This window comes from Sporomusa rhizae, from assembly GCF_041428845.1.
Classification (GTDB): domain Bacteria; phylum Bacillota; class Negativicutes; order Sporomusales; family Sporomusaceae; genus Sporomusa; species Sporomusa rhizae.
Genome location: NZ_CP156925.1, coordinates 672,018 through 787,360, shown reverse-complemented (window position 1 = coordinate 787,360; position 115,343 = coordinate 672,018). Strand labels below are relative to the sequence as shown.

At 43.3% G+C, this 115,343-nt stretch carries 115 protein-coding genes, 1 tRNA gene, 1 pseudogene and 3 riboswitches (2 of these 120 cut by a window edge); of the genes and pseudogenes, 19 read left to right on the top strand and 98 right to left on the bottom strand.

Translation table 11 applies throughout. The annotated features are described in order from the left end of the window. The 52 genes from SRRS_RS03630 to SRRS_RS03375 form a co-directional block, all read right to left on the bottom strand. Positions 1-1,850, bottom strand: the 5' portion of a protein-coding gene (locus SRRS_RS03630; protein ID WP_371366316.1) for a phage tail protein. 1,252 nt of this gene lie to the left of the window's left edge; 1,850 of the gene's 3,102 nt are visible here — the first part of the coding sequence; the start codon lies at positions 1,848-1,850; the stop codon falls past the left edge of the window. Between the two features lie 11 nt (positions 1,851-1,861). Further along, positions 1,862-2,761, bottom strand: coding sequence for a phage BR0599 family protein (locus SRRS_RS03625; RefSeq protein ID WP_371366315.1), 900 nt, complete (start codon positions 2,759-2,761; stop codon positions 1,862-1,864). Continuing rightward, positions 2,762-3,979 carry a hypothetical protein gene (locus tag SRRS_RS03620; protein ID WP_371366313.1) on the bottom strand — a complete coding sequence of 406 codons (1,218 nt, stop codon included), beginning with the start codon at positions 3,977-3,979 and terminating at the stop codon, positions 2,762-2,764. Positions 3,980-3,983: 4 nt separating this feature from the next. Further along, a complete protein-coding gene (locus tag SRRS_RS03615) occupies positions 3,984-4,886 on the bottom strand; it encodes a hypothetical protein (RefSeq protein ID WP_371366311.1) in 903 nt (300 codons plus the stop codon). 11 nt (positions 4,887-4,897) lie between these two features. After that, a complete protein-coding gene (locus tag SRRS_RS03610) occupies positions 4,898-6,355 on the bottom strand; it encodes a hypothetical protein (protein ID WP_371366309.1) in 1,458 nt (485 codons plus the stop codon). A 2-nt stretch (positions 6,356-6,357) separates the two neighbouring features. After that, positions 6,358-7,902, bottom strand: coding sequence for a hypothetical protein (locus SRRS_RS03605; protein WP_371366307.1), 1,545 nt, complete (start codon positions 7,900-7,902; stop codon positions 6,358-6,360). 9 nt (positions 7,903-7,911) lie between these two features. Further along, positions 7,912-8,892: a hypothetical protein gene (locus SRRS_RS03600; RefSeq protein WP_371366305.1), complete on the bottom strand. Its 981-nt coding sequence runs from the start codon at positions 8,890-8,892 to the stop codon at positions 7,912-7,914. A gap of 66 nt (positions 8,893-8,958) precedes the next feature. Continuing rightward, entirely contained in the window at positions 8,959-9,450 is a 492-nt protein-coding gene (locus tag SRRS_RS03595; protein WP_371366303.1) for a hypothetical protein, read from the bottom strand. A 57-nt stretch (positions 9,451-9,507) separates the two neighbouring features. Next, positions 9,508-13,182 carry a hypothetical protein gene (locus SRRS_RS03590; RefSeq protein WP_371366301.1) on the bottom strand — a complete coding sequence of 1,225 codons (3,675 nt, stop codon included), beginning with the start codon at positions 13,180-13,182 and terminating at the stop codon, positions 9,508-9,510. A gap of 184 nt (positions 13,183-13,366) precedes the next feature. Next, positions 13,367-13,837, bottom strand: coding sequence for a hypothetical protein (locus SRRS_RS03585; RefSeq protein WP_371366299.1), 471 nt, complete (start codon positions 13,835-13,837; stop codon positions 13,367-13,369). 51 nt (positions 13,838-13,888) lie between these two features. Continuing rightward, positions 13,889-15,031 carry a hypothetical protein gene (locus tag SRRS_RS03580; protein ID WP_371366298.1) on the bottom strand — a complete coding sequence of 381 codons (1,143 nt, stop codon included), beginning with the start codon at positions 15,029-15,031 and terminating at the stop codon, positions 13,889-13,891. Then, a complete protein-coding gene (locus tag SRRS_RS03575) occupies positions 15,012-15,449 on the bottom strand; it encodes a hypothetical protein (protein WP_371366296.1) in 438 nt (145 codons plus the stop codon). The genes SRRS_RS03580 and SRRS_RS03575 overlap by 20 nt, the downstream gene beginning before the upstream one ends. A 1-nt stretch (position 15,450) precedes the next feature. Continuing rightward, positions 15,451-15,831, bottom strand: a complete 381-nt coding sequence (locus SRRS_RS03570; protein ID WP_371366294.1) for a hypothetical protein — start codon at positions 15,829-15,831, stop codon at positions 15,451-15,453. 2 nt (positions 15,832-15,833) lie between these two features. Beyond that, positions 15,834-16,403: a hypothetical protein gene (locus tag SRRS_RS03565; protein ID WP_371366293.1), complete on the bottom strand. Its 570-nt coding sequence runs from the start codon at positions 16,401-16,403 to the stop codon at positions 15,834-15,836. Continuing rightward, positions 16,403-17,449 (bottom strand): major capsid protein, encoded by a 1,047-nt coding sequence (locus tag SRRS_RS03560; protein ID WP_371366291.1) that lies wholly within the window; start codon positions 17,447-17,449, stop codon positions 16,403-16,405. The genes SRRS_RS03565 and SRRS_RS03560 overlap by 1 nt, the downstream gene beginning before the upstream one ends. A 25-nt stretch (positions 17,450-17,474) precedes the next feature. Beyond that, entirely contained in the window at positions 17,475-17,843 is a 369-nt protein-coding gene (locus tag SRRS_RS03555; protein WP_371366289.1) for a hypothetical protein, read from the bottom strand. Beyond that, the gene (locus SRRS_RS03550; RefSeq protein WP_371366287.1) at positions 17,844-18,632 is read right to left on the bottom strand and encodes a hypothetical protein; all 789 of its coding nucleotides are present in this window, start codon (positions 18,630-18,632) and stop codon (positions 17,844-17,846) included. It abuts the gene before it with no gap. Between the two features lie 79 nt (positions 18,633-18,711). Then, entirely contained in the window at positions 18,712-19,239 is a 528-nt protein-coding gene (locus tag SRRS_RS03545; protein ID WP_371366285.1) for an NUMOD4 domain-containing protein, read from the bottom strand. Positions 19,240-19,364: 125 nt separating this feature from the next. Then, positions 19,365-19,538, bottom strand: a complete 174-nt coding sequence (locus SRRS_RS03540; RefSeq protein ID WP_371366283.1) for a hypothetical protein — start codon at positions 19,536-19,538, stop codon at positions 19,365-19,367. After that, positions 19,535-21,445, bottom strand: a complete 1,911-nt coding sequence (locus tag SRRS_RS03535; RefSeq protein WP_371366281.1) for a hypothetical protein — start codon at positions 21,443-21,445, stop codon at positions 19,535-19,537. The genes SRRS_RS03540 and SRRS_RS03535 overlap by 4 nt, the downstream gene beginning before the upstream one ends. Before the next feature lie 2 nt (positions 21,446-21,447). After that, positions 21,448-22,809 (bottom strand): hypothetical protein, encoded by a 1,362-nt coding sequence (locus SRRS_RS03530; protein WP_371366279.1) that lies wholly within the window; start codon positions 22,807-22,809, stop codon positions 21,448-21,450. A 12-nt stretch (positions 22,810-22,821) separates the two neighbouring features. Continuing rightward, positions 22,822-24,324, bottom strand: a complete 1,503-nt coding sequence (locus tag SRRS_RS03525; RefSeq protein WP_371366277.1) for a hypothetical protein — start codon at positions 24,322-24,324, stop codon at positions 22,822-22,824. Beyond that, the gene (locus SRRS_RS03520) at positions 24,321-25,052 is read right to left on the bottom strand and encodes a hypothetical protein (RefSeq protein ID WP_371366275.1); all 732 of its coding nucleotides are present in this window, start codon (positions 25,050-25,052) and stop codon (positions 24,321-24,323) included. Before SRRS_RS03520 ends, SRRS_RS03525 begins: the two co-directional genes overlap by 4 nt. Positions 25,053-25,423: 371 nt before the next feature. Then, positions 25,424-25,618, bottom strand: coding sequence for a hypothetical protein (locus SRRS_RS03515; protein ID WP_371366273.1), 195 nt, complete (start codon positions 25,616-25,618; stop codon positions 25,424-25,426). 19 nt (positions 25,619-25,637) lie between these two features. Further along, positions 25,638-26,492, bottom strand: a complete 855-nt coding sequence (locus SRRS_RS03510) for a tyrosine-type recombinase/integrase (RefSeq protein ID WP_371366271.1) — start codon at positions 26,490-26,492, stop codon at positions 25,638-25,640. 295 nt (positions 26,493-26,787) lie between these two features. Then, a complete protein-coding gene (locus SRRS_RS03505; RefSeq protein ID WP_371366269.1) occupies positions 26,788-27,342 on the bottom strand; it encodes a hypothetical protein in 555 nt (184 codons plus the stop codon). Continuing rightward, positions 27,326-27,799, bottom strand: a complete 474-nt coding sequence (locus SRRS_RS03500; RefSeq protein ID WP_371366268.1) for a hypothetical protein — start codon at positions 27,797-27,799, stop codon at positions 27,326-27,328. Before SRRS_RS03500 ends, SRRS_RS03505 begins: the two co-directional genes overlap by 17 nt. 331 nt (positions 27,800-28,130) lie before the next feature. Next, on the bottom strand, positions 28,131-30,671 hold the full coding sequence (locus tag SRRS_RS03495; RefSeq protein ID WP_371366266.1) for a DUF927 domain-containing protein: 2,541 nt from the start codon (positions 30,669-30,671) through the stop codon (positions 28,131-28,133). A 78-nt stretch (positions 30,672-30,749) separates the two neighbouring features. Beyond that, a complete protein-coding gene (locus SRRS_RS03490; RefSeq protein WP_371366264.1) occupies positions 30,750-31,247 on the bottom strand; it encodes a hypothetical protein in 498 nt (165 codons plus the stop codon). A gap of 1 nt (position 31,248) precedes the next feature. Beyond that, positions 31,249-31,908: a putative metallopeptidase gene (locus SRRS_RS03485; RefSeq protein WP_371366262.1), complete on the bottom strand. Its 660-nt coding sequence runs from the start codon at positions 31,906-31,908 to the stop codon at positions 31,249-31,251. Between the two features lie 18 nt (positions 31,909-31,926). After that, positions 31,927-32,721, bottom strand: a complete 795-nt coding sequence (locus SRRS_RS03480) for a sigma-70 family RNA polymerase sigma factor (RefSeq protein WP_371366260.1) — start codon at positions 32,719-32,721, stop codon at positions 31,927-31,929. A gap of 77 nt (positions 32,722-32,798) precedes the next feature. Then, entirely contained in the window at positions 32,799-33,575 is a 777-nt protein-coding gene (locus SRRS_RS03475; protein ID WP_371366259.1) for a hypothetical protein, read from the bottom strand. 22 nt (positions 33,576-33,597) lie between these two features. Next, a complete protein-coding gene (locus SRRS_RS03470) occupies positions 33,598-35,274 on the bottom strand; it encodes a DEAD/DEAH box helicase (protein WP_371366257.1) in 1,677 nt (558 codons plus the stop codon). After that, on the bottom strand, positions 35,259-35,786 hold the full coding sequence (locus SRRS_RS03465; protein ID WP_371366256.1) for a Holliday junction resolvase RecU: 528 nt from the start codon (positions 35,784-35,786) through the stop codon (positions 35,259-35,261). The genes SRRS_RS03470 and SRRS_RS03465 overlap by 16 nt, the downstream gene beginning before the upstream one ends. A gap of 162 nt (positions 35,787-35,948) precedes the next feature. Beyond that, the gene (locus tag SRRS_RS03460; RefSeq protein WP_371366254.1) at positions 35,949-36,425 is read right to left on the bottom strand and encodes a hypothetical protein; all 477 of its coding nucleotides are present in this window, start codon (positions 36,423-36,425) and stop codon (positions 35,949-35,951) included. A gap of 24 nt (positions 36,426-36,449) precedes the next feature. Then, complete coding sequence (locus tag SRRS_RS03455; protein ID WP_371366252.1) at positions 36,450-37,433, bottom strand: exonuclease SbcCD subunit D; 984 nt, start codon at positions 37,431-37,433, stop codon at positions 36,450-36,452. Next, the gene (locus tag SRRS_RS03450; RefSeq protein ID WP_371366250.1) at positions 37,430-37,984 is read right to left on the bottom strand and encodes a DUF5651 domain-containing protein; all 555 of its coding nucleotides are present in this window, start codon (positions 37,982-37,984) and stop codon (positions 37,430-37,432) included. The genes SRRS_RS03455 and SRRS_RS03450 overlap by 4 nt, the downstream gene beginning before the upstream one ends. Then, positions 37,981-38,703, bottom strand: coding sequence for a hypothetical protein (locus SRRS_RS03445; RefSeq protein WP_371366248.1), 723 nt, complete (start codon positions 38,701-38,703; stop codon positions 37,981-37,983). The genes SRRS_RS03450 and SRRS_RS03445 overlap by 4 nt, the downstream gene beginning before the upstream one ends. Before the next feature lie 9 nt (positions 38,704-38,712). Further along, complete coding sequence (locus tag SRRS_RS03440; protein WP_371366246.1) at positions 38,713-38,946, bottom strand: hypothetical protein; 234 nt, start codon at positions 38,944-38,946, stop codon at positions 38,713-38,715. Further along, positions 38,936-40,360: an AAA family ATPase gene (locus tag SRRS_RS03435; protein ID WP_371366244.1), complete on the bottom strand. Its 1,425-nt coding sequence runs from the start codon at positions 40,358-40,360 to the stop codon at positions 38,936-38,938. Before SRRS_RS03435 ends, SRRS_RS03440 begins: the two co-directional genes overlap by 11 nt. A 66-nt stretch (positions 40,361-40,426) precedes the next feature. Then, the gene (locus SRRS_RS03430) at positions 40,427-41,245 is read right to left on the bottom strand and encodes a hypothetical protein (RefSeq protein WP_371366242.1); all 819 of its coding nucleotides are present in this window, start codon (positions 41,243-41,245) and stop codon (positions 40,427-40,429) included. Positions 41,246-41,247: 2 nt separating this feature from the next. Then, entirely contained in the window at positions 41,248-41,511 is a 264-nt protein-coding gene (locus SRRS_RS03425) for an AbrB/MazE/SpoVT family DNA-binding domain-containing protein (RefSeq protein ID WP_371366241.1), read from the bottom strand. Further along, complete coding sequence (locus tag SRRS_RS03420; RefSeq protein ID WP_371366239.1) at positions 41,508-41,801, bottom strand: hypothetical protein; 294 nt, start codon at positions 41,799-41,801, stop codon at positions 41,508-41,510. Before SRRS_RS03420 ends, SRRS_RS03425 begins: the two co-directional genes overlap by 4 nt. Positions 41,802-41,874: 73 nt before the next feature. Then, positions 41,875-42,021, bottom strand: coding sequence for a hypothetical protein (locus SRRS_RS03415; RefSeq protein ID WP_371366237.1), 147 nt, complete (start codon positions 42,019-42,021; stop codon positions 41,875-41,877). A gap of 137 nt (positions 42,022-42,158) precedes the next feature. After that, the gene (locus SRRS_RS03410) at positions 42,159-42,326 is read right to left on the bottom strand and encodes a hypothetical protein (protein ID WP_371366235.1); all 168 of its coding nucleotides are present in this window, start codon (positions 42,324-42,326) and stop codon (positions 42,159-42,161) included. A 4-nt stretch (positions 42,327-42,330) separates the two neighbouring features. Continuing rightward, on the bottom strand, positions 42,331-42,465 hold the full coding sequence (locus SRRS_RS03405; RefSeq protein WP_371366234.1) for a hypothetical protein: 135 nt from the start codon (positions 42,463-42,465) through the stop codon (positions 42,331-42,333). A gap of 16 nt (positions 42,466-42,481) precedes the next feature. Next, positions 42,482-42,772 carry a hypothetical protein gene (locus tag SRRS_RS03400; RefSeq protein ID WP_371366233.1) on the bottom strand — a complete coding sequence of 97 codons (291 nt, stop codon included), beginning with the start codon at positions 42,770-42,772 and terminating at the stop codon, positions 42,482-42,484. Further along, positions 42,766-43,113 carry a hypothetical protein gene (locus SRRS_RS03395; protein WP_371366231.1) on the bottom strand — a complete coding sequence of 116 codons (348 nt, stop codon included), beginning with the start codon at positions 43,111-43,113 and terminating at the stop codon, positions 42,766-42,768. The genes SRRS_RS03400 and SRRS_RS03395 overlap by 7 nt, the downstream gene beginning before the upstream one ends. A gap of 270 nt (positions 43,114-43,383) precedes the next feature. Further along, positions 43,384-43,692 carry a hypothetical protein gene (locus tag SRRS_RS03390; RefSeq protein WP_371366229.1) on the bottom strand — a complete coding sequence of 103 codons (309 nt, stop codon included), beginning with the start codon at positions 43,690-43,692 and terminating at the stop codon, positions 43,384-43,386. Positions 43,693-43,725: 33 nt separating this feature from the next. After that, positions 43,726-44,406 (bottom strand): Rha family transcriptional regulator, encoded by a 681-nt coding sequence (locus SRRS_RS03385; protein ID WP_371366227.1) that lies wholly within the window; start codon positions 44,404-44,406, stop codon positions 43,726-43,728. Further along, positions 44,396-44,707, bottom strand: coding sequence for a helix-turn-helix domain-containing protein (locus tag SRRS_RS03380; protein ID WP_371369703.1), 312 nt, complete (start codon positions 44,705-44,707; stop codon positions 44,396-44,398). The genes SRRS_RS03385 and SRRS_RS03380 overlap by 11 nt, the downstream gene beginning before the upstream one ends. 26 nt (positions 44,708-44,733) lie before the next feature. Beyond that, positions 44,734-44,940: a helix-turn-helix domain-containing protein gene (locus SRRS_RS03375; protein ID WP_371366226.1), complete on the bottom strand. Its 207-nt coding sequence runs from the start codon at positions 44,938-44,940 to the stop codon at positions 44,734-44,736. A gap of 221 nt (positions 44,941-45,161) precedes the next feature. On the opposite strand from SRRS_RS03375, the gene SRRS_RS03370 reads away from it, so the two are divergent. The 3 genes from SRRS_RS03370 (at position 45,162) to SRRS_RS03360 (ending at position 47,461) form a co-directional block, all read left to right on the top strand. Beyond that, complete coding sequence (locus SRRS_RS03370; protein WP_371366224.1) at positions 45,162-45,560, top strand: helix-turn-helix domain-containing protein; 399 nt, start codon at positions 45,162-45,164, stop codon at positions 45,558-45,560. A 76-nt stretch (positions 45,561-45,636) separates the two neighbouring features. Beyond that, positions 45,637-46,086 (top strand): ImmA/IrrE family metallo-endopeptidase, encoded by a 450-nt coding sequence (locus SRRS_RS03365; RefSeq protein WP_371366222.1) that lies wholly within the window; start codon positions 45,637-45,639, stop codon positions 46,084-46,086. Between the two features lie 130 nt (positions 46,087-46,216). Beyond that, complete coding sequence (locus SRRS_RS03360; RefSeq protein ID WP_371366220.1) at positions 46,217-47,461, top strand: tyrosine-type recombinase/integrase; 1,245 nt, start codon at positions 46,217-46,219, stop codon at positions 47,459-47,461. A gap of 378 nt (positions 47,462-47,839) precedes the next feature. On the opposite strand, the gene SRRS_RS03355 is transcribed toward SRRS_RS03360, so the two are convergent. From SRRS_RS03355 to dcuS, 14 genes are all read right to left on the bottom strand, one after another. After that, positions 47,840-48,562: an NAD-dependent protein deacylase gene (locus SRRS_RS03355; protein ID WP_371366219.1), complete on the bottom strand. Its 723-nt coding sequence runs from the start codon at positions 48,560-48,562 to the stop codon at positions 47,840-47,842. A gap of 294 nt (positions 48,563-48,856) precedes the next feature. Continuing rightward, complete coding sequence (locus tag SRRS_RS03350; RefSeq protein WP_371366218.1) at positions 48,857-49,696, bottom strand: methyl-accepting chemotaxis protein; 840 nt, start codon at positions 49,694-49,696, stop codon at positions 48,857-48,859. Between the two features lie 347 nt (positions 49,697-50,043). After that, positions 50,044-51,423: a sigma-54 interaction domain-containing protein gene (locus SRRS_RS03345; protein ID WP_371366216.1), complete on the bottom strand. Its 1,380-nt coding sequence runs from the start codon at positions 51,421-51,423 to the stop codon at positions 50,044-50,046. Positions 51,424-51,494: 71 nt separating this feature from the next. Next, the gene (locus tag SRRS_RS03340; RefSeq protein ID WP_371366215.1) at positions 51,495-51,746 is read right to left on the bottom strand and encodes a hypothetical protein; all 252 of its coding nucleotides are present in this window, start codon (positions 51,744-51,746) and stop codon (positions 51,495-51,497) included. A 161-nt stretch (positions 51,747-51,907) separates the two neighbouring features. Beyond that, positions 51,908-53,278 (bottom strand): ABC transporter ATP-binding protein, encoded by a 1,371-nt coding sequence (locus SRRS_RS03335; RefSeq protein WP_371366214.1) that lies wholly within the window; start codon positions 53,276-53,278, stop codon positions 51,908-51,910. Positions 53,279-53,613: 335 nt separating this feature from the next. Next, positions 53,614-53,835, bottom strand: a complete 222-nt coding sequence (locus SRRS_RS03330) for an iron-containing alcohol dehydrogenase (protein ID WP_371366212.1) — start codon at positions 53,833-53,835, stop codon at positions 53,614-53,616. A gap of 332 nt (positions 53,836-54,167) precedes the next feature. Further along, positions 54,168-54,632, bottom strand: a complete 465-nt coding sequence (locus SRRS_RS03325) for a hypothetical protein (RefSeq protein ID WP_371366210.1) — start codon at positions 54,630-54,632, stop codon at positions 54,168-54,170. A gap of 53 nt (positions 54,633-54,685) precedes the next feature. After that, positions 54,686-55,006: an MGMT family protein gene (locus tag SRRS_RS03320; RefSeq protein ID WP_371366208.1), complete on the bottom strand. Its 321-nt coding sequence runs from the start codon at positions 55,004-55,006 to the stop codon at positions 54,686-54,688. Between the two features lie 196 nt (positions 55,007-55,202). Further along, positions 55,203-55,745, bottom strand: coding sequence for a DUF6155 family protein (locus SRRS_RS03315; protein ID WP_371366207.1), 543 nt, complete (start codon positions 55,743-55,745; stop codon positions 55,203-55,205). A gap of 328 nt (positions 55,746-56,073) precedes the next feature. Continuing rightward, positions 56,074-56,793 carry a flavodoxin family protein gene (locus SRRS_RS03310; RefSeq protein ID WP_371366205.1) on the bottom strand — a complete coding sequence of 240 codons (720 nt, stop codon included), beginning with the start codon at positions 56,791-56,793 and terminating at the stop codon, positions 56,074-56,076. A 291-nt stretch (positions 56,794-57,084) separates the two neighbouring features. Further along, positions 57,085-57,219: a hypothetical protein gene (locus SRRS_RS03305; protein WP_371366204.1), complete on the bottom strand. Its 135-nt coding sequence runs from the start codon at positions 57,217-57,219 to the stop codon at positions 57,085-57,087. Between the two features lie 185 nt (positions 57,220-57,404). After that, positions 57,405-58,727 (bottom strand): 2-hydroxycarboxylate transporter family protein, encoded by a 1,323-nt coding sequence (locus SRRS_RS03300; protein WP_371366202.1) that lies wholly within the window; start codon positions 58,725-58,727, stop codon positions 57,405-57,407. 141 nt (positions 58,728-58,868) lie between these two features. After that, positions 58,869-59,531 (bottom strand): response regulator, encoded by a 663-nt coding sequence (locus SRRS_RS03295; RefSeq protein ID WP_371366200.1) that lies wholly within the window; start codon positions 59,529-59,531, stop codon positions 58,869-58,871. After that, positions 59,524-61,128, bottom strand: coding sequence for a DcuS/MalK family sensor histidine kinase (gene dcuS / locus SRRS_RS03290; RefSeq protein ID WP_371366199.1), 1,605 nt, complete (start codon positions 61,126-61,128; stop codon positions 59,524-59,526). The genes SRRS_RS03295 and dcuS overlap by 8 nt, the downstream gene beginning before the upstream one ends. An 865-nt stretch (positions 61,129-61,993) precedes the next feature. Here dcuS and SRRS_RS03285 point away from each other — a divergent pair. The 3 genes from SRRS_RS03285 (at position 61,994) to SRRS_RS03275 (ending at position 64,074) form a co-directional block, all read left to right on the top strand. Then, entirely contained in the window at positions 61,994-62,446 is a 453-nt protein-coding gene (locus SRRS_RS03285; RefSeq protein WP_371366197.1) for a DUF2628 domain-containing protein, read from the top strand. 62 nt (positions 62,447-62,508) lie between these two features. After that, positions 62,509-63,432 carry a M48 family metalloprotease gene (locus SRRS_RS03280; protein WP_371366196.1) on the top strand — a complete coding sequence of 308 codons (924 nt, stop codon included), beginning with the start codon at positions 62,509-62,511 and terminating at the stop codon, positions 63,430-63,432. Positions 63,433-63,474: 42 nt separating this feature from the next. Then, entirely contained in the window at positions 63,475-64,074 is a 600-nt protein-coding gene (locus tag SRRS_RS03275) for a hypothetical protein (protein WP_371366194.1), read from the top strand. A gap of 196 nt (positions 64,075-64,270) precedes the next feature. On the opposite strand, the gene larA is transcribed toward SRRS_RS03275, so the two are convergent. After that, complete coding sequence (gene larA, locus SRRS_RS03270) at positions 64,271-65,566, bottom strand: nickel-dependent lactate racemase (RefSeq protein WP_371366192.1); 1,296 nt, start codon at positions 65,564-65,566, stop codon at positions 64,271-64,273. Positions 65,567-65,930: 364 nt separating this feature from the next. Here larA and SRRS_RS03265 point away from each other — a divergent pair, with 364 nt between their 5' ends. Next, positions 65,931-67,193, top strand: a complete 1,263-nt coding sequence (locus tag SRRS_RS03265) for an MFS transporter (protein ID WP_371366190.1) — start codon at positions 65,931-65,933, stop codon at positions 67,191-67,193. Between the two features lie 96 nt (positions 67,194-67,289). On the opposite strand, the gene SRRS_RS03260 is transcribed toward SRRS_RS03265, so the two are convergent. Then, positions 67,290-68,933, bottom strand: coding sequence for an HD domain-containing phosphohydrolase (locus SRRS_RS03260; RefSeq protein ID WP_371366188.1), 1,644 nt, complete (start codon positions 68,931-68,933; stop codon positions 67,290-67,292). A gap of 354 nt (positions 68,934-69,287) precedes the next feature. Between SRRS_RS03260 and SRRS_RS03255 the strand changes: the two genes are divergently transcribed. After that, complete coding sequence (locus SRRS_RS03255) at positions 69,288-70,964, top strand: ABC1 kinase family protein (RefSeq protein ID WP_371366186.1); 1,677 nt, start codon at positions 69,288-69,290, stop codon at positions 70,962-70,964. A gap of 63 nt (positions 70,965-71,027) precedes the next feature. On the opposite strand, the gene SRRS_RS03250 is transcribed toward SRRS_RS03255, so the two are convergent. The 11 genes from SRRS_RS03250 to SRRS_RS03200 all read right to left on the bottom strand — a co-directional run bounded on the left by SRRS_RS03250 (position 71,028) and on the right by SRRS_RS03200 (position 81,008). After that, positions 71,028-71,276 (bottom strand): TIGR03905 family TSCPD domain-containing protein, encoded by a 249-nt coding sequence (locus tag SRRS_RS03250; protein WP_371366184.1) that lies wholly within the window; start codon positions 71,274-71,276, stop codon positions 71,028-71,030. Positions 71,277-71,320: 44 nt separating this feature from the next. Further along, on the bottom strand, positions 71,321-72,790 hold the full coding sequence (locus tag SRRS_RS03245) for an oligopeptide:H+ symporter (RefSeq protein WP_371366183.1): 1,470 nt from the start codon (positions 72,788-72,790) through the stop codon (positions 71,321-71,323). Positions 72,791-73,070: 280 nt separating this feature from the next. Continuing rightward, positions 73,071-74,366 carry a serine dehydratase subunit alpha family protein gene (locus tag SRRS_RS03240; protein WP_371366181.1) on the bottom strand — a complete coding sequence of 432 codons (1,296 nt, stop codon included), beginning with the start codon at positions 74,364-74,366 and terminating at the stop codon, positions 73,071-73,073. Positions 74,367-74,599: 233 nt separating this feature from the next. Further along, positions 74,600-76,375, bottom strand: coding sequence for a sigma-54 interaction domain-containing protein (locus SRRS_RS03235; RefSeq protein ID WP_371366180.1), 1,776 nt, complete (start codon positions 76,373-76,375; stop codon positions 74,600-74,602). Between the two features lie 446 nt (positions 76,376-76,821). Next, the gene (locus tag SRRS_RS03230; protein WP_371366178.1) at positions 76,822-77,976 is read right to left on the bottom strand and encodes a glycerophosphodiester phosphodiesterase; all 1,155 of its coding nucleotides are present in this window, start codon (positions 77,974-77,976) and stop codon (positions 76,822-76,824) included. 487 nt (positions 77,977-78,463) lie between these two features. Beyond that, positions 78,464-78,539 (bottom strand) — tRNA-Met (locus tag SRRS_RS03225). 31 nt (positions 78,540-78,570) lie between these two features. Then, the gene (gene rpoZ / locus SRRS_RS03220; protein ID WP_371366176.1) at positions 78,571-78,777 is read right to left on the bottom strand and encodes a DNA-directed RNA polymerase subunit omega; all 207 of its coding nucleotides are present in this window, start codon (positions 78,775-78,777) and stop codon (positions 78,571-78,573) included. Between the two features lie 489 nt (positions 78,778-79,266). Beyond that, on the bottom strand, positions 79,267-79,425 hold the full coding sequence (locus tag SRRS_RS03215) for a hypothetical protein (protein ID WP_371366174.1): 159 nt from the start codon (positions 79,423-79,425) through the stop codon (positions 79,267-79,269). A 433-nt stretch (positions 79,426-79,858) separates the two neighbouring features. Beyond that, complete coding sequence (locus tag SRRS_RS03210) at positions 79,859-80,074, bottom strand: hypothetical protein (protein WP_371366172.1); 216 nt, start codon at positions 80,072-80,074, stop codon at positions 79,859-79,861. Between the two features lie 59 nt (positions 80,075-80,133). After that, complete coding sequence (locus tag SRRS_RS03205) at positions 80,134-80,589, bottom strand: chemotaxis protein CheX (RefSeq protein WP_371366170.1); 456 nt, start codon at positions 80,587-80,589, stop codon at positions 80,134-80,136. Then, complete coding sequence (locus SRRS_RS03200; RefSeq protein WP_371366169.1) at positions 80,586-81,008, bottom strand: bacteriohemerythrin; 423 nt, start codon at positions 81,006-81,008, stop codon at positions 80,586-80,588. Before SRRS_RS03200 ends, SRRS_RS03205 begins: the two co-directional genes overlap by 4 nt. Before the next feature lie 283 nt (positions 81,009-81,291). Between SRRS_RS03200 and SRRS_RS03195 the strand changes: the two genes are divergently transcribed. The 3 genes from SRRS_RS03195 (at position 81,292) to SRRS_RS03185 (ending at position 84,827) form a co-directional block, all read left to right on the top strand. Beyond that, on the top strand, positions 81,292-82,332 hold the full coding sequence (locus SRRS_RS03195) for a helix-turn-helix domain-containing protein (protein WP_371366167.1): 1,041 nt from the start codon (positions 81,292-81,294) through the stop codon (positions 82,330-82,332). 291 nt (positions 82,333-82,623) lie between these two features. After that, on the top strand, positions 82,624-83,475 hold the full coding sequence (locus SRRS_RS03190) for a DMT family transporter (RefSeq protein WP_371366165.1): 852 nt from the start codon (positions 82,624-82,626) through the stop codon (positions 83,473-83,475). Positions 83,476-83,492: 17 nt separating this feature from the next. Then, positions 83,493-84,827 (top strand): MATE family efflux transporter, encoded by a 1,335-nt coding sequence (locus tag SRRS_RS03185; protein WP_371366164.1) that lies wholly within the window; start codon positions 83,493-83,495, stop codon positions 84,825-84,827. A gap of 106 nt (positions 84,828-84,933) precedes the next feature. Here the strand turns inward: SRRS_RS03185 and SRRS_RS03180 are convergent, their stop codons facing one another. After that, positions 84,934-86,337, bottom strand: coding sequence for a phosphoglucomutase/phosphomannomutase family protein (locus SRRS_RS03180; protein ID WP_371366162.1), 1,404 nt, complete (start codon positions 86,335-86,337; stop codon positions 84,934-84,936). A gap of 292 nt (positions 86,338-86,629) precedes the next feature. On the opposite strand from SRRS_RS03180, the gene SRRS_RS03175 reads away from it, so the two are divergent. Then, on the top strand, positions 86,630-88,102 hold the full coding sequence (locus SRRS_RS03175; RefSeq protein ID WP_371366160.1) for an RNB domain-containing ribonuclease: 1,473 nt from the start codon (positions 86,630-86,632) through the stop codon (positions 88,100-88,102). 176 nt (positions 88,103-88,278) lie between these two features. On the opposite strand, the gene SRRS_RS03170 is transcribed toward SRRS_RS03175, so the two are convergent. From SRRS_RS03170 to SRRS_RS03135, 8 genes are all read right to left on the bottom strand, one after another. Beyond that, positions 88,279-88,662: a hypothetical protein gene (locus SRRS_RS03170; protein WP_371366159.1), complete on the bottom strand. Its 384-nt coding sequence runs from the start codon at positions 88,660-88,662 to the stop codon at positions 88,279-88,281. Between the two features lie 427 nt (positions 88,663-89,089). Further along, complete coding sequence (locus SRRS_RS03165) at positions 89,090-90,466, bottom strand: helix-turn-helix domain-containing protein (protein ID WP_371366157.1); 1,377 nt, start codon at positions 90,464-90,466, stop codon at positions 89,090-89,092. A 404-nt stretch (positions 90,467-90,870) separates the two neighbouring features. Beyond that, complete coding sequence (locus SRRS_RS03160) at positions 90,871-92,175, bottom strand: IS4 family transposase (protein WP_371366155.1); 1,305 nt, start codon at positions 92,173-92,175, stop codon at positions 90,871-90,873. A 315-nt stretch (positions 92,176-92,490) separates the two neighbouring features. Next, positions 92,491-92,724 (bottom strand): hypothetical protein, encoded by a 234-nt coding sequence (locus tag SRRS_RS03155; RefSeq protein ID WP_371366154.1) that lies wholly within the window; start codon positions 92,722-92,724, stop codon positions 92,491-92,493. 162 nt (positions 92,725-92,886) lie between these two features. After that, positions 92,887-93,065, bottom strand: a riboswitch (cobalamin riboswitch). 139 nt (positions 93,066-93,204) lie between these two features. Then, positions 93,205-94,047, bottom strand: coding sequence for an energy-coupling factor ABC transporter ATP-binding protein (locus tag SRRS_RS03150; protein WP_371366152.1), 843 nt, complete (start codon positions 94,045-94,047; stop codon positions 93,205-93,207). Positions 94,048-94,071: 24 nt separating this feature from the next. Then, positions 94,072-94,836, bottom strand: a complete 765-nt coding sequence (gene cbiQ, locus SRRS_RS03145; protein ID WP_371366151.1) for a cobalt ECF transporter T component CbiQ — start codon at positions 94,834-94,836, stop codon at positions 94,072-94,074. Positions 94,837-94,878: 42 nt separating this feature from the next. Next, the gene (locus SRRS_RS03140) at positions 94,879-95,160 is read right to left on the bottom strand and encodes an energy-coupling factor ABC transporter substrate-binding protein (protein WP_371366150.1); all 282 of its coding nucleotides are present in this window, start codon (positions 95,158-95,160) and stop codon (positions 94,879-94,881) included. Then, complete coding sequence (locus tag SRRS_RS03135) at positions 95,157-95,903, bottom strand: energy-coupling factor ABC transporter permease (RefSeq protein ID WP_371366148.1); 747 nt, start codon at positions 95,901-95,903, stop codon at positions 95,157-95,159. Before SRRS_RS03135 ends, SRRS_RS03140 begins: the two co-directional genes overlap by 4 nt. A gap of 216 nt (positions 95,904-96,119) precedes the next feature. Continuing rightward, positions 96,120-96,301: riboswitch (cobalamin riboswitch) on the bottom strand. A gap of 83 nt (positions 96,302-96,384) precedes the next feature. Here SRRS_RS03135 and SRRS_RS03130 point away from each other — a divergent pair. Together SRRS_RS03130 and SRRS_RS03125 are read left to right on the top strand one after the other, a co-directional pair. Continuing rightward, positions 96,385-97,266 (top strand): LysR family transcriptional regulator, encoded by an 882-nt coding sequence (locus SRRS_RS03130; RefSeq protein ID WP_371366146.1) that lies wholly within the window; start codon positions 96,385-96,387, stop codon positions 97,264-97,266. A 324-nt stretch (positions 97,267-97,590) separates the two neighbouring features. Continuing rightward, a riboswitch (cyclic di-GMP riboswitch) is annotated at positions 97,591-97,675 on the top strand. Between the two features lie 104 nt (positions 97,676-97,779). Then, on the top strand, positions 97,780-99,768 hold the full coding sequence (locus tag SRRS_RS03125; protein ID WP_371366144.1) for a methyl-accepting chemotaxis protein: 1,989 nt from the start codon (positions 97,780-97,782) through the stop codon (positions 99,766-99,768). 130 nt (positions 99,769-99,898) lie between these two features. On the opposite strand, the gene fucO is transcribed toward SRRS_RS03125, so the two are convergent. The 7 genes from fucO to SRRS_RS03090 all read right to left on the bottom strand — a co-directional run bounded on the left by fucO (position 99,899) and on the right by SRRS_RS03090 (position 107,717). Further along, positions 99,899-101,050, bottom strand: a complete 1,152-nt coding sequence (fucO, locus tag SRRS_RS03120; RefSeq protein WP_371366142.1) for a lactaldehyde reductase — start codon at positions 101,048-101,050, stop codon at positions 99,899-99,901. 44 nt (positions 101,051-101,094) lie between these two features. Then, positions 101,095-101,988, bottom strand: a complete 894-nt coding sequence (locus SRRS_RS03115) for a dihydrodipicolinate synthase family protein (RefSeq protein ID WP_371366140.1) — start codon at positions 101,986-101,988, stop codon at positions 101,095-101,097. A 50-nt stretch (positions 101,989-102,038) separates the two neighbouring features. Then, positions 102,039-103,145 (bottom strand): L-rhamnose mutarotase, encoded by a 1,107-nt coding sequence (locus SRRS_RS03110; protein ID WP_371366138.1) that lies wholly within the window; start codon positions 103,143-103,145, stop codon positions 102,039-102,041. After that, positions 103,139-104,401: an L-fucose:H+ symporter permease gene (gene fucP / locus SRRS_RS03105; RefSeq protein ID WP_371366136.1), complete on the bottom strand. Its 1,263-nt coding sequence runs from the start codon at positions 104,399-104,401 to the stop codon at positions 103,139-103,141. Before fucP ends, SRRS_RS03110 begins: the two co-directional genes overlap by 7 nt. Positions 104,402-104,417: 16 nt before the next feature. Beyond that, positions 104,418-105,197: an SDR family oxidoreductase gene (locus SRRS_RS03100; RefSeq protein WP_371366134.1), complete on the bottom strand. Its 780-nt coding sequence runs from the start codon at positions 105,195-105,197 to the stop codon at positions 104,418-104,420. Between the two features lie 26 nt (positions 105,198-105,223). Next, positions 105,224-106,741, bottom strand: coding sequence for a UxaA family hydrolase (locus SRRS_RS03095; RefSeq protein ID WP_371366132.1), 1,518 nt, complete (start codon positions 106,739-106,741; stop codon positions 105,224-105,226). Positions 106,742-106,937: 196 nt separating this feature from the next. Then, the gene (locus SRRS_RS03090) at positions 106,938-107,717 is read right to left on the bottom strand and encodes an IclR family transcriptional regulator (protein ID WP_371366131.1); all 780 of its coding nucleotides are present in this window, start codon (positions 107,715-107,717) and stop codon (positions 106,938-106,940) included. A gap of 289 nt (positions 107,718-108,006) precedes the next feature. Between SRRS_RS03090 and SRRS_RS03085 the strand changes: the two genes are divergently transcribed. Beyond that, positions 108,007-108,855, top strand: a complete 849-nt coding sequence (locus SRRS_RS03085; protein WP_371366129.1) for a methyl-accepting chemotaxis protein — start codon at positions 108,007-108,009, stop codon at positions 108,853-108,855. Between the two features lie 334 nt (positions 108,856-109,189). Beyond that, positions 109,190-110,395, top strand: coding sequence for a cysteine desulfurase NifS (gene nifS / locus SRRS_RS03080; protein ID WP_371366127.1), 1,206 nt, complete (start codon positions 109,190-109,192; stop codon positions 110,393-110,395). A 169-nt stretch (positions 110,396-110,564) separates the two neighbouring features. On the opposite strand, the gene SRRS_RS03075 is transcribed toward nifS, so the two are convergent. Both SRRS_RS03075 and SRRS_RS03070 read right to left on the bottom strand, forming a co-directional pair. Continuing rightward, positions 110,565-111,215 (bottom strand): DUF488 family protein, encoded by a 651-nt coding sequence (locus SRRS_RS03075; protein ID WP_371366125.1) that lies wholly within the window; start codon positions 111,213-111,215, stop codon positions 110,565-110,567. A 41-nt stretch (positions 111,216-111,256) separates the two neighbouring features. Beyond that, positions 111,257-112,150, bottom strand: coding sequence for a LysR family transcriptional regulator (locus SRRS_RS03070; RefSeq protein ID WP_371366123.1), 894 nt, complete (start codon positions 112,148-112,150; stop codon positions 111,257-111,259). A gap of 154 nt (positions 112,151-112,304) precedes the next feature. Here SRRS_RS03070 and SRRS_RS03065 point away from each other — a divergent pair. Next, positions 112,305-113,163 (top strand): annotated as a pseudogene (locus SRRS_RS03065) (MFS transporter). 14 nt (positions 113,164-113,177) lie between these two features. Next, the gene (locus SRRS_RS03060; protein WP_371366121.1) at positions 113,178-113,456 is read left to right on the top strand and encodes a hypothetical protein; all 279 of its coding nucleotides are present in this window, start codon (positions 113,178-113,180) and stop codon (positions 113,454-113,456) included. A gap of 90 nt (positions 113,457-113,546) precedes the next feature. Here SRRS_RS03060 and SRRS_RS03055 read toward each other — a convergent pair whose 3' ends face one another. Further along, positions 113,547-114,521, bottom strand: a complete 975-nt coding sequence (locus SRRS_RS03055) for a hypothetical protein (RefSeq protein ID WP_371366120.1) — start codon at positions 114,519-114,521, stop codon at positions 113,547-113,549. 376 nt (positions 114,522-114,897) lie between these two features. Here SRRS_RS03055 and SRRS_RS03050 point away from each other — a divergent pair, with 376 nt between their 5' ends. Then, positions 114,898-115,343, top strand: partial view of a M20 family metallopeptidase gene (locus SRRS_RS03050; RefSeq protein WP_371366118.1) — the 5' end (the start) only. 727 nt of this gene lie beyond the right edge of the window; 446 of the gene's 1,173 nt are visible here — the first part of the coding sequence; the start codon lies at positions 114,898-114,900; its stop codon lies beyond the right edge, outside the window.

The following is a 115,343-nucleotide window of genomic DNA, read 5'->3' as shown; positions in this document are numbered from 1 at the left end:
CCGATGGGTTCTTTGTTCCTCCATATGTTCCACTGTACGGTTTTCACATCCGGCTGGGCGGCCATGGCGAATACGTGGGTATCATAATCCGGGATGAGTTCCCAGGGCAGCTCCAGGTACCTGAACTGCTGCACCCCGGTTGGGTATTTGACTTCATCTTTCCAGCCGGTAGATCCGTCAAAATTGTAGTTGGCTTTGCCAAGGCCAAATACGTCCTCCATAAATTCTATGGTTATTTTGCCATTAATAAAATCCCCCAGGTCAATCCCGGTAACGCGAATCAAAAGATTTTTTATCCCATACGGCTGCCAGTTTAGTAACGCCACATCACCAGTCCTTAAACTATATAAGGTTCTGTCACCCGTGATTGAACCGGTAGCCAAAGGATAGCCCTGTTGATACGATTCTCTTTTGGCTGCCCATAAAGCGTTTTCAGCTACCGTAAAATAAGGATAGTCATAGGTCTTAGTGACCTTGTTTCCCTCCGCTAACTCGATCACCGTGGGGTCATTGTCGTTAATGCTACTTTGCTCGTACTGAGCCTTTCTATCAGTATATGTTACGCAGATTTCACCAACCGTTTCGCGCCAGTCCAACCGGTTAAAGGTTATCTTGTCGCAGTTGCTTTGATTAAGCATTGTCAACTGCTCCGGGTCATAATCATCCCGGATGAGCTTGTAGACAAATTTGCCGGTTTGAGGATCTTGATAACGAACCATATTAATGTGGTCACATATGGAGTCAATGACTGTACGTGCAGCTCCCTTATTGGATATGGTCAAGGATATCCCTAGACCCTCTTCCTTTAATTTAGTTCCAGCTGCAACCAGAGACCCTTTATCAATCAGTTCCGGACTTTGACCAAGCCCCCAATCCTTATTTACGTGAATCTCATAAAGACTTTCGGCTGGATTGGTATCTTCCCCAATAGCGCCAATTTCCAGTCCGTTTGGCGCAACCTGCATTTCCAGCCAAATCTCCGGGATGGTAGCTTGCTTGCCGATGTAGGCCGTAGGTACCACCACCGAGACAAAAGGCCGGTAAGCCGGGGTTAAGCCTCGCAGTTCCTTCTGGATACTGTCCGCCTTCATCTGCTCAATCATCCAGGGATCGGCCTGCTGGCCGCTGCCGCCGAGATAAACATGCAACTCGCCGATGAACCCGCCTCCCTCATCCGGACCACCAAAAAGATGGTCGTTGTCAATTTTGATAACCAAGGGGCCGGGGGCAACTGATTCGCGGGATACATCCCCTTCCCAAACCTTGTTTTGGCCGAGATACACAGTGCGCAGCCGCATCCTGGGGCTAGACCAGCACACCAACTGCTGATAGCCAAGATAGTACTTGAAACCTTTCTGGATGGTTGTTTTCAGGTTACGGCCGTTGATCAGCCACATAAGTAGCCAGGTAAATAGTGCATTTATCAGTGGTCCTGTAAAATCGTCTTTATATTTAGCATCATTTGCTTCACCTTCGACAGATGCTCCTGATTCCTTACCACTAGTAACCTTTCCTTTAACCTTGGCCGGAGTTGTTTGGTGTCCTGTGTCAGGTCGGGAAATAAATGCCGCAATAAGCGAAAAAACCAGCGGCCAAGCAGAGAAGTGTGCGTGCGCTGCATAAGTTTCAGTATATGCTTCTGCCCGAAAGTCACCGTAGTATATCGTTAGCGGTGACTTGATCAGCGTCCGACCCAATATTACCGGAATGGGTGTTCCTGTCTTTGTTTCTGTAATACTCAATTCTTCCGGTTTGGAGTCGGCCTGTTCATCACTGCCTCTGTTATTTCGATTTAAAAAATATAAAGCTAGTGTCGATAGTCCCCATCCCATATATGGATTTAAAGCCAATCAAATCCCTCCTACATGCTTATTGTGCCGATAAAGCCATGGGAGTCCCTCTGGATTACCTGCGAATCAACCCAGTATACGCCCCTGCCAACTTCTTTCTTTTGTGGATCGGTGGGAGGAACGTACAGGCACCCTGTAAAGTTCAATGTATTACTAAAACGTTTGGCACAGGTGGAGAAAAGATGGTCGCAGCCGGGAAATACCAGCACTTCCCCATAAGGCAGTTGCGTAAATGGGTATTTCAATCGAACCCGGTCGCCTTTATGGTCGCTGATGAGCCGCGCGCTGCCATTAAACCGAAAGATTCCATTTGCAAAATAACCGTCAGCATAGGCGGCAAACTGCTGGCTCACAATAGTCAGGCTGTTTAGCACGCTGTCCACGAAGATAGGTATCTTCCAGTCCTCCTCCAGCAGTTGGCAGTTATGGTCATAAACCACATTGTTACAATAAAACTGCCTCATCCCGTTCGGTATTTCCCTGTTGGCCCAGCTCTCCAGAGTAACGGTCAGCGTACAGGCGGAGTCTTCAAAGGTCGCCTGGCCTACCCTGCCGGCATAAATGATATCTTTTTTGCTCTTATCTTGCGCATGGAACCGAAATATGGTCAATGTGATCGGCTTCTCCGGTGGAAAACCCTGAAAGAGTTTAGCAATCGGATTATCCTTAGTTACCGTAACACTCAAAGCTGAGGAGTTTCCTTTACATACCGGTTTTATCGCATTTCTCTCAATGTAGGTGGCATAATAGGTTTCCGTCCGGGTCAATCCATGATCGTTAAACGTAAGCATTACATCATCCTGGTGAGAGGTATAGGTATACGTGCTGATATCATGGGTAAACCGATAGCACTCCACCGGCTGGCCGTCTTGCTGGGAAAACTCATACAAACCAATGTTAGTGTTGGCCATTTATTGATTCACCTCCATCAGGGTAAAAGCGGTATTGGCCACATCCACAGTTTCATAGTTCATGACCATGGCGTCATTGTCGAGCCGGTACCGGCACAGGTAACTGATCATAACGACATTCTTTGTCGACAGCGCAAAAGCCAGCGGCTTTTCCAGCACGACCTTGCCGAAATCGCCGGTATTGTCCGTAGTGTAGCCGGCAATATCTATAATCTGAGCCGTCCCGTCCTTAAAAAAGACGATGGCTTTTTTCCTTCGATTGTTATTCGCATAATATTTCCAGTAAAACGGGTATTTGGTTAGAAATGCGGTATCCCCAGCGCTGGCGCCCGGTTCAATCAATTCAATGTCAGCCAGCCAGGTTGGCGCATAAAAAGAACGCGCTCGCCCTTTCATTCTTGTGAAAAACCTTTGCAGGTTGTTTATTTCGCTGCGACAACTAATCGTATATTCCAACTCTCTGGTTTCTGTAGGCGCAGAGCTCTTGAGGTCATATAAAAAAGCGCCCGACTGGTTATCCAGCCGGTTGGCATTGCGGGAGAATTTTGCGTTCATGTTGTTAACCCAGTTGGGGCTTTTGAGAAATAGCTCATAACCGTTGTGTTCGGCCGGAAGATTCTTACCATGCAGCACTGGCTCTGTTTCGTTATGAAATGCGTCTAAGGCCGTTGGCAATACCGGTGCCTCGGCTTCCCGCATCAATTCGACGCTGATGTTCAGAGAGGTTACGCTACCGGTCATATTTACATAGCTGTCAGACTGGGAAAGTACGCCCCAGGCTACGGGGGATATGGCCACCGTTCCTTTTTCAATATCGGTATCAACTTGTTTACCTAACCCCACTTCGCCACTCGCTGTAAATCCTACTAAAGGGTAATAGGTCCCGCCATATCGATCATTCCGCCATATATTGCAGCCGCTACATCCCCGCCATTGCCAGATGTTCTCGGAATTTAACTTGACCATGGCCTGGCTCTGATACAGCTTGTGTCCCAGTCTATCGGCAGCGTGCCATAGCGGTATTTGAAACATTTGCGTCTGCTGCGCATAGACCAGAGAGCGCAAATATTGGCTTTGCCAGGTTTCAGTACCAATATATTCATAAGATATTCTACGTCGTGGCCGGGTTCTCAAGGCAGCCCTTTGCTCGTTGTTATCCCAGGAAGTGTGAATCTGGGTTAAAAATTCAATGGTTTCCGAGATTTTTACATCAGCCACTCACTCACCCCCACCATGGCGACAAGTCAAATACGCGCTCCCGCGATACCACAACGCCACTTCTGCCCATCCACTGCCAGAGATACCACAGCATCCAAGGCTCATATACGGGCTTGGACATGTCGTTTATTGAAGCAAACACCTGGATCATCAGCAATTTCCCGATAAGGTAGGATTCGGCTTTCCTGTCATCAAGCACTCTTTCTACGACTGTATTGATGTCTTTTTGTAATAACTCAGCCGGGAAATTGCCAGTTGCCGATAAATTGACCATGTGGGCAAATACCAGCGAGCGTATTAAGCCGGTCACATCAGCGTCAATATATTGTAAATCGGCTGCATCGGTATGATTAGCTGCCGGAGTTAATCGTTTGTGCTCGATATGAATATATTCCAAAAGATATTTTTCAAACTCTCCCCACAGGTAAGGTACCATATGGATTTGAATGCTCGGTTCAAACCAATCTCCGCCATCCGTTCCCCGCCGGTACCTCCAGGCTATTAGAAAAGCATCATCCTCAAACTTCCCGGAAATGTGGACGGAAAACTGGTGGCTTTCGAATATCTCCCAGGTGATGCCAAGGTCACTGATGGTTTTAATTTTCTCAACCGTCTTATTGCCATTTGCGTCGGTCACAATAAAATCCCAAGTTCCGAGTTCCCACCAGTACGTCCAGCCGGGCTGCAATACGCTGTATTTGATGATCGTGTTCTTGCCCCAAGGAATACGCAAACTACCCAACTGGTCCCAGGTGATCTCATCGCCGTAGTAATCGGCGAATTGCTTGCCGACATGGCCCAGGTGTTTCAGTTTTACAGAGAGGTACGGCAGCGGGGTCCGTCCCAGTTGACGGTAGTGCCGCATTCCCTGTACGCCGGGTTGTATCCAGCCCCCACGGTCAGCCATAAAATCACCGCCTATTGCTTAACACTAATGCCGTCATAACCAAAGATACCCTTACGGTGGACATGGGGAAATACCTGGTGCAAATTGCCGCTTTGTGGATAGCTGATTTCATACAGCTGCCCGGGTGCAATATTATACAGGGAGATAGCATACACGCCGGGTACGTAGCCAACTTGGCTAAAGTTCCGCAGGGAATCGGGATCGCGCATCACGTACAGCGCCATTGGAAGGTTGACGCTAATGCAGTTGAGTGTGTTGGTATTTCGCCCGGAATCGTCCGCATTTTGGCTCTGCAGGTATCCGTAGTGGGGCACCTTCGGCAGCCAGGAGGCTGTCAGGCAGTCGTTGTTCATAACTCCCAAGGCCAACATTTTGCCGGTGTAGCAGGCCTGGGCGTCAGCCGTATCCGGTCCGCCGCTGGCCCATAACACGCCTGGCATGCGTAAAGGCGCTGCATCGATATCTACTCGTAAAAATGTACTGGAGTATTTAGACATGCCAAATAAGTGATTACTTTCTGATTCCAAAATGCTGACATCCCAGGAGCCCGGAAACATCCGGACGCTGTTTCGGCTGGCTGAATATACCGTGCCTCCATTCCATGCGCCTACTTTATTGGCATTGGCTACCGCAATATGCTGAAAATACCCCGGTTCCAATTCCAGACTAAATAGCAGCAGGTCGCTCGGATCGCTAATCGCATTACAATACAGACGGTAATTGTTGCATGGCTTACAGGGAATGCCGACACCAATGACTTCTTGAGTGGATTTTAACTTTGTAGCATTAGGTTGATCAAACCAGTATCCGCTGATTGGTGTAGAACTATAATTAGTGGAGCATACCAAACCTATGCCATATGCATTATCACTTGTGGCATTTAGTTGAGTCTTGAATATTGGTTTTCCGTTAGCAGACCTAAAGCAAGCATAAATATCGCCTTTCTTGATAGTTAATCGTTTACCATCAACACCTGGCGTAATTATGGTTTGTTTTCTGACAGTAAAATTCCATGTGTTGCCAACCTTAAAGAATGTTGCATTAGGATCATCACCATCTTTAAAATTAATACCCGCCAACACGGTTATGTTTTTTTCTAAGTGGATGAATCCATCTCCAGACGACATATTTACTTCTGCAGACCAAGGGCCGCCGTTTATTCGATATTTTATGGTGCATTCCATATGCAGACTACTGACCACAGTTATTTCCCAAAAATCTTTGTCTTCACCCAAATATTCTTCAGGGCTTTTTATCGCAAAGGAAAACCATGCTTTAGTCGAAGTGTTTCCCGGAGAAGGTATGGCATGTTCTACACCACTTCCCGGGGTTACTACGGTTTCACCGTCTAAAGGGGTATCATCCGTCAGGTTCTCCAAGACAGACCAGCCACTAGCTAATGCAAAGTCTCTCATTTTGGTCAGAACCTCATTAGGGCCAAATAAATTTTCATACATCTGAAAAGCCATTATTACTCCTCCAATCGTATGACACAGTTCATGGTCTCGGATTTCTTGGCAATCCGGCGCTGCGTGGCCAATAGCGTGCCCGGATCGACCACCCGGGTAAAGCCGTGTGGATAGTGAAACTGCCGGCCTTCCCATCCGCAGGGGATGACAAGGTGCATTTTCCCATTAAGCAGCTGCTCGCCATAGCGTGCCACTTTCATGCTCGGCCAGTAGATTCCCTTCAAATCACCCAGGATGGCTCTTTTAGGATTGGCCGTGTTCTCATTCTGCATGAGCCTTACGGGTTCCAGCTGGTACTTAATGAGATGCTCATCCGATGTGTCATAAATATTATTTAACTCCGTTAAGTCCAAGTGGGTTGGATAAATGGTATATCGTAGGCCTGCAGGCTGTTCGGGTTCCTTATTGGCAAAATAGTAAATCGGAACTGAGCCGCCGCTTCTTTCCGATAAAATTTCTTTGGTTATGGCCCAATTAGCAAAACATTTCCAGGTCCCGTCCGGCAGCATGGCCTGCACCTGGGAAAAACAGTCGTTATCATTCCAGGTGCCGCCTGTCCACGGAGCGGCCGCATACATCATATTCCCATGGCTTAGATTGATGTTGCCTAAACCGTAATTAAATTTATATCCGGCTTCCAGTGTTGGATAGCTGGACCCCGGATAGTAGTATGGTTCCACCACCGGTACGGCGCCTGAGTTACTGCCCACAATGACGGCAGGAAAAGCATACTCCGTAGGATTGTGATTCGGCAGCATAAATCCTACATGGGCCACGTCCCAGTAGTCCCTATTCTTTATCACAACGGTCAATCTGTGCCGGTCTTTGACCAGCCACATCGTAGCAGTGCCGTCAATGAAACCGCCTATATCGCAACCGATGGCGGGAAACCCCACGCCAGGGTACGGCGGCGGTGTCCAGTTGATCGGATAGGCGTCTCTTGTGTTGTAGTATTTGATAGGTTTCGGCTTTACCGGCGGCCTGGAGGCACCAGCCAGCTCATCCCAGTTTAACTGCTCGGAATACTGCTTGAACACACCGAAAAAGAGAGCTTGGCTGCTTCCTTCAAATATTTCCGGCGGATCTGCAAATACATAGGTTTGTGTGCCGGCGGCATTTTCTTTGCGAACGCCAACTTTATATTTAAAATCCTTGGTTACTTCATGTTCTTCCCATTCATAGGAGATGGACGGCACTGTTACCCTAAGTCCTGATGTGGTAAAAGGAGTTCCTGGCGGCAAATTTAGTCCATTCTTGCTATATATAAACTTGGAAGTAATAGCGTCTTTATTGCCTAAAACTGATCCTTGAAACCAGTTTTTATAGCTTGACCCTTTGTACATGGCGGCTGACATGAGGCCGATATAAAGTTTTTCGCCCGGCTGCCACCCGTGGGCCCTGAGGATTGTGCCCCGGGGCCACGGTTCATGTCTGACCAGTTCCCATGCATCCTCGCCGTGGATACTGGAAGATGTTGTATAGTTGACAATCAAATCTATAGCCCGGTCAAAATCCCACACCGGCACCTTAACATATGTAGATGGCATTGTCCCCTCCTAAAACCACTCAATGGCAAAATATTCGTCGTTGTCTCGGCGGTGGACGTTGCTAAACACTTTATATGGCCGACCTTCGTGAATTAATGTATCTTTTGCCGCCAGGTCCTCACGGTTGCCAATGAAATAGATGCCGGCCAGTTGTCCAATAACCCCGGCAGGATAGGTTTCATACAACAAGAGAGGAAACATGATCACGTTTTCTATGGTTAAGCTGTTGTCAAGCACAGTCAGTACGTTAGTAGGCTTCGTATTTTGCGGCCAAACACACAGTTTCTCAAATTTAAGGGCCGTTTCACCCGGTCCTTTATTCTGCGCAGCTCGCCAGGTGCCATCCGGCCTGCGGATTCTCAGGGAAGTGGTATCTTGTGCCGGCGTATCAGCAGTTGGTACAGTTCCCAAAGCCCCCAGGCCTCCGTAGGAGTCAGATCCTGGATTCATGAAGCCACTGTGCCCGGCGGAGGTGCTTGACCAGGACTTGCCCTGGATATAGCTGCCGCCTATGGCCAAAGGATATGGGTATTGGCGCTCTACGGCCACGGGTTTGAAAAATCCCATATAACAGCACTCGTACTGAGTGGATAACTGGATTATCAAAATGAATCGGGACGTGGTGGCTGTTAGCCAGCAATTCAGGCGTGAAGTCTCAACCAGGGGTATAATGGGTAGATATTTATGGTAGATTGCTCCCGGCTGCTCTTCCCACTCCAGGCCGGAATCGTATCCGGCAAACCCATTGAGAACGATAGCGGCATCCGTGCCGGCAGCACCGCTAGATTCTATCTTTATTCCGATATATATTTCATCTTTACCGTCGCCCACGCCCTTCAGAATAGCTTTATCCGTTATGGCTTCCACGGTGGCGGGTCGGATCAGCGTCCATTGGTTATTCGTTCCGAAGTTTTTGGGATCGGTCAAGAAGGTTATTACTGTTTTGACTAATTCCAGAGAACTATTAGCAACAAACTCTATTGCGGCCATGGGATACCTCCTTTTTTGGGGCATAACAAAACCCCCGGTGTTATTCCGGGGGTTTAACTAATTTGTTTATTTTTCGGTTGCAATGACTTCTTTCCATTCGTTTAAAATATATTCTCTTAGGACTATAACTGGTTGCCATCCATTTACAAGTTCAGTTCTTATTGCAATTCTTTTGGCGTTTTTAAACTCATCAACTAAATCTTTATCAATGGAGGCTTTTGCATGATACGAATATATGAAAGGTTCTCCTGTTGGGATTGCTTGTATATTTTGGATACTAAATTTACGTGATGGGTTATTATCTACTTTAATTTCAATAGTAGTTTTTGCAAGAGCAAACTCTTTTGTTGTACGTTTATTAATAGAAATTTCATATTCAACTGAATCTAAGTTTATAATCTTAGTCAACAAAATTGAATCAATTTGTCCCGCAACATCATTTTGACTGCTGATTCTCTGACCTTGAGTAAAATCATCTGTACCTTTCGTTAAATGAGCGTTAGCTACACCCATTCCTAACATTATAATTAAACTTAGAACGATCCCAATCCGCTTCAAATCCATCACCTTTTTTGCTTTTACTGTACCATTTTTTACTAGATTAAGTCAAATTTATCATCGAATATTTAATACCCGCCTAATAGTTCCGGCATCGTCTTTAATGTAGTTCAGTAAAGCTTTTTTACCTTCCCTAGTTTGTATGAATTTACCCATTATGTTTGGATCAAGGATATTCATAATACTAAGTGGTATTGTTGCACTTGAACTATTACTATTGTTATTTACTAACGAGATCAATTCCTGTGGACCTTTGATGTTTTCTCCCGAAAGTGAGCCGCCAGCAGCAAAACGAGGAATCATTCCTGTTGGAACAAGCCCGTTGTTTAGTCGCTCAAGAAATGCCGAACCATACTTTCTCACAGCAGCCCCGCGCATAACAAATTCCCCGTTGGCGATACGAACAAATTTTTGCAAGCTTCCAACCCAGGCAAGGATACTGTCAGACGTTTCAGTACCTGGACCGTTAACCTTGCCACTATCCATACTACCACCTTCGGCAAAGGAACCATCTACTTTTAACGGACCTTGTACAGGCGTTCCATTAACAGTTGGTCTAGAATGAGAAGGTAACCCCAAGCCAAACATTTCCATAAAGCGTTTAGTCATTTCTTGTGCATATATTTTTTGAATAGACTGCAAAACAGTTATTGCTAAATTTCTAACAGCATCGCCGAGATTTTTGCACTCAATTATGCCTCGTTCGAAAAAATCAAGTAGACCATCTTCTAAGGCTTGTTTACTGGCTTGATGTATTTTATCGAGAATCGTAGGTGTTTTAGATAATTCCCGATTTAGCTCAGCCGCTTTTGAAAAGTTTATAGCATCTGTCATATTTCCATTAGCTTGTGCTTCAACAGCTTGCTTATAATACTGCGAAGCTTTCTCTGCTGCCTTAGCCCTTGTCGCCGTATCAATCTTATCCTGCTTCTGCATATTAGTCAAACTACGGTCAGCATTGATCATGGCGATTTCGTTCTGCAGTTCTGCGTCGATGCGGGCAATTACGGCATCGGCAAAATCATTAACGGATTTCACAATCTGTCGGAGCAAGGCCTTTGCAGCATTGGATAGCTCTGTTCCTTCCCCGGCCTCTTTCGCAATCCGCTGTAGCTCGGCAATTATTTTGTCTGTCTTGGCCTTATACTGAACCGAATACTCGTCAGTAACATCAGCAGCTTTTTTCGTGCCGGTAGCCAATTCATTCATTAGGGTTTCTTGGGTGGTTACCAGTTGGCCGTTAGCAAGTTCAAGATCATTTTTGGCTTGCTCAAAATCAGCTTGGGCCTGTTTAATATCATACCACTTGTTTACTGTGTTTACCGCACCAGCCTGACCTTCGGCCTGAAGCTTCGTTACAAGTGCTTGCTTCTCCCTTGCGTTACGCAGCCGGTTGGCCTCTGCTGTTTTACCTTGTGCCTCAAGGAGTTGTACTTCCATATCGCTGACTTTATCCAGCAATTCCTTTTGTGCTTGTGCATCCTCAAAACCTAACTGTTGTAAGGCTTGAGCTAGTTTATCTCGGGCAGCGGCAATTTCCGTCCCCTTCTGAACAATTTGCGTCTGAAGATTTATTGGGTCTTCGATACTAGATAGGTTATTATTCTTTGATAACTCTTCTAGGTGCTGCCGTTCCTCTTCCAGTTGTGCAATCTGCGCCTCAGCAATTGCCCTAGTAATAAATGCAGTTTTCCTTGAATATTCGGTCCGACCAATGGCCGGTAATTCTTCGCTGGTAAAACCGCCTTCCGTTGCTTGTTTGCGCTGATCTAGGCTTGTCTGTTGTTTTTGTAAATCGTTGATGTAAGCTTGCAGGGTTTGATTGCTGATAGCTTCAGCTAAAGCTATTTTGGCTTTTGCCAAGGCTTCCGCATCATCCTTTTGATTTTTAAGAGTCAGGTCTCCCTGGCCTGATGTTTGAAGTCCTTTGCCGCTCATATCTAGATCAAGGTGCGGCCCCCAATTGGCAATAGCTTCCGGACTATTCGATGCACGTTGCTTCACTTCATCAGTAACCGCAATGCCAAAATCCTTGGCGAGTGCTATTATACGCTGCCGAGTTGCTGGATCTTCCATTCCCTGAACAGAAATATCAGCTTTTGTTCCACTAACATGGCCTCCCCATTCTCTAAGACCACTTGTAACAGTTACTGCGCCGCCTTTAAAACTTGGATCAATTTCCGCAAGAGCATTAAGTGCAGTAATAAATTTTTCTAATTTATTGAAAGCTGCTTTATCCATCCCTGCAAGATTGACGTCGGGGTTGACGTTATATACCGGAGCCCGATTATATATCGAATTAGGGTCTTTGTCCTTGCCAATGCGATTTGCAAGGTTGGTTGATTGCTCCCAATCTTCTTTTTGTTTAAAATAATTATTTTTTGCTTCGCCAGCTTTATTTAAGTTCTCATATAGCTTAAAAGCTTGATCGGCTGCAAAACCAATAGCTACAGCCAGAAGTCCCCAGCCAGTCGTAACCAAAAGAGATTTGATTACAGTGCCCGTGGTTATTAGAGTTGCCTGAAATGCTCCGCTTGTTGCTACCAGCATTCGAAAAACAGAAAGCTGATATTGAAGTTGTAACAAAACATCTGCCAGAATCGGACGTAGCCTACTGATTGCCATCCAGGCTAATATCGTAAAAGATACCTGAGCAGCATTATCAAGGATCAATTTTATAATACTCAACAATACCGACGCTGGTCCAGATGCCAGTCTTGCTAAAGTTACGGAAAATTTTACACCATCACGTAACAGTCCTGCTATATATGTACTAACACTCTTAAAATCATCAATCAACTCTGGGTTTAACTTTACTGTTTTGAGAGTCTGCCCGGTTTTAGTTACTATCGTCTCAGTAACCAATAACCGATCTGTAATTGCGTCCAGTCCTTGCTTAAGTAGATCAGTAAACGGTTCAGCGCCCTTTGCACTGACCTGTTGGAACACAGTTGCTAACCGATCTATTTTTCCCTTTAGTGTATCAGGATAGAGCTTAACAATCTCAGCAAAACCACTGAGCTTATCTTCCAGATATTTAAATAACCCTCCAGCACTCTGCTTGGCCTTCTCAATATCAGCGTTGGTAATGCCGAGTGATCGGGCAACTTGGGAATTCTGATCAATGTTTCCGCTAATCATGCTTCGGAGTTCTTGGATTACCTGCATTCCTTCATTGCTAACCCCAACCATCATTGTTTTGACTGCTTTAGTTCCAATAACGGTAAAATCAACAATTTCCTTCATGTTCATTTTTTGGGTTAAGCCAGCACCAACAACTGCCTGAAAGGTTTCGGTTAGTTCGTTTAGCGGTAACCCGATTTGACCGCTCGCCTGCGTTAAATCACTTATGGCCTTGTTGCTAAGAGCAAGAGCATCAGGCAGCTTCGTAGCCTCGCCATTTAACTTAGTCATGCTCATGAGCACGCCGGCAATCCCTAGTCTGCTTATTTCAGTTTGCTTTTCAAAATTAATTCCTGGCTTAACAAGTGCAGTGAAGGCTTCTTTTATCTTATTTAATACCAGAGTTATTCCGCCAGCAACAATTGTTACATTCGCCAGCTTTTGCCCTAAAGACTCGGCGCTTTTACCGGCCTGATTTAAACTATCAGAACCGCCCTTACCGGATGCGCTGATTGTGTTACCGCTTTGTTTCGCCGCTCCGGCCACCTGTTTCAGGGCGGCTATGGCCTGAGCATTTTCTGCCGATATTGTTATTTGTATTCTTGCCACGCCTACCCCTCCACAAGTTTAGAAATATAATTATCCATATCGTTCTTATCAGCCCAGACTGCGGCGCGCACATCATACATATAGTCAACACGCGCTTGAACGGCATCAGCATAGAAAAAGAGCATCTGCTCCAGCGTGTAGTTCATTATCTCGCTGAATTGATGCCCTTCTCTTTTTAAAGTTTTTACGATTTGGTTCCAGGTTGTGCCTTTTCCTTGATCCGCGCCATAATCGGTCGCAGAGTTTTCGTAAAAAAACCGAGATGCCGCTCTACTATAGTCAATAGAATTTGGCAAGCCTCTTCCACGTTTGGACCTTTTTCTTCGTCAAGGAAGAATTCTTTGGGTTGCCTGCAGTAGATCGCTAAAACGTCTACAACCTCATCGAAATGAGATTCAATGAATTCATTGACCTTATTTACAACCATATCATCAATTTCTAAAGTAGCCATTCCGTCAGCCTGCTCTCCCGCTTCAACCTGAATGCCGTTTCTGGCTTCTAGCAGAGCAAAAACGCCCACTCCAATCGAATTAATCAATGAAACTACTTTAGGTAATTTTGCAAAGGAAAACGGCTTAATGACAACGATTTCCCCGCTGTCCAAGGTAATATCGTAATCCGGAATTAAAATATCCAGATCGTTTTTTTCAGACATGCTCATTCCTCCTATAAAAACAATTAAAAGAGCCGCCGTAGCAGGCGGCCATTACATTACTTTAACCAGTTTATAAAACGGCTCATCCGGATGATCCTGACGATCCGAAATGCAGGTAGCCTGAATAGGATATGAGCCAAACTCTGTACCGATCAGTCCTGTTAAATCGCCGTTGGGCTTCATACTGACCTTCCAGAATTCGCCATTATAGCATGGCCCCTTGTTCGGGTCGCCGATAAACAACAAGCGTCCTTCAATCCGGCCTGCAATAGCCCCCATTATCTTAGGGAACTTACCTTTAGCTACATGATAGCTAGCGACAACCTTGGTGTTTTCCGGAATAGTCGATGTCGGTAAAATATTGACAATGCCGGCGCGGGCCTCGACTTCATAAACATGGTAGTCGCGGCCTTTTACATACGCGCCGCTGGCTGCCGTTGCCGTAAACTTGTAGATTTCATTTGATACAAATTTCTGTCCAGCAGCAGCGTTGAATTGAACTGTGATTCCTTTCTCTAGGACTTGCGCGGAGCCGTCCACTTCGATGTCTGCGCTGTAAGTACCCGCGACAGAGCCTTTCGTCCACTGGAACTTGCAGCCGGCAATATCGCCGGCAGTTGTATTGGCGGCAGTAATTCGGATATAGTAATCCGCCGATTCCGTTCCCGTGTATGCCCCCCCTGTGGTCAGCGTCCCGTCAGAAGCGTTATTTGTCATCATTGCAGCCGCACTGATCGCTGCCGGCGTTGCGTTCAGCGGTGTAAGAATAACATCGGAAATATTATAGTGCGGCACGCGAAGTACGGAATCCGGTGATACCGTATAGATCTCGCCGGCAACGGTTTTCTCTTCCTGGGTTTCCACTCCCGCTTCGCCGTACAGGCCCATGGACAAATTGGCTGGGTCATATTCGGTGAAGGTCATGGCGATCCGGGCAGCGACTTGTGTTGTAACTTCCGCCATAAGTTCTCTTGCCCGATTCATGCTAGAATTTTTGGCAATGCTTGTTACTTCCGTGGTCAAATTAAAGGCATCCACGTTGCCGCAATGATGCAGTATCCCGGTAGGTACTCCTTGTCGGTCAAAGCGCTCAAAATATATGGTACCTGCCCCCAGCATCAAGTCCTCGGCATTGGAGCCGGACTTTGTCGCAAATAATTGTAGGTCAAGTGAGTCAAGCTTGAATTCGTTCATATTTGCTTTTCCTCCATTCAATTGTTAATATTACGCGGCATCCAAAGCTTGGCCGCGTGATTGTTCCCGCTGAAGCAATACCCGGACAATCGATTTTTGCTGCCAGCTTCAGGTCTTGAAGCAGCTTATCTGACCATTCCCGCAAACAGCTTAAAACCGCCATTTGAGCATCATGCTGCTGCTGATAGACGTCATCAGCTTCCACCTCATCAGATAAAACCCATAGATCCACCCATAAAGTTATGTCACCACTATTCGAATTATGGACTGATAAATTAGCTTCCTGATCCCATTGCACTTCACAACAGGGATATTCTTTGGCGCTGCCTTTGCTTCCAGGGTATACATACCAGTCAGCAAAGGCCGGCCGCAGGGCAAGGAAGTCGCTCAAATGTTTAGCTACTGGCCACCAGTACATGTCAACACCGTCCTAAGGGAATTGATACCGGGTATTTCATCTTTTGACTACCGCCGCCTAATAGGGTTTTCGCTGTTACCTGGCTTTCGAGCTCAGCTACTCGCTTGGCGTAGATCCGGCGCTTAAGCTCATAGGCATCGGCTTCATTCTCGCCGCCGGCACCGTTATTCATAGAGGCATTGAGAGCAATCGACATGAGCGCATAACACATGGCCAGCATTTTAATCTGATACGGAGCTGGAACGGGAATCCGGGCAGGATCGACGTCAAGCCGCAGGGCCAAGTCCTCAATATACTGAGTGCTGTCAGCAATGTCTTCCTGTTTGATAAGTCCTTTTAAGAGTTTGTCTCTCACTTCAAATGGATCAAAATAGGCTATCATGATCAAACACCTCCGATCTGCTCAAGCTGGGCAGCCAAATCACGCATGGCATTATCAAAAATGGCCTGGATTTGTGTTGGCGCTGCGTCAGCGGCTTCGTATAGAAACTGATCTTTTTTAATCCCTGGATTGGTTACACCGAAGGCATAAGTAAAGCCACCTTCATGGAATCGGCCAAAAGGGGCTGAGCGCCAGTTAGCGGTATTCGGTGAGGTGGCAAACCGTAGCATTTTTTTGTTTTTGGGAAAGATATTGAAAGCCTTATGGTGTGGGCCGTAAAGCCCTGACCCCTCATGCAGATAGCGAATATGCGGCGCTGTTGCTTCATCCAGGTATACAATACCGTCACCTGTATTTTTATCAAAGGTATAACGGATGGCCCTGTCGGTTTCGCCGGTAATGGTCCGAAATTTGTGCTTTGCCCTGGCAAGCTGAACAATTAGCCGCAGCGACTTTCCCATGGCCGACTTCATAACCTTTTCAGATACTTCCGGGGCCTTTTCTGCCATGAGCAGCAAAGCTTTATAATCCAGGCTAAAACTTACGGCAGCTCCGTCACGACGATCTGACATTAGGCTACGTCTGCAATAAATACAGAATCAATGCTCTCAAAAGATGGCAGACAGACAGCTGAAACAATGGTCAAAGCATTTACCGGATGTTCCTCAACGTAAGTGGTTACAGCCACGCCGGTATTCACAATTTCAACTTTTGCCCTTGACTTGCCGCTCATAAGATCTGCTTCTTCCGGAGTTGTACCAAAAAAGGTATTGCCAAGATTGCCTTCGGGAATTAGGGTAAACACATCATCGGGGAAGAATGGCTCGGAATTGCCGCCGACCTCGGTTAAATATTTCTTATTGTATACGGCCACCGTCAAACCGATTTTATCCACCAGGTACTGCTGCAAAAGCTTATCGGTCATTATGATATTTTGTCCACCGGAGGGATTCATGTCAAGCTTAATCTTTTTATTTTTCATGAGATAATTCCATGTCTTACGGGTACAAATTGCCCGGGTTGGGCGAATGCCTGTATCTTCTTCGATAAGATCCTGCCATTCTTGAATATTGGCTATCGGATCGGAGTTTTCGACATCCGACCACACTGCAGTACCTGTAAGTGCCTTTTTATGACTGGCTTTGAATTTATAATCGTAATCATAAGGAACACCATTTGCAGAGACAGAGATGGTACCGCTATATAGCAGCTGCATGCGCATGCGCTCGGCAACTACGTCACTGCCATTAATCAAATTCGTTATATCGTCGTAGATATTAGCCAAAATTGGTTTGACAACTTCATTGTTAGAGGCGCTCACTGCCATAAGCAGCTGCTGGCGCTCCTTTTCGCCAATGCGCATAGACTCACGGAAAAACGGCATTTCGGTCTCAAGCTTCGAAACACCAATGCGGTCCCGTAAAGTTGCTTTAGTATCAAAGGCGGCCGACGCCAACATTACCGGCAGGCTTTTGCTGCCTTTAAACCATTCTAAGTTTAAGCCCAGACGCTTTTTGTTAGGGAAAAGCACACTGCCTAGATACGGAATTTTGTTCGACGTGGTTTCTGTGTAGTACGTAGCAATTTCCTTAGGGTTTATTAAATCAAAAATATCCATTAAGTAAATTCCTCCTCGCGGTTAATTATTTTAAAAAGGTAATTCGACCTTTAAGAGCGGTTACTGCAGCTGGATCGGGAGCAGTTGGCAACTTAGCTACGTTAATAAAGCCATGAATAATCATGGCACCGGCATGCGGACCATACGTTACATCGACGTCATTAAACAAAACGCCTTCCGCATCAGCATCATTTTGAACATTGACCTTAGTACCAGGATTAGCAAGTGCACTGCTGCCGTTTCCGCCAATTATCGTGCCGGCCGGGATGATTTTTTTACCATCAGAATTGGCAACAACCCCAGCATCATCCATCGTTACAGCTACCGCTACGTAGTGGTCTGGAAATTTTAATATCTCTTTTTTGTTCCCAAAGTCTGTTTGTGTAAATTTCATTTATCTCGCCCCTCCAAAATATATTTCAGCCCCTTTTGCGTCTGGCTGAGTGACGGATTTAGCAAGTTCTTTACCCAGGCTTCCACTTGTTTCTTTGTCGCCGGCTCCGCCGCCATTGCTGCCCCCGCCCGGGTTCTGGGAATTTACCGCCGCCCAAGCGTTGCCGGTCAGCCATCCTTTGATACCATCATCAACACTGGATTCTTTGCCGTCAGCGGCGGTAAAGGTAAGGCTGTCGTCTTCACTAACTTTGAGATTGCCTAATAACAGTTTTGCTATCTCCTGTGGGTTATGGACTTTACCAGTTAGACCGGCAATGACAGAATTAGTTTTCAAAAGATCATGCCGACGACTGCGCTCCTCGGCGATGGCCGTATCTTTCTCTCCCATTTCCTTTTTGTACTTTTTATCGAGAGCATCGTATTTACGCTGGAGAGCAGCATCTGCGCCTTTTGCTTTGGAAATGGTTTCAAGCTCAGCGTCTAAATCCTCAACATCTTCATCAATGCCCAGGTGAGTCATAATTTTTGAGTATTTTTCTTGGGCTGTTTTTAAAGATTTTTCGGTTTCGGTTAATTTGGTACGCACTGTTTTGTTATCTGTGGTCTTTCGCTCAATTTCAGTGCGGTAAGCCACTTCCATGGCCTCGACAGTAGCAGCATACTTAGCGCCGTCTGGCTGCTTCCTGAGAAATTCTAACAGAGCTTCTTTAGTAACGGCATCGTTAAACAATTGTAACTTGAACAAATTTAATTTAAACGGTGGACGCCGAATTTGTTTATTTTTCAAAATGATTCCTCCTTTGTTTAAAAGCATAAAAAATACGCCTTTCGGCGCTACGTTTATTGCGGACACTTACGCATCCGGATCACGCTCCTTTCTTAGATATAAATTTAAATTGATATCCTCGACTGGTTTTATATTTACCCGATAAGCAATGAGTTATATGGGTACGATTAACTCCCAAACTTCTTCCAGCTTCAGCAATAGATTTAAAAAACAATATTTCTCCATTATTAGGGGAAATTGCCAATATTTCTTTTTCCATTGCAATCGGGCTTAAAAGATTATTCTCGCGCTGGTGCTTAATATTATCATGTTTGGTAACCCATTCTAGGTTAGTAGCATCATTATTTGTCTTGAGCCCATCTTTATGATTGACTTCAGGTAATAAAGATTCGTTGTTTAAAAATGCGATCGCAACTAACCTATGAACCTTGTATTCTGTTCTCTTCCCGTTTCGTGATAGTCGAATCTTAGGATAACCATAAGCATCTAATCCCTGTTTCATTATGCAAGACCGTTTTTGCTTGCGGTAATCTAAGCATTTGATTCGCCCCATATTGCTTACCTGATATATTCCTTCATATCCCATCACATCTTTCCATATCTCCAAATTGACCTTCTCCTTTGATTTTTGCAAATAAAAAAGAGAAGGTAGCAGGTAATTATCCTGCAATCCTTCTCAAATCACACAATTAAGCGGCAATAGAAAAACCGCCCAACATCACACTAGGCGGTTTACTTCAGGTTTGCCCTGGTCTCCTGTATTAAGTTGCCATCCTTATCCAGTTCCCGAATCACTGCGAAGGACGCGAGCTTTTTATCAACAGGATTCATATCACTGTCAAAATAATAAATTTCAGACGAAACACCACCACTTGGTGTAGGCCCTTTATGAATCTCTTTCATCATAAATCAAGTGCCTCCTTGATCCATTTTGACCGATTAGGAAATGTAGTTTTAAATGCTTGGCAAATACACGGATTGAGATACTGAGCAATGGCGTCAGCAAAATCTTCAACCGGACTATTAGCTGCGGTAGCATAATCAGAGCAATATTTGTGACCTGATAGTACTTTATCTTTTTCAATTATATCATGCCACAAATTGGAAGTCGAGATCCTTTGTATATTGTTCTTAACCCCTTGTATCTGGTCATAGTTATGGCCAGCTTCATGCGCTATCGTATGATCTTTGAAAAAATCGACCTGCTGCTTTTTAAATTTCTTATAATCCTCTTCGGATACTTTGCCTTTTGCCATAAGGCAATTTTTCTCAGCAAAAACGACAATGCGCCCATTCCCGCCCACTGCAAAGGAAAAAAAGTTCTTTATCCGATATGTTTTCTCCCAGTATTCATCATGCGGATTTCGGTAATCCACAATCTGTATTTCTTTGACGGTTTGTCTAAGGTCATCTGGGAGAGAATCAATTCCCTCTTTTACATCTTCTATGGTTAGCGGCTGTACTTTTTTATTCAGTTGCGTAGGACACACAATGTTAATATTTTTGTACTTTTCAATGGTGCCTGGCCGGTCTTGATCGCCATAAAACTGATAGGATGCAACCTTTTCCGGAGGAGAAGATTCTAAGGCCGGCTGTAAATCAGCAAACTCCGCCTTGTTCAGCCGGGATGCCGGATTCTCAAAGCCGCTCCAACCACGCAAGAGCTTCTGCCAGTCGGTACCCCTTTCATAGGCTTTAGCCCCATCGATACCGAATAAAGCTTTTCTCTGTTGATCGGTAAGGGTATCAATATACTTCCTTGCACCATCCGGGGTAAACGGTGCGCTGATGTCAACCTCATCGAAGTAAACGACCTCTAAACTACACATACAATGCGGATGTCGTGGAATAGAGGGCACTTTATCTTTTGGATAGATCCCTTTCCCATAGCCGACATCCATATTGGCACATACGTCGCATTGATCAAACGGCACGTATTTATGCCGGTTACTTAGTACCCACCGATAACCAAAGACCAGTTCGTCATTCTGGGTTTCCAGGATAAAACCGTCAAACCAGGCACGGCTGTTTTCAGACCGTGCAATCCGGTCCGCATAAAATCTGGATTTTTCCTGGACGGCAGCCCATACTGCCTGATCCAGAGCAATTGTATTCAGCTTGCCAGTTGCTTTGACTATTGCCTCAGCTTCTTTAAACAGTTTTTTATAGGTCAGCATCAAATCGGTATTAGGAGTGCCTGCTGCGTTTCGATTTGTGATTTTATCCATATTGGACTTGGCTGCAGCTAACGCCTTGTTAAATTCCTTGAGGTCTGTAACATTACCGGTAGCTACGCGCCGGGCAGAGTCCTTCAGCCGCTGGAGATACTTTGGCAATTCCGCCGGCTGAATCACATGCTTACCGGTATTGTACCCGTCATAGAGCTGCATAGAGAGCTTTTCCAGACCTTGTTGTTTATTCAATGAGGTCTGAATTGTGCTGACGATAGCTTGACGCATAGCTTTTTCGGTCCCATGTAAGCGAGCAGATAAAGTCATTTTGTCATGAGACCAGGGAATTTTGCTAAGGCTCTGTATAATCCGCTCCTGTGCAGCTGCGTCAACACGAATGGAGGTAGATATGCCGTAGCCGGCCAACGCCATTTTATATATGGAATTTGCAATGCCATCCGCCATAACCTCGGTGTATTGGCCTTGCTTTAATGCCATATCCACGGCTTTACTGACCGCAACCCCGTTGGCCAATAGCTCCCTAATCGAATTAACCAGCAAGTTTCCTTCTGCATCCAGGCTATCGCCGTATTCTTTCAATGCAGCCAACAAAGCCGTTACATATTCTTTGCGCTTAGCCATAATTAACCAGTAGCGGATGTACTAAACACATCTGATTGTTCTTGCTCTTCTTCCTGCTGCTCAATATGTTCAATAACAGCGTCAAAGCGATCCTCAGGAAGATCATTAAGGTAGACAACCGCGGCTTTTTTCTTAACTTCCATGTTGAACTTGCCGCCGATCTGAAGGTCAAGGGCTTTGCTTACCTCATCGAGAGCCGCCGAAACATCAACAATGCCAAAGTCATCTGAATACTTACAGGACAAATCAACTGAGCTATTTGTCCAAAGACCAAATACTTCGGCAACACTACGTTCGGCTTCCTCACAATTCAGAGCAAAATCAGTTAGAACCTGGTTTGCTTGTTCGAAGTCCCATTGTTTAGCAATACCACTTTCTTTGGTTTCGACACCGGTTACGTGGCTTAACTCAGCCATCCTATATATTTCCTCGATAAGGTCTTTACGTTCAGATCTCAGCTGCTCAAGCGGCCCCGTGTCCATAACAATATAACCAGGCTGATTTGGGAGTGAGCCATCCCAACCAAGTACGTTTTCAGTACTTACTATAATTTCTTTAATATCGCTTTCGCCCTCTGGCAATGGGTAGATAAGGATATTAAAAGCCTGGTTCCGAATAATCTCATCGATTTCGGAACAAAGGTTATACAGCCGCTGATTAGTTTTAGCGATATTATAAAACTCAGATTGCGGTAATACTTTGCCCGGTTCCATCGGTTTACTGTATAAAGGGATGACCGGCAGCCGCCCCAAATTATGATTATTAGTTATCTCTTCTCCGTTTGCATACTGACAAGACCACGTTGTAGTTGTCCATTTCCATGTGTCAGTAGCAGTGTCCGAAGAACTCGTTTCAGAGGCTACGGTATAAGAAAACTCAATTAATCGGCCGGCTTTATTAGTTTTATACTCTTTGACTTGGTTACGCTGCACGATGTACGCATAAGGCAAAGCCCTTTGCTTCAATACATCAGCCATGTTGCCAGGCTGCTCAGACACATTATCGATTACGATAAAAGCAACCGCCTGCAGTTTAGCGATAAGGGCAGCTCGTTTCATAAAACGAGTAAAGGATGTTCCAAGCGTATCTGCATCTTTGACAAACTCGGAAAATAGGGCGTGATCATTCCATTCTCGTTCCGGTTCTTTGCGAAATACAGGATTGACATGACTGTTGACTACCGGCGCCACGTAATTAAGATAATACGCTAACGCCTTGCGCCTGGCGTATTTTTCTGGTGTTTCCCTGGGATGCGGGACCAGATAGGAACCATCCTTGAATCCGCCCTCGCCGTAGTAGGCATCCTTCAAAAAATTATAATCATCAATTGGAGTTATTTCTATTACACTGCGAACTTCAGCCAAATGATCACCTCCTTAGAATAATGTTGAACGGTCAGTAAATGCTTTAAAGCGCTTTTTCGCCCGTTCAATAGCATGGTTTGCCAAGGCCAACGCCCAGAACTTGTCGCCGTGATGCTTTTCGTTGCGCTCAACTGAATAGCGGAAAGCCCCTGTTGTAGTTACTTCCCGTTTTATGGCCACAATCTGAGAAATAAGATCTCGGTCGTTAGGAATCAGAATTCCGGACCGCCCTTTCTCAAATTCTTTGTGAAGATCAATGGCCATTTCTTCTTTACTGGCATTGGTAAACGGCACCTGTTCAACCTGGTTGCCGTATTTTTTACGCATGTTCTCCGCGAGCTGCATACCAAGACCGGTTTCATCGATGCAAAGTCGCACCGGTTTAGCAACCGTCAAGTAACGTCCAATTTCTTTTTCCTGCAGATCAAAATCAGACTGCTTGTATGTAGCTAAGTGCCTTAGAATTTTACCCATACCGGTATCGTCTAAGCTGGCAAGTTCGGATGCGTCCCGCCGGCGCCCTACATCATAGCCGCCTCCGAGTCTACCTACGGTTTTCTGTAGTAGTTCTTCGAACCCCCGGGCCATCAAAATATCTTGTTCGCACAGGCCATCTTCAGCTTCATCATTCATAACGCAAGCATAAACCATGGCAAGCGGGAAGTAAGATGTGCTGTCATCAATAAAAGCACATTCAAATTCCTGCTGGAAGCTCTCTAAATCCATGGCGTTAAAGAGTTCGTGCAGTTGCTCAGTACCGAACACCTCTACACGCTGCAAGGTGGGCATGCTTGGCGCTTCTTTTCGCGCTTTGGCTACATCCTTACAGAGCAGGGAAAATTCCCACCAATACACGGTCCGGCGTTTATAATTTTTAAATCGTTTAGTATTACTCCAGATATCAAAGAACTTGCCCATTTTACCCAGCGGCGTACTAATGATTGTTAGACTGCCATGCTTTACCCGGGTAAGAACGGGAACGGCTGAAGTATAAACTGGAGCATCAAAAGAACCGAAGAAAGCGAACTCATCCAGGATAATGTCTAGGACATTGTTAGAACCTTTACCACGGATGGGGCCTTTGCCCTGAGCGATAATCCTAGTTCCCACACTTTTACGTCCAGTTTTATCTACAAATTCAAGGCTGGTTTGGTTCTCTACCAGCTTTCGCTTCTTGTAGTTATCAGGCAACGAATCGTAAATCTGCTTGGCATAACGGATTTTTTCTTTAGAGTCATCAAGTTTATAGGAGCTAATAATGCAGGTATAATCGTCAAGGTTCTGACTTCTGGCCAGCGCCCTGGCTGCCGAGGCAAAAGAAAAACCCAGCTGCCGACCTTTGAGCCAGATTTGGAAGCGCTCATAGCTTTCCAAGAATTCTCGCTGAAAGTCGTCAAACTGGATTGCTGGGTCTGATAAAAGCTCAATAAATCCGGACTCGGTTGCCAGAGCTTCTGCCAATGTTCCTGGAGTGAGTTCTTTAGGGGTAATAATTGTGGGGCCGCGTTCGATCATGTGGTATCAGCTGGCTTTCGCTGTCCAAACCGGGCCGCGAACCGAGCATTAACTTCTTCAGCTGATATGCCAACATTAACCTGAACCTGAGGACCGGCATCCTTGGCCGCCTTGGGAGTCATCAAGAATTCGTTAAGATTGATACCAAGAGTTTTACAGAGATTAGCCGCCTGCTGTATGGCTGGGTGAGCTTTCTTTTCGTTTATGATGATAGGCTCAAAGGGCTTACCGTCATCGTCAGTTCCTTCAACTGGTATCACCTGCTTGACGCTATCGACTATAACGCCGTCAAGGATAGCCTGCTCAATTAAGCGATGGATCTGGATTGCCATGGCTCCGGCCACTGCTCCGGCATCATCCTTGATCTTATCGAGTTCGCCGCGTCGGAAGGCCACCTGCCATTTCTTAATTTGCCTAAGCTCAGGCTTACAGAGATCCCGGTCAGCAACCCGTCCTTTTACGAAATCTCGGCAGGTGAGCCGCTTGGGACAGTCGGCAGTACAGGGCCGGACTGGTATTTCTGATGTGAGGTAGGTTTTGCGCTTATTGACTGCCGCTTCCTGTTTGGCTTGCTCAATCGCCTGCTGCTCTCTGACTATGAGAACATTATGCGCAGCTTCGGAAGGTACGGTAAGTAAAAGGCCGCTCTCCTGGGAAGGAGGCGGCTCCATGGATTTTATTTCATTTAAGAATTCATCGTCGAATTCACCTGTATATTGGTCTGACATTGTTATCACCTGCCTTTAGGGTAAAAAGAAAACCGTCTACTGGACGGTTAATAATCGTTGTTTTCTTGTTTCCTCGATTTTCTTCATAAACTTCCTGCTTTCATCTGCGTGCCATTGGTCATGTTCAGACGCACATTTTGGACACAAAGGCTCACCACACACAAAGCCACCCATTGTTTCATAACAATCATGCGTAGCTTGATTTCCACAAGAACACTGCCTTTTGGAGTGTTCTTCACAATAATCTAAACCGGGAAATGATACGTTTTTGCATCTACCGACCCAAGCCTTTTCAAATTTACATTGCATTATTTTTCACACCTATCATTTCTAAGCGATCCGTGGGTAAAAAGAAAGGAGCCTTACGGCTCTTATAGTTTCTTTAGGTTAATTACTATATCATTTTCATCAGTATCATGAATCACGTGCTTTACTTCATACTCCAATCCATCAATTACGACCTCATCACCAACTCTGGGAACGATTAAATAATCTATAACCTTCGTTTGAGGATTACCACAAGGATTTTCATTCTGATCTGGCCTATAATATGTTTTTAGCTTCATAATGCATCCCCTTCCAGTATTAACTAAACCCCAATTTCTCCACAGCCGCCTGCATCTCCTGCTCGCCTGGCTGCGTATAAATCTTAGTTGTCTCAATCTTCGAGTGTCCGGCAAGCTTAGCAACCATCTCAATCGGTACGCCCTTACCAACTAGATCGTGACAGTATGTATGTCTAAGCATGTGAGGGGTTAGGCCATCTACACCAGCTTTTCCGCCAATGCTTGCGCATAAATGCTGCACGCCTTTTACTGTAAGCTGTTCACCGCGTTGGGATCCGAACAGCCAAGTAATACCGGCATTATCAACCAAGTAATCAGATAAGCATTCCCGAAGGTCCTTTGGCATAGGTACCGTTCGGCGTTTATTGCCCTTACCAATCACAGTAATTGAGCCTTTGCGCTCGCTAATTATGATATCATCAGGAGTTAAGCTGACCAATTCTGAAACCCGAAGTCCAGCAAGCAGTAAGGTAAATATAATTGCCCTGTTTCTCTTGCTTTTATCGTTAAGTGCAGTCCGTATGAGTCGATATTTCTCTGACTTGTCTAGCCATTTAGGAGGCTCCTGGACTTCCTCCACCTTACGGACTTTAGCTAATGGTCTATGATTGATATAACCTTCTTCTAACATCCAGTTACAAAAGGCTTCAATGGCTGCCAAGGCTGTATTAATGCTTGCTGGCTTTAGCTTTCTAACTTCCTGCAGGTAAGTGCGATACTCTACTGCATCAATCGAGGTTATTTCCTTTGCATCAGTCGTTCCACTGTTTTCAAGAAGCCAATTCATGAACTTTTGAAGCTGTGAACGATATGTTTTAATTGTCTGTTCACTTTTGCCGGTGGCCTGCATAGCAGCCAGATAACTATCAATCATATACTCACCCCATTATACGACGAGTTTTTTTATAGATAACAGGCGGTTTAAGTGCCTATTATTGTAGTTAATTATATCAAACTCGTCGTATAATAGCAATTATATCTTGAGATAAAATTCACCGTCAGACCTCGTCAGAACTGGGCTGGAGGCACATGGGGCGCACATAGTTTTAAAATAACTTTATGTAAATTAATTCACGTAAAAAGCTACTGACTTAAGTTAGCCAGTAGCTGATATTGTTTAGATTTATTTCACAATATCATATTAACACGGCTAGAATCTTACGTCAATTTCATCTTTTTCGCATAGCCGAAAGCCCGTCAACCCCGAATATTAAAGCACTTAGCATTTCAGTTGTCTCACGATTGTCTCGATAGTAAGTACTTCGATCAATTTTTTCAACGATACAAATGTCTTCAATTTTGATCCCGTCAAAGTAAGTTGCTGTTAATATTCGGTATCTCCGCTTATCCTCTAAACGATCTGAAGAGTCACAAAAAATCTTATATATTTGCAGCATTGCTTCCACATGAGTCATAATTACCCTGGTTCGCTGGACACTACTTTTAATAGATTCAATATAGGTTTCCTTACTACAATTCCCTAATGTTTCCAAAATTTCGACCGGACTTTCCGATACAGCCGCCGTCTGTCGATCATAAACTGCGTTTTCACAATATTTTTTAAGCGAATTGTAATGTCTGAGCAGCATTCGAGTGTTCCAAAGCCGCATATTCTTTTGCTCTCGTTGTTTTTCTTTCCATTGCTTCTCCCATGCCTCTAAGGCTGCTTTGGCTCCTGCTTCAGCTGCTAGTTTTATAATATCGGCTTTATTTATTTCCATCATCCCCTTTCCAGCTAGCCTTCTTCCTTGCTAAATTCTTTAACAACTCCTTAACTTGCTCGCCAAACGGTGCCAGCCATCTAGCCGCCTCCGCTTTATATTCTTCAATCGACTTCCAGCCACAATCCCCAGTAGGATCGATATGTGGGCGAATCACATACCCGCCACCCTCTGTCGGGAAAAGTCTGGTACCTACACACCGAAACCCGAGCAGCGCATCCCACAGCTTAACATCAACCTTATCGGCTTCAATCAAAAGTATTACCCAGAGATCACTATCTTCCTGAAAGTCCGGCCGTGGATCCTGAAATACCTTTCCCAGAGGATGACGGTTTTCTGGTTTATTCAATTCATTTCGCGCCGTTGCCTGAACCGTTGTTAATGGCGGTACCGGCGAGCTCCGGAAGGATGATGCCGGCAGTGGTTCTCCAAACAAGCTTTTTTGTTGCGCAAGAGACATTTTATCCCCCCGTTCTCAATAAGAAGTTGAAACAAAATCACTTAGTTGAAACATAGTTGAAACAAAAGAACCCAGGAATATCAATGGATTCCGGTATTTGTTTCAACTGTTTCAACTGTTTCAACCATTTTTCGCCTCACATATGCGCACGCATGTGCGTGTGCGCGTGCGTATAGAGTATGTAAAAGTAGGTTGAAACGTTGAAACAATGTATATTTTTATAATAAAAAATCCTTGTTTTATCTGGGTTTATAGATGTTTCAACCATGTTTCAACCGCGCTTCAACTAAGGCCATTTGTTTCAACCATTTTTCGTGCTACTTAACAATAACTAAGAAATTATGGTTAACTGTTGCGTGTCATTGGGCTTATTTATCACAATCATTCGAACTGCATTATTCTTCCATCGCTTCATCACATTGAAGGTCATTTTCCCACTCCCAGCGCTCTGCGCCTCAATAAATCCGCGCTCATGAAACTCGCGTAACACCCTGCTCACAGAATAACCCGCCTCTGCTAATACCTTTTTAAAAATTGCCGGCACAATCCAATACTGCTGTTTTACAGCATCAAAATGCCCGTATTGCTCATTATGACAACTAGAACTAAACCGTTCATCATTCGACGCAATCCACGCGGTAGTAAAATCCCAGGCTCGATCTGTATAATCCGCTTCCTGTGCTGTGCTTAAGAGCTCAACCGTAGAAACTGCCATCCTAACCATTTCCTCGCGCGCCTGTGCTTCCGGAATCTCCCATACCCACTGCCGCGCCCAGTAATACGCCACGCACGATATGGCAATCGCACTAATATGCGGCTGAATGATACCTTGAAACCGCTCTTGCAGTTGCTTGTACACGGTGGCGTATTCCTCATGAAAAAACTCTTTATTTTCTCTCAGCTTCTCAAGGACACGCTTGATAAAGAGTTGGCCGGCATAACCATAACTCTGGTCCGTAACCCTGTGCACATTCTGCGCCTCCCGCTCATCAGGCAAAGGAATACCATACAGCTCTAGCGCCCTGGTCCGCACACCGGAATGCGAAGTATCTCCAGCCAGAGATTCCTCACCGGTAGTCAGTACCACTAAATTCCAAAACGCTTTAGCCTGTAACCCGCCGCGCTTATCGCCGCGCACCTTGCCCTGGCCGGCCGATACCGCATACACCAGCTTATCCAAAAACTCCTGCTTGTCCCCAGCCAACTGCCGCTCATCTACTCCTAACGGTAAATGGGCTAAAAATTCGCAAGTTCGTTCCAAGCCTACCAGCGTTGTATTAAAACTCACCATGATCCGCTCAGGGTTTCCCCATACACTAAGTGCCGCTTTCATGGCAGCTGTTTTACCGCCTTTCGACGCACCCCATACATGCACAATAAAATTACGGTGCCCGATAATGTAGAGCAGCGGCGAAGCAAAGCTGCTGGCCAGCATCATCTGCGCGATCGGATTCTTAATCACATACTCCATGCAGTTTTTCCACTCATTAAAACTACCAGCCTGACTAAATCCGTTAACCAGACTGGACATAGCGCGTTTGGCATCCATATCAAGCACAATATCCCCGGCATGCCCAGGCAGGAATTGCTCTTTCGATATCCATCCCATATGTGACACGGATTGCGAAGTTGGCAAAAAGTCAATATTCGCCGACTCCATATCAAACAAATACGATACCATTTCCTTAGCATTTTCACTCGATACCGGCAGCCCTACATTGGCCAGCTCCGGTATCTTAGACTTTTGATACAGCGTTGACTTTTCCGCCTTAATAAACTCCCATTTACCGTGCCGGCGAAAAGCTAACTCAAGCTTCTCAGTACCGGTATCAATATCTAAAAGCCGCCTGGTTAAAATAACTGGTATTGGACAAATCTTCGAATCGCGCCCCTCGGCATCGATACCGAAAACGCCTGATTCTGAATAACGCCATTTATCTGGCTTAATTGGAGCAAAAGGCTGATCCGCGATTACCTTCTCTGCAAGGCAAGAAACAATACGAATATCAAGCTTGTTTGCCATGTTCATGGCAGCTTGCCACTTCTCTAAAAAACTATCTGCGCTTTCCATGTGCAGAGCAGACGGATCCTTATATCCTTGTAACGAAAAAGAATATACTTGGCCTGAAAAATGACTTTCCAGAAGTCCAACGCATATCTTTTTCAGAAATGCCTCGCCGCCCTTATCTGGTTCCTTGTATAAATAAACATTTAGTCCTTTTAAATATACCGACCAACGCGATTGAAACGTGTCAGCGCCTGGCGCACCGAGCGCCGGCACCCCATATTCCCAAAGCGTGTGACAGTCGGACTCACCTTCTACTACTACAATAAAACCTTTCTCACGCGCTTTCTGAAGCTGCCATAGGCCGTAAGGATGTACCTTAGACCCTTTCTGCCAGGAGAACTTAATCGCGCCACTAAGGGAATGCCTATAACGCGTAGCGACAAGATTCCCCTTTTCATCCATGTAGGGAATCGACATTTTGCTAGAAATGTTTTTTATCCCGTATTCTTGCAGCTTAGCAAGATCCAAATGTTTAGCGGACGCATATTCCTCGACAGTAAATGCAGGTTTCTTCTTTGCTTGTGACTTTTCAGGGGGTTTAATGCCGGCAAAATCAAAAATAGTTTTGGTTGCCTGCTCTTTTGTCACGCCTTTGTATTCCTGCAAAAACGTCCACGCATTGCCATTTGCGCCGCACGAAAGGCATTTATATTGACCAGTCTTAATTTTGATGCCAAAACTAGGATTTTTCTCGTTATGAAAGGGACAAAGGCCGTGTAGTTCATCGCCTTTAGTTTTTAATCCCGGTAAGTACTGTGAATAAAATTGTTTCCAATCTACAAGTGTATCTATGTTCTCTTGCACATTAAATCATCCCCTCTCCCCGGGTAAAAGAAGGCAGCTAATGCTGCCCTCAATCATTTCAGTACGCCGTCCTAAGTCCTAACGTGCCCCACCCTTCCCATCTCTCAGTCGGCAGTAATATTGCAATACGCATCCTTTTGTCGTTTGTACTATCTTATTACATTCTTCTGATTCGTAATTACCTGCACACGGCGCAAACGGGATTATTTCTGTAAAACCTTTATTTACTACCAGCCCTAACTCAGCGTTACGGGTATGGGATTTTATAAAGTCAACCAGCATTTGCCTAATTTCTATTGCTAACGGCTCCTCGCAAATCGTTAAAAATTCTATAACCGCTTTTGCGTCTATCCATGGATAACTAACCATTTCTTTTTGCGTCCGGCCATTACCTTGAACTTGGACATGCTTCTCCAGCTCAATAATCAAATCACAAGCTTTGCCAAACGGGCATTCATCGCAGTCCTCAATCAGCTTTATAATGGGACAATCAAGTCCTTTTTGATCGGCACACTGGAACGCTTCAAACAAAATTTTACCCAGAGATGCATATTTCTCAAGTGTAACCGCACTCATCTCAGGCCTCCGTACCAGTATCATGGATAACTTCAATGTCAATAATATCAGCATCCACTATAATGTCATCCGGTTCCTGTTCATCATTAGCGTCCTCTTCCGGCGGTGGCAACTCTTGTACCGGTTTTGATGATATCACCCGAAGCTCTGGCCGGCCGCCAATCGCTGCCGGTTCCCCGCCAGGCAGGGCCGCCAAATGCTCTTCTGGATCCGCGTCTTCCGACTCAAGATCCAATTCCGTCTGATTCAATAAACCTTCCATCTTCCTGAGCGCCGGTGACCAGAGCCCGTGGCGGCGAATAATAGCATGAAAGTCCTCTACGTCATGGCCTTGAATATACCAAACCTTATTGCCGGCATCATCAGTACCGGCGGAACAATGCTGCAGCTCATGATCCAGCAGTGCTCGTTTATCATTCAGGCTCAGTTGCTCCCAAACATCACGGTGAACAGTGATGATAAAATTATAACCGGTTAGGAAATTAACTTCTTTGCCGACTTTCTTAGCCTGGCCCCAGGTGTCGCGTTTCTTAACTTCCCAGTTGCCGGTCCGGAATAAGTATTTAATATCAGCCTCTACCAAGTGGCTGTGATGCTCTTGAATGATCTCGCGCGCCAAGGCTTCTAAGTCCTCAGACGCATCATAAAACTCAGCTGCCATACTCTCACTCCTTTTGAATTACTGTCGCCCTACCCATGCCAATATTTCTTCATCCCATTCAGCGCGAAATCTGGCTGGAAGTGCCATTTTTTTAGATTCCATAAATAATTTGGCATTGGCGCAGGATATAATTTTACCTTCGGAATTCTTACCGTTTTGCCGGCAGCGAATGCCAGAAGTAGAACTGCGAACAACAATGATGTTACCTGCCTGGTTAAGCAATATTTCTAACGTCTCGCCTGTTTTAAACTTCTTGCCAACCTCAGATGACATAGTGATTTTCCCATTCTTTGTGACCGTTATATATGCAGAATTTCTCGTTACCATTGCATTATTTGCATTAAATACAATGAATGAGGACAGATCTAGCTTGGTAACAGTTGGTGCTTCTGGCACCTTTTTCGTTGTACTTCGTGTATTTGCCATAGGCATCCCCCTTTTTGAATAAAGGTTATATCCTTCCGTTGTAGTAGGATCAGGAATAATATCAATAAATCGCGCTTGACCTTCTCCTAAATTCTGGAACAGCGACAAAACTATCCCTTTTCTCTTCCGCGCAGTATTCCGCCGCATTTCCTTATATAAAGCAGATCTCATATGAAGTAAAGCATATGTTACAAAGCTGGCTCCACGGGTGGGGTCGTATTTTCTTCGTGCGGTTAATAGTGCAATACTAGCGATTTGAAATAAATCCTCATATTCAACATTCGGCCGATAGGGATAGTAGCGCTTAATCGCATAATGAATAATCTTTTCGTATTCTATAAAAAGATCTTCTTCTATGCAGATAGGCAGCTTTGCATTGCTCGCCATAATTGCGCCTTCTTCACACAACATTCTGTTTGTAAAAATAGGCCGCCCCACCCTTTGGACAAGGCGGCCTATCCTATTTAAAATGCGTCAGCGTCCGCTGAGAGCTTTGCTTTGGTATGTTCCTGGGTATTTACAGCCGAAGATGATGCCGGCGACTGGACAGGATTCCAGTCTATGCCGTAGTCGCGCGGATCGAATAAACCAACGGCCTCAAAATCAATGCCGACCCACGTTTGATCTCCGGATCCTTTTTCAGAAGTTGTCATTCTTGTAACTACTCGATTAATGCCGGTTCGAGGCGGAACCATAGCTGTCACACCCTTGCCAAGATAAATTCCTTGGGCATATTTACCCCATTGAATGGTCGTAGTCTTAGGGAAACCCAACAAGTAAATTTTTGGAAAACCATCTGCAGTCAATGTGGACACCGGCACGACATATGCGACATATCTCAGATCCAAGGAACCCTCATCATAACGCGTTTGTGCTTCCGGATTTTCCTCTAAAAAGGCCCTTAGCTCTTGTTCGGCTTCTTCTTTTTCTCGTTTCGAAGTAATGAGCACCCCCTCTTCTGGAGATTCTTTCTTACCCCAAAGCGTCCAGCGTTTCTCGCCGTAGCCTACCACAACATCAATACTGTCACCATAGTTTTCGATCACCGCATTATTAGAGTCTTTTTCTACAAAATTTCCTTTCTTGTCAATATATAGCCATGTACCGATATTGACGAAATCAAAATCCATGCCTTCATTTACAGTTACGAAATCTTGTTTGATACTCTCAAGCATTGCTGTTATATAGTTGGTGTTAACCACAGCAGCTACAGAATTATTTACAGTCGTTACGTTACTCATAAAATCATCCTCCGTAAATTATTTACCAGGTCATTGAACCTAAGAATTTATCCATATTCTCAGCCTCAGAACGAGGCTTGTTAGGTAGTTTTAAGCCCAGGCGCTTGTAAACGCTGCGCCGGCTGGAATATTGACTTTTGAACACCCCCACATTGTAATCAACATAGTCAAACCAAATCGCTTGCTTTTTGGGGTTAGTAGGATCCGGCCGCATGATCCGTCCGATCTCCTGTTCTACAGCTGCACCGTTCTTTGAACCTACGGCATCACCACGTTTTGGCATTGCCATATGGCCAACGCTCAGATGTGGCAGGTCTAACCCCTCCCGGGCGAGCTGAGTTGCAAATAAGATATCTACCTCTTTGTTCCGGCAGGCTTCCATGCGATGCTGACGCTTTGCATTTGGGATTTGCCAGTCTTTATATTCCTGGGCCGTATACTGTTCTATTTGCACCTCCCAGCGCTTCAACCGGTCATTATATCGACAATTGTTAGCCTCACCGGCTTTAACGATGTTTCTGGCTGCCTGTTCGGTACCGGCCGCGCGCCATGCATAGCGCTGGATGGGACCGTGAATGACAGCTATTCTGGGTACCTGTCCCCATCTTGTTTTAGCAAAACGCTCCACCATGTTTTTGAGAATGTAACAATACCTTACTGATTCAGTAATAACGATACTTGGCAGGTTAGCGTAATCTAGGATGTTGCCGGCAATTAACTTTGCCCTAGCTTCATCATGGATCAAGGTATCAAGTAGAGCCCGGTAATCCAATTCCTCGCCACCGGCATCGATGGAGTTGATCTCGTTCCGATCGGAGGCTTGCTCATAATCAAAATCGGTGTACACAAACCGGATATCTGGTTTAATCAGGCGGCCGGCCTCATATAGGCCACTACGTTTAATTTGATAGACTTTAGGACCAATACCACGGTACATGTAAATTTCAAGCCTGTCTTTTCTGTCTGTAGTTGCAGTAAAGCCTGCCATATTAGTGGCCGTAAACTGTCCAGCCACTTCAATAAAAGCTGCTGCAGGAAAATGGTGAGCTTCGTCAATGGCTAAAGTACCTATTAAAGGCTTTAAGGCTTCGATTATTTTTGGATTCTCACCCAGTGTTTGTACTGTGGCTACAATCAGCTTACCATCGCCCCATTGATGTTTACCGTCTCCCAGGATACCGACTTGTCCAACACCAAGCAGTAATTCTTTTGCCTTATCTACAGATTGATATAGTAAATCTTTAGTATGCGTGAGCCAAAGGGCTGGCTGCTTCTTTTCGTATATATAGCGCATACCCATGACAGTTTTACCACTACCAGCAGGAGCTTCCAGAATACCATTTTCTTCTATGAGTGCGACAAGTGCCGGTATTTGGTCCTCCTTAAGTGGGTACCGGGGATTCCATTGGCCAAAATCTACAGGCGGAAGGACCGTAGTTTGCCAGTTAATTACTTTTTCATATTGATACTGTGGTTCATTTAGAAGTTCTTTTAAAAAACCTCGAGGTACAATGATGTCCATACCTTCCAAAACATAAAGCATTAGTTTCTTATCAATTCCCCAGGTCGGCCGCCGCTTGGCTTTGCGGTCCAGGTAAACGGGGTTGTCCACCGTCAGAGCAGCAGTGATAGCTGCCCTGAGCGGTGTATTAGCTCCTCGGATCCGGATGTTATTACTGACTGTTATAAGAACTGGCACTTTCTCACTACCTCCGATAGATCGTAGGCTGGTCCGGAGAGTTTTGTGTTTGCCGGGTCATGATAATAAATACGCGGCATCGATACGGCACCAACTTCTACATAAGATTCTTTTAGCGTTTTTCTTGTGACATAACGGTGATTTCGTTGCTTTAGAGATTTCTCGAGGGTAGATAATCGGATAGCGTAAGCTTCGTCAATGTGTTCATTTAGAAAGGATACAAATACAAACCCAATATTGTGCGGTAATGCTCGATCAAAGTCTCGTAAGCCATGCAGCTGGTTAGGGCGCAACATACTAAGTTCAAACCGATCTCCCGCAGTTCGCTTCATTTCAACTAAGAAGTTTCCTATAGCCGTGAGGACTATTTCATCCCCTGGACGGGTACCAGCACCACCATCTGTAATCCGCATGCGCCAAATATTGGGGATAAGCCGCCAGCTGCGCCTGATTTCTTTTTGAAAGTCTTCTCCCCGCTTCAGGCGCTCCTTTTGGATTTCATGTATGTTCATCTATCTCTCCCTTATCAGCAAATTTAGAAATGAACGCCAAGCAGGCAATGTGGCACACACTAACCGGTTTACCTTTTTTCTTGCACCAAACCATACCACGGCTACAAACCTTCCGGTGAAGTTTTACATCCTCGGTATGAACGCACAAAGAACAGTACATTTCTATTCTTTTCCTGCCAAAAAATTGAGCAGCGCGGCTTGCAGCCCGGCTTTGGATTTTATAATATTGGATGCTTCTACAGCTGCAGCCCAAGCATCATTCGCCCGGTAGTAGTCAACATCTAAGGAATTTAGCTGAGCGTTTACGTTACCCAGTTCACGGCGTTCTTTAGCCGAGTAGGAACGGCGATAGGCATCACGATTGGCATCATTATTGAGCATAATTTTCTTGCCATCAACAAGCCCATGCTGTTCTTTTCCCTCACCTTGGGTATTCATAAAGGCATCCGCTTCGGCGAGTTTGATATCAGTTTCGCATTGCGTTTTTTGCCGTACAAGTTCAGCCTTGTTCTGATAAGCGGATTCACGGGTTTCGCCGGTTTTAACTACATTTTCTAAAGCGACATCAAGTTGGTTTAAGGTAAAAGCCAATTTATCCGGATTAATAATCGGAATATATTCCGCTGGAATTGCTTTCAAGGTATCCTCTCCCTATTTGAATTTTTATACAAGATTGGCCTGTTGCTCATGAATTTTGGCCAGTGTTTTTTGCACCACTTCCGGCGCTAATTTTTCTGTTGCAGCAATGGACTCAACAATATCATTAATATTAAGAAGCACTTTTTCGCCGGTACCTGTCTGGATGAGCGCCGCGAATTCTTCCATGGCGTACTGTCGCTTTTGATCCGCTTCAATTTTCGAACGGTCCAACACCTCACTACCTGGTTTTGCAGATTTAAGCGGCAATAAGTCTATAGTAAAGTCGGTTTTATCATGCACATCAATCAATGCTACTTGTATCGGCCGCTCCATTTCACCGGTGCTGGCGCTGATCCGCGTCAGGCTACCCGGGTTGCAAAACACTTTGCCGTCGGCGCGCCGGTAGATGCCGAAGCCATGATGGTCATGGCCGGTAAGAATCAGGTCAGCCGTGGTCTGAACATCCTGGATGAGCGTGAACCGGTCAAAGGGCGGCGTGTGGTCGAGCAGCATGCCGTGGGCTATATGAATACGTAACAGACTTTCGCCAACGTCATGGGGATAATCATATCCATACCCTTCTCGATCCATTTTGCCGCTGTAAGGGCTGAAAGAAACCGCTACGTTGCAGTTAGCAAAAATACCATCATTGAACCATACTGAATCTTCATGGATAACATGAAATTTCGGCACCAGCTCCGCCAGCAGCCGCAGGCTTGTCCGATCGTAAGTATCTAGGTTGTACCCGTGAATATCATGGTTGCCGGCGCAAGTGTAGAAATCAACCGGGCACTCCCGGAACACCTGCATGAACTCGACCAGTACGCCAATCGACACTTCCGGACGGTCCCAGATATCGCCTGGACAGAGAATAGCTTTAACCTGGTGCTGTACGGCCAAGGCGAACACTTCCCGGAGTTTTGCTTTGACTGCTTCTTTATAGTCATCGATGCGGTTGCGGGGATTGGTACCGCGTAAATGTAAATCTCCAACAAATAGGAATTTCATCTGGTGCCTCCTTTCTTTTTCTTTGCTTTAAGTAGCGTGTCACCAATAACACCAATACCTTGTTGCTCATCCGTTTCAACGTAGCTGTACTGACACTGATTGACGGCAGCCGGGTTATAAGGATACATACCAATTTTCATTAAAATTTGACGCGCTCTGCAATTCTTAAAGTCACTTCTTGCGCATGTTTTACAAGCGTACTCAATCATGAGCTCAAACCAATCACTAAAGTCCTCTTGCTCTAATCGAACTATTGAATTAAGCTTCTCAATTTCTTGATAGTACTTAACAACTTCGCGTCTAGGAACAAACAACAGCTCCATTCTTGACACAGTAACATCAAGATCGTCTTTTGCACTTGAATCCAAAAATCCGATTCTACGATTAAGTGTTTTTTGCGTATATGTTCTTGTGCGCCGTAAATTAGCCATAAAATCTTTATCAAGCTTATTCGATTTGTCATAGTCCTCAATGATTAGATCTAAAAGCCCGAAAAGCAATTTTAGCCTGACAAAATTCTCTTTCTCTCGTTTAGAAAAATAGGGATTCATACCGTTTTCACCACACTCTTGCCATTAGCTTGAGATACGGCCAGGCTAACCTCGCCGATCTCCGCCAGGGCCTCGTTATGCGTGATCAGGATGATTTGCCGGTTAAACTTCTGGCTGTACTCTTTCAAGAAATAGGCCACATTAGGCGCATACTCGGCACTAACATGCTTGCCTACCTCATCTAGCAGGATAGGCCCCTGAACCCCAGCTAGCTCCGCTATGGCCAGTCTCAGGGATAAGGTGACTACATCGGTCACCCCGCCCCCCCTATCGAAATCAGGCGGTTTTAATTGCGTAATAATATCCTCAGATTCCAGCCAGTAATCAACTTCTGGCCGGTTGGCCCGTACATCAAGGCTAAGGCGAAACCGGTAGTCTTTACAAAATACAACCGTTAACGCACTGGTAACAATCTCTTCAATACGGGTTTTCGCCTGCTGTCTGGCAAAGTCGGAAGTTTTTTGCAGCAGAATTTGTATCTTATCAAACAAATCCAGATTCCTTTCTGCTGTTACCTGGCGCAAGATGGCATCGTTTTGCTGGCGTATAAGTAGATCCCGTTCCCCTTGCCTTGTAGTTATCTTTTTTGCTGCCTGCTGGACGTCCAGCTTGATTTTATTGACGCGGTAAGTGTTAGGTACCGGGCAGGCAGCCGCCGACGTTCCTGATGCTAAATTTATTGTTTTTGGCTGTTGCTGAAGCAAATCACGTAAACTCATGGCAGCCTCCTACACTTTAGGAATAAGACTCTCAACTTTAGTGAGGGTTTCTTCGATAGCTGTCTCAAGCTTTGCTATTTCGCCAGCGATTGTTTCCGGAGTTACCCCCTCAGCTAACATCTTTTGAATCACTTCATCCCGTTGCTTCTCGGCCTCGGTCTTCTGCGTTTCGGCCACCGTCTTCGCCTGCTCCGCACGCTTAAGATTGCTTTTCGCGGAGTCTATTCTAGTTCTAATGTCCATGAATCCTATCTCCTTTCAAAATCGGCTGCTCGCATAACGGGCAGACTTTCAGTTCGGACCATAAATCCCGCAGTACTTGCTCCTGATCTGCGAGCGCCTTTTCAGCGGCCGGGATCCGGACCGAGGCTTGCCGGTAAGTATTGTCCTTAATTTGAAATAGGGATTGCAGCTCCACCATGCGCCGGTACCGCTCCTGCCGTTCAGGCAGATCAGATAACAACAGCTGTACATGGTCAACAAACTGCGAAGTATCAGTAATAATTTGCTGACGCTGAAGAATATAATGGTCAAAGTTCTGCTGGCGGGAGTATAAATTTTTCAGCTGCTCAAGGCGGTTAATATCAGTGTCTAAATTGCTTACATCAGCCAGGGCAATATCAATATCTTTCGTGGAGTCGAGGATCTGGTTGGCTTTTCGAAGCCGCTCTATCAGCCGGGCATCTTGGTCCTCCAGTTCAAGTAGTTTGTCTACCTTCACTAGCGCTACGTCAAGCAGCTGCATTTCTTCTGCAGCCTCCGGCATATGAAGGTATAAGCTGAGCTCGCCGGCGTAATCGGTAATAGCGGCATCCAGTTTACTGTTTTGCTGCAGCAGCGCGGCCAAAGTGACTAGCCGCAGCTGCTGTGAGTCAACTTCTTGCATCATGGTAAGTAGATCCGGAACAATTGAAAGCATGGCCAGATCCTCCGACAGCTTGCCGATAGATAGAGCGAGGGAATCGTTTTTATCTTTCAAATCTCTGAGGCGCTGTTTTTTTGCGGCTGCTTCATCGAATTGAGCTAACAGCAGCTCGCAGGACTCGACCAGATCTTTAAACATATCTAGGTCAACATAGGCCTCTAACTGTTCGGTAATCCGCTCAACCTCTTTATCTGACTGCAGTCGTTCCTGGTTGGCCGCATGCCGGTCCTTGGCTACGGATTTAAAGGCCAGATCTACGACTTCGGTACCGGCGATTTTACCTAATACCTTGGCCCCGGCGCTGGCCGGCTCGCTGATCAGGAAAGGGGCCTCTAATTGATATGCAAAGTTTAGCGCCAGTTCAATATCGCCGAAGGATTGTTTCGTGATGCCTAAGGTTTTAATAACTTCTTCCGGTACCTCTGCTTTTTCAAATAGTTGGATAGTATTGTCCGGATAGGTTATTCCGTAGGCGGTTTTTCCTTTACGCCGATTCTTGGTAACAATGATGCCGCTACTCATAACGATTTGTACTAACGCCTCGCCAACGGCTTTGTTTATAAAATCCTCGCCGGCTGGTTCGCCGAATACTACCCAGCGCAGCGCCCTGATAATGGCTGTTTTCCCGGAGTCAGTAGGACCGGTTATTACTGTTAAGCCAGGACTAAGAGTAAAGCTACTGGCAACATGAGATTGATAACCTTTTATATCTATTGACTGAATATATGCCAATAAAAAATCTCCTTTCATGCATAACATAATTTGTATCTGCATAAGATATATTGGGGAAGTCTTGTCCTATACAACAATTAAAATTAACGTTCCTTCCCAGGCTTGCTCCGGTTCATTCCATTTCATTGTGTACCTTGCCGGGAAGGTGATCCCAAGCTTACTTAAGGCTTTACTAATCTCAATATCACGGTATTTGACCTGATTATGCTTTAATCTAAAACCGCTTTCTTCGGTAGGGGCTATTACTAAACATTTGCCGTCCGAAGATAAGCCAGCAATACATAAACACGCTTCGAAGTTCTTACGAATTGCAACAGGTACCGCGAACCGGCCATCTTCATATACCGTTAATATAGGGATTATTGGCCGTTGGCCGTAAAACCAGCTGAAGTCTTTATAAATTGATGCCTTATAGTCAGGGGTAATTGTAGTTTCCGGGGTTAATAATTCGGACATAAGTTCTGAGAATTTAGCGGGATCGATGATAACTTCGTCCTTAGTTTCTATTGATGATTGATTTGGTATTGATGATTCAGCAACCGGATCATCGACAGGTGATTCCGCCTGGCTCGACAAATCTTGCGACGTCGGGGTGTATGATGGATAGAGATCATGGCTTCGAAGCCACTTGTAGAATTCGGCATCATTTCTAAAGCCATATAACCGTTTGATTGTTTGCTTGCGGGTACCGTGGTCAAATAAGGTGCGATAATCAGATTCCGTTAAGTCTTCAGGCTTCAAACAGAATGCCTGGTCAAGCGGAATATTATTTTTTATGCAATGCACCGGATGATAGCCTGCTCTGGTTGATGCTGGTCTGCCTAAATCGGTCTCTGCTTTGGGCTTGGAATAAGGCAACCGGTGTGACTTTGCTGCTTTACCCATGGCTATGCTCCCTTCTCTATTGGTATGATTGCACACATTGAATCCAGACAATCCTGGCAAACTAGCTTGCCTTTGAAGTTAGTTACATCAGCTGCATTGCCGCAAAACACGCAAGCAGGCTCGTATTTTCTAAGAATAATGCGGTCACCATCAACATAAATTTCGAGAGCATCTTTTATCTCTATATCTAGCGTGCGGCGCAGCTCAATGGGAATAACGACTCTGCCGAGCTCGTCCACTTTACGAACAATACCGGTTGATTTCACGCTGACGCCTCCCGTTTGACTAATTTACACACTGGGATTGAAACATAATCACTGCGCTCATGCCTATGCGGTTCAGTTACTATTCCGGCATCAATCAAAGTTTTTAACATACCAGAGTTTTCCGAGTAGTCCTTTACTGCAATTTCATCTGTTTTAAGGTTAGGAATCCATACGGTTGCAGTAGCTACCGGACAACCATCCTCTGCATCTATTAATTGAATTGCGGTTTCACCATTTTGATATTTACCAAAAACTACTTGGCAATTCCATTGATTGAATTGCACTTTCATATAGTCACTCTCCCATTGTTATTTATTTTTCAGTGTGCTAAAATTAACGTAACGTAAATTTTCTATCCGCTCTTTATTGGGCGGCTTTTTTTATGCGCGGAATTACTCTGTCACTAAGTTCCTGGTTAACATGAGACTGAGAACCTTGAATTTGATAGATTGCATTATGGAATCTGGCCGTAATTACGAAATTTCCTTGCTGAACCTTGGCGGTAATCATTCTGATAGTCACCTCCTTTTTGAGGAATAAAATCAGAGCAGCCAAACATTGACTCACAAACCTCAGGGCAAGGATCTGTTTTGCACTGATTAGCTCCGCAAGTGCTATTCGCGCAGCGCCGGCACCAGCAGCGGGAATTAGTCATTATCCCTAATCCTTTCATTGTGACTTCGGTTATTAACGACAAACTGTAACCGCAGCGCGCGCCAATCACCTAGCTCTTTAGCGGCTATAGCGGTGGCAGTTATAACGGCCACGACTAAACCAATTATTACGGCCGCGGGGATCTGAAACCATACTGGCAAGATGTTACGCCTCCTTCTTTTCTTCAGCTTTGATTTCTTGCTTTACTTGACTAAGAACCATTAGAGCCTCGCCCGGGGCAAATTCAAACAACTTGATTAGGCTGAGGATGTGGTTAGCCATGATGTTGACTTTGGACACTTTGCTCACCTCCCATTCATAAAAATTTATCTGTAACACTGGCAGTTGCTTCACAAATCTTTTCTTTGAGTACTTTCGCTACAAAAATCATAAAGGGGAGCGTTGTGATTAATATGCTTCCCATCTGTTTGCCGGAACGGGTAAAGACCAAATATTCATCAAGCTCATTGAATACAACCGGCTCTTGACCAGGTATTTCAATGGTGATTTTGGCTTTCACCGGCTGTTGCCCGGCCATTTCGAACATGACGGATGTATCTGTTTTGCTCTTTTGTGCCTTTTGAAAAATCCCATTGATATCTAACATATTGACGCCTCCTGTTTACTCATTAGGTCCATAGCCTTTTCTGCAACATCTGGCGGAATCTGAACCCTAGACTCATCAGGAATGTTATTCGCTTCTATTAGCGTAAAGAAGTTAATACCGATCACCCGCTTGACCATCTTGCAATACTTCTTTTGGTCGCCATGCCAGTCCAAGCTGACTTGATCAGAGACAATGTCCCTGAATACTTCCTTGTCTAGTACATGGATGCAAATGCCGTCATCCCTGCCAATATAGATACTCCTGGGATCAGAATCTTTGATAGTCTCGCCTATAGCCTTGACGGCCTCGGCCAATTGCCGGGCTGCCTGTTCGATTGTCATACCTTAAACCTCCTTTTTTATTAACTTGCAGGAATTTAGGAAGGTGTTCGCCAAGTTATAAGGTTACGGTTTTTTTGAAGTCACCACCAATTAGCCCCACTTCCAAAAGCGATTTTTAGTGCGCTTAACCTTGTACGGCTTAACTTCCAATAGCTCTAAGTACTCGCGTCGAGAAATTTTGACCAAACTTTTCACCCCCTTTTCTGCATAATTTTGAACCTGAATGGGTATACATACATTGGGCGAGTCTGGCCTTATGTCGGATTTTTTTTATTTAGCTTTTCGGCCCAACCTAACAGCATCCGGTGGTCGGCCTTTATGTTTGCGCTCAGATCGTGGTACTAACTGCGGAATATTTGCCAGATTAATTGGTATTGGCATATTCACCTGTAACTCACTAGCTTTTCGTTCAGCGTACTGCCGTATCGCCTCCAGGGCCGCTTCAATATGAATTTTTACATGCGTCTTGCCAGTCGTAATGCAAGGAAGTTCTCCCTGCTTTACCATGCGCCGAACAAAACCATCCGGCAGATTAACGCGTTTTGCAAAGGCAGCTATTGTTTCAAATGCTGGCTCCATTTAGTTCACCTCACTTCCTCCCCTGACCAGTTTTTACGCTGTATTACGACCGATTATTCCAGGAACTCTCAGTCTAGCCGCATACTCTGTCAGTAATCGTTTTCTTTCCTGGTAATCCGGCGTTGTCACATTTAAGAACGCGGCTACAGGTTGGAGTGCTGCCAACAAGCTGATTTCATTGGGTTCTAGGTAATCCCGGACTGCGGCAGTGTCCGGTAGGGTGCGATCGGTTTTAAGTTGCTTAGCATTTTTGCCAGTTATGATTTGCAACAACATGTTCATTTCATTACTGAAATGATGTGGCTTGACCGGGTCATGCGCTAACTTAATTGCGTCTGTCAGTTGCCGGCATTCCATTCGCGCTTGGTATCGGGCTTGTAGGGCGGCTTCCATTTCTTCATATCGATTAATGTATGCTTCTTTGAAGTGAGCAGCCTTCTTGCCAGTAAAACCCATAACAATAAAGGCAAAACCGTTTTTGGTAAGTAAGTACATGGGCTGCTTTTTGTTCTGTTCGTTTTTGTAAGAGGACGACGCAAAATTGCGTTGTCTAAATTCAGCACTGCACTCACAATTATCAATCGCTCTTAATACGTCCCCATGTCTTTTACTAAACATATCAGCAACCGCCCGACTGGTTGCCACAATGTCTTTGCTTTGGTAAATCCCCATACCGTACTGATCATTGGGTAAAAGTAGGAGCTTAGTACTCAAGATTTGTCCCTCCTTTCGCAACTGACTCTACTTCCTGTTGCCTTAGCCACTCATCCAGGGTAGACTGCTGAAAGATCAACGTTGGTTTTTTAGATCCTTTGGCACCGATAGTAATATGAGGGATTTGTTTTTCTTTGCATAGCACGTATAAAGTATTTCGTACAATGCCAATGTAGTCGGCAGCTTCCTGAGCACTCATGCGTCGGTCTTGGCCAACAGGTAACTGTTGTAACCGTTCTATGACCCGACGTTCTACGGTGGCGGCAATTTCATCGACGAGGGATGTGTATAGGGCCTCCACGGGGTTCAATTGGTTCACCTCACTTTCTATGCCGATTTACTGACAAACTGGATCTCAATGCCCAGGATTTCACAGGCTCTATCAATTGAGTTTGCATTCCATCTACGACCGTTTCTACCGCTAAATAAGTCATAAATGTACTGAACACTAAAACCCATTTGCTCCGCAAAAGTTGGTACATCTATGTCCTGCTTTTTTAATTCAGTCTTAACGGCTTCTGAGAAACCCTTCAATATTGTCGCCTCCTTTCGTCTGATCTGATAATTGAATTATAGTCTTATAGGCGATTATGGACAAGCGTTAAATTCGCCGATAAGGCGAGAATATGTAAGATAATCTCTTTATTTCGCCTAATAGCTTCCAATATCTCATTATTTTAGTCTAATAGACTATTGATTTCTTTCGTCTAATAGTCTAAAATATAAACAAATAGGCGAAAAGGAATGACATTAAAATGGATTTTCCGAATAACTTAAGAAAAATTAGGACAACCCATACTAATAAACAACTACGGTCCGGGAATCGTATTGCAGAATTAATGAATATATCTCCACAATATTATTACGATTTAGAAACAGGTCGTGGCGGCAAGCGTTTAAACATTGAACACTTAAATAAACTTACCAAAATATTCGATGTTACAGCTGATGAGATAATGGGAGATTCTCCTTTACCAAGTGCTTCAGATGAACCAAAAAAGCCCAAGGATTTAGTAAAATTCCTTGAGCAAACAGAAGTTATGTTCGATGGCGAAACTTATGAACTTAACGAAGAAGATAGAGAAAAACTAAAAGCTGCGTTTGAGTTCGTATTTTGGCATGCTAAACAAAAAAATAAGCGGAAAAAATCCTAATTTCATTAAATAGGATTGTTACCGCTTTTTATTTGGCGTTTTTATAGAACATACGTTCTGAGCGAGGGATTCAAATATGAATATAAAATTACGCGCAACTAATTTAATTAAGAAATTAAAAACTAGTAACCCGCGTGATATTGCTGATGATTTAGGAATTGATATTCTTTATCTTGATTTACCAAAATCGATTCGTGGCTTTTTAGTAAGAGTACTTAAAAGAAAAATTATCGTAATTAACAAAAGTCTTACTAGAACTGCGCAATTGGTTACTATATGCCATGAACTGGGACATGTTCGCCTGCATCCTGGATATGGATACTACTACCACGCTACCGGTACACGGTATGTTTCTTCTCGACGTGAACGTGAGGCCAATGAGTTTGCATTGTATTTACTGTCCGAATCACACTGGGACGGCCTAAATATAAAATTATGGAAAAGAGTTTTTACGGAAAAACAACCAGACCCAAAATTAGTACATAGAATATTGACAGAGTTGATGGAGCATGATGGAGTGTGTTAAATAAAATAGCCGTCTGGCGCTACCAACACCAAACGGCTATCCAGTACCATCGACCAAAAGGCCAATCGTACCCCTTCAAAAATATTATATCCGATTGGCCTTTCATATACAATGAAAGGACTGATTTTTTATGCCCAGTATCGAGAAACGCGGCGAGCGTTCCTGGCGGCTCATCGTTGAGGCCGGGACCGACGCCGACGGTAAACGGGACAAACGTACCAAACCTATTCGTATCAATGACCCCGCCCTGCTCAAAACAAAGAAAAAGCTTCAAGAATACCTGGAAGCTGAATGGTATACATTCAAGACGGAAGTCGAGGCTGGCACCTATATCAAACCAGGGGGAATGACTTTCAAAGAGTTTGCCGAACGACACTGGACCCCAAAATATGCAAAAAGGGAACTGGCTGAGTCTACCCAGGAAACCTATGAACGTAACTTTAAAACTCACATCTATCCATTTTTCGGACATAAGAAACTGGAAGAAATCAAAACCATGCATGTCGTTGATTTTGTTACCCACTTGGGGACGCCCGATGCCCGCAAAGATGGGAAAGTTGGGGACGACGATCAGCCTTTGTGCCTTTCAACCGGAACACAACGTCAGATTTATATTCAGCTGCACCGTGTATTTTCGATTGCTGTTGAATGGAAAACACTAAAAGAAAACCCCTGTGACGGTGTTACTTGGCCGGATAAAGCTAACCCAAATATAGTTGTCTATGAAGAGGATGAAATTGAGGCTATCTTAGACGCACTAAACCAGGTTTCCGATACTTGGCGACTACTTATATTGGGGACGTACCTAGGCGGCTTTCGTCGTGGAGAAATGGTCGCTATTGAATTATCGGACCTTAATTTCGAGGATAACCTGTTAACGATTGACGAAAATATCCCAATGAAGCTAAAAGGAAAGCATCTTATTAAAGCACCAAAAACTAAAGCATCAGACAGAACAGTACCTATGCCTGACTGGTATATGGAAGAGCTAGCGCTATACGTACATGAATGGGAGAAAAACAAGCTAGCTGTTGGGGACAAGTGGCAGGGTGGTGATCGAAAATTCTTATTCCACGCCGGATATGGCAAGGCATTTCACCCAGGGTCAGTAACAAACTGGTGGACTAAGTTTCTCAAAAACAATGAATTCCGTCATGTTAAGTTACATGGACTACGTCATACGTCGGCTACTTATTTGCTTGAGCATGACGTAACGGTTGAGGCCGTTAGGGACCGTCTAGGACATGCTAGCCAACGTTCGACTGAAGTATACCTGCACGCAACGAAATCGATGAAGAAAACTGCTGCCCAAAAGTTTGACAAATTTAACCCGAATAAAAAAAACCGTCCCCAATCTGTCCCCAAATCAGATTAAAGAAAAAAAGCAGACACCGTGAATCCTTATTTTACAGGGCTTTTTAAATTTAAAAATTCTATATGTCAATGCTTCGTAAATAGTCATTCTCCCACCCCCTTCCTAAAAAGGAAGGGGCTAACCGTCCCCCGAGCAGCCTGTACACCTATTATAGCATTTTTTGCCAAACGAAAAAGAGAATTTTTTCTATGGCCCTATTCTGCTACCGCACCGCAGCAGTATACTTGCCAAAACAGGATCGTCCCTCAGTTCACCCCATAATTATTAATCGTTTTTTGCCAACTGTTATCTTGTCGCTAACCCCAACAATATGATCAGCAACCGTACCTGGGCCTGACGGAAAGCTGTCCTTTTGTTTTTTTGTCAATTCATATCCCTTCATTCTATAGAAATTTGCCCCAGTACCTCGCCGACACTGGCCTGAATTAAAAGATTAGCTCGCGCATCAGTAGAGGTTGACGCCCGGTTAATTAGAATCAGGTTATTGCCGCGATAATAATCAATTAGTCCGGCGGCAGGATACACTACCAGAGAGGTGCCTGCAACAACCAGTGCGTCGGCTTTCGCTATCAATGCTCGAGCCCGCTGCATGGTGTCCCAATCCAACCCCTCTTCATATAAAACCACGTCAGGCTTAACTTCGCCGCCGCAAGAACAAGTTGGAATTCCTGCGCTTTCCAATATAAATTTCTCATCAAAAAGAGCATTGCAGCGTTTACAATAATTTCTCTTTACGGAACCATGAAGTTCTAACACGGTCTTACTTCCCGCCATTTGATGCAATCCGTCGATATTTTGCGTTATAACTGCTTTCAGTTTACCGGCATGTTCCAGCTCGGCCAGCTTATAATGGGCCTTATTCGGTTTGGCTTTAGAAAAAATCATCTTATCCCGGTAAAAATCGAAGAATTCGGCTGTATGCTCAACATAAAATGTATGGCTCAGCATCACTTCCGGCGGATACTGATAATGCTTACTGTATAATCCGTCAACACTCCGAAAATCAGGGATTCCACTTTCAGTTGACACTCCCGCCCCGCCGAAAAACACAATATTATCACTGCTTGAAATAACTTTTTGTAACTGTTCAATCTTATTCATTTTTATCCTTCCTTCCAAATAAATGATAAATGGGATACTTCGGGGATGGTTTACATAGAAATAGCGGTAATCAGTGTATTAGCAATTACCAGTTAATACTTTATTTACCAATATAATATAAAATCCTGCAATTATCATTTATTTTTACGGAGCATTCCTCAGTGTCACTTTATACGGCTAATAAACGCCCTGGCTAAGCAGCAACACCGATCTTAGTTTCTTATCCGCAAAGCTAATAACAAAACGCCCGTATAAACGGACGTTTGTAGTTCGCGAAGCCACGCTAAATCCTTTTTACTGGTCAATGAAACCATCAGCAGTATGATCCAGCTTTTCTGCCATAATACTTATTTGCTGTATTGAAGATGCGATATGCCCAATCGCATCAGCAATTTGTGTTATAGTTTCTTCGATTTGCACTGCCTGCTGACAGGAGGTTGCATTAGCTTCTTTGATCTCCTTAATTATATTCTCTACTTGCTTAATTGAATCAGTGCTATCAGCAGCCAGATTCCGGATTTCTTCAGCTACAACACTAAACCCTCTTCCCTGCTCGCCGACTCTTGCCGCTTCGATGGCGGCATTTAGCCCTAACAGATTTGTTTGCGATGCTATATTTTTTATTAAGCCAAGCATCTTATCCGATTCCTGGGTCCGTTGCTCTGCCCCTTTCGCGGAAGATGTCAGTTGCTGGGTTACAGCTGCAATCTCCTGACTTTGAGCTGCTATTTCTTCGCTTGTTGATGCAAGCGAAGAAATAGCCTCTGTCAAGGTTGATGCCATTTCTTTAAAACTATCATAAAGTTCAATCGACTGAGTTATAGTTACAGCGCCAATAACGGCATTATTACCGTTAAATATCGGGTTGGCAAGGGCAATATAAGGAATACCCCTAACAGACTTATCAATCTTCGTAAAAATACGCTGTTTCTCGTCGACTGCCTTTTTTATTGCACTCCCTTCTCTTAACGCTTGTCCAACGGGGGCCTTAAGGTCAAGTGTTTTTGCTGGTTTATAAAATAAACAAGTAGTACAATCGGATATTGTTACGCCATAATCCGCCGGGATAATTTCTGACAAACGAGATAACACATAAATGTATCGCTCGAGTATATTTCTGTCCTCTTCTTGCATTTCTCCTCCGATCTGGATACCCTGCTAGTGGTTCCACCATGATAATTTTATTTCTATTCCAAATAGTACTTATAAAGAAGGAATCCCGGTTTGCCTGGGATTCCTTTAAAATTTCGCTCATCATGTAATATTGCAAGAACTATGCCAAAGCTAGAACACTGATTTTCTTCAGGATAAACGCCTATTTTTCATAGAAACGTTCTAATTTATTAGAATAAAAAAAGTCTGTTCTGTTCTTTAGAATGGCCCTAACGCGCGAATAAAAAGGCTCAAGTCAACTTCTAAATAGTTAGAAGCTAACTGAGCCTTTTTCTAATATATTAGAAAAATTATCCTTTTCCGCCCTGTCATTTTAATTTGTTATACAGCGTCGCTAATGAAATTCCTAATTGTTCAGCAACTTTCTTTTTTCCCGCCAGTGTATTGCCCTCTATTTTTAACGCATTAACTATGATCTTTTTCTCCGCTTCTTGTACAAGCTCAGCCAAAGAACGGTGTTCCCCGCCATTCCCTTCCAGTAAAAAGGCAGGCGGTAAATGTTCACGACTAATAATTGAGTCTTCGCACATGTTTGCGGCAAATTCTACCGTATTTCTAAGTTCCCGTATATTGCCCGGCCAATTATAGTTTATGAGGGGATAAAAGCTGTCCTTAGCAAACGAATACTCTCGTCCAATTCGCCTTGAATAAAGTGCTAAAAAGTGTTCAGCGAGTGGGATCGCATCTTTTTCCCTCTCACGTAACGGCGGCAAACAAACATTTAACACATTGAGCCTATAAAACAGATCCGCGCGGAACCTTCCTTCTTCCACCATTCGCTTTAGATTTCGATTGGTAGCTGCAATTACCCTGACATTAATGGTGATTTCAGTGGATTCTCCGACCTTTCTAATCGCTCTCTCCTGCAAAACTCTTAGTAGTTTAGCCTGTATTTCTAAGCTCAACTCGCCAATTTCATCCAATAGGATTGTTCCACCGTCGGCCACCTCAAACAATCCTGTCTTCCCACCCTTTTTTGCGCCAGTGAAAGCTCCTTCCTCGTAGCCAAAGAGCTCACTCTCTACCAGTGTAGGCGTCAATGATGCACAATTTAAGGCCACAAAGGGCCGCAGGCTGCGTTTACTCGAATTATGAATTGCCTGAGCAAATATTTCTTTACCGGTTCCACTTTCCCCAGTGATTAAGATATCGGTTTCTCCAAGTGCAATTTTTTTTGCAAATTGAATGATATCCTTAATTGACTGACTGTCGCCAACTAGATCGTCAAACGTGTACTTAGCCTTGTACGCCTGTTCAATTAATTTTTTAAGACGGCTTGTACGCTTTTCAAATCTCGTTATTTCTTTATGCAATCTGCGAACTTCGGTAATATCTTTTACAATAGAAACACCGCCGGCTACTTTCTCATTAATAAATATGGGAGCCATATCTACAACATATTCAACTTCTCCCACACACCGATAAACCCCGCCCATTGGTACCCCCGATTTAATAACTTGCGGCAGGATTGCACCAGGACGGACGTCGGTTAGCGGCCTACCAATGATCGTATCCCTTTTTACACCGGTAATTCTCGTATATTCCGGATTAATATATCTCACAACGCTTTCTGCGTCAGCAATTAATACCCCGTCGTAAATGGAATCAAGTATACCTTTAAACCACTTTTTTGCTTCGTCAGAAGATTTTAAAAACCACTCAAATTCTTCCTGAATACTGCCCTCCAATTGGTTTACCTCCTCTGAATTTATGTTGGCATAGCTAAACGAAAAATAGGAAACGTTCCTTAGTGTAACCTCTATTTCTGTACAGGTAGATAAATCTTCATTTCTGTTTTTATTGAGATTGAGCCATCATTAATAATCCATTCTTCGACCCATTGGTGGTTTCCACCTTTGGTTTTTGTGATATCCCGCCAGCGTAGCATTTCTTTCCATGCTTTCGGGAGGTTTTTCTTTATGGTTTTACTTGTAATATAGTCACCACCCTCAAACACTTTTAGGTTTATTCTTTCATCGCAGCTTTCAATATTTCCATTGAAAGTCACCATAACCTCATACCAATACTTAGCTTTGTTTTTCTCAATATTGTAATTATGATATGTAAAAAACCTGGGCTGGTACAGACCCTAAAGAGATTATTTCTACATAATGCCAGACATTCGGTTATCTTGCGCCCATTCTTTGTAATTACGCATCTGTGATTGCACACCTAAGTCTGACTCCGGTGACGTACTTCTATGATACATATTTCTTTTGCGAGTTCATTTAATTTTTCTGATATATTAACAATATGATTCTTATCTAAATTTGCATCCCACTCATCTAACAATAGTAGTTGAAGCTTTCCACTTTTTTTTATCTCATCTAATGATTCTATGATTTTTTCGCCAGTGGATAAGCTTTTATTAGAACTGAATTCAAAAAACATATCAGAATGCGGTGGTAAAAGGAAAGCTTTTTCGCTTAACTGTTCCTTAATTAGGGCAAGAAGTGACGATTTTCCTGTACCATTATCTCCTCGTAAAGTAATTCTTCCCGGACTATAGTCTTGCGTGATATCTTGTATGGAATTAATAGAATCAATAGTAATAATCGTATTATCTTTTTCAGCCTTAATCCGATTCCATGAAATAGTGCCCACATGTATAGGTTCTGTAATAATCAAGGCTGATTTTAATCCCTCAAGACGCGTTTTTAAACTATTCCAACGCGATACATAAGCTACAATTGCAGTTACATGAAAAATGGTTATAATTTGTCGTGGAAATGTAGCAATAAGCATACTTAGAAATACTTCATTTTCTACATTTTGATATATTAACCACACCCAAGTACCAATTACCGGAAATAAGACAAGCAACATTGAAGTTATGGTTGTCAGTTCACTAAAAAGTACAGATTTCAAAGCGGACTGATTCGCGTTTTTATGTTTATTGATAAAATAGTTTTTCCACAAATGTATATTTAATTTATTGCCAATTAAAATTGAGTCCCAGGCCGGTAATAATGATTGCATCATAGCTGTCCGGTCTTCTTGAGCCTGTTTGGCGGAAGAAGTGACCCGCGTTTTTAGACTTTTAACAGAAATAGAAATTAAAGGAATGGTTATGGCATAAGCAATCATCAACTTGTTATCAATAATAAAACCAAGAATTCCTATGTTAAAAACAATATTAAAAAGAGTAGTGGATACATTTATAATAAACCCAACGAATTCATTGATTACCAGCCATGCCTCATTATTTACATAGGGTTGCCGTTCTTGTTTAAATTCGATATTAGTTCTTAATTGGGCTTTACCCCTAAAAGAAACTGTAAAAATATCAACGTACTTTCTAAAAGAACTAAAAATAGCTTTGCTCTGAAAATAAGCCACTCCGGGACCTGGAATATATATTAAAGATAACGATAATATAAATAGAACTAACCATAATGAAAGATCTTGTTTTAATACGACTGCTTGACTCAATTTAGCTATCCATAAGGTTGAAGATGCGAGTATTGATTGTTGAATAAGAATGCATAGTATCATTAAACAAAAACTTTTATTAACAAAAATAGACATATTAAATTTTTTCATTTTAGTCATGCACTCCTAACCAAATCATCAAAAGAATCTTTTTCCTTCAACAATCTGCGCGAATTATGATATTCACCGACTCATCCAAAGTAATACTTATCTTCCCTTTCTCCCCGATGGTTGACAGTTTGGACGATGTTCCTTTTTTGGCACTTTACTTTAGAAGCAGTTTAGTTGCCATACATGATTCAGGTGACGGCTTCTATAAGATATTTGTTATAACACCAAAGAACACCTGCCAAATTCATACCAAATTTAGCAGGTGTTACCTTTTTTTTATAATAGGGGACAGGGATAGTGATTTATAAAAAAACTCCTGTCAAACTATGCAAAGTTTAACAGGAGTTTTTCCAAGCGGTCGGCCCTTTTAAAACTAAAACGCCTTCTTGTATATTTCTAAGATTTCTTTCTTCACTCGTATTGCGCGGATTTCCGGGGGTACATACATCATTAAAAGCTATCTTTGCAAGCTTGGGCAAGTCTTCTTCTTTTGCCCCGATCTCAGTAAGTTTTTGCGGAATACCGATAGATTTTGATAGTGTGACAACAGCTTCCACTGCGGCCTTACTTGTCACCTCATCGTTTCATATAAAATCAACTACTTCGAACAAATCAAAGCATACCCTAATTAATATGAAATCTTTACTTCTACAGGCTTATTTGGCTTGAATATAGCCAAGGTAGTATCTAAAGCCTGTGTAAACACACCTCATTAAGGTAAAAATTTTCTCAAACCACAGATTAATTTAAACATTTATATTGAAGTATTCTCCCGTTTGTTCAGCAAGAAAAAGCTGACCGTCGAAGATTAGTATTTGTCTCCGTTACAGTGTACAGGCAAAAAGTGATCCGCTCAGGCAAGCTATGACCTAAATCTCTTTCGGATTATTTATTTTAGAAATTTAATATTGGTGGATATGCTGTCGGCTGATCCGCCGTTTGTACCGCGGGAATTGACGATGATCGTATTGGAAAGACCGAGGTCCGTTGACGGGATTTTGTAAACAACCTCGTAGCCGCCAACAATGCCCCCTCTGTCAGTAATAAAGAATTGTTTATCAAAGAGCTGTGAGTGCTTATATTGGGTTCCATTTACTCTGATAAAAGTAAGGTTCCAGTTTGGAATGCCGGTATAGATAACATTCATATATAGCGCCGGGCCTGAAAATGAGTAGGCGTTCATATTTTTTGGATAGTTGGCTGGTGTGAATTGCCACTGATAATTATAGCTTTGCGCCGTAAAAGCGTGGATATCAACCTTGGATAAGGCCGGCGCCGGGCCTGCCGTTGCCACTGTAGAACCTAAACATACCACCATGCAAACCAGCAATATGAAAACTACAGACTTTTTCATATAAATTGCTCTCCTTTATAAAAACATAGCTACAGGAAACGTTTTTTATTTCATTAACTTATAGGTTCTTGTGGATTCCAACAGCATTTTGCCATATCCACCCGACCATCAGCGGTGAATACAACCCCTTCCGCTTCTAACATTTGTCGCTGCACATCTTTTCCGCCAAAAGCGAATCCGGTAGTGAGTCGACCATCCTTAAAGACCACTCTGTGGCAAGGCAATTTCCTGTCACGTGGGCTGTTATGCAGTGCATAGCCGACCGCTCGTGAAGCTCTCCAGCTTCCGGTCATATAGGCGACTTGACCGTAAGATACAACCATTCCTTCCGGTATGTGACGAACAATTTCATAAACTCTGTTGTTAAAGCTCATAAAACCACCTATTTCCAATGTCTCTTAGTGCCACCCCTTATTTTCCTGCAGGTAGATACGTCGGAGTCAGCGTCCATTTATGGAACATTATTATTGATGCTAACAGAATAGTTCAGATATTTCTCTGTGAACTTTTTAATAGTTACGTCCATTTATCCAAACTCCTAAAAAACAATGATCAAGAGTTTAAACGCTTTTATTCATCTTCATCTTCATCGTTAAAATAAGAGTAATAGATTTCCATCAATGCCTCATTAAAACCCCAGCCTATATCACTGCTTTCATCAACCATTTCCCAAAATCGCTTTTGATATGTATTTTCTAAGTCTTCCTGATTTACATAATTGGCCGCGGCCTCAAACATCGCAGCCATTTTAACATAAAACTTCTCATCAATATCGCCATACGCATTTGTAAACTCAATTCCGTACTCTACGCCTGAAACCATCAGTTCTGCAACATTCAGTGGAGTTTTGGAAAGCTTTTTAAAATCGCTGATTGCCTTGTTTATCACCGAGTATCGCAGTTTCCCCATTCCCCTGTCCGGGAAAAACTCATTTTTTATTATTTTCCTGTATTTTTCTAAAATGTCCTGTTCAGCATCAGGAACAAGATTTGCTGCGTAATATTCTTTTACATTGGGAAATCGTTTACACAAATCTCCTATTTCTTTAACCAGTTCCTCTTGGGTTTTATTTGCCAGGTATTTCTTTAAGTCCGTCATTTTTAACTGCTGCAAGTTAATCCTTCCTCTCCTCAAAATATGCTTCGGCGACATCATTGCCGTTATCAGAACTCTGGTTTGAGGGTATAAAGGCCCTCCGTTTTCTTGGAGTACGAGCAATCGTTTCAGAGTACTGGGAAGATCCTACCACTTTACATTCTCACCAAAATTACAAAACTCCTGCCACATAGTACGATATTTCATTAACAAAAAAACGCCCGCATAAACGGGCGTTTGAAGAATTTTTTAGCTCCACAATCGCATGACAATGGCCGCGATCACCACCATACAGGCTCCCCCGAGTCTGGGTAAAGACCATCCAGACAGCCGCTTCCTATGACGCTTATCTTGCGGCTCCCAGCATACCATCAACATACTTTTTGACTTCCTGAATGTATATTTCGTCGGGTATAAACTTTTGCTCCAATCGTGTTATCGTTTCATTTGTTAATTGTTTATTAGTGGCGATTTCCCTACCGGCCGTTTCCAATACTTTTAAATACTGAGATACAATTGTTCCCACTTCATTTTCTTTTATGCCGAGAAGTGCGCCTTGCGACGCATATATCTCAGCAATTACCTCCGTATTAAGATTGCGCGCATGCCGTTTAATCCAATGAGAAATTACCTGAAAATGCGACCGTTCAGGATAGCCGCAATTAGCTATCATCACCAATTGGGGAGACATTTCTGTTGTCAAATGACGGCATTCTCCCTCCCTATCCTTGCCCCAATACGGACTGGCTGTAACCATCATCCGGTCCAAAAAATTTTTGAGCAGGCCTGAAATGTTGTCAAGATAAAGCGGCGTAGCTAAAACCCGGATATCCGCATCTTTTATCAAACTCACGATGTCAGCCATATCGTCTTTAATGACGCACTTTCCCGGGCTTTTGAACCAGCAGGCTTTACATGCCTTGCAATAATCGATCTTTTTTTCCGACAAAAAAACATTTACGACTTCCGCCCCGGCCTCCGTGGCGCCTTTTAAGAAAGCGGAAACCATAATATGGGTATTCCCTTTCTTGCCCCGGTGACTGCCATTAATTACGGCAATTTTCATTGACCTCACTTCTTTCCTCTAATCTATTCGCTATTATACTTGCAAAATCCAGTAAATTACAGTCTTATAATTTAATCCATATTATGGTATAATATTCATAGAAAATAAAGCATTCTCGTTATGCTTACATCGGCAAAAAATATATAATCTTATCGAAAAATAAAACCTATCCGGATTTTCACTAACTCCGGATAGGTTTATCTTGTATTTCTAGCTGTCTATTCCAATACAAAGTACCAATATATCGCTATTTCGTGACTCAGCTGTTTGATACCTTTGTAAAGATATTTGTCAAAACCACCAGTAGAATATAATGGAATCCATCGCTGCCGTTAAGCAAAGAATCGAATCTATAGTGAACCGGTCATTGATGATAACAGGATAATTCAGGTATTCCTCTGTGAACTTTTTAATAGTTACGTCCATTTATACAAGCTCCTAAAAAAACAATGAGAATCTGATTTAAAGTTGACAATTAGAGGACAATAGGGACGTTCCTTTTTTGGCACCTACCACTTTACATTCTCACCAAAATTACAAAACTCCTGCCACATAGTACGATATCGCATATAACAAAAAACGCCCGCATAAACGGGCGTTTGAAGAATTTTTTAACTCCACAATCGCATGACAATGGCTGCGATCACTACCATACAGGCTCCCCCGAGTCTGGTGGATACCTGCGCAAAAGGCATAAGTTCCATACGATTGGAAGCTGACAGAATGGCTACATCACCAGTTCCGCCTAAACCGCTATGACAGGCGGTTACAATGGCCGATTCAACCGGATGCATTTTTAAAAACCTCGCTACATAGAAACCGGAGGCAATCATCGCCGCTACCGTCGAAAAAACGGTAATGATATAAGCAGGCGTAATGGCCGCCACTACATCTTTCCAGGGAGTGTACATGACGCCAACACCGACCAACAGCGGCCAGGTTAGGCTTGTTGTGACAAACCGGTATAAATGATAAGCTCCCTGCTCCATTTTAGCCGGCATAATGCCAAGTGCTTTAATGATAGCAGCCGAAAAGATCATGATAATCGGAGCCGGAATCGGAATAAATAAACTGACCACCTGTCCAAATACGAAAAAGCTCATAGCAAGAATAAGACCGGCACCCATCAGCGAAAAATCTACCGGCTTTTCAGCCGTTTGGGCGGCTCGAATCAGGTCATCATCACCTGTCTTTACTAACACACCGTTACCGGTAAGATGGGGTTTCTTTTCGCCCAACCGCCGCAAGTAACCCGCGGCCATGATGGCAAACACATTGCCCAGCATCGCAGCAGGCACGAGTTGGGGAATAAATTTGTCATTGGTCATCCCGGTAATTTCCGCATAAGCCATGGAAAGCGGCAGAATACCTTCCCCTACACCGCCGGATATGATGGGAACAACTACATAAAAGAATGAATGGTAGGCGCCTATCCCGGTAAGAGTCCCCACTGCCACACCAACGACAATACATCCCAGTGTACCCACAAGCAGCGGTATAAACATACGGACAAAGCCTTGAATCAGTACTGCGCGCTGCATTCCCAGAATGCTGCCGACAATGAGGCAGGAAATATAAAAGTACAGGAAATTGGAACCTTTCATAAATGCAGTAATCGCCTTCAAAGAAGCAGGATTAATCAGGTTATAAAAGAGCATAATGGACGGAACAAAAATAGAAAGAATGGCCGGACCACCAATATCCTTAAGCACCGGCACCCTCATGCCGATATCCCCCAGCAACATCCCCAGGATCATCATGACCGCTATGCCGCCAATCATATCTGCAGGTAGCTTGCTGTAAACAGAAGCTGCATAAATGATCGCTGCCAAAATGAGGTAAATGGGTAGCGGTAGAGGACCAATTTTGAATTTCATGAGAGGATGTTCTTTGGCTTGCGGCTGCGAAGTAGACTGTTGGATCTCTGTGTTCATGAAAAATTACCTCCTTTAATTGTTTCGGTTTCATAGTAGCGAAAAAAGGTAAACTATTAAACTTTATTAAACTTTTTAAAGTATTATGCAATTAAAAACTGCGATCCCGTGGACCGCAGTAAGTAAAAGCACAAATTTATTTTAATGTGGAATATAGCGGTTGACCGGCCGGCCCACAGCACCATACATGAGCTCCACGGTCAACAACCCGCTTGTTTCCAAATAATCAAGATACTTACGTATCGTTACCCGGGAAATGCCAACTTGTTTGACCAGTTCATCAATCGTAAAGGGAGCTCCGATCTTATCAATCGCTGTTTTAACAATTTGCAGAGTATGCTTTTCCAGGCCTTTGGGCAACCCGCATCTCGTTTGCCGGTCAAACAGTTGTGTGTCAATATCCCGCTGACAGACCGTATCACGGCTGTCAATGGCCTCCATTCTGGCCTTATATTGCTGTAAGGCCATATTCAGCCGTTCAAACTCAAAGGGTTTGATCAGGTAATCTACGGCGCCCAAACGCAAGGCCTTTTTCACACTGATAGTATCCCGGGCCGCTGTCACCATAATAACATCTACACCATGCCCGGCCTCCCTGATTTTTTCCAGCATCTCCAAGCCATTCATACCAGGCATAAAAATATCAACTAATATCAAGTCGATGGCACCAGTTTTCAGTATTTCAAGCGCCTGCCGGCAATCATTGGCGATGCTATGAAGTTGAAAACCTTCCACATGAGCCAAATAGCGGCGATTAAGCTCAGCTACCGTAGGGTCATCTTCCACAATAAGTACACTAATCATTCCGGATCTCCTCTCTATGACGGGGGATTGTAACAATAACTTCCGTTCCCGGTGAAGAATTATTAAACGCGATTGTGCCTTGCAATTTTTTTATGCAACTTTCCACTAAGTGGAGGCCAAAGCCACGGTTCTCGCCTTTAGTGGAAAAACCTCTTTCAAAAATCCGCTCCTTCACAGCCTGCGCTAATCCCGGACCACTGTCCGCAACCTGGATAATACACTCTTCATCGGTTTCGCTTATAGACAAAGTAACCTTTTTCGCATCCGAACTCTCAGCGGCTTCCAAAGCATTGTCAAGGAGGTTACCCAGTATGGTAATCAACTCGTAGTTGGCAGTGGCCGCCGTTTCCGCAGTCATGAGGGTATCTTCATCAATTGTCATACTAACGCCCATTTCCCTTGACCTGCTCAGCTTGCTTAACACCAGCCCGGCCACCGCCGGCTCTCTAATCCGCTTGCCGACAAAAGCAACTTCAGCTTCCTGATCGTTGGCAATCCGGTTGATATAGGCCGCAAGTTGATCATAGCATTCCAGCCGGACGAGTCCTAAAATGACATGTAACTTATTCATAAATTCATGAGTCTGCGACCGCAAGGCATCGACATAGCCCCTGACGCCGGTAAGTTCTTCCGCCAGTTTGTTAATCTCGGTTTTGTCCCGAAACGTGGCAATAGCGCCAACAATCGTGTCATTAACATGGATGGGAACCCGATTGGTAATGATGCGCACACCATTTATATCCTGTTCCTGATTTAACTCGGTTAACCCTTGGGCCATCACCCGCCTGAGACCGGTATTGGGAATATAGCCTTCGATTTCGCGTCCAATAGGATTCCCCGTCGTACCTGCACTATGGAGTATCGCAATGGCGGTATCATTTGCCAATGTTATTTTACCGGTCAGGTCGACGGCAAGAATCCCCTCTTTAACTGATTGCAGCATTGCATTTCTTTCCTCTAACAGTTTGGCAATTCCCGCCGGCTCTAATCCGAACAATGTCTTCTTGATACTCCGGGCAAGCAGGACAGCCCCCGTTATTCCGATTGCCATTCCCAGCAAAATAGCGAAAAAGATGCGATTACGGCTTTCCCTTACCGCCTGTTCTACATCGCCAAGATGAATACTCACCACGACTCCGCCAACCTGGTGTCCATTATGATATACCGGTGTAAAGGCCCTCAGCTGGGGTCCTACCGTTCCACTGGCATACGAAAGATATTCGTTGCCTTGAAGTGCCGGTTGCTCATCACCACCAACCACATGGTAGCCAACTAAGCTTTCGTTCGGGTGTGATTTGCGGATTCCCTGCATGTCAAACACGACCACAATGGCCGTATTTGTTAAACTCCTCATGACTTTTGAATAGTCCTGCATATCCTTTTCATCACGTAACCCCGCCAGGCCTTCAGCAACCACCTCCGAATGAGCTACAATACGGGCTATGTCCATAACAGACTGCCCCTTTTGATTGGTAATCCCCTTAGCGACATGCGCGGAAATCAGCCAATTCGTCGTAAGTAACGCCAATAATACAACACTACAAACCAGCAAGATAATTTTCCCTTGCAGATTTAACGTATAATTCCCATTTGCCAAACGAAAAGCCTCCCTACACTCACCGGTTCACGCTTGTTTACATATTATTATTTAAGTACTTAATTCCCACCAAAATACAAAAATCCTGCAAGATTTTAGCTTCTTGCAGGGGAGATGCCGGAGGTTTATTAACGGCTAGTAAGCGGAGGGACAAGGATACTGATTGCATATTTTACAATCTATGGGTATAATATAAGAAAAGGACTGACGTGCTCTAACACGCCAGCCCACAGGCTGTCTAACCGGAAACGGTTAGCCCGATAAGAAGTTATTGAGAAATAACCGCAAACCATGGCGTGGGAGCGGTTATTTCTGTTTTATGATGAGCACAACAAGTGTTGCGAATGCGACCATTAAGTACATTGCCTCAAATGTTGACACCATACCACCCCCTTCCCAGAAGGAAGTGGCCAACCGTTCCCCGACAGCCTGTACGACTATTATAGCATATTCTTCCAGGCGAGTAGGGAAATATTTCGTTGATGGTTTTATGTCATTGCTGTGCCGCCTTACATATTGAGAGCGTGACAATAGGGACGTTCCTTTTTTTGGCACTTACTATAGAAGTATTTAGTTGCCAAAACAGGAACGTCCCTTAGTGTCACCATTACTTATCGGCCTTATGAGTTAAAGGCAAGTTTAAACCTAAAAAAATACTTGACTGTTCACGATAAAAGAAATAAAGTGTAAAATATAAGTGGATATTGGATAAACCTGTCAAAAACAGGGACGCAAAAGCAGAATCTAACGGTATACCTACGATTCCAGGTTGCAATTTAATTAGCTGGGTATTTCCTTTAATATTTGCTTCATTAGTTTCCAATAAAGCCATTAGTCCGATGTATATGATATTTGGGGGTAAAATATGGATTGTCCGAAATGTTCTAAGCAAATTAATTCAGCTTTAAATTTTTGTCCGTACTGTGGAGAAAAAGTAAAAACTGAGATTACTCCTCCAGCTCCAAGAAGCATGCAAGAGTTAGAAGATATTACTAGTCATGATGCCCCAATTGTGGGGGAAAATAATTCTCAGTCTCAGTCCACATATTATGTTGTAGAGGATTATTATGCGAAGCGGTTCCAAAAGATTGATCAAAATGGTGGCAACTATGTGTTTTTTTGGAACTGGTACGCTGCTTTATTTAGTCCACTTTGGTTTCTTGTAAAAGGCATGTGGGTTAAAGGACTAATTTTCTTTGTTATAGCGTTTTTAACGTCTGGTATCGCCACTCTTTTCATTGGTATTTACGGGGGATCGCGTGGTACATATGATCTGTATCTTGCTAAAGTTAAAAGAAAACAAATGTGGTTCATGTAGCTAACAAGCCTTAGCCATCCAAGCTAAGGCTATTTTATATTTATAAGCAAAAGAGGGACGTAATGGACAAAAAAATACTAGATGGGTTACGGTCCATGGAGTATGAGCATCCTTGGGACCAGGAAGCACTGGAAAAGCTAAAAAGCATTTCGGGTTTGGATACCGTTGTTAAAAAATTCAACCAATATAGCGTAGAGAAGTTCCTCCGGGCCGAATTTACTGGGAGTTCGATAAAAGTTAACAAAAAGAATTTTCCTGAACTGCATGAGCAGTTAATTAACGCATGTAATATACTGGGAGTTTTTCCTGTACCTGATTTATACATTAAATGGGATTATGGGATAAACGCTTTTACAACTGGGGTTGAACGAACATTTATTGTCATTCACTCAGGCATAATAGATCTTTTATCTGAGGATGAGGCAAGTTTTATTATCGGTCACGAGCTTGGCCATATAAAAAGTCAACACGTTTTATATCATCAGATGGCTAGCATATTCCCTCATATTGGGGAAATTCTCGGACAAGCAACCCTGGGATTGGGAGCTATTGTCGCAGCGGGGTTAGAAGTAGCTTTACTTAAATGGGCGAGAATGTCCGAGTTTACTGCAGACAGGGCAGGGTTATTAGCGTGTCAAAATTTCAATGCAGCTTGTTCGGCATTTATCAAAATGTCGGGGCTTCCAACAAAATATTATGACAGGATAGATGTGGGGTCTTTTCTAGAGCAAGCACAGGAGTTTGCGGAGTATGATCACTCTTTATTAGATAGTTTAGCAAAAAAATTAATTAACGTTTGGCAGGATCACCCTTGGTCGGTATTAAGAGTTTCTGAATTGAACAAATGGTGTGAAGCAGGCCAGTACTCTGCGGTTATTGACCGACAATATAAAGATAGCGTTTTTTGTTGCCCATATTGTAGACACCCTATACAAAAGACAGACTATTATTGTCCTAACTGCGGAAATAGGATTATAATAGCTTAAAATCGATAAGTAACTTAATTGAAAATCTGGAGGTAAGTTAATATGTATTGCCCTACCTGCGGTAAAGAAGTTAATAATAACAAATTTTGTTCTGGGTGCGGAGAGAAAATTGATCCTCAAGGACTTTACGAAGTAGATAAGCCAGAAACTAGCGCTGAACAAAGTCAGAATAGTACAACCAGAGTTAAACAGAACGTCACACAGTTTTTATCAGTAAAGAAAAATCTGTACATAACTGTAGTAGTCATATTTGGTCTACTTTTATTACTTAATATCATGGGGGTATTTGAATCAGACTCAAGTAAAGCCAAGGTCGTTGCAGATAAATTTTTGACAGCTCAATGGAATATTGTAACAGGTGTTGCTAGCGAGGCAGATAAGGACGTTCTTTCCCAATTTGTTGCTCCAGGCGAAAAGGGGATATATTCCTTCGAACTAGGGCAACTTAGGACAGAAGCATCTAGAAACAAACTAACAAAATATAGTTATGAAATCCAATCAGCATCGGCTAAAGGAGATTCAGCAACGGTAACTTATAAAATAGATTTATCATCGGCTACCGGGAGAAACTTTGAAGTACAGCGACTATTAAAGTTAAGAAAAGTAAGTGGACAATGGTTAGTTGTACAAGATCGAGGCTAGTCGAGCCAATAAAACCAATACAACAAATGCCCTACAGTTCATCCTTCCGAACTGTAGGGCATAATTATTAGTTTGAAATCTGCATATTTTATTGGCGAAAGCCTTTAAATGACAATAGGGACGTTCCTTTTTTAGCACTTTACTAGGCGTAGTTTAGTTGCTAAAGCAGGAACGTCCCTTAATATTTTATTTAACCTTATCCTTTCATTACAGGTACCGTGTTAGCCGCATGCGGCATTATTGTTACCGAGTAATCTTTACGTCCAAGCTTCTGTTCGGCAATAGCCATAGCCTCTTCCAGCGATGCGGCAGGGATTAGCCCGGCCTTTTCCACAAAATCTTTATTTTCGGGCAGGGTAACGATGATGAGAGATACCTGTTTGGAGATTAAGCCGCATTTGAGGGCAATAAATCCCGGGACGGTGAATCCTTCACGCAGTTTAAGTTCTCGTTCATGGAGCGATACGAAATCAAACCAACCGCTAAAGTCTGGCGGTTCTTTGATATCACGGCATTCGAGCAGCACGATAACTACGCCGCCTTCTTTTGCGGCCATAAAGGCGTTATCAATGGTTTTCGATCCCTGATATAAGTTTATATCTTTAGGAAAGCCACCGGCTGAACCGATAACGAGATCGGCTTTAGCTGTGATGGGGACACCGAAAATTTCTTCAACTGCATGGCAACCTTCCAGCCAGGCTTCCTGCCAATGCCCGGCAACGAATTTGGCGAACTGTCCTTCTGGTGTAATAACCGCGTTGAGTAAAAATGCCGGTTTAACCATCGCTGCCATTTCCGTCATATTTTCATTCATCATATTGCCGCAAAGTTTGCCGGAAACACAGTCAGCACTGATTCCTTGCCCAACTATATCATGCAAGCAGAATCTATGGTTTCCCTGAATGCTGCCATAGCCTGAAACGCCAGGCATGATCGACTTACGGCCGCCACCAAAGCCAGCCATTAGGTGATAAACGATGCCACCAGTTAGAATGACTTTGTCGGACTGAGCCACTGTCTTGTGGATACAAGTGTCTACTCCGTGGCTGGTGGTACCAATTTTTACAAAATTATCAGTGTCAAGGGCACAACTTTGCTCGATCGCAACTCTGTTAACCACTTCCTGTCCGTAGGTGGAAAGATTTTCTTGAGGAGTATGATGGCGATGGGCACCGAGGGCAACAACCAAAGTAATGTTGCTGTCCGGTACGCCGCATGCATTCAGCTCATCAATTAGCGGCGGAAGGAAAAGATCGTTGCGAACCCAAGCGCGAGTAATATCGCTGACGATGATACATACTTTATCGTCTTTGTTTACGATCTGGTTGAGCCGTGGGCTGCCGATTGGATTGGCAAGGGCGGTTTTAACAGCGGCAGGAATATCTGTTAATGGCTCAACATGATTACCTTCGATCACATGCAAAATTTGTTTTTTAGGGAGTTTGAGGTTGATTTCTCCGGTCCCATATCCCAGATTAAATTCAGTGAACATAGAGGCGCCTCCTTATATAGACATCATCTGTATACAAAATTATTTGATTAGTTTATTCTAGCATAACCTAACACGGAAATGATCGCAAGTGCAGGAAGGGAAAGAAAAATGGAGTAAATTCTATGTATTTTGCAGGAATTTATGTTTTTACGGAAAACACTATAAATAATGTAACATTGTAAACCTGTAATATGTTACTCAGATTTTATCGATGAGTTAGGGATAGTTTTGTTTGCTATTATGTGAGAAAGCATTATAGTACTGACCTGCAAAGGAATAACAAAAGTAATGTTTTTATTCATATGGAGTGAAGCTCAATATTGAACTCATCAGACTAATCAAATTTACTAACGAGGTGGATTATTTGAAAAGGACAAATTTTCGATGGTTTATGGCAGTACTCATTTTTTTAATTACTTTTATGTCTTACATGGATCGTGTTAATTTGTCGGTAGCTACACCGACAATTATGCAAGAATTTGGTTTTACTAAGGTAGATATGGGATTTTTACAGACAGCCTTTTTCTCAGGATACGCATTTATGCAGATCCCCGGCGGGATGATGGCAGAGTATTTTGGACAACGCATCGCATCAACGTTGGCAGTTTCCTGGTGGTCAGTTTTTACTGTTCTTACCGCATGTGGATCTGGTTTTACTTCATTTGCAATTATTCGAGCGTTATTTGGCTTGGGCGAAGGACCTATTTTTCCGGCTATGAATAATTTTATCTATCGTTGGTTTAATAAGTCTGAGAAGGCAACGGCTTCTTCCTTTATGCTGAGTGGGGCTTTTGTGGGGCCGGTGTTTGGTCCTGCGGTAACGGTTGCCTTAATGCTGGCTTTCGGCTGGCGTTCCGTATTCATAATCTTCGGCGTAGCGGGATTAGTTCTTGCCTTAGCTTGGTGGGTCTTAGCGAAAAATGAGCCGCGTCAATCTCCATTTGTTAATAAGGCCGAAGCCGATCATATTGAAGACGGCATGGTATTGAGTGACCCGAAAGCGGCTAAAGAGATTGCACCTTGGAGATGTTTCATCACTTCAACACAGTTTTGGGCCATTGGATTACAATATTTTATTACCGACTACATTATGTATGTTTTTCTTGCGTGGCTGCCTCTCTATCTCATGGAAGCGCAAGGGTTTTCACTAGCAAAAATGGGGATAGCCGCTTCATTTCCTTGGGCTGCATTATGTCTTATTACTTTTCTTACGGGATTTGTCAGTGACAAGCTTATCGCCGCAGGGGTATCTAAGCACAAAGCGCGTACGCTATTCGGAGCAAGTGGCCTTTTAATTTCCGGGGCGGCGCTTTACATGGCTGCTCTTGCGGCCACACCAACGATGAATGTTCTATGGCTTACGATTTCACTAGGGGCATTAGGGTTTACTTTTAACGCCTCTTGGGCCGCTTCTATGGACATTGGTGGCAAATTTTGCGGTACAGTTTCAGGTTGGATGAATTTCTGGGGTAATATCGGCGGTGTGGTAGCACCGGTTGCAACTGCTTGGATAGCTACCCATTATGGCTGGCAGGCGGCTATTTCAATGACTGCTTTTTCAGCGATTCTCGGTGTGGTATGTTGGATTGCTGTTAAACCTGACCAAGTTATTGTGAGAAAAGATTAAACTATACTTAATTGGTGTAGCACATGTCTAAGTAACGTAAATCCCTCTATTATGGCAACTATCTACAGTTATTTTGCCATAATAGAGGGAAGTTATTTATTTATTGCCTTTTTCAGTGGTTTCGGACCGACCCTTTGAAGCTTTCACTGAGTAAGCTTTATCCTCTAAACCAGCTAGCATTTCAATAAACGGTTCAGTAAGAACAGGGTCAAATTGAGTTCCGGCACATTTGCGTATTTCGTCAATTGCTTCTTGATAACTCATGGCTTTACGGTATGGACGGTCATTGGTCATGGCGTCAAAAGCATCGGCTAACGCAAGGATACGACATGCCAATGGAATTTCTTCACCGGCCAGGTTAAGGGGGTATCCTTTTCCATTCCACCATTCTTGATGTTTTAAAATCCAATCGGCAATAGGTGCTAAGTCCGGCACTGATTTCGCAATCCGAAAACCAATATCACAATGACGACGCATAACAGATATTTCATCAGGTGTTAGTTTCTCCGGTTTAAATAGGATATTGTCGGGAATCCCCACTTTCCCTATATCATGGAATTTTGCCAAAAGCTTTAAATCGGCAATCAATGGGGCCGACAGTTGTATTTTTTGCGCAAAGGCTTCAACAAGGCTTTCCAGGCGCTCGCCATGCCCTTCCGTAATATAGTCTCTGGCTTCTAACGCCTGCATCATTGCCTGTACTATTGCACTGCGTGTACTTAAACCCTTATGCATTTTTTCCCGATACATGTTGTTATCCGCTTCTTTAAACAGCGAATTGATATCCCCATAGCCGACTGCCCACCCGCAGGAAAGACTTAATGGCAGTTGGTGGTTGGTAGCGTTATATTTTTCTATAGCGATTTCAATTGTCTTTGATAACTCGTTCATTTTTTGAGTATTAGGATTTGACACCAGTATTGCAAATTCGTCTCCGCCAATTCTGGCGACAATATCAGGAGGGAATATGCACGAACTTAGTATTTTGGCTGTAGTCTTGAGTAATTCATCGCCTGAAAAGTGCCCTAATGTATCATTGATTAATTTCAGACCGTCAACATCACAGACAATAATGCCAACAGTTTCGCCACTTTGCTTACCAATCTTAAGGATTTGCTCTTCGAAATGAGTGCGGTTGTAAATTTCAGTAAGTGAATCTTTAATACTCAGAAGTTCTAACCTTTGTTCAATTTTCTTTTTATATGTAATATCTCTGATTATTGCCATGACCTCGAAATCACTATTTTTCACAAAACGCGCTTCAAAGTAATGCACTTGGTTATCTTGCTCCAGTTGGTACTCCATAAGTTGTATATTCCCACTATTAAGAGCTTGTTTTATAAACTCAAGGGCCTGCTCTGCCAATTCGCGGGTAAACACGTCCGTAATGTTTTTCCCCAAAAATTGATCCGCCGGAACATACGGCGCAAAGTTAGCGGGCTTAAAGTCAAAAAAATTCCCGTGACAATCAAGGCGCAGGATTAAATCTGGAATAGCCTGCAAAATTTCTTGTTGCATCTGGTTAGTGTACGCTAATCTTTGTATATACCGATTGGCTATAAGGTAAATAAAGAAAGCCGATAAACCGACAAAACTCCAGCCCTTAATAACGGAAAACAACATCGTAACCTCTCTGTTTAAAGATAAAAGTTCCACAATAGTATCAGATAAAAAAATCCAGATTACCCCAAAAGCAAAATAGGCTAACGAAATTTTTATTGCGTAATTTTTGCTTGTCATATGAATCCATCCTTTCGAATGACGGGAGAAACTGGACGATACCACCATAAAAGAATTATTTACAATATAGGCTGTTCCTTAGAAATTCCCCAAGATTCTCATTATTCCTGTTTTGTTTCTCCAAAAGAAATCTATATTCGACAAAATCCCCCCAGCGTTGCTATAAATGACAATAGGGACGTTCCTTTTTTGGCACTTTACTAGGAGCACTTAAATGCCAAAACGGGAACGTCCCTTATATTACTAATTTAGCAGGTATTACCTTTACTACAACTTCCCGCCCCAAACAGGTATATTTACACAGAAAAAATGAAATGCTACGCGACAGTAAGCGCCGTTTGGGGGAGGATACGTATGTTTGGTAAAAAGATGCGCCATATCAACCGGTATCGTGAAATTGCAATGGCTCTGCTCAATCAGGGCTTTGACTATATTGTAGAGGAAATGGGCCTGCCTCAGAACATGCCCTATCCACGCCACCCCCGTCCGGCAGCTGCCAAAGAAAACACCGGCGGCTTAGGCGAGCGCATCAGGCTGCTGCTCGAACAATTGGGGCCAACCTATGTCAAGCTAGGACAGATCGCCAGTACCCGGCCGGACCTTCTGCCTGCCGAAATCGTTGCGGAGTTGGAAAAATTGCAGGATGAAGTGCCCGGTTTTGCCTTTAGCGAAGTACGTACTTTGCTAAAGTCGGAATTAGGATCGGACCTGGAAGATCTGTTCGGGCAATTTGACCCGGAGCCGCTAGCGGCCGCTTCCATTGGCCAGGTTCACCGGGCGCAGCTTAAGACCGGTCAGCAAGTAGCGGTAAAAATTCAGCGGCCTGGCATTGTTGCCACGATCGAAACCGATCTGGAAATTCTGCGTGAACTGGCCGTCCTGGCAGAACGCCGTTTTTCCTGGGCACAGACGTATCAACTGGGCGAGTTGATTGATGAACTCGCCAAATCGCTGCGTACTGAACTGGATTATACCCGGGAAGCTTATAATGCCGAGAAATTTTTAAAACAGGTTCAGGGCAATTCTTCCATCTATATTCCGCCTGTATACTGGGAATATTGTTCGCAAAAAGTGCTGACAGCCGCCTTTGTTGAGGGCATAAAAATAAACGAACTGGAGCAGTTAGCGCAGCGAGGCTATAACCGCTCCCGCATAGCAGAGCGCTTTGCCCGAGAAATATTTCAGCAGATTTTCATAGCGGGATTTTTCCATGGTGATCCGCATCCCGGCAATGTGCTGGTGCTGCCGGGAGAAACTATCGCTTTCCTGGATTTTGGCATGGTTGGCCGTCTCGGCCCTGAGAAAAAACACCACCTAGCCTCCCTTGTCATTGGCCTAATGCACCAGGACGCGGAAGAACTAGTCAAAACAATTTTCCGCATGGGAATTGTTCCTGCCGAAGTGAACCGGGCTCAGTTCCGCGACGATGTCGATCTGTTAAGGGAAAAATACTATGGGGTTCCTTTAAGTCAAATCAGCCTGGGGGATGCCATCAATCAGATGTTTGCCACCGCGCAGAAACATAAGATAAAAATGCCGGCCGATCTGGCACTGGTAGGCAAGACTCTGCTGACTATGGAGGGTATTGTGGAAAGACTGGACCCTCAGCTTAGCATCCTTACGGTCGCTGAACCGTTCGGAAAACAGTTATTCCGGGAACGTCTCCATCCTAAGAATCTAGCCCAGGAAGTTCGGCGTACTATCAACGCTGTCAGTGAACTATTTATCCAGTTGCCCCACTATGTTCAGGAACTGGGTTCCGTCGCCGGACGGGGCCGGTTGCATTTGGAAGTTTCCGTTTCCGAAATGGACCGTATCCTTATTAAACTGGACAGGATCAGCAACCGGCTCTCCTTTAGCGTTATTCTGCTGGCCTTTAGTATGATCATGGCCAGTATTATCGTCAGTTTCAACCTTGCCGGACACTCTTCCCAATTGTGGAGAATTCCCGTTATTGAAATCGGCTTTGCCATAGCCGTGACCATGTTTATCTGGCTGCTTTATGCCATTATCCGCTCCGGTAAGCTATGACCGAAATCTCTTTCGTATTGCTGTCGGCTTACAGCCTGTTTTGCCAGTAAACTTGCATTATTTTTAAAAATTTTGTTTGAGGATCTGTGCCAGTTGCGCAGGGCAGGAAGTCGCCTTCTCTCCGCATTTAATGCCGTCTAAGCGTTTAATTACTTCCTTAACAGGCATTCCTTTTATTAAACTGCCAATTCCCAGGAGATTGCCGGAACAGCCCCCTTCAAAAACAGCCCCTTGGACAACACCCTCTTCTATGTCTAAAGCAACCTTTTTTGCACATACACCTGTCATGGGAAACTCATATTTATGACTCATATCACGTTCTCCTTTTAATAGCTAATAATAATCAAAGAATTTAGTTAATTTTGCTCGTGAATCATTTTTCTTAGCACAGGCACTAAGGCTAATACAAGTAACGCAATAATGCCGACGCCAATCCCCATTTTCATAAACGCGCCAAAATAAATCGGCAATGTTTGCAGCGAGTCGGTCATTCCTTTTGGCACAGCAGCAAATGAGGCCACTTTGCCGGAAATAACCCCTGCTGTTGCCGAAGACAAATACCATGCCCCAATAGTAAAGCCCACCATTTCCTGAGGCACCAGTTTGGCGACCATGGCCAAACCTAACCCGCTAATCATCAATTCGCCTACCGAAGAGAAGAAATAGCTGCTGACCAGCCACCATACGGATACAAGACCTTGCGCATTTGCCGTCGTAATGCCAAGCACCAATACGAGGAAACTGACAGCACAGCAGACCATACCGGTGGCAAATTTAGCAGGGATAGTCAAATCCTTGCCTTGTTTGCCAAAATAAGAGTAGAAATAAGCTAGAATAGGACTAGCAACAATAATCCAGAAAGGATTTAAGGCCTGAAAAGATTCGGGATCAGTAATACGGATGCCCCAAACAGTGTGCTCAACATTATTAATAGTGAAGAAATTTAAAGAAGTCGGCATTTGCTGGCCAATAACAAAGAATGCAATTGCTTCCAGCATTAGGACAAAAGCAGCCAGCATTTTACTGCGTTCGAGACCTGTCCGTTTGAAGGCTTCATAGAAAAATCGAACAAAAACACCGGTCCCAACAATCGCTAGCAGCCAATGTGCTACCGCTAGGTTCGTCAACATCCATGCGGATAAGTAAATTGTCGCGATAACCCCTACAATAATCACCATCAGTTTCATTTTCGGCAAAGGCAGTTTGCCGGGCGGTGAATCAATGTCTTTAACGATGTTGCGATAGAAAACAAAAGTACATAAAGATAACACCAAACCGGCAGCGCATACAAAAAAGCCTGTTTGCGCGCCAAATCTTCCGCCGAGCATCGGCACCAAAATCATGGCCATAAATGCGCCGGTGTTAATCGCCATATGATATAAAGTAAATGCTCCGTCAAGTCTCGGATCATCCTTAGCATAAATCTTGGACAACAAGCTGGCCGGATTAGCCTTAAACAAACCATTACCAACGGCCACACAGGCGATCCCTGTAAAAACGCTCATCTTATCGGCACCGGCTAAGCCGATAATAACATAACCGATCAGCAGGGTAATTCCACCCAATACAATCGTTCTCTTCGTTCCTAAGATATGGTCACCGATGTAGCCGCCAATCGCGACATAACCATTAACCATCGCATAAAACGCACCAAAAATCGCAAAGGCCTCGACATCGGACATACCAATACTTTTTACTAAAAACATGGCTAGGACGGTTTGCAGACCGGCATAACCAAATCTTTCCCACATCTCGATGAAAAAGACCATATAAAAAGGTCTGGGCTGTTTGTACATTCCAATATTTGACTGGGCTACTGTTTCCATAATTTAAATTTTCACTTCCTTGATAAATGATTTGATTTTCTCATAATTGGCTCAATTGTTATACCAATTCAGCTGTAACTGACCAGTCTCAACAACGGAATTTTTCCTAAAAAAACTAGCGGCTGTTTTACCAGAAGCATATTCAGCTATACGGTTGATAGCCATTGATTACCTTAACCGACAAAAAATCAAGATAATTTGCTTTTAGCGCACTGGTCATCATAATTGTACACCTCCTTTACTTCATAGGAAATATTAGGTACTCGTGGCCGTGATGTATTTAAATAGCTGTTTTTTCCAGCATCACATCCAAAATTACTTTATCAGTTGCTAACATACCTGGATTGCTGACTTTACCCAAATTTGCTATCGTACGTTCAATGGAATTTGTAATAATGCCATTCGTATCAGGAACAACAATATTCTTTTGTGCCAGTAGTGAACTTTCCACGGCAGCGGCAGCAGCAGTAGCTAGCTTCAGTGCACACCCCACCTTGCCGCCATCACAGATCATACCGGTAAGATTAGCGATAATATTCTTCATCGCGGATTCGATCGTTGTAATATTTCCACCCATCAGCCAGGTAATAGCCGCCGTAGCTCCTGTAGCTGCGGCTACCGCACAGCCACATAAAGCAGACAAATTGCCTGTATAGATTTTTACATAAATGGTAACCAAATGACTAAGGGCAATGGCTCTGAGCAATTGTTCCCGGGAAGCACCAATTTTTTGGGCCACGGTATAAACCGGCAAAATAACGGTAATGCCATGATTTCCACTCCCGGCGCTGCTCATAATCTGCACATTTTCCCCCGACATGCGTGCGTCGGCCGCTGCCGCAGTAAGCCGTTTGGCGGAATTAATCATATCATCAGATATGGCTCCGCTGGCCATCATTTCTTCATACATAGACCCAATTCCCATACCCAGCTTTTTCTCAATACCGGTTTTTGCGGCGGACACATTCATATTGACCCCATCCAGTAAAAATGCGATTTCCTCCGTCGGCAATGCTTCCACAGCAGCAACCAGTTGAGCGATACTGATATTTTCATCGCGCAGAAATTGACGGTAATCCTTTCGCAAGCTGCACTGCGTATCTTGGTTACTCAACAAATTTTTGCCATTCAGTTGAATGCTGACGATATTCGTATGTTTATCTCTTATGATAACTTCACAGCAATCAGCTCCAGACATAAGCCGGGCACAAATATACAAACTGGTTTTACTTGCATCCACATGAATATCGACAATATCTTGAGCCAACATGGCTTTGGCTGCTGCCAGTTCCTCAGGTGTCACCCCTTCCAACACCGACAGTTGTTTTTCCGGATGTTTTTTCACAACGCCCAAAGCAGCAGCTATCGTAAGGCCTGTTTCACCCGTACCGGGAATGCCTACAGCCACACCGTTTTTGTAAATGTTGGAATTAACGGTGACTGTAATGTGATCTACATTTTTATTGAGCGCTTCACTGGCAGTCGCCGTTGCTAGGGCCACAGCACCGGGTTCCGTACATCCTGTGGTTGGTAGTACCTCTGCTTTTAATAATTCAATGATTGCTTTTGTATTCATGTTGTCAACTCCCTTTGTTATACTACTAAGCAATAACCGTGCCAATGCAACGGGAAGAACATGCTTGGCAGTAAACTTGTCCCGCCAAAGCGAAGTATTGAGTCTTCCGTCGGGGGTTTTCCCTGCCTGCAAATTCAATACCCCACCTTATAGAAGGCGGGGTATTGAATTTGATAATTTATCACTAAAAGTGATAATTATTGATAGAATATGATAAATTTATCGCTTCAGTGCTACCCGGCTTCAATACCGTATTTGCGAATTTTGCGGTATAAAGTTGCAATACCCATACCTAAATGGGCCGCAGCCTTTTTTTTGCCTTCAACACACTTGCCAAAGGCATTAAGTGCAGCCATGATTGCCTGGCGCTCCTCAAATTCGTCTGACCCCTGATTGGACATCACCGGCTGAATAGGCAGGTAAAGCTGTATGCCTGCGGTCAATTTTGTAAGAAGTACATCGACATCAATTACTTCCGCAGAAGTCTTGATCACTGCACATTCAACAACATTCTCCAATTCACGGATGTTACCCGGCCAATCATAATTTTTCATACACAGTGCAGCCTCGTCAGTAAAGCCGGTAATCTTCTTACCTGAACTCTTCGTTTGTTTCTCTAAAAAGAATTTGGCCAATTCCATAATATCACCTGTTCTTTTCCTCAGCGGCGGCAATTCTATCGGAAAAACATTAAGCCGATAGTATAAATCGTCTCTAAATGTTCCCTCTTTGACCAATTCTTCTAAATTACGGTTAGTAGCGGCAATAATGCGTACATTTAACGACATTGCTTTAATACCGCCTACCCGTTCCACTGTTTTTTCCTGTAATACCCGTAACAACTTGACTTGCAAGAAATGCGGCATATCACCAATTTCGTCCAAAAATAAAGTACCATTGTTGGCCAGTTGAAATTTCCCGGGTTTGCCGCCTTTGCGGGCTCCGGTAAAAGCTCCTTCTTCATAACCAAACAGTTCGCTTTCCAGTAAATTTTCCGGAATAGCACCGCAATTGACTGCGACAAACGGCCTATTGCCCCTGTCACCTTCGTAATGAATGGCGCGGGCAAAAACTTCTTTGCCTGTCCCGCTCTCACCCATAATCAGTACCGTCGAAGAAGTTTTGGCCGCTTTGGCAGCTTCCTCTTTGATCTGAAGCAAGGCTTTACTGGAACCCACAATGTCTCCGAAGGTAAGCCTATCTTGAACTAAAGACTGTTGTACCGTCCATTCACCAACCGCGGAAAAACTGGCAACAACCCCTCGCACTTCCTCTTCGCCAAACATGGGCTTGGCACTTACCATATAGTGATAATGTATTCCTTTATTCCAGACACTTACTTCTCTATTGATAAAGCCAATGCCATCCCGCAATACTTCAGGGATTGGCGTACCAGGAAAAACTTCGTTAAGATGAAAGCCGATTACGTCGCGCGCTTTAATTTTCAGCAACTTTTCGGCCGCAAAGTTAACATTTATGACCTTGGCATTTTCATCAATCGCGATAACGCCCTCTGCGATAAAATTAAGCACTGTTTCCATTTGATTTTTTAGAAATACGATACGGTTCAGACTATCTTCTTCCACGATTTTAACCGCAATTAGCTCCGCCATCTTGCGGACAAAACTCAGTAACCGTTGGTCTTTCTTAGCCAATTCCAGCTGTTGCTTAGGCGAAAAGGCAATCAAGCCAATGACACCGATAGCCTTCGTCCCGACAATAATCGGGCAGCATAGCTGCGCCAGTTCCATACAACTGGTTCGCTTCTCACACTTGGCACAATCCTGATAGGTACTGACATCATTAATAATGTATTCCGCAGGGTGATGGATGACTTTTTCATATACCGAATTGCCGGTAATTTTTTGTCCAATCGTAGCTTGATGATATCCTGTTCCGGCAATTCTTACCATAGAATCATCTACAATCGTAACATCCATACTGAGTGCACTGGAAATGGCTTCAGCAATCTGTTGCGTGGTTACTTGTATCTGCCGTAAGCTGGACATTTTATCACCTCAAAACAACTAAATAATTATGTATCATGTAGCCTTTCATCTAATCTGACATTTGCTGCATTTAATAATTTTAAAATAAAAAAACTAAAGAAACTGTAAGCAGGGTAACTGCAAACATTCCTTAGTTTTATTGTTCAACCTGCTTCATTTTCACTTCCTCTTGTGAAGTACATTAATAAAATATGCAAGAATCATGCCAAACCCAAGACTATTGGCTATTTCGTATGCTGCAAACAAATTTATCATATTTTTATCATTGATCAATGATAAAAATATGATAAATTTATCAAAAATTGATAAACAAAATAGGCCAAAGCAAATTTTCATAACCTGCCTTAGCCTTCATTTTTTTAATTAGCTCTGTTATTTTATCAAAGAACTGAATTATATTTTAACCCAGATTCAGCCTGCTCCTTCCAAGGGCAATACCCACATGTCTAGTGAGCAGCATCTCCGCCTTTTTTAAGTTGCTTGCTTTCTGCTGATACAATATCGATCCCGGTGTGATATGGGCTTTTACCGTTTACAGTAGGTTTGGCAACCGGAATACCTTTAGTTATGAGTAAATCGCGAAGAATCCACGGTTTATCAGTAATCAAGCCATCAACACCCATGTCAATGAGCATCGACATGTCTTTCTGATTGTTTACTGTCCAAGGAACAACTTTCATACCTAACTCATGAGCTTCCTTTACCAACTGTGGCGAAAGCTCTTCCCAGTATGGAGATACGATGTCGGCTCCAGTATCCTTAGCAGCTTTGACATAATCACCATGATAGTCATTAATGTTTAAGCCGGCAAGCCACGGAGAAGGGTTTTGATCGCCAAGTTTTAGAGAACAGCCCTCTGGTCCCCAAGATGGCTGCTCGCTGCTCAAAGCGACTAGTGTAATATTCGGATCTAACTTACGCATTGCTTTCAGTGTTCTCCAGTCAAAAGACTGTAAAGTTACCCTTTCCTGCATACCATATTTCTTTACTACTTCATACACCTTATTGACAAATACTTCAGGGTCAGGATTATTATGATAGGCAGGATCAGCAGGGTCAGCATATGATTTCGTTTCAATATTAAAATATACTTTATCATTACCATAGGACTTAGCTAATTCAAATACTTCTTCCAACGTGGGGATTTTTGCGCCTGGAACTGATTTCTGCGTCTTACCATGACTTTCATAGTAATCACCGCCGGCAGAATTCATAGTACCAACATCAAATCGCTTCACTACGTTAAGAGACATGGTACGAATATCGTATTTTCCTGCTTCCACATACTTTCCGTCCGGGCCTTTCGTTAAAACCGGATTCAGAACCGGATTATGGCTAATGACAATATGCCCGTCTTTCGTCATTTGCATGTCCATTTCTAAAGTAGTAACTCCTAATTCCATAGCATAGGCAAAAGACACCAGGGTATTTTCCGGACGAGCATCGCGCCCACCCCGATGGGCTTCTAAATCAAAAATCTGAGGATTAGCCTTAGCCTGCGCCACTTGAACCCCTCCCATGTTCACGCCAGATGCCAGTAACAAACTGGCTGCTCCCGCTATAAAAAAGCGTTTCCAGTAGTTTTTCCAATTTCTCTTCATATGCCACCTCTTTCTAATCTTATAGCAGAATTTATGGATTATTTTTCCATTCACTCTACATCTAAAATTATATTGCTAGAGGAAATAATGGTTGTTAATACTGAGTTAAATTTAATTTAAGATTTTCCTTTAAAATTTAAGGATTTCTCTATTTTTGTTACTAGCGCGTTACTTATAGAAAAATTTTAAAAAAATCCACTCAGGTTTCTAAATAATAAAAAAATCTTTCATTATATAAACACAAAGCCCCTGACACACGTCGGGGGCTTTACAGTCTATAACTATCCAATCTTTTTCCTGCGTTTAGGTTTCTCCTGCTCTTTAATCGCGTTAATACTGGCTTCCAGTGCGGCCATAATATCAATTACCTTGCCACCGTTCCCGATGCATAAAATAACTCGTCTTGAGTTGGGACGCTTTTTAAAGGTGTATGTTACAGGATAACAAAAGCCGCCAACATGTTATCCTGTAAGCGGCTAATTTTCCGTGGTTGCGGGGACAGGACTTGAACCTGTGACCTTCGGGTTATGAGCCCGACGAGCTACCAACTGCTCCACCCCGCGATATATTATTTTTTCTGTTTATTATACTTAGTTACTTAATTCCAATTTTAGTTCGCTGGTAAGTTATTTTCCCAGAAGCAATTTCCTCTAAGGCAACACTAACTGGCTTTTGAGGCTTACCATCTACCAAGATTTCGCCACGGCTTAAGATTTCACGAGCTCGTTTAGCCGCTATAACACAAAGAGTATATTTATCACCAACTTTGCCGAGTAAAACCTCTAATGGCGGATTAATCATTTTTCTTTGCCTCTTTTCATTATTACCTCTATAACCAGTTTCACCTCTCACATTATTGTTAAGTTTTTATATCAACATCTAATGATATAGTTATTATAGCACACATTACTGATAAATATAACTACGAACATCTACAGAAAAAATTAAACAGCCTTAGCCCGATAGAGTTTCGAACCAAAACTGCTTAGATTAAGCGGCACGGTTCAACGCGGCATAATATCACTCCAAATAAAAAAGAGCCTTTTAGGCTCAATCTTTATATCTGGCTCGTTTATCAGTGGTCGCTGCGACATTGCATAGCGACATTCTAATAATTCCAGTTAATACACTTAGTACCATGACCAGTATTATTGTCCAACCTGCTATAGACATCGTGAACCTCCTAATTAATAGTATCGCTACTATTTTATTAGGCAATTTTTAGAATTACTTTTTATTTATCTACATCTCCAATAAAAAGAGCCGTTTTGGCTCTGAAAAATATTTCATTTATTTATCGTTTTCATTCTGATTATTGCTTTGCTCTTTGACGTATTCCGCATAGTCTTCACGCGTAAAAAATAGTCTCTCTTTCTTTACGATTTCACCACTACTCTCATGTTCATCTCTAATTATTACTTGATTGCCGTCCAAGTATGCATGTTTCATTCTGCATCCCTCCTACCTTATTATATGTTGGAGAATATGCAAGTATTAGTAGATAAACTGAGTTAATAGAAGGTATACGTAGAGCCCCGCGGCTCTACATGATAAAGGCGTATCCTTAAATTAGTATTAAATCCCCGAGTGTTATGTTCTATCTACAAATGCAAAACCGTATCCAAAAGGATACGGCTAATTCTTTGGAAGTCTAAAGTACATATACGCTAAAGAACACAAAGTAAAAACACCGAAAGCAATCAAACCATATACAGCATCCAGAAACATTACCATCCCTCCCAGGTCGAATAATACAGTATATGGTATAGACATGTTTTTTGTTAAAAAAAAAATAAACCCCCAGCCAAATTGGAACTGGAAAGAAAATCCCTCCATTCCGGCAAATATACAGTTATATTTTACCGTAATAGAGGGAGGGTGTTTATTGCCGCGATTTTATTTCATTTTCGGTCAAAACATCTACATAAGCCGTTAACAGCTCATCTTCTGCCTGGCAACTCTGTTTATAGTACCAATCGCGAACCATTTTTTCGATTTCTTTGTCGCTCCCAGTAGCTTTTAAAGGGTAGACCGCGATTAATTTTTTTGAAGCCTTGTCTCTTAGGCCAATTTTTTTTGCCTCTTCAAATCTTCCCATGTAAAATCCCTCCAATTGTCTTTTTTATCGCTTTTCCGTTTATCAGCGAATTGGAAAAACTATTTCACTTCGTCAAGAGAAATATGGATATTCATATCGCCTATATTGGTATGTAATGGAATACTCAAGGTCTCCTGAGAAAAATGCGATGCTATAGCGGCATCAGCTACCGCAATTTGCGGCGGCATAATATCACAGTGATAATTAAGCTTTGATAGATAGCTTGCTGCATTACCGCTAATAATATTAGATATTTCCCCCATGGCGGAAGTAACAAAACTATCTAATTCCTTTATTTCCATACCTGACATGATTTGCACAATATTTAATGTCGTATCTTGTGGGAATTGAAACAGAATGGAACCCGTAACATCACCTTTTACATTAATCCGGATATCTACCTCCTGCATTCCAGCTGCAGTTCTCGTTACGCCCCGGCTTACTTCAAGATCTAACATAGCTTTAAAAACTTCCGTAACGGCCTTAAAGACCGGATTCACATATTCCGCCTTCATATTTTTTCCAACCCCTGCTCTGTCACATATTGGGCCATCTTCTGATCTGTCGCGACCACATGATTAATCAGCCAAGCCAGCAATCTGCCCGCCAATTTTTGCACCGCTTCCTCATGATAACCTGCATCCGCAAATTCCTGCGCCATACTTTGGATATCCGCCTTAAATGCTTCGTGAATGTTATGGTGCTCGTCACAGTCTGGATAACCTAATGTTTGTTGATACTTTTCTTCGTAATCAAAATGTGTCACTACATACTCCTGCAGAAACACCATCGTATCCTTTACCTTGTCTACTTTCTCCTCCCAACGGCCGTCCTGACGAATAGCTTGCAAAAAATCAGCGACACGGTTAAACAGTTCCTCATGTTGTTCATCAATGGTCGAAATTCCAATCTTATATTTTTCTTTCCATATCATAGGACATCTCCCTTTTCAAACAAACAATTATTATTTATTAATTATTATAATCAATTATTTAGAAATAGTCTAGTTAAATTTACCAAATAAAAAAACTATCGCTGTTGTTGATGACAATAGGGACATTCCTTTTTCAGCCTTTACTTTAGGAGCATTTAGGTGCCAAAACGTAAACGTCCCCTACACTACTATTGAAATATGGTATAATTATTTTTTAGTTAGCCCTATTTTGACTAGATATTGATATGTAATCATTTGATAGAGTTAAGGCAGGAGCGTGAATATGGAGCATAGATTTTATATAAGCTCAAGAAATGGGTACACAAATATGCTGGAACAATATAGAAAACTGCATGAACAAATCGGATATGCTCGTTTCTTGCCCAACCATGATGAATGTAAAGGCGTTGTTTACGATATAAAGCCCAAATATGGAAAAGGTACGATACAGATTTACACCTTATTAGGCAATATTATGTTACTCATTTTTGATTTTGTTTTTTTTGAGGATATAGAAACAGCGTTTGATTTAACTGGGGATTATTTTGAAATCGAATACTGTATAGATGGGTGTATGTATATTCAAGGAGAAAAAGCAGGGACCGCATGTTTTGGGCCAAATAATTTGTCCATATCCATGTCACAGGATATGCGTGGAACTGTGAAGCGATGCGCCCACCAAAAATATCAAGGGGTATCTATTATAGCCAGTAAAAGTGCAATTTCCACTTATTTTGGAAGTACTGGAATTGGATTATGGAAGGATACAATAGAGAAATTGGGCGATCAGCTTCGCTCGGAGTATTATTTAGGCATGAATACTCCGCCTGAAATAGCTGCTGTTTTTCTGAAAATATTTAATTGTCGCCTCCCTGCAAAATCCCGTACTTTATTTTACGAAAGTAAGGTTATGGAAACATTGTCCATGATCGTATCGAACGAAGTTATGAAGCACGAAAAATATGAGTTAACAGCACTCACTCCTTATGAATTACAAAAAATCAAGGAAATTCCTCAAATCTTGCTTGAGCAGCCGTTTGAATTACCAAGCATTCTTTTACTATCTAAGAAGTTGGTCATTAATCCTAAAAAACTGACTAAGGGTTTCAAGCTTGTTTATGGAGATACTATTTTCAGCTATCACAGAAAATTTTCTTTATACCTGGCTTCCTCCATGTTGTTGGAAACAGAGAAATCAATTAATGAAATTGCCTATGAAATTGGCTATTCAAGCCCTAGCAATTTCTGTGCAGCATTTAAAAAGCAATATGGTATTACCCCATTAAAATATCGGGAATCCTCCTTACTGCGCAATACAAAATAAGTTTTACTCCTAAAATTATTTAAATACGCCGTACTTTAACCACAGGTTTATGCCTGTGGTTTTTATTTTTCGCATTAGATTTACAGATAGTCTATCAATCAACATAAATCAGCATTGCAATCAGTATGGGTTAGGATAGCTTATGCTATAAAGTGATATATGGGCTTAGCAACATAGTCATTCTTACAAGATAGAGTGTTTTGCACATGGAGCTTGTGATTACGCCGCAGTACACGGCTGGGAATTCACTTCAGCATCAGGAGACCATTTCGTGAAGGGGGAAATACATAATTGTCTAAAAGGAACGCAGAAATACTTCTTGCTATTATATCCATGACATGGGGAATGGCCTATTTGTTGATGAAGCTGGGAGTGGAAACTATCGGCCCATTTAATCTAATCGCGTTACGTTTCGGTATTGCTTTTCTTATTACTGCGGCTTTGTTTTGGAAGAAATTAAAGGAAATTAATACAAAGCTAATTGGATATAGCGCCCTATTGGGAGTATTGATTTTTATGGTTTTTACCACCGTCATGTTTGGATTAGAGTCTACGACAGCTTCGGAGGCCGGTTTTCTATGTAGTACGACAGTCGTTTTTATACCTTTACTTCGTTGTGCCATTACTCAGAAAAGACCTGGGAGGAGCGTAGTTATAAGCGTAGTTGTTTCTTTTACGGGAATCGGTCTTTTGACACTAGGAAGCACTATTAATTTAAATCTTGGTTCCTTCTTATGCTTACTCAGCGCATTACTTTATGCAATCTACATGGTAGTAACACATTTTTTGACGCAAAAAGAAAACCCACTACTGATAGGCATTTTTCAGCTTGGGTTCGCTGCTTTTTTGGGACTACTGTTCTCTTTGCTATTTGAACAGCCCTCCTTGCCCCATACAGATCAAGAATGGGTGGCTGTACTTGGGCTTGCATTCATTTGCAGTGCCTTCGGATTTGTCATGCAGCCTGTTGCCCAAAAGTATACCACGCCAGAACGGGCGGGGATATTGTACTCGTTGGAGCCTGTCTCCGCAGCATTACTCGGTTTTTTATTTCTACAGGAGGTACTTCCCGTTCGTGGCTATATTGGTGCAACCATGATTCTTATAAGTTGTTTTATTCAAGATCTAACTATTGATGCTTAAAGTTAGGAGGTCAACCAATGGAACTGGATATGACAAAGGGAAACCCTTCACGGGTTATTCTCAAATTTTTTATCCCGATGTTTATAGGCAATCTGTTTCAACAACTCTATTACATCATTGATGCCATTGTAGTCGGGCAATTTATCGGCAAGGATGCGTTCGCAGCGGTCGGTTCCTCAAGCGCTGTACTTGTATTTGTAACTTCTATTCTGATCGGTCTTGCCATGGGGGCCTCGGCGATTTTTTCCCAACTCTATGGCGGCAAGCGGTACGATGAATTAAAAAAAACAATTTCTACCGCTTTTATCTTTCTATTTTGTGCAAGCTTGATAATTTCGGTTGTAACATTAGGCTTTCTACCGCAGATTATCAGCCTGTATCAAATGCCCCAAGAAACCGCCGCTTATGCCGCGGAATTTTTAAAATACAATTTTTTAGGCTTTGTTTTTGTAGGCATGTATAACGCATGTGCCTTTTTATTACGGTCAATTGGCGACTCAAAATCACCGTTATATTTTTTGGTTGGTTCATGCCTATTGAATATCCTTTTAGATCTGCTCTTTGTCGTAGTATTTCATATGGAAGTCCTAGGCGTAGCAATTGCCACATTTATTTCACAGGTCCTCGCCGCCCTATGCTGCGGCATTTATACGGCCAAGCGGATGCAATTTTTGCAATTTAAACGAACGGACCTAGTATTCAGTCCAGCTGTATTTCAAAAAGTTGCCGGCTATTCCGTGCTGACAGCGGTACAACAGTCCTTCTCCAGCTTTGGAATGATGCTTATACAAGGATTAGTAAATACATTTGGGGCAACCGTTATGGCTGCATTTGCAGCCTGCTCAAGAATTGACGAGGTTGCGAACAGACCATTGCAGGATTTGGGTAATGCTTTCTCCACCTATGCGGCTCAGAATGAAGGAGCCGGCAATACCAAAAGAATTCGTAAGGGGTTTCGTGTAACTTCCAAGATAATCATAGCCATATCTGGAGTGATTAGTAGCATCTCTTTTATTTTTGCGCCCAGCTTACTTTCGGTGTTCGTACAAAAAGAAGCCCTGGATGTCATAGCCGTTGGTGTTGGCTATCTTAGAGTTGTTGGCCTGTTTTATGTATTGCTTGGGTTCATTGTTATGTTCTATGGATTTTTTAGAGGCATTGGAGCCATAAAAATTTCTATCTGGATGACCGTTGTGTCACAAGGCATCAGAGTACTGCTGGCTTACTCATTTGCACCCTCGCTTGGCTTTTCGGGCGTTTGCTGGGCTATTGTTGCAGGATGGTTTTTATCTGACCTTCTGGGATTCCACATGTATAAAAAGATTATGAATGACAAATACGTGGAACCATAGTAGATGACAATAGGAACGTTCCCTTTTTTTGGGCACTTTACTTTAGGAGCATTTAGGTGCCAAAACGTGAACGTCCCCTATGCCCTTTTGTCATTATTCTTGCACATTACATGGACTGAGCGAATATTATGGCACTAGCGAGTACATTCTCCAACGCAGCCTTGGTCGATAATTCTGCATAGATACGGATAATGGGCTCTGTCCCCGATGCTCGGAAAATCAACCAGCCATTTTCAAGTTCCAGTTTACAGCCATCAGTACACTGCACAGACAGCACTTTGCTGGTACCAATCGACGCGGTCGGCGTTAGCGCTAAGCTCTCCTGCAGCGCTTTCTTCTGCCTGTCAGCTAAATGCAAATCCCTGCGGCCATAATAAAACCAACCATGTTCAAGGGACAGTTCATCAAGCAGCTTCCCTAACGGTTTTCGATAAGCGGCCATCATTTCTATGAGCAAGAAAGCAAGCAGCAGTCCATCGCGTTCCGGAATATAATTCTTGACCCCGATACCGCCTCCCTCTTCTCCGCCGATAAGAACATCCTCAGCAAGCATTACTTCCGTAATATATTTGAAACCGACAGGAGTCTCATAGAGCTTGCGCCCATATTTATTGGCCACACTTTTAATCAATCCGGAAGCACTGAGCGATTCCACCACCCCACCGCTCCAGCCACGCTTCTCAATAAGGTACTTAGCCAACAAAGCCATAATCTGGTGTGCATTGATGAACCGCCCATTTTCGTCTACCGCACCGATCCTGTCACTATCGCCATCCACAGCCAGGCCGCTATAAGCATGGGTACGACTTACCTCTTCCTGAAGGAACCGCAAATTCTTTTCAATGGGTTCCGGACTGACGCCCCCAAAAGAAGGGTTATATTCTGAGCGCACTTCTTTGAGGTTGATGCCCAGCGCACGGGCCAGTACCACAGCATAGCCGCTGCCGGCGCCATGCATGCAGTCAAATACTATCGGCTCCTTAAAGGAAGATAGTATCTCTAGATCCAACATGGCTGTAACATGGGCAAGATATTCCGTTTGGGGAGAAAAATACTGAACACCAGATAAATCGGCGACTGGGGGCTGCTCACTGTTGGCGGCTTCCAGCTTATGTACGTATTTCTCAATTGCAGCCACAATTTCCGGTGAAGCCGACCCGCCGTACGACGCCTTGAATTTAAGTCCGTTATATTCAGGCGGGTTGTGGCTGGCGGTAATCATAATTCCGCCCGCGGCCTGGCGGTCTTTTACCTGCCAGGTGAGCGCCGGTGTGGGAAGTATCGCATCAGACAGCCATACCGTGACACCCTTGGCAGCCAGAACCGCCGCACAGTTTTCCGCATACTGCCGCGAAAGAAAACGGGCGTCATAGCCTACCACTATACCCTGCTGCTGCTCATTGCGGTCTATTATATAATCAGCTATGGCCCGGGCAACAAGGCGGACATTATGAAAAGTAAAATCCTCACTGATAATTCCCCGCCAACCGTCTGTACCAAATGTAATCATGCTATACCTTCCTATTCGTCAAAATTGAGTTTATATCTGTAAAGAACAATCCAAAATATACGAGTCTTCACGAATTTTATGATACACGTAACAAAAAGTTCTGTCCATGCCGACAAGGTAAATATTCTGCATTGATTATATTCGTTATTGATGTGCCGGCAGCAGGAAAAACAGTTTCAAAACAGAAATACTAATCCAGTGCTCAGACAGACTCTTACCCGCTAGCAAGGCTAGTTAGATCTGGAAATAAATCAACGAGAATATCAATGAACAGCGTTATGAGGAGGACAAAGTGAGTAGCAACAATGACAAACACCATCGTTCCCGCTTACAGCGAATTGCCCATCAGGTGATGCTCGAAAGAGATCTTTTCCCGGACTTTTCTGTTCAGGTTATTGACGAACTAAATAAACTTGACGAAAATACTCCTGCGCTTGAAGCATCGATACGCGATCTTAGAGATCTATTATGGTGTTCCATAGATAATGATGATTCCAACGACCTGGATCAGCTTACCGTTGTCATCCAGCAGCCCGGGGAAGCAGTAAAAGTTCTTGTGGCGATCGCCGATGTGGATGCGTTAGTAAAGAAGTCCTCAGCCATCGATGAGCATGCCCAACATAATACCACTTCTATTTATACGGCTGCCCAGATATTCCCCATGCTGCCTGAGAAACTCTCCTATAATCTTACCTCGCTTAATGTCGATTCAGACCGGCTGGCAATCGTTGTGGAAATCGTTCTCGCCGGAAATGGCACAATACTTAGCTCAGATATTTACAGAGCCATGGTCCGAAACCACGCCAAGCTGGCTTACAACAGTGTTGCCGCCTGGCTGGACGGTGTGTCATCCATGCCGCCGGCCATTACTGCAATACCCGGACTGGCAGAAAATATCCGTATACAGCATCAAGTGGCGCAAAAGTTAAAAGCGCTCCGCCATATGCACGGTGCATTGGATTTTGAAACCATAGAAGCCCGTCCTGTCTTCACTATGGATGAAATCAAGGATTTAGAAGTCGAAAAACGAAATAGTGCCAAAGAACTGATTGAGGATTTTATGATTGCGGCTAACGGTGTTACGGCCCGCTACCTGGAAGCGAAAAAATTCCCGTCACTACGGCGTGTCGTGCGCACACCAAAAAAATGGGAACGCATTGTCGAAATTGCTTTGCAACATAATTTTTCATTACCCAAACAAGCTGATTCAAAGGCGTTAGAGGCATTCCTGACAGTACAACAAAAAGCTGATCCGCTTCGTTTTCCTGATCTTTCCCTCAGTATTATTAAGTTGTTAGGTGCCGGTGAATATGTTGTCGAAGTCCCAGGTGAAAAATCTGTCGGCCACTTTGGCTTAGCCGTCAGGGATTATGCCCATTCCACAGCTCCCAATCGAAGGTATCCGGACTTAATTACGCAACGGTTACTAAAAGCAGCCTTAGCGGGCAGACCGGTTCCTTATCAGGTTGATGAACTGGAATTGCTGGCCAGACACTGTACCGAGGCCGAAAATGTAGCGCAGAAAGTGGAACGGCAGGTTGGCAAATCCGCCGCGGCAATACTGCTGCAATCCCGGATTGGAGAAAAATTTGATGCCTTCGTTACCGGCGCATCCGAAAAAGGAACTTGGGTTCGTCTCCTTCATCCACCTGTCGAAGGAAAACTTGTTGGCCACTTTACAGGTGAGGCTGTCGGACATCGAGTCAGAGTACAATTGATACACACGGACGTTGAGCAAGGACATATTGATTTTAAGAAAATATAGTTGAGACTCGAGGGAACAGTTCTGCTCCGCGGCAGCCAGCTTATGGCTGCGGCGGAGCTTTTATTTTCAGAACTTACTATCCTTTATGACATCATAATTACCGGTTAATAGTTTATTTACCAGTAAATAAAGAAATCCTGCAAGATCTTATTTTCTTGCAGGTAGAGACGTTTTGGCTATTGGGCTATTATTAGCTTCTTCCTGGCTGTAGTCCGCTCAGGCCAAATATAACCAATTATTTTATATTCATTCACCGCCTGGTAACTAAGCGTTTTTTTCTGTACCTGCTTGTTATGTTCAAGGCTATCAAACCGGATACCCGCATCATTGATGTCGCGGACGATACCGACCGTTATTTGGGTTGATTGGTCAGACAAGATAACGATGGATCCTAACTTGGCGTCTGTAACGGAAGTCTTAACGGTCCAACCATTCTGGCAAGCCTGATCCAGCCAGGTTTCAGGCTTACCCCTCCAATTCATTCCCGGAGGTGGAGCAATTTTATCAAATTCTTTGGCAACAAACGCTTCCGGGGATGAGTCCGTAAAACCCTTATACAAAGGGTCATCACCGCAGTCTCAGGCCAAAGAGGTGGATGGGGTAATGACAAAAAACACAATAGCAGCAACTAGTGCAATGATGACTTTCTTCATGAATACCTCCCGGAGGACCCGCAGGGAAAATTCTATTGCGCATCCGAGTCCCGATTTAGTTTGTCCGTTTTTTGGTTACTCTGGAATTTGATAATCTTTTTCTTTCACTAATCGCACAAGAGCATCAACAACCTCAGGGGCATATAATACCCCTTTATTTGATAGGAGTTCTGCCAGGGCGACATCTATTCCTAATGCCGGCCGGTAAGGTCTATTGGTGTTTTTTACCGGAGGGGTGTAAGGTGCTTACTTAAAATACCTATTTCCCACAAAATAAAAAAATCCTGCAAGATTTTATTTTCTTGCAGGCGGCAGATCAGGGACTAGTAACTCCCTACCATTTTCTTCTAAGCATTTTTTGGGTTATCGCTTCGACAACACGGGAAGAAAGCTCAAATTCGTCAAAAATTTGATACAGAGGTTTTGTTGCCTGATCCACATACTGATATAGAGCAGATAAAGGGGTTGATAGTGGCAGATTGACGGTAGCTAGAACTACATTTTCGGCAGCTGACCGTTTCGCTACTGAGCTCGCACGAGCTGCCCATGAGGTAAGCACTCTATGTTGTAATTGAGTCCATCGGAAATAAAATGTAAGATTCGTAGTTTCAATTTCATAGTCCATAGCTTGTGCAAATGCTAACCCTACAGCCAAAGATTCTCCCACCCTCCAAATAGGCAATCCAAAGTCTAATACCTCTAAGGGTCTAATCGTTGATTGTAAATCGTCTTCCAGGGCATGATACAGGTAAAAATGCCCTTGTGGATCAATTCGCCAAAAGTCTATATGATTAAACCACTCCTTGTTGAGAGCTACTATACAAGCTTCCCAGGCATTCTCAAAAACATAGGGGTGAGTTGCCGGATTACTAAACCCTCTGCTATCTAACCAAATTGGCCAGCCTGTATAATTCGGATTACTTGCTAATAACAAATTTAGAAAAGATTGATTTGCAGAATGTTTTTGCTCCTGTGAATTGATAACACAGCTAACTTCCCAGGAGCCATGCTCAGGAAGCTGGTCATGATATTTTTCCTTGACTACAGTTTCAAATCGCTTCTTACCGGTATCCAGTAAATGAATAGCTACTTCCTCATAACGCTCCGATCGAGTCTGCGAAAATTCAATGATACTGCTAAATAAAGACTGCAAAACTCCTTTGTCTATATGGGAAAGATGTCGCCGGATAAACCGCCCTAAATCCGCTTCCCGATTATCAAAACAAATATAAGTCAATTTTCCCCAATCTTGATAGGTTGCTTCAGAAGTGCTCGGTGTTCCATTGCTTTTTAATGTTCTAACGTAAACGGTATTCTGCTTAATTAACAACTTATTATGGGAATCTCTTAATTCAGACTTAGTCGAAACGGGTGTGCGTATCCCCTCTTCGATACAGATCACGGGATAATCCTGCCCATCTTTTTCAATAAAACAAATATCTATTTCAAATTGCGGATAGGCGTATTTCGAAACAATAGATTGAATGTTGTCAAGAGAAAAAAGCTCCCGCACATCCTGAGTAGGCGCATTATTAACATCCGGTTGCCGTGATTCTTCATCAAAACCAATGAAAAAGAAGCCACCATTATTATTTCTCATAGCAATGCAGACTTTAATAATCTTCGCAATTCCTTCCGGCGATTTGGGGTCGATCCATCTCTTAAACTCGATATTCAAACTTTCGGTTTGCCTGTCGATTAATTCCTTCAAATACTCTTCCCTACTCTTCACAAGTTCAATTCCTTTCTTACTATCGTTTTCATAAAGGTGAACTTAGGCCTGCCTGGTAAGTTTCTTTCTCCATAAAAGCAACATGGGAGGCAAAAGCAACGCCTATATATATATTTATACTAATTGGCCGGATAGTGATGATAGTTAATTAGAAAATAATGAAAAATACTCCCTTTATAGAACAGTTATTATTTTAACTGTCAACTATAAAGGCAATGTCATTAAGATAAGCTTATAAGAAACCCCAGTAGTAGAAAAGTGATACCGCTGGGGTTGTCGCATACACAGAATAACATAGAAAACGCAGGTGTTTTTGACTTTTGAGCAACACAAAAGCAGATGCCCGAAAAGCATCTGTAAAGTCCTTTCACGCATGTTAAATCTCAAATAATTCTGTACTGGAACCCTACTGCTGAAATTGGATTTTGATATCTAGGAAATTGTCGGCCAGGGCGTATTGGGGAAAGGTGCTTACCTATCAGTTTAAGAACTTGGACCGCTGGAATTAACTCTCTCAAAAATTGACGGCATATATTTAAAGCCACTGGAAAATTTACTCGCAAATCTTCCGAAATACTGATGTGATGCATGATAATGAAAGAGTAATTGTATAGAATTAGTCTGGCAAAAATCTCTTGCAATATAAAATCCTTCTTTTTGCTGTGCAGACTTGCCAAACCCACAGCATATTTAAGCTCCTTAAAAGATGTCTCAATTCCCCAGCGCAGATTATAGAACTGTTTTATTTTCTCCGGCGGAAAATCTTCGGCATTGAGATTTGTATAAACCGTTTCATACACACCATCAGCAATAGCGAAGCGAACGGCACGAAAATGTAAATCATAAAACTTGGAATCTTTCGGTTTAATGAAGTCAAATGTCGTATGTGGTTGTATCCATCGATACCGATGGGGGTATGCTTTTAAAAGCGGTAACGTTTCTTTGGTTTGGCGCCGGGTGAGAGTTAACGTGATTTCTTCATCGTATTCCGGGCAATTTGGTAGAGAAAGCCTTGATATAATCCCATAGGATTCTTTCGCCCGGATGATATAGTACCATGATTTCTCCTGAAAATGAGCGATATTGTTGAATGACTCATATCCCCGATCCATGATTGCAATTACATTTCCGCTGATTTCAGACTGGTCTACCATGGATACTAAGGCTTTATGCTCATTCATGCCTTTCTTGGGTTGTACGGATGCACCGACATAAACCTTGCCCATCAGGTCATACATAGCGTCCAAATGCACAAGATTGTAATTTTTGCTATCTTCGCTGTTCCTGATGGAGGAGAATCCATCATTTGAATTTGACGGAAGTCTCAAATCCAAACCGTCAACAGCGAGCAACCTGTAGTCTTGTAATGAATTCTCCGATACTGTTAGTCTTGTAAATTCGTGAAACAGTAGTTTCAGTGCTTCTGGACGAATTTTGTCTCTCTGCTGGACAAATGCTGAAGCGGTTGCAGTCTCTGACGAATAGCCTAGCCAATCATATAATTCTTTTGAAAGGCTATTGCCTCCCATGCCTACAAGCATAAGCAGCATAGTATGCAGTGATAATTTGCGTTCGCGTGAAAAATCTTGCCCTGGTCGTTTCACGCAAGCCGGTAAATCTGCTGTGATTGAGCGTATCGCTTGGTGCAGCGCAGTTCGTACCTGCTCTGGATATGCTTTCTTTTTCATTTTAAAAGGCCTCCTTAAAAATGTCCTCATTTTCAAGGCGAAGCCTTCGATTTTTATTTATTTGTCAAGTGTTTTTTTATAATTGATAAATTTTATATGCCCACCTGTATGTATAAGAAAAACACAACCATCTTAATCTGGATGGTTGTGTTTTTCAGCATTAACTTAATGACATTGACTATAAAGGGAGTATATCAGTTTGCTCTCTCAAACCTTGCCAAGACTTTCATCCTTGACATATATAGGTTTGCTAATTTGTCAACATACATCAGATATAAATATCAAAATTTCAACATACCTCATTCTTATTTACCCTTATACTGAATGAACACAATCCCAATCTTGCCGCAAAAAACATTCGCCATCTTCCTTATAGACCTTCTTAATATTGATTCCGGTATCAGCTCCGATATCGGCCCCGATAACCAGATTATTATTAACAATACTAAGTGGTATATAGGAAGCACCATCCATATTATTAATTTTATTGTTCACTATTTTTTGCTGTGCCTTTGTCAATGAATTTCCCAAACTAATTACTCTTAACATATTTTACCCTCCAACTAACTATATAAATTTCATTTTTCATCACAAATATCAAGCCCTTTCCGTATAACACAGAAAGGGCTAATTATAAGAAAATCAATTAATTCCGTCGAAAAACGGAATCATGACTGTTCCAATAATCCCCTCCCCATCTCTCGCAGGTCAAGCGGCGATTGTCAAATAGGCAGTTCTTCTGACTCAGGTTCATTGGTTGCCTGCGCCTTCCCGGATTACTCCAGTGACATGTTTGCAGGTTTCCTTCCCCTTACAGCGGCGGGACCGTGACGGCTTTTCACCGTTCTTCCCTATTAAGCCCGTTGGGCACCTATTCCTATCATTTTTTTGTTTTTCAGTTCATTACTTACATAACGTTATACAAAAATATTTTTATTAATTATAATATAACAGGACTATTTACATATGTAAAATATTTATATCGACTCATAATTATTCGATTTTCGAATGATTATGAGAAATATGTAGTCATGGGCGTGAGCTCGTTAAAAGATTGATTAACTCCGCCGCCGTTCGCGGCAAGTGATTACCGGGAAGTATAAGTTGGCGCTGCCGCAATTCATTATATATTTCGCCAAGCACCGGCTGAGCATAACCAAACGCTGTATGGTCTGAACGGACAAGCACATCGGCAGGATTGCCACTAGCCACTGTTTGGCCCTGCGATAATACATAGACAAAATCCGTCCATCCCCACACCCATTCAACATCATGTGTCGCCACTACCAATGTCGTGCCTTGGTTGTGCAGCCTTGCCATAATATCATTCAAATTCAGCACCCCTGGATAATCGAGTCCAGCCGTTGGTTCATCCATGATAAGAACTTCCGGCTCCATAGCCAGTACGCCCGCCATTGCGACCCGTTTTTTTTGCCCATGGCTTAAAAAGTGTATAGGTTCGTTGCGGTATTCCAGCATTTTGACAGCATCCAGTGCGGCTTCCGCTCTCTTATGAGCAACCTTCGGCGTTAATTTCAAATTCATTGGGCCAAATAATACATCGTCCAATACACTTCCGGCAAACAGTTGCGCATCCGGATCCTGAAACACCAGCCCCACCCGCTGCCTTAGCATGGTAACAAAGGATCTGGAGTACTCATATGCTTGCCCCTCATATAAAAGACTTCCTGCCTGTGGCCGAAGGATAGCATTGAGATGCAAAAAGAGCGTAGACTTACCGGCTCCATTGGGTCCTACCAAAGCAATTCTGGCACCACGTGGAATACTCATTTGAACACAATCCAAGACTTTTTTAGCTAAATGATAGCTAAAAGAAAGATTACGTACTTCGATCAGTGAGGTTGTTGACATGCAAAAAGCTCCTTACAAGCATTTTCACCTAATGGCCGCAGTGCCTATTAAACCGGCAAGTAACCCCAAAATCACCAACAGCCGGTAGAAGTTCACTGGTTGACGAGCATACTGAAATATCAGTTGATTGCTGTAATTTCTGGCTAATAGCGCGATATATAGTTCATGTGATGTAACAAACGACTTACGGCCAACATTGGCAGCCAACAAACCCAGTGAGTAAAGAGACTGCGTCATTCCCGAATAGCCCAGCCGTGATTGCTGCGCCATATAAATCTGTGCCAGCGCTTCATGAAAGACAAAAATAAACCGGTAAGTAAGCAGAGCAATTTCCATCACTACGCGTAAAGGGGAAAAACGTGAAAAAATCGCGGTAATATACGCCACCGGAGTAGTTGTTGCCAACATAAATAAGCAAGACAGCGAAGCCATACTCCTGAGAAGTAAGCCTTGCACCCGAAAAACATCCTCAAGAGTAATTCCGATATATAGCGTCCCTATTGACAACAGAAACCACGCCGAAAACGGCTGGGTCGAAAAGCTGAGAAGCACAGAAACCAATCCTGCAACTAAAAAACCAAGAGGTATTAGCCAGAGCTGTAAAATATATCGCACAGGAATACGGGCATATAGCATCACCGCATGCATAAGCAAAATGATGCTTAAGAGGGTTACCGGCTGAGGAAAACACAACGCCACAGCTAAAGTACCTCCGCCTAATACCATTTTCTCCGTCACACTGACTTGGCGCAATGCATTATTATAGGCCAGATAATCCAAATAAAACATTTATCATTCTCCCGCCCCGGCTATTTTGTCACTTAGCCTTGCTCACTCTGTTCTAGAAGCATTCCGCCCTCGATAATACCCAAAAAAATAACCAAGAAACCCTGCTCCAAGCCCGGCTTGTACCGCAAACAAAAAGCTTTCCACCTCACCGGAGGGCGGCTCCCAAATAGTATTAAACCATGGTTCATAATCCGGGCTAACGCCTTTCACTATACCGACTAATTGTTCGTCGGCTCCGGAAAAAATCCCATCAGTATGAATAATGAGAGGTACTACCGCCAATGCAATAACAAAAAGCAGCAATATGACATTTTGTTTTTTCATATTTTTGGATCTCCCTCCTTATGAGGCCATAATGAAATTAATCCCTGTTTATCGTAACTTTGCAGCATATTGTAAACTATCACACTTAAAAATCCTTCGCTGACGGCTAAAGGAATTTGCGTGAGCGCAAATACCCCTAAAAATTTAAGATAGGAACCAATAAAACCGGTTGTTGTATCGGGGAATGCCATGGCTAACTGACCGGCGGTAACCATATAGGTAGTCCAATCGCCAACAGCTGCAGCCAAAAATACAGCAACTTTATCAGACAGCCCTACTTTTCGGCTGACTGTAAACAGAATCCACGCCGTAAAACTGCCGGCAATTCCCATTGAAAAAGTATTCGCTCCCCATGTGGTAATACCACCATGCGCTAATAACAGCGCTTGGAAAACCAATACAATTCCACTTAGAACTGTAGAAATAGAAGGCCCGAATAATATCGCACTTAACCCAACACCGGTAGGATGGGAGCACGAACCGGTAATTGAAGGAATTTTCAAAGCCGACAGAACAAAAATGAATGCACCAGCAAGCCCTAATAACATTTTACGCTCCGGGTAGTCTCTAATGGTTTTTGATATCTTGCTGCTTCCATACAAAATAAAAGGAAGCGTGACAATCAACCAGCCCAATGCGTATTCTTTAGGCAAAAATCCTTCCATAATATGCATGGCAAAGACGTGCGCCGGAGCCACAATGTTCATCAGTAGAAAACAAAATAACAGCTGAAAAATCTTCAAATTATTCACCTATCTTCGTTCAATTTCTTTAAGCATCTTTCTTCAAATACAAGAATTGCCCAGCATATAAAAAATAAATCTCCCGACCATACTGCGGGAGAACAGAGTTAAAAACAGCACTATTATATTGAAAAATCCCGACATAATAAACATCGGGATTTAAAACACAATACAGCCTGTCAGTGCCTTAATCTCCTCCCTATCGCTCGTAGGTCAAACAGTGATTGTTAGATAGGCAGTTCTCCTGGCTCTGAATCATCGCTTGCCCAAACCTTCCCAAGACTTTCATCCCAGTGGCATCTATGGGTTTGCTCCTCATTACAGTGGCGGGACCGCGCCGGTATTACACCGAACTTCCCTATTAAGCCTTCACAGGCACCTACCTCAGCATATAGAATTATAAGTATAAGGTAACCTGATTCACTCAGATTATGCGTACAAATTAAACAGGCAAAAAAAGAAAATATAAGGAGTCATCCATATGGAAATTCGCCAACTTAAATACTTTCTTGCCATTGCGGAAGCCAGACAGATTACCAAAGCAGCAAGCCAACTGCATATCACCCAGCCCCCTTTAAGTCAACAAATGCTTTTACTGGAAAAAGAACTTGGCGTACAGCTTTTGGAAAGAACAAAAAAACAAATTAAATTAACCGAAGCAGGTTGTATATTGCAAAACAGGGCCGAACAAATTATAGAACTCATTAACTCCACTATCAATGAAGTGCAGGAAGCGGCAAACGGTGTAAGCGGCAAGCTTAAAATCGGCACTATCACGTCCTCCGGCAGATCCCTCATACCTGAGTATATACAAAAATTTCACCAAACCTATCCCAAAGTCTCTTTTGATCTGCGTTTGGGAGACTCCCGGCGCATATTAGAACTACTGAATGCAGGCATTATAGAAATCGGATTAGTCCGTCTACCCGTTGATTCTTCACTCTATAACTACATAACCTTACCCAAAGAAAGCATGGTCATGGTTGCCCTGCCTGATACCATTACAACTAGAGATAAAGAGACATTCTCCTTTGATAAAATCAAAGACAAGCCTTTATTACTTCACCGCCGCTATGAATCTATAATTTCCGATTATTGCAGCCAAGCCGGTTTCAAACCAAATATTCTTTGTACCAGTGATGATACAACTTCCTTACTCATTTGGGCTAAGCTGGGCCTCGGAATTGCCATCGTACCGGAAACCGCCATTAATCTTCTGCAAGAATCTCCACTTTTAATACAAAAAATAACCAGTCCTGTTATCATAACCGTGGGCGCAATTATCTGGTTAAAAAAGCATTCCCTTTCAACAGCAGCAACGCATTTCATTGAAATGTTTAACAACGCAACCGGCGCTCTTTAGCTCTTAAAATCTTATAAATAAAACCTAAGGCCATATCTTATTGGCTCAGTCCACGCAAACATTGTTTCCACCTGCGTTTTTGACGCTGTACAGAGCCTGATCCGCACGTTTTACAAGTTCATCCCAATTTTTTGTATGGTAGTCGGCCATGGCTAATTCTCTATTGAACTGGTACCTTCAGGAAAAAAATAAAGCCTTTCTTTTCAGGCAGGATTTATTTTTTAACGACATATTTTTACATAAACTTAAATAATGCTCTTATTTTTTTACAGGACTTTGTCATTGTTTGGAGAAATTAGTATACAGATAGGGAAAATATGCCATGAAATTTGTCGGCAAACCATCTGAAAAGGTGGGACGCAAAGCCATGGGTCTACAGATAATGAATCTAGATCGCCAGGCTGCACCAGTGTATTTGGTGTGCCTGGCTTTTTTCTACGGGTGATATTGAAGCTGCCGTTGGTGCCCATAGGCTGGCAATCCATAAGGAAAATTGGAGGATTGAGATGTTTTATGCGACTTAACAATATTTTTACTACTTTACAGGGGAAAATGAGTCTTTTTTTGGTAATGCTGGCAATCGTTCCAGCTTTAATTATCGGCTATACGGCGAATCAACAAGCCAATTCCCTGTTGGACACAATGACGAAAAACACACACAGGGATCATGTTATCCGGGTAGCGGACCGACTGGAGCAGTATTTACATGACGGCCAGGCAAGTGTTGCCACGCTGGCGAAAACTCCATATGCCGCCGCTTTCGGTTCGGAGGATCAAACTGCTGTGATGCGTTCCTTTTATGAAGGCAATGGTATGTTTGAACTGATCTTTTGTGTGGATACCCAGGGAATGATAAAAAATACGTGGCCCAAAACCGATTTTGGCGGTAAAAAGGATTTTGCCGATCGCCAGTGGTTTAAGGATGTGGCGGCCGCGCAGAAGCCGGTTATTTCCGATACCTATGTTTCCGCCTTTACCCAGCAGGCCACGGCGCCGGTGATAGCGCCGCTTGTAAATAAGGAAGGACAGATTGTCGGCTATATCGGCGGCAATCTGAAACTCGACAATGTAACCGCCCTGGCACAAGGGCTTAATGCCGGTAATACCGGTAAAGGTGTTGTACTCGATAAGAAATCTTTTTATCTAACGGACAGCCGTGATGAAACCAAGTCAAAACAACATGAACTGTTTAGCGGGCAGAACGTTCTGGACATGACTAAATCCCCGGAAGCGCAAGCCAAATATCTGGGACGGCAATTGACGGCTTTTGCCCCTGTCGGTGAGACGGGTTGGGCCGTGTTGTCCTTTCAGGACATTGCAGAATCCATGTCCAGTGCGGATGATCTTCGCAACCTGATTATTGTGGTCCTTCTGCTGTCTTGCGTTATGCTTGCCGCTATCGGCTTTTTTGCCGTACGAAAAATCAGTCGTCCCATTACCGCTATATCCTCGGTTGCATCGCAAATTGCCAGCGGTCATATTGTTACTCCGGCAGTTACTTATACCGGTCAGGATGAAATCCGGCAGTTGGTGGACTCCTTCCGGGTAATGGCGGAAAATATCCGGCAGTTGATCCGGCAAACAGGCGATGCGGCGAATGCCACAGCAATGTCTGCGGATCAGTTGGCAGCAAGTTCGAAACAAAGCGCAGAAGCATCCGGCCAAATCGCCATGTCGGCTGGTGAGGTGGCAGCAGGGTCGGAAACGCAGCGTCAGGCGGTGGATGATACTACCTTGTTGGTCCAATCTATTTCTGACAAGCTGCAGCATATTGTGTCCGTTGTCGATGAGGTTGTGAACAATTCACAGGGAACCGCCAAAGCAGCGGGAGACGGCAACAACAAAATTGAATTAGCCGTCCGTCAAATGAATGCCATTGAAGATACAGTGTCCAATCTTGCCAAAGTTGTCGGGCAGATGGGAGAACAATCCGACAAAATAGGCCAAATTATCGATACCATTTCCGGTATTGCCAAACAAACCAATCTGCTCGCACTGAATGCCGCTATCGAATCGGCCAGGGCCGGTGAACACGGACGGGGATTTGCCGTCGTTGCCGAAGAAGTAAAGAAACTGGCTGAGCAATCGGAGGTGGCGGCCGCTCAAATCGCCGAACTTATTATGGCGATGCAATCCAGCAGCGGCAATGCGGTTGTTGCTATGTCGGAAGGCAGTAAACAGGTTCAGTCGGGGTCAGAGGCGGTCAGGGCCGCCGGAGTAGCCTTCGGCGAAATTGTCACATTGATTGAAACAACAAAATCAGGCATAGGCAGTGTTGCCGAGGATGTGCAGCAAATGGCCTCAGCCGGTACGCAAATTGCCGGGCAGATGAAGAATATTGATCGTATAAGCCGGGAAAATGCCTCTCATGTTCAGTCTGTGTCGGCTGCTACTGAGGAACAAAGCGCTTCTTTGGAAGAAATCGCTGCGTCGAGTCAGGAATTGCAGACTATGTCGGAAACCGTACGGGCCCTTACCCGGAAATTCACCATACAGGATTAACCAGATCAGCAGTTGCAGCAAACAGGGGCAGTTTACTTTAAAATACACTAGTCAAAAATAAAAGCAGCCTTGCCAATAATTACAAATTGGCAAGGCTGTTCGTTATTCTGATTCAATATTATTAAGTATCTTAGTAGATGGCCTTGTAAATAGCCAACAGTTCCTCTGCCGTTACGTCACGCGGATTACCCGGAGTGCAGGCATCCGCTAAAGCAGACTCAGCCAAAAATTCTAAATCTTTTTCTTTAACGCCCAGTTCGCTTAGGCAGCGCGGAATCTTGATGTCGTCGGCTAATTTCTGCACAGCATCAATAGAGGCCTGGCGGTATTGGTCTTGACTCATACTATCTACGCCTTCTACGCCCATAGCACGTGCTATTTCACGATACCGTTCGCCCGTAGCCGGTGCATTAAATTTTAATACCGGGGCCAGGAGGATGGCGCAGGCCACACCATGGGGAATGTCATAGAGCGCGCTTAACGGATGGGCCATGGAATGGTCGATGCCGAGGCCGACGTTGGAGAAGCCCATGCCGGCAATGTACTGGCCGATAGCCATTTCTTCGCGCGCCTTCATATCACCTTCCACAGATTTACGCAGCCATTTGTTGATAATTTCAATGGCTTTCAAATGCATCATGTCGGTCAGTTCCCAAGCACCCTTGGTGATATAGCCTTCAATGGCATGGACCAAGGCATCCATACCGGTGGCAGCGCACAGGCCTCTCGGCATGGATGCGCACATATCCGGATCAACGATGGCGACGACGGGGATATCGTGGGGATCGGCACAAACGAATTTGCGCCCCTTTTCCCTATCGGTGATAACGTAATTAATGGTAACTTCTGCTGCCGTGCCGCTCGTCGTGGATACGGCGATGAGCGGCATGGCTTTGTGCTTCGTCGGCGAAGCGCCTTCCAGGCTGCGAACATCGGCAAATTCCGGATTCGTCATAATGATGGAAATAGCCTTAGCGGTGTCGATAGCCGAGCCGCCGCCGATAGCGACGATGACATCGGCGCCCTGTTCCTTACAGAAGGCCACGCCTTCCTGGACATTTTCAATCGTCGGGTTGACTTTGATGTGATCGTAAACCGCATAATCAATACCGGCAGCATTCAAGAGATCCGTCACCTTAGCGGCTACCATGCATTTGATTAAATCTGGGTCGGTAGCAACCATGACCTTTTTCAGACCCCGCTTCTTAACTTCATTGACAATTTCACGAATAGCACCTTTACCGAAATAAGATGTTTCATTTAAGATAATACGATTTGCCATTTTACTCCCTCCCTAACCAAACGAGTCTCTTTTGTGACATGAGTTTATTTACGCCATAAATCTTGGGCAATCTCCCGTAATGACTGTTTTACTTCCTCGGTTAACGGCGTTAACGGTTCTTTGCAGTTTTCCTGCATAGGTTTATGTAATTCCTTCATCGCCCATTTCATGACCGGATTGAACGGCGTATATACTTCATAAAACTTCATGCGCTTGTCAATTTCCCGCTGCATGGTTTTAATCTCCTGCAAATCTTCCTGCCGCAATGCTTCGGCAACCTTATGGCAAAGTTCCGGATATACGTTTGAAAGAGCGCCGATACAACCGTTGCCGCCGGAGATCACCGAAGGGATGCAATTGTTGTCATAACCGGTAAATACCTGAAAATCCGGGTATTTACTCTTAATTTCCTGAATGTATTTTTGCGTATGTCTTAGTACAGGGTGGGTATCTTTCACGCCGACGAAATTTTTATGTTTAGCCAGCAGCCGTAAAATGGTATCGACCGATACATCATAGCCGGTACGATCTGCGTAATTGTATAAGAAAACATTACCGTGAATCCGACTCATAACATCATCATAATAATGAAACACATCTTCCTGATTGCAAGCACTGTAATAAGGACCGACAATAATGACCGCATCCGCCCCGGCCTCAATCGCCGCATTGGAAAGGCTAACAGTTTCGGATTTAGCCATCCGCCCCGTACCTGCTAGCACGAAGCCTTTGTTATTGATGTGTTTCACTGCATCGACAATCATGGCCTGGATTTCCTGATAGGTAAACGCATAAAATTCACCGGCACTGCCGCCGACCAGCACCCCATCAATTCCGGCACCGAGAATCTGATCGTATAAAGCATGCATTTCTTCATAATTTACTGTTCCGTCTTCATTTATTGATGTTAAAATTGGACAAATATATTTACAATTCATTTTGCTTCCCCTTTTCTCTGATATGATGATAAAATCCACCTTCCTAATTTTTATTTATTAAGATCGTACACAAGTTTCATGTCAGCCCACCACTCAGACTTAAAAGCGCCCTCGATGCGCATCTGGCACGGATCGGTTTCCTGCCACCATCTCTGCGTTTCAGGATCCTGTGCCATCTTTGCTATGTCGTATTCGAAATCGTCGCCGCAGTACTCCATAATCGAAAAGAGCAAATCATCACGGTTAAAAATCTGATATTTGGTGATACCGCACTCTCTTATCATCTTATTTACGCTGGAGAACGGATTGGCATGCAACTTTTTATAGTACTCTGCCTTTTCCGGACGAAGTCGGATCACACCGGCAAATGTCTGAGGCTTATTGATTTTATAAAGCCTCTTGGTATTTTTGCTGAAAAAGTCTGCATCATCACCAAAGTATTCCCTTACTGCCTGCAAATGGTCCTCAAAGGACGAGTACAACTGGACAACCGGGAAATTTGAAGCATAAATAAGCCGGGAAGGCTCAAATTCACCTGTCAAAAAGTCCAGCAGATTTTTTACAAAAATCTTGTCTTTGGTAGCAAACCCGGAAACCTTGCAGTACACATTAGGCAATGCAGCCAGTTTTCTCATTGCCTGTTTGTAAGCTGCCGTCAACTCTGTTACATTGCCGCAGTGATTGATTACAACCTTGGCCTCTGGAACCTGAGAAACTGCATGATACATATCTTCCAGCTCTTCTACCCGATTGCAGCTCTCAAAAACCATATCCTGTTCCGCCAACACTTCCAGTCCTTCCAGGAAGCTTCGTTCTAAGCACCTGCCGCGCGGCGATGAGTCAATATGAAGCGACTCTCTAACACCGGCAATTCTTAGAGGAAGCCGCATATGAGCGCATAAATGCGGCGCGCGCATAATTCTGGCCAAAGCCTTCGAACCAGGCAGATTAAAAATATACTCATCTTCTTTACCAGCGTCATCACAGTCTACCTCTACGTAAACGCCCCCCTTAAAATCGAGGTCGTATTTACCGTACGCTTTGCACAAATCGTCAACGCTAATGCTTCTTTTAATAGCGGGACATGAATCCAGCCAGGGAAGATTCAATACGGCTAGATCCCAAATGTGAAAGTGACTATCAACTACTTCTAGCAATTTATTATCTCCTTATTCGTCTTTACATCCAAACCACATTCCACGTTACAGCCTTTAAATCCATACCACGCAACATACAAAAAGCAAGGTAAAAGCAGCAGGAAACCAGCAGCTGTACCAAAGTTGTCGGCAATATGGCCCATGAAAAAGGGCATGATCGCCCCGCCAACGATGCTCATAATAATGATACTGGAAGCTGTTTTAACAAGATTCTCAGGAATTCTTACCACACTTAAAGCAAAAATTGTCGGGAAACTAATAGACATAAAGAAAAAAGAGGCGATTAGCAAACATATACTTAGACTGCCGGTGGCAAAGTTTAGGCAAATCATGAGAATCACATTCATTAGGGAATATAAGCCAAGAATTTTACAGGCACTGAATTTCTTCATTAACGGAGTTGTGACAATTCTTCCGACCATGAATGCGATTAAGGCAATCCCGAAGAAATAAGCAGCTTTGCTATCGGATAGTCCCTGCCAGTGCTCAACACTGTAATTAATAAAGAATGCGCCGGCACCAACCTGGGCCGCTACATATAAAAACTGTGCCAGTACGCCAAGTTTAAAATGCTTATAGCTAAAAAGCTGGCTATAGGATCCATTGCCTTCCGCAGAATTCTCGCCGCCGGAAACTTCCGCCCCTTCGGGCATTTTAGTTACAAGGAATAAAAATAGCATACCTAACACAATGGCAGCAATGCCGACGTAAACCATCTGAACATTATGCATATTCTTGGCGATATCATCACTCTTGGCGATAGAAAGAAATAAGGAGCCGCCGATGATTGGCCCTAAAAACTGGCCAAGACCGTTAAAACTTTGGGCAAGATTGATACGAAAGGCTGCGTCTTCATCACGACCAAGCTTTGTGATGTACGGGTTGGCGTTTGTTTCCAAACTGCCAAGGCCACAGGCAATCACAAAAAATGCCGTTAAAAACAGAGAAAAACTGTGAGCATTGCTTGCCGGAACGATAAGCATGGCTCCCACGGCATACAGGAACAGTCCCATGATAATTCCGCCTTTAAAACCATACCGTTTCGCTACCAGTGAAGCGGGCGTGGCGATTACAAAATAACCACCAAAGTAGGCCGCCTGCAACAGACCGGATGTAGCTTTAGTAATACCCAACTGGTTCTGAAAGTTTTTGTTCATAACGTCAATCAAACCATAGCTTAGGCCCCAAAGAAAGAACAACACGGTAACCAAACAAGCTGCTATTTTAATATTTTTACCACTAGCATTTTCGCCCATTTTTCTTCCTCCTTACTTAGCTTAACGCTCTGTCAAGATGAACATAACCGCCGTCGACAAATACCCACTGTGCAGTGGTGTGCGATGACAGCGGGGAAAGCAGGAATACTGCCATATCAGCAATCTCCTCGACAGAGGTAAAACGCTGTTCAAACGGAATTTTGTCCGCAATTACTTTTTTTCTTGCTTCCGGATCTTCAAAGGTTTTAATCCAGTTTGCGTATAGCGGAGTCCAGCATTCACTGACTACAATCGCATTGCTTCGTACATGATCTTTGGCTAAGGCGGCTGCCCATTCGCGGGTCAGACCCAAAATTGCCCCCTTGGCAGCCGCATAGGCGCTGGTCTTACCCTGTCCGGTAAGAGCTGTTTTGGAAGAGATATTTAAAATGGATCCCTGGCTGGCTTTAAGATGCTGAACAGCAGCATGAACAAGTTCATAGTAATGGGTCAGATTTTCATGAAGGCTCTTCTCAAAATCCCGCCAGGACGTTGTTTCGAGATCCTTATTGTCGTTTGCACCGGCGTTATTTACTATACCGTAAATAGCTCCCCTTCGTTTGGCCACGTCGTCGACAATCGGTTGAATTTTATCTGTTTCATTAAGATCAATCTGAATAAATTCATAATCCTGGGTGAGTGCTTCCAGCTCTTCTTTGAATTCAGGCAAGATCGCCGACCGGGAAAGCACAATAGGAATCGCCCCCTCTCTGGCCAGAGCGAGTGTAATACCACCTCCTATACCTTTTCCGCCACCTGTCACAAAAACAACCTTACCTTTTAATTGCAAGTCCATGTCGTTCGACCTCCTTTTAAAATCTATTACACAGTTGTAGCAAGCCGCCAAATAGAAAAGTCATTTTGTCTGTTTATCTCAGCCTTGGTAAGTTGACCATTGCTTACCGCCACAATAAAGTCCAAAATCTCCTCTCCCACTTCCTGAATGTTCTTGGTACCTTCTATCACGGTACCGGCATTTAAATCTATGGAATCATTCATACTGTTAAATACAGCCGAGTTTGATGCCAGTTTTATCGTCGGCGTAACAGCACTTCCGGTCGGGGTTCCGCGTCCGGTGGTAAACACACAAATATTACACCCTCCGGCCACCATGCCGCTTAGCTGTTCTATGTCATTGCCCGGTGTGTTCATAAAAGTAAGGCCCTTATCACTTATTTTCTCAGCGTACTCTTTCACGGCCACAACAGGCTGATTACCTGCTTTGTAGACACAGCCCATCGATTTTTCCTCGATACTGCTCAGGCCGCCTTCAATATTTCCCGGGCTGGGATTGGCACCGCGTATATCGGCATGCGATTTTATTACTATATCTTCATAGCCCTTAATCGTGCTAAGAATTGCCTCTTTCACAGGTTCATTTATTGCTCTCTCTGCCAGAATGTGTTCCGCACCGATAAGTTCTGTTGTTTCAGCCAGTATTACGCTGCCGCCATGCTGAATAATCATATCGGAAGCGGCGCCAAGGCTGGGATTGGCGCTAAGGCCTGAAAAACTATCGCTGCCCCCACACTCGGTGCCAAGCACTACGTCGGCCAAGGTTCCTTCGCTTTTCTGTACTTTGACTGCCTCCGCAAGCATTCTTTTGACGATTTGTACTCCCTTTTCAACACTCTTACGGGTTCCTCCGGCTTCCTGAATCGTAAGGTACTCCACCTTTTTATACGGTGCTTTTTCCCTGATTTCTTCGGCAACAGCCTGTGCCTGTACGACTTCACAGCCAAGGCCTACCACCAAAACACCGTATACATTCGGGTTGGCACCGGTTCCGACGATGACGTCCTGCGTTTGTCTTGCATCGTAGCTTAGCTCACTGCATCCGTGCTGATGTGTAACATAAACAACATTCGTTTCCTCAGTTTTTGCTACATCACTGTACGTTACAGCGTTACCGATATTTTCCACCACTTTATTGGCACAATGCACGCTGGGAATCACCAGAATGTGATTTCTAAAGCCAAAGCTTCCGTCACTTCGTCTATATCCCATAAGCCTGTATGTTTTATCACTTTGAGCAACAGTGGTTTTACGATAAACGTCCTGTCTAATGTCTCTTAGACCGCTGTCCGTATCCCCTCTGCCACGTTCGCCTTCCAGGTTATGTACATGCACCCATTCCCCGGTTTTTATATCGCAGCTTGCAATACCGATGTGCGAAGCGTATTTAATAACAGGTTCGCCTTTTTTTATGTCCGCAGTCGCAAATTTATGGCCTGTGCGTATGTCTTTAAGAATGGTTACGCCAAGAACAACATCGCCTTTTTGAAGAGGCTTTAAAGCTGTTGCAACAGTATCCTGTTGGCTTACATGGATTGCATCCATTTGGCTATCTCCCCTTTCTTTAATTTATGTTCGTATATACTAACGTAGTTTGTATATACTTACTATGGTGAAGTGTAACAAATTTACTACCTATTGTCAAGAATTTAGTGAAAATTAAATAACATAAAAAAAGCACCACAAATGCTAGCATTTGTGGTGCACCTTTAACCGTTGTTTTTACTATTAGAATTTAGTTTCAGTCGGAAAATCGCTTTACTTCCATTGGCAGCAGCGCAAATTCCTTTTCCAGCAATCCGGCATGAAGTTTCAAAACGTGCAAAATTTGCTCGATTTTTTCTGGTGTAGACCGAAATATCGGAAGACTAACGCTAATGGACGCCAGAACCTTGTCAGAGATTTTGATAGGAACAGCCAGACACTCTATGTCGATATTGGTTTCACCTATTTCGTGAGCATATCCATTGCTCCTTACTGCCGCAAGCTGCTGTAAGAGCGTTTTTACATCCGGTGTAGTTCTTGCCGTATATTTTATAAATTCACGCGGATAAAGTTCAACTATCGCCTCATTATTTAAACCGCTAAGAAGACATTTGCCGAGAGCTGTTGCATAGGCGGCAATCGTCTTTCCGGCAGACGATTCAATCCGTATTGCCTGTTTCGGTTCTGTTTTCTCTATATAGAGTACATAGCCTCCGTCCAATATGCCAAGCTGGCATATTTCGTCGCAAGCAGCCACAATTTCTCTCATGTGCGGTTTAAAGATGTCCAAATAATTCAAGGAATGGACGTAAGCATATCCCAGCTTAAAGCAATTTTTACCAATTGCAATTCGTGATCCGATATTCTGAAGAAATCCTTCATGTAAAAGGGTCATGACTATAGGGTGCAACGTGCCTTTGGCAATGCCGGTATGTCTTGAAATCTCAGCAAGAGTAAGCCCATCTACACTGCTATAAATGGCTTCGAAGATTTCCAAGACTCTGAGAGTTGGATTGTGTAATTTAATTTTATCCATATATGCATTATATATAATTAGTTGTTTAATGTAAAGTTATGGTATCGTCTTGTGTCTCCCACTATCTAAAGCCTTTTCTCTTCCAAAAGACGCAAGAAAAACAGCCCTAGTTGAGTCGGTAAAATGCGCCATTTACAAGCCGGGGCAATATATAAAAAATAAAGGATTTTTTCGTTTTTCAATAGAATTATCTTATAGGACTTTTTTCCTAATAGTATAGGGATTTCATTCTATAACGAAGGTGTTTAACTTTTTTTAAGTTGACTTGCCAAAAAAGGAGAAGAATACTATGTCCACTGAAAACAAGCCAGCAACTAATGAAGAGATTTTGGCAGCGTTTAAACTAGTTCTTCCGTACCTTAATCAAATAGTCAGGGAAGATATGGCTGTAGGACTGACTGATGCAAAAGAATATTTAAGTTACCATCGGGCGCGAGAATTCGAACTCGACCTTCCTGCAGGAAAGCCAATCAAAGGGATTACTGCCATCGAAGAATGTATTCAGACTGGAAAAAATACTTATGCAGACGTTCCTCCTGAAGTATACGGGCGAACAATAAAGACGATATTCACTCCAATACATGGTGTCAATAACGAAATTATAGGAACATTAAGCTCAGGTATCGATTTGGGGCACAGTCTTTCCTTAGTTAAGAATGTTGAAGAATTGGCCAGTGCAACGAATCAGACTACAGAAAGTGTCCGTCAAATCGCTCAAAGTGCCGCCGAATTAGCTGCAGCCGGTCAGAATATCATGCAACTAGCTAAAGATTTAGCTGATAAAAACAACCATACAGCGGAAGTCTTAGATTTTATTAAAAATATTGCTTCACAAACAAATCTGTTAGGTTTAAATGCAGCGATTGAGGCAGCTCGTGCTGGTGAGCAAGGACGTGGATTCGCCGTAGTGGCTGAAGAAGTTCGAAAGCTTGCTGAGCAATCACAAGAAGCTACTAAAAAAATACAAGGTACTTTACTAGAAATGAATAATGCAGTTGCTGAGCTCAGTTCGTCGATAGAATCTTCAGGAGCGATTAGTCAGGAGCAGGCAGCGACGACACAAGAAGTAACAGCAGTACTTGAGCGGATAAATACCACTGCTAAGATGCTGGAAAATTACGTAGAACGTTATAAATAATTGACCTCATCCTATTGGGTGAGGCCGGAATACTTGAGGGGCGGTACTGCTGAGTCTGATAAAAAGACTCACCGTACCGCCCCTCTGCTGCTCCCAATACTTTATTCTAGATTCCCTTTCACTAATCAATTTCTATTTCTTTTAGTTTTTTTTGCATGTTAGTCACCTGACTTTACTATTTCTCAACCTATAAGATTTTTGTCCAAATCAATGTTGACAAATCCTATCGGATTTGTTACCATTAATATGAAATAAATGACTGGCATTTACTAGTCAGCCATACGGCAACCCAGATTGACTATCCTACGTGAAATTGAAGGACGGTGCAAAAAAGATGAGTGAAAAACATGTTTATCTGGATCATTCTGCAACCACTTATATTAAACCGCAGGTTTTTGACGAAATGCTCCCCTACCTAACCACCTATTATGGTAATCCTTCTTCCACCTATTCGCTGTCACGAGCAACAGAAAATGCGATTGACCAGGCTAGAGAAAGAGTAGCCCAGGTACTTCACGCAGATAAAAACGAGATCTTTTTTACCGGCGGCGGTTCTGAGGCCGACAATTGGGCATTAAAAGGCATCGCCTTTGCCAACAAACATCGGGGAAATCATATCATTACAACCAAAATTGAGCACCATGCTATTTTACATACATGCGAGTTTTTGGAGAAAAACGGATTTGAAGTAACTTATCTCCCTGTTGATGCAGAAGGATTTATCAATCTTGACGAACTACGCCAGGCTATTACGGATAAAACACTGTTAGTCTCTGTTGCGTTTGCCAATAATGAAATTGGTACAATTGAGCCGATCAAAGAAATCGGAAAAATATGCCGCGAAAAAAAGGTGTTATTTCATACCGACGCTGTCCAGGCGGTAGGCCATGTACCCATTAATGTAAAGGATATGAATATCGATTTGCTTTCTCTTGCCGCCCATAAATTTTATGGCCCCAAGGGAGTAGGCGTACTTTATATACGCAAAGGAGTAAAAATTGAAAATCTGATTCACGGAGGCGGCCAGGAAAATAACAGACGGGCTGGTACAGAAAACATTGCCGGAATTGTCGGCTTAGGAAAGGCGATTGAACTTGCCCACAAAGAAATGGACACGGAAAATAAGCGTCTGACCTATTTGCGGGATAAACTTATTAAAGGACTTTCCCGCATACCTTACACGAAACTAAACGGTCCTGTCGGCGATAAAAGAATGCCGGGAAATGTTAATGTATGTTTCCGCTTTATTGAGGGAGAATCTCTGTTGTTACTGCTTGATAGCAAAGGAATCTCCGCTTCCAGCGGCAGTGCCTGCACTTCTGGCTCGCTTGATCCTTCCCATGTCTTATTGGCAATTGGACTTCCCCATGAAATTGCCCACGGTTCCCTTCGGCTTACCTTGGGAAGCAGCTCAACAGAACAAGACATAGACTATACCGTCAGCGTATTACCTGAAATCGTTCAACGCTTAAGAGATATGTCTCCGCTCTGGCATACCTTTTTGCAGAAACAAACAAGCGCAAGTAAGCCCGCCGTATAACCAAGACGTCTGATTAACAACAAGGTCACTGCCTTATACCAGGCAGTGACCTTGTTGTTTTTTATCGATAAATATTATTTATCCCATAACCGGAACCGTCAACACATATTTGGCTCCTATTGCCGGGGATCAGTATGGAATGCTGCCGGTTCTTTTGCTTATAATTTGGCTATTTTTTATGTAACTGATATCCAATTTCCGCATTTCGGTAGCGATAAGCCGCCAATACCATTTCCCGAAAACTCAACGAATCTTCTTCCGGCCCAGTGAACATATTAATCGCATTGCGATTGGGAAAGTAGTGTTTGACCAATTCCAGCTCCAAATCCTGCTGTGTACATGAATCTGCGTCATGTTGTATGTGGCAAATGTCATATCCGATATCGTAAAAACTTTTTGCAACCAAGATACTGCGATGGCAGTCAATCGCTAATTTTTCTGTACACATCAGGGCAATTGAGAAACCACAATTAATTCCTTTTTCTATACGTTCGACGCCATGTAGGAATCGATTCGATTTTCGTGTCTTTTCAAAATCTAAATATCCTGCTTCTGTATATAAAGCTACTTCATCGCGTCGCGCGCCAAACTCCTGTCCCATACTGACATATCGGATTCCATTTTTCCGCAGAAACTTACTTAACTCATCTTTATTAAACTGCGGAGCATGACGACTGAAAGGAACACTACGAACATCAACAATACAATTGATCCCATACTGGCGAAGGGGTTTCAGAAAAAAAGTGTTGGCAACTGTTGAATGGCCAATTGTAAAAATTCTTTGCTTCGAATTAATGTCTTTATCTGCTGGCGTAGTCATAGCAATAACCTCCGCGCAGTTGTAATGCAATTCTCCAAAAGTCAATGTCCAGTCGAACCAGAAACTATTTCAGTGATTTTTTGCAAAAATCCACGGGCCTGCGCGGATATATACCCTTGTTTTCGCCAGATAATGGTTTGCGGTAATTCAATGCGCGGATTAACTATTTCATAAATATCCAAATGAGCTGTAGGAACCAGTTCAGCGGCAGACCGTGGTATAATTGCAATTCCCACTCCATGATCGGCCCAGGCTAATAGCGAGCGGACATCATCCCCTTTGCAAATAATTGCCGGTTCAAAACCGGCTTGTATACAGCTCTGAAAAATCAGCGACTCCATCCGGCGGTGAATGGAAAGCGGCTGCCCCTTTAAGTCCGCCAGGTTCAAATACTTACGATCTGTAATAATTTCGCAGTAATTACGATGTACCGCCGCTATCAGTGGTTCCGGGGGTAAGGAAATAGAATGAAAAATATTCTCGTCATGTGCCGACCGGATGATGCCAATTTCCACGACTCCGCTAGTAAGCAACTCGGTAATACGATGAGTATCCCCTTCCCATAACTGGAAGGTAACTTGCGGATATTGTTCGCGAAATTCCCTGATATACTCCGGCAATAATGCTACTCCAAAAGAAGCTACTGTTCCAATAGATAATGTCCCACGAATTCCGGCATGAAAATCCTTCAATTCCTTGCGAGTAGTATCTAAGAGCTCGAAAACCTGTTCCGCCCGATCCCTGAGTACTTGTCCGGCCTCAGTCAGGCGGACGCTGCGGCTGCTGCGTTCCAATAACTGTACGCCCAACTCATTCTCCAATGTTTTCATTTGCTGGCTTAATGGCGGCTGTGCCATATTTAGTCTTTTGGCAGCGCCTGTTATCTGCCCTTCCTCTGCAATTACCAGGAAATACTTAAGTTGCCGCAGGTCCATCGATTACTCACTCCATATCCATATATTTTATATATGGAAAACTAATTTTATAAGTATTTTTCATATATCATTACATTCGTTATAATTTAACTTACCCCTGCCTTGACTTACCACTAATTTATCCAGGAAATATCCCACAAAAGGAGTGTTTTTTATGTCTTATCTACCAAAAAATACTATATCTATGTACATTATAGCCTTCGCTACATTCTTGGCATTTATGGGCATTGGCGTTGTCGATCCCATCTTACCGATAATTGCTAAGCAGCTTGGTGCTAAACACTGGGAAATAGAAATGCTTTTTACTGCCTATATCTTTACCATGGCTTTTATAATGATTCCGGCCGGACTGGCGGCAAACCGGTTTGGTGAAAAACCGGTGATGACAACCGGTTTGTTTTTGGTATCTGTCGCAAGTCATGTTATGCGCATTATCCAATTCCATTCCGGAGTTGTCCCTATTTCGCGCAGGCTGGGGCTTCAGCAATGCACTTTTTTTTGCCACTGCAATGACAATCACCATTGCTTTTGCGCCCAGTACCAGTACGGCAATCGGACTCTTCGAAGCCGCCGTGGGACTGGGTATGGCAGCAGGCCCTTTGTTAGGGGGTATGCTCGGTGAAATCAGCTGGCGTTACCCTTTTGCCACCACAAGCGTTTTGGCTTTTGCCGCATTTCTCTGCGTATTATTTCTTATTCGGCAGCCACAATCAACAACGACACATTCCCACGGGGTTCGGGACCTTGCGGCATTGTTCCGCAACGTTTCTTTTATGAAAGCTGCCGTTGCCGCTATGCTCTATTATTTTGGTTTTTTCACCATTTTAGCGTATTCACCGCTGCTTTTGCACTTATCGGCACTGGAGCTGGGATTTGTTTTCTTTGCCTGGGGGCTTATGCTGGCACTTGGCTCGGCCAAGCTTTCTCATTACCTGGAGCAGAAAGCGCCATTAGAGCAATTGATCTGGCAAGTCTCCTTGTCTTTGCATGTATCACACTGGGCATCTATTTAATTGACAATAAGACAATGCAGTTGGCATTAATTATCTTATCTGGTCTTTCCTGCGGGGTTAATAATTCATTATTTACCACCTATGTCATGGATATTTCCCCTTATCCCCGCAATATTACTTCTAGCGCCTATAATTTTGTCCGCTGGCTGGGCGCAGGAATTGCCCCCGTCGCCGCCGGCCTTATTGCTGAGGAACTAAGCCCAACAGCTCCATATTTAGCCGCTTTCGTCTTGCTAATCCTCGGAATACTGCTCAGCGTGAGGGGAAAATCGGCCGTACTTGAAAATGCATAAATGATTAAAAGCTATGGATGATCCATAGCTTTTAATTTTAAGCGCCAGTGTCATTCTATTCTTTATAAAATTATTGTTACCAATATTACTTTATTCTACAGTCCCTTTCACTAACCAATTTTCTATTTCGGCTAGTGTTTTTTTGAAATCACCGTTCAACCGATGATCCCCATTTTTATATTCAACATAAGTTAGATTATTCTTGCCCAACCGTTTGAATTCTGCTGCAAAGACCCGCGAACTTTCAATGGGCGCGCTGATATCTTTCGTACCTTGTATTAAAAATATCGGAATATCGATTGTTACGAAATCATCCAATGGACGATAGGGGAAAAATCCCGCCCAACGTTTATAGGGATAACCGGCATACCATTTATCATGCACATCCTGATTAGAGCGTATGGCTTCCATGACACTGTCGGCTTCCATTAACAGTTGCCGGTACGGCTCAGGCATAGGCAGAGGAGATTGTTGCAGGACTTTAAACTCTTCGTACTGCGATAGTCCGCCGCTCCCTAATACAACTAATTTCGCAATTTTATTTTTTGTCCGCAGAGTATTATAAACCCTTGGTAAAATTTGAGCACCCTCGGATGCTCCCATTAGATAAACCTTGTTATATTGATGATTTTCCAGAAAGGTATCAATCACTAATTGTGCCGCTGCAACTCGCTCTTCCAGTGTATAATGCTCAAAAACTTTCGGATCATCAGTTTGGTCTTTTCCCAGATTAATATTCATTTTCTCAGGCACAAGAATATCAAAATCAGGTGATAAATATTTGTTTATTGATTTTATTAAAAGTTCGTCATGTTGCCAAGCTCCCTCTTGCTGTAACCCAAGGGCACAATCCATTCCACTACCGGTAAGATAAATAATCAGTCCTTTACTCTTTGTATCCTGATCCTTTTGCTTATGCAAAACATAATAATTTATGAAGTTGTCATTTAGATCAATTCTATTTACTTCCAGATTTCCATAAGGATTTTCCTTCGCGTAGCTAACCCCGATGCCAGAATATATGATCAAGGCGATTGCCAAGCTTAATAATACATATTTTCTCACGATTTTGCCCTCCTAATTTTAATAGTCTCTACAATAATCTTCTAAACTGTCACCGTAATCTTTTTACTTTTACATGAATGGATCTATTTTTTGTAAAATTACAATGACCAATACTACTTTATTTACCAGTAAAATATAAAAAATCCTGCAAAAAAGTGCAAGATCTTCCAGTTTAAAGTTGATAATAGCCCATGCACTATCCCAGGATAAGTTAAGTTTAAAAAATAGTAAGAAAGTTCTTGCTAGTAATTATAGGATGAGTTACAATCATTTTAGCAATATTTGCTTTTATATTGTTAAAATGAAGGAGGTGTTATGAGCACCAGGCGGTTTAATCAGCAATCGCGCAACTCTAATGGGAAGAAGAGGGTGAACCATGGTTATTGACAATTTGATCGAAACAGTAAAAGACGAGGTGATTGGCTGGAGAAGATACTTGCATCAGTATCCGGAATTATCTTTCCAGGAAGAAAAAACGGCGCAATTTGTCTACGAAACTCTTACTGCGTTTGGGAATTTAGAAATTACCAGACCAACTAAAACAAGTGTCGTAGCTCGCCTTGTCGGCAGCCGGCCGGGGAAAGTTCTAGCGTTGCGGGCGGATATGGACGCGCTGGCAATACAAGAAGAAAATGGTTTTGATTTTGTTTCCAAGCACCCGGGAGTCATGCATGCTTGTGGACATGACGGACATACTGCGATGCTGCTGGGAACCGCTAAAATTCTTTCCCAATTGCAGCAGCAAATACCAGGGGAAGTTCGGTTTATCTTTCAACATGCGGAGGAATTATTTCCCGGCGGTGCCAAAGATCTGATAAAAGC

Coding starts and splice junctions, on each gene's coding strand:
- SRRS_RS03625 (WP_371366315.1), bottom strand. CDS start 2,761: ATGGCCAACACTAACATTGGTTTGTATGAGTTTTCCCAGCAAGACGGC.
- SRRS_RS03615 (WP_371366311.1), bottom strand. CDS start 4,886: ATGGCTGACCGTGGGGGCTGGATACAACCCGGCGTACAGGGAATGCGG.
- SRRS_RS03610 (WP_371366309.1), bottom strand. CDS start 6,355: ATGGCTTTTCAGATGTATGAAAATTTATTTGGCCCTAATGAGGTTCTG.
- SRRS_RS03605 (WP_371366307.1), bottom strand. CDS start 7,902: ATGCCATCTACATATGTTAAGGTGCCGGTGTGGGATTTTGACCGGGCT.
- SRRS_RS03600 (WP_371366305.1), bottom strand. CDS start 8,892: ATGGCCGCAATAGAGTTTGTTGCTAATAGTTCTCTGGAATTAGTCAAA.
- SRRS_RS03585 (WP_371366299.1), bottom strand. CDS start 13,837: ATGTCTGAAAAAAACGATCTGGATATTTTAATTCCGGATTACGATATT.
- SRRS_RS03580 (WP_371366298.1), bottom strand. CDS start 15,031: ATGAACGAATTCAAGCTTGACTCACTTGACCTACAATTATTTGCGACA.
- SRRS_RS03575 (WP_371366296.1), bottom strand. CDS start 15,449: ATGTACTGGTGGCCAGTAGCTAAACATTTGAGCGACTTCCTTGCCCTG.
- SRRS_RS03570 (WP_371366294.1), bottom strand. CDS start 15,831: ATGATAGCCTATTTTGATCCATTTGAAGTGAGAGACAAACTCTTAAAA.
- SRRS_RS03565 (WP_371366293.1), bottom strand. CDS start 16,403: ATGTCAGATCGTCGTGACGGAGCTGCCGTAAGTTTTAGCCTGGATTAT.
- SRRS_RS03560 (WP_371366291.1), bottom strand. CDS start 17,449: ATGGATATTTTTGATTTAATAAACCCTAAGGAAATTGCTACGTACTAC.
- SRRS_RS03555 (WP_371366289.1), bottom strand. CDS start 17,843: ATGAAATTTACACAAACAGACTTTGGGAACAAAAAAGAGATATTAAAA.
- SRRS_RS03540 (WP_371366283.1), bottom strand. CDS start 19,538: ATGATGAAAGAGATTCATAAAGGGCCTACACCAAGTGGTGGTGTTTCG.
- SRRS_RS03535 (WP_371366281.1), bottom strand. CDS start 21,445: ATGGCTAAGCGCAAAGAATATGTAACGGCTTTGTTGGCTGCATTGAAA.
- SRRS_RS03525 (WP_371366277.1), bottom strand. CDS start 24,324: ATGATCGAACGCGGCCCCACAATTATTACCCCTAAAGAACTCACTCCA.
- SRRS_RS03520 (WP_371366275.1), bottom strand. CDS start 25,052: ATGTCAGACCAATATACAGGTGAATTCGACGATGAATTCTTAAATGAA.
- SRRS_RS03515 (WP_371366273.1), bottom strand. CDS start 25,618: ATGAAGCTAAAAACATATTATAGGCCAGATCAGAATGAAAATCCTTGT.
- SRRS_RS03510 (WP_371366271.1), bottom strand. CDS start 26,492: ATGATTGATAGTTATCTGGCTGCTATGCAGGCCACCGGCAAAAGTGAA.
- SRRS_RS03505 (WP_371366269.1), bottom strand. CDS start 27,342: ATGATGGAAATAAATAAAGCCGATATTATAAAACTAGCAGCTGAAGCA.
- SRRS_RS03500 (WP_371366268.1), bottom strand. CDS start 27,799: ATGTCTCTTGCGCAACAAAAAAGCTTGTTTGGAGAACCACTGCCGGCA.
- SRRS_RS03490 (WP_371366264.1), bottom strand. CDS start 31,247: ATGAGTGCGGTTACACTTGAGAAATATGCATCTCTGGGTAAAATTTTG.
- SRRS_RS03485 (WP_371366262.1), bottom strand. CDS start 31,908: ATGGCAGCTGAGTTTTATGATGCGTCTGAGGACTTAGAAGCCTTGGCG.
- SRRS_RS03480 (WP_371366260.1), bottom strand. CDS start 32,721: ATGGCGAGCAATGCAAAGCTGCCTATCTGCATAGAAGAAGATCTTTTT.
- SRRS_RS03475 (WP_371366259.1), bottom strand. CDS start 33,575: ATGAGTAACGTAACGACTGTAAATAATTCTGTAGCTGCTGTGGTTAAC.
- SRRS_RS03465 (WP_371366256.1), bottom strand. CDS start 35,786: ATGAACATACATGAAATCCAAAAGGAGCGCCTGAAGCGGGGAGAAGAC.
- SRRS_RS03455 (WP_371366252.1), bottom strand. CDS start 37,433: ATGAAATTCCTATTTGTTGGAGATTTACATTTACGCGGTACCAATCCC.
- SRRS_RS03450 (WP_371366250.1), bottom strand. CDS start 37,984: ATGAATCCCTATTTTTCTAAACGAGAGAAAGAGAATTTTGTCAGGCTA.
- SRRS_RS03445 (WP_371366248.1), bottom strand. CDS start 38,703: ATGAGTTTACGTGATTTGCTTCAGCAACAGCCAAAAACAATAAATTTA.
- SRRS_RS03440 (WP_371366246.1), bottom strand. CDS start 38,946: ATGGACATTAGAACTAGAATAGACTCCGCGAAAAGCAATCTTAAGCGT.
- SRRS_RS03430 (WP_371366242.1), bottom strand. CDS start 41,245: ATGGGTAAAGCAGCAAAGTCACACCGGTTGCCTTATTCCAAGCCCAAA.
- SRRS_RS03420 (WP_371366239.1), bottom strand. CDS start 41,801: ATGAAAGTGCAATTCAATCAATGGAATTGCCAAGTAGTTTTTGGTAAA.
- SRRS_RS03415 (WP_371366237.1), bottom strand. CDS start 42,021: ATGATTACCGCCAAGGTTCAGCAAGGAAATTTCGTAATTACGGCCAGA.
- SRRS_RS03400 (WP_371366233.1), bottom strand. CDS start 42,772: ATGTTAGATATCAATGGGATTTTTCAAAAGGCACAAAAGAGCAAAACA.
- SRRS_RS03395 (WP_371366231.1), bottom strand. CDS start 43,113: ATGACAATCGAACAGGCAGCCCGGCAATTGGCCGAGGCCGTCAAGGCT.
- SRRS_RS03390 (WP_371366229.1), bottom strand. CDS start 43,692: ATGGAGCCAGCATTTGAAACAATAGCTGCCTTTGCAAAACGCGTTAAT.
- SRRS_RS03370 (WP_371366224.1), top strand. CDS start 45,162: ATGGATTTTCCGAATAACTTAAGAAAAATTAGGACAACCCATACTAAT.
- SRRS_RS03365 (WP_371366222.1), top strand. CDS start 45,637: ATGAATATAAAATTACGCGCAACTAATTTAATTAAGAAATTAAAAACT.
- SRRS_RS03360 (WP_371366220.1), top strand. CDS start 46,217: ATGCCCAGTATCGAGAAACGCGGCGAGCGTTCCTGGCGGCTCATCGTT.
- SRRS_RS03355 (WP_371366219.1), bottom strand. CDS start 48,562: ATGAATAAGATTGAACAGTTACAAAAAGTTATTTCAAGCAGTGATAAT.
- SRRS_RS03350 (WP_371366218.1), bottom strand. CDS start 49,696: ATGCAAGAAGAGGACAGAAATATACTCGAGCGATACATTTATGTGTTA.
- SRRS_RS03340 (WP_371366215.1), bottom strand. CDS start 51,746: ATGGTGACTTTCAATGGAAATATTGAAAGCTGCGATGAAAGAATAAAC.
- SRRS_RS03335 (WP_371366214.1), bottom strand. CDS start 53,278: ATGAAAAAATTTAATATGTCTATTTTTGTTAATAAAAGTTTTTGTTTA.
- SRRS_RS03325 (WP_371366210.1), bottom strand. CDS start 54,632: ATGAAAAAGTCTGTAGTTTTCATATTGCTGGTTTGCATGGTGGTATGT.
- SRRS_RS03320 (WP_371366208.1), bottom strand. CDS start 55,006: ATGAGCTTTAACAACAGAGTTTATGAAATTGTTCGTCACATACCGGAA.
- SRRS_RS03310 (WP_371366205.1), bottom strand. CDS start 56,793: ATGAAAATTGCCGTAATTAATGGCAGTCACCGGGGCAAGAAAGGGAAT.
- SRRS_RS03305 (WP_371366204.1), bottom strand. CDS start 57,219: ATGGACGTAACTATTAAAAAGTTCACAGAGGAATACCTGAATTATCCT.
- SRRS_RS03300 (WP_371366202.1), bottom strand. CDS start 58,727: ATGAACACAGAGATCCAACAGTCTACTTCGCAGCCGCAAGCCAAAGAA.
- SRRS_RS03295 (WP_371366200.1), bottom strand. CDS start 59,531: ATGATTAGTGTACTTATTGTGGAAGATGACCCTACGGTAGCTGAGCTT.
- SRRS_RS03285 (WP_371366197.1), top strand. CDS start 61,994: ATGGATTGTCCGAAATGTTCTAAGCAAATTAATTCAGCTTTAAATTTT.
- SRRS_RS03280 (WP_371366196.1), top strand. CDS start 62,509: ATGGACAAAAAAATACTAGATGGGTTACGGTCCATGGAGTATGAGCAT.
- SRRS_RS03275 (WP_371366194.1), top strand. CDS start 63,475: ATGTATTGCCCTACCTGCGGTAAAGAAGTTAATAATAACAAATTTTGT.
- larA (WP_371366192.1), bottom strand. CDS start 65,566: ATGTTCACTGAATTTAATCTGGGATATGGGACCGGAGAAATCAACCTC.
- SRRS_RS03260 (WP_371366188.1), bottom strand. CDS start 68,933: ATGACAAGCAAAAATTACGCAATAAAAATTTCGTTAGCCTATTTTGCT.
- SRRS_RS03255 (WP_371366186.1), top strand. CDS start 69,288: ATGTTTGGTAAAAAGATGCGCCATATCAACCGGTATCGTGAAATTGCA.
- SRRS_RS03250 (WP_371366184.1), bottom strand. CDS start 71,276: ATGAGTCATAAATATGAGTTTCCCATGACAGGTGTATGTGCAAAAAAG.
- SRRS_RS03245 (WP_371366183.1), bottom strand. CDS start 72,790: ATGGAAACAGTAGCCCAGTCAAATATTGGAATGTACAAACAGCCCAGA.
- SRRS_RS03240 (WP_371366181.1), bottom strand. CDS start 74,366: ATGAATACAAAAGCAATCATTGAATTATTAAAAGCAGAGGTACTACCA.
- SRRS_RS03235 (WP_371366180.1), bottom strand. CDS start 76,375: ATGTCCAGCTTACGGCAGATACAAGTAACCACGCAACAGATTGCTGAA.
- SRRS_RS03230 (WP_371366178.1), bottom strand. CDS start 77,976: ATGAAGAGAAATTGGAAAAACTACTGGAAACGCTTTTTTATAGCGGGA.
- rpoZ (WP_371366176.1), bottom strand. CDS start 78,777: ATGATTAATCCGCCATTAGAGGTTTTACTCGGCAAAGTTGGTGATAAA.
- SRRS_RS03215 (WP_371366174.1), bottom strand. CDS start 79,425: ATGAAACATGCATACTTGGACGGCAATCAAGTAATAATTAGAGATGAA.
- SRRS_RS03210 (WP_371366172.1), bottom strand. CDS start 80,074: ATGGGAAGATTTGAAGAGGCAAAAAAAATTGGCCTAAGAGACAAGGCT.
- SRRS_RS03205 (WP_371366170.1), bottom strand. CDS start 80,589: ATGAAGGCGGAATATGTGAATCCGGTCTTTAAGGCCGTTACGGAAGTT.
- SRRS_RS03200 (WP_371366169.1), bottom strand. CDS start 81,008: ATGATATGGAAAGAAAAATATAAGATTGGAATTTCGACCATTGATGAA.
- SRRS_RS03195 (WP_371366167.1), top strand. CDS start 81,292: ATGGAGCATAGATTTTATATAAGCTCAAGAAATGGGTACACAAATATG.
- SRRS_RS03185 (WP_371366164.1), top strand. CDS start 83,493: ATGGAACTGGATATGACAAAGGGAAACCCTTCACGGGTTATTCTCAAA.
- SRRS_RS03180 (WP_371366162.1), bottom strand. CDS start 86,337: ATGATTACATTTGGTACAGACGGTTGGCGGGGAATTATCAGTGAGGAT.
- SRRS_RS03160 (WP_371366155.1), bottom strand. CDS start 92,175: ATGAAAAAGAAAGCATATCCAGAGCAGGTACGAACTGCGCTGCACCAA.
- SRRS_RS03155 (WP_371366154.1), bottom strand. CDS start 92,724: ATGTTAAGAGTAATTAGTTTGGGAAATTCATTGACAAAGGCACAGCAA.
- SRRS_RS03150 (WP_371366152.1), bottom strand. CDS start 94,047: ATGTCAACAACCTCACTGATCGAAGTACGTAATCTTTCTTTTAGCTAT.
- cbiQ (WP_371366151.1), bottom strand. CDS start 94,836: ATGTTTTATTTGGATTATCTGGCCTATAATAATGCATTGCGCCAAGTC.
- SRRS_RS03140 (WP_371366150.1), bottom strand. CDS start 95,160: ATGAAAAAACAAAATGTCATATTGCTGCTTTTTGTTATTGCATTGGCG.
- SRRS_RS03130 (WP_371366146.1), top strand. CDS start 96,385: ATGGAAATTCGCCAACTTAAATACTTTCTTGCCATTGCGGAAGCCAGA.
- SRRS_RS03125 (WP_371366144.1), top strand. CDS start 97,780: ATGCGACTTAACAATATTTTTACTACTTTACAGGGGAAAATGAGTCTT.
- fucO (WP_371366142.1), bottom strand. CDS start 101,050: ATGGCAAATCGTATTATCTTAAATGAAACATCTTATTTCGGTAAAGGT.
- SRRS_RS03115 (WP_371366140.1), bottom strand. CDS start 101,988: ATGAATTGTAAATATATTTGTCCAATTTTAACATCAATAAATGAAGAC.
- fucP (WP_371366136.1), bottom strand. CDS start 104,401: ATGGGCGAAAATGCTAGTGGTAAAAATATTAAAATAGCAGCTTGTTTG.
- SRRS_RS03100 (WP_371366134.1), bottom strand. CDS start 105,197: ATGGACTTGCAATTAAAAGGTAAGGTTGTTTTTGTGACAGGTGGCGGA.
- SRRS_RS03095 (WP_371366132.1), bottom strand. CDS start 106,741: ATGGATGCAATCCATGTAAGCCAACAGGATACTGTTGCAACAGCTTTA.
- SRRS_RS03090 (WP_371366131.1), bottom strand. CDS start 107,717: ATGGATAAAATTAAATTACACAATCCAACTCTCAGAGTCTTGGAAATC.
- SRRS_RS03085 (WP_371366129.1), top strand. CDS start 108,007: ATGTCCACTGAAAACAAGCCAGCAACTAATGAAGAGATTTTGGCAGCG.
- nifS (WP_371366127.1), top strand. CDS start 109,190: ATGAGTGAAAAACATGTTTATCTGGATCATTCTGCAACCACTTATATT.
- SRRS_RS03075 (WP_371366125.1), bottom strand. CDS start 111,215: ATGACTACGCCAGCAGATAAAGACATTAATTCGAAGCAAAGAATTTTT.
- SRRS_RS03070 (WP_371366123.1), bottom strand. CDS start 112,150: ATGGACCTGCGGCAACTTAAGTATTTCCTGGTAATTGCAGAGGAAGGG.
- SRRS_RS03060 (WP_371366121.1), top strand. CDS start 113,178: ATGCAGTTGGCATTAATTATCTTATCTGGTCTTTCCTGCGGGGTTAAT.